Raw genomic sequence first — 114,382 nt, 5'->3', positions numbered from 1 at the left:
GCGCTCATCGTCGCGACCACCTCGCCGACCGCCTTGCCGCCGGCGCTGGCGACCTCCGACGCCGTCGCGGCGCGGGCATTGGCCTGGTCGGCGTTGTCGGCGCTCATGCGGATCGCCGCGGTCAGCTGTTCCATCGCGGAGGCGGTCTGCTGCAGCGCGCTGGCCTGCGCCTCGGTGCGCGCCGAGAGATCGGCGTTGCCCTGCGCAACCTCCTTCGCCGCGGCGGAGATGGTGTCGGCGCCCTGCCGGACCTCCGAGACGATGCGATGCAGGCTGCGCACCATGTGCTGCAGCGCGCCGATGAGCCGGCCGATCTCGTCCGTGCTCTGCGGCATCGGACGCAGCGTGAGGTCGCCCTTGGCGACGTCCTCGGCCAGCTGGATGGCCCCGTGGATGCGGTGCGTGATCGAGCGCGTGATGCTGATCGCCGTCAGCACGCCCAGCACCACCGCGACCGCGGCGACCAGCGTCATCCACAGCTTGGAACGCCGCGCGTCCTCCTTGGCCTTGACCACGTCGTCGGCCATGGCCTTGGTCTGGTAGTCGACCATCTTGTCGATCAGCGCGTAGTAGCGCACCTGCGACTGCGCCATGTCGCCCTGGTAGATGGCCATGGCCTGGTCGCGCTCGCCGGCGGCGATCAGGTCGAAGAGCTTGCGTACCGCGGCACCGTAGACCTTCCGGGCCTCCGACTGCTCGGCGAAGATGGCCTTCGCCTCGTCGGTGTTGAGCATCTTCTCGAACTTCGCGAAGTTCTCGGTGTTGGCCGCGCGCACGGCGGCGTAATCGTCCATGTAGCGCTTGGCCTGGGCGGGATCGGTGGCCATCAGCAGGCGCCCGATCACGATCACGCCCTGGTCGCCGACATTCTTGATGTCGTCGCTCAGGGCGATCTGCCCATAGCGGTCCTCGACCACCCGGTCCATCGTCCCGCTGGTGCGGTTGAGCACCGAGACGGCGACGGCCAGCACCAAAAGCAGCAAGGCAATGACAACGGCAAATGCGGCGGCCAGCCGCGTGCCGATATTGAAGTTGGACAACGTTGGCATGTTTTTTCTCCCTGAAAGCCGACGGTCGAACCAAATCGGGGCAAAACACAGTCCGACCCCGATGGACGCGGTGCGCGCCCCGCGTCAGGCATGACTCCCCGTGGCCCCGATTTGGGATGCACCGCTAGGCGCAAACCGCAGCCATAGCCCAGCTATGGCGAGGATTTGCAACGACGCGGTGCGCCCAAAGCGGGGCCACGGGGAGTCATGCCTGCTCTGCGAAAGTGGCGATGTATTGGCAGGCGACGCGATCAGCGTGCGCGACAGCCTCGTCGGCGGACGGGAATTCGTCGTCCAGCTCGTGCCAGGCGGTGACGCCGGGGCGGCCGTCCTCCTCGCCCTTGACGACGAATCGCCCTCGCCAGGGACCGGAGCCCGGCCCGTGGGTATCGAGGACGTAGGTACGGCCCTTGTGCTGGCGGACGGTCTGTGAGGTCGTCATGGTCGGCAACGGTCGGACGGACGCTGGAGTGCCGCGTCGACGGGCGCGAAGGGGGGCGCGCTCGGACGCGGGTGTCGCGGAGCCCGTGTTGTACACCTCCGCCCGCTTCACGGGAATGAAATCCTTGCGAGCGTCCCTGCTCGTCCCGGAGCCGGGCATGCCGGCCCCCCGGGAGCAAATTCCGAGCGGCGAGGAGGAGATTGAGCGGACGGGGGGGCCGGCATGCCCGGCGACCGCTCGGTCAACGCACCTGATTGCGGCCTTCGCGCTTGGCGACGTAAAGCGCCTCGTCGGCCTGCGAGATGAGGCTTTCCAGCGTGCACTCGTCGCTGGGGATGCAGGCAGCCACGCCCAGGCTGATGGTCACCACAGGACCGACCGGCGAGTTCGGATGCGGCATCGCGAGCGACTCGATGCCGGAACGGACGGACTCCGCCACCTTGAGCGCGGCGTCGCGGTCGGCGCCGGGCAGCAGCACGACGAATTCCTCGCCGCCGTAGCGGGCCGCCAGATCGCCGGCGCGCCCGATCGACGCGCCCAGCACCGCGCCCACGGCGCCCAGGCACTCGTCGCCCTTCAGGTGGCCCATCTGGTCGTTGTAGCGCTTGAACGCGTCGACGTCGGCGATCACCAGCGCCAGCGAGCTGCCGGTGCGACGCGCGCGGCGCCACTCCTCGTCGGCCGCCTCGTTGAAGCGCCGGCGGTTGGGCAGGCCCGTCACCGCGTCGAGGAAGGAGAGCTGCTTCAGATGCTCGTTGGCCTGCCGGAGTTCCTCCGTCCGCTGGGCCACCAGGCGTTCCATCTCGATGTGGCGGGCGCGCAGCTGGCGCATCCGGAACATCACGGCGCCGGCGAAGAACCCGATCGCCCCGACGGCAACGAGCAGGTGGAACCAGCCGGTCTCATGGAAGCGCGGCCGCACGGTGACCGGCAGCGGCGTGTCCGATTCGCGCCAGCGCTGACCGTCACCGGACACCGCCAGGCGCAGCTTGTACTGCCCGTGGGACAGCGCGGGGAAGGTCAGCTCGCGGTCGTTGCCGACATCGGTCCAGCCGCGCGACAGCCCCTCCATCCAGAAGCGGAAGCGCACGCGATCGGCCTCGCGCAGCGTCGACGCGGCCAGGCTGACCGACAGCGCCACCGGCCCCGGCGGGAGCGCCAGCGGCTGGCCGTCGAGCGCGAGCGTTTCGCCGTCGACCTTGATCTGCTCGATGCGCACCGTCGGCGGCTCGCCGCCGCCGGGCAGGCGCTCGGGATCGACCACCACCAGGCCCGCCGACGACGGCAGCCAGACGCGGCCGCGGGCGTCGACGGCACCGGCCGCCTGCAGGTTGCCGGCGAAGCTGGTGGCGCGCAGCGTGTCGCCCGGCCCGAAGCCGACCGAGCGCACCTGCTTGAGCCGGCCCTCGAGAAAGGCGTCGAGGTCGTCGCGGGCGACGCGGTAGAAGCCGCGGTTGCAGGTGATCCAGAAATGCCCCGCGCGGTCTTCGAGGAAGACCTGCGACAGTCCGTCCCACAGCCCGTCCGCCGGCTTGATCGCGCCGATGCGGCCGTCCTTCAGGCGGTTGATGCCTTCGCCGTTCGTGCCGATCCAGAGTTCGCCGCGCGCGTCCTCCTTGAGCGCCATGATCCAGTCGGACAGCAGGCCGTCGGCCGTCGTGAACTGGCGCGCCTGGCCGTCGCGCCAGCGCACCAGCCCCTGGCCGGTGGTGCCGAACCAGAGCGTGCCCGCGCGGTCCTGCAGGATCGCCGCGACGCCTTCCTTGGGCAGGCCGGGCGCGGTGACGACGTCGAAGCCGTGGCCGTTGAAACGCGCCAGCGCCGAGCGCGTGCCGACCCACAGCGTGCCGGCGCGATCCTCGAAGATCGAGCGCACCTCGATGCCGGGCAAGCCACTGTCGGCGCCGAAGGTGTCGATGTGGCCATCGGGCCGACGGCGCGCGATGCCGGCGGTGTAGGTGCCGATCCAGAGGGTGCCGTCGCGCGCCTCGTGCAGCGTCGAGACCTCGTCGGTCGGCAGGCCGTCGGCCTGGCGCACCGTCGTGATGCGGCCGTCCTTCATCCGGTTGAGTCCGCCGCCGGAGGTCGCGGCCCAGACCGCGCCGTCGCGCGCGGCAAGCACCGAGCGGACGTTGTCATGGCTGAGGCCCTCGGGCGTGCCGAGCACGGTGAAGGCGCGGTTGCGCAGCCGGTTCAGGCCGTCGACCCAGGTGCCCACCCAGATGCTTCCTTCGCGGTCGGCCATCAGCGACCAGATCTGGCCGCCGGCCAGGCCGCTGCCCGGACCGCTGCCGCTGGAGATCGTGCTGAAGCGCCCCTCGCGGAAACGGCTGACGCCCGCGCCCCAGCTGCCGACCCACAGGTCGCCGCGGGCGTCGCGGGCCAGCGCGGTCAGGTGATCGCTGGGCAGGCCGTCGGCGGTCGTGTAGACGCGCATCGCCGATGGGTCGAGACCCGGCATGCGCACGAGTCCGCCGCCCGCCGTCGCCGCCCAGATGCCGCCAGCCGGATCGGCGATCACGAAGCGCACCTGCGCATGCGGGAAACCGGCCGCCGGATCGAAGACCTTGAACTTGCCGTCCGGTGTCATCGCGAACAGGCCGGCACCGGTGGTGCCGATCCAGAGCGTGCCGGCCGTGTCGAACACGGCGCTGCGCAGCCGCGCGGCGGGCAGTCCGTCCGCCGCGCCGAAGACCTTGACCGCGCCGTCCTGCCAGCGGACCAGTCCGCCGTCGCCGGCCGCCCAGATCGCTCCGGTCTTGTCCTCGACCAGCGACCAGATCCGGCGGCCGCCCGCCTGCGCCTTGGTGACGGCCGGCGAGAAGCGGCCGTGCTCATAGACGGTCACGCCGTTGGGATGGCCGATCCACAGCCGGCCGCGCCGATCCTCCAGCAGCGCGAACACCGGCTGCGAAGCAACGTCGGGCGCCCGCGCGGCGTCGAAGCTCACGAACCGCTTGCCGTCGAAGCGCGCCAGGCCGCCACCGGTGCCGATCCACAAGCCGCCGTCGCGGGACTGGAGCAGCGCCTGGACGGTGTTGAGCGGCAGCCCTTGTTCGGTCTGCCAGAGATCGATCTTGTACTGGCTGACGGCACGGACCGGATCGGACAGGTCGCCGATGGCGCTGAGGTCGGGCACCGGCGCGGACGCTGCCGTCCTTGCCGCTGCCGCTGCCGCTGCCGCCGCGGCGTTGGATGCGGCCCGTACAGCCGGCGCCGCCTTCGTCACCACGGGCGCTGATGCGGTTGCCGGCGCCGCGGTCGCCGCCATGCCCCCCGGTGCCGCCGTCGCCACGCAGAACGCGGCGAGCAGCCACGCCGCCCCGCGAAGACGCATCGGCATCCCGGGCAAGGGATCGTCGGAGGAGAGGGAGGGCGACCGGTCGAAAGTCATAGGCGAGGACGGCGATTGTGACCGGTCCTGAAGCAGCATCCGGGCTGCCGTACGGGAGACGGGGGCGGATCGCATGAAGGCGCGTCGGGTCATCGATCACCGCGCCGCGGCGATGCGGTCCCAGGACAAGCCGAACTTCAGCAGGTACTTGCGCAAGCGGTCGGCGTCGTTGACGACGCTGCGCGCCTGCCGGCTGGCATGGAAGAGCTGCCGTCCTGCCTCCGACAGGGACGACGCCGCCGCGCACACACGCAGCACGGCCGCGAGCTGGAGGCGATCGAAAAGGTCCATCGCCTCCAGGGCCGGCGCGTCGAGGAGCGCCGCGAGCAGCGACTCGCCCACCCCCTCGCCGGCGCCCGCGTTGCCCGGGCCGGCGGTCTCGCGTTCCCACAGCCACTCGAGCCGCGCGATCTCGGCCTCGACCAGCGGCAGGCCGATGCGACCGCCCTCCGCCAGCGTCACCAGCCGCATCACCGAGGCCGACAGGTCGCGGAAGTTGCCGCTCCACGGCGCCCGCGGCGATTGCGCGAAGCCGAGGTAACGCGCCTTCGCCTCGGCGTTGAAGCGCACCGCGCGGCCGCTTTCGCGCCCGACCTGCTGCACCAGGTGATCGACGTTGGGCTCGATGTCCTCGGGCCGGTCGCGCAGCCCGGGCAGGCTGTAGGTCCAGAGGTTGATCCGCGCGAACAGGTCGTCGCGGAAGCGCCCCGCGGCGACCTCGGCGCGCAGATCGCGGTTGGTGCCGACGATCAGCTGGAAGTCGCTGGCGACCTCGCGGTCCGCGCCCACGGGCAGGAAGCGCTTCTCTTCGATCGCCTTCAGCAGCATGGCCTGCTCGTCCAGGCCCAGTTCGCCGATCTCGTCCAGGAACAGCAAGCCGCCGTCGGCGGTGCGCAGCAGACCGGCCCGATCGGCCATCGCGCCGGTGAACGAGCCCTTCTTGTGCCCGAACAGCGTCGACGCCGCGCCGTCGCCGCGCAGCGTCGCGCAGTTGACCTCGACGAAGGCGCCTGCCAGCTGGTGGCGCGTCTGCTTCAGCTCGTACATGCGGCGCGCGAGGAAGGACTTGCCCGCGCCGGTCGGCCCGGCCAGCAGGATGGGCGCGCGGGAGTGCACGGCCACGCGCTCGATCTCCTCGATCAGCGCGTTGAAGCGGCGGTTGCGCGTGGCGATGCCGCTCTTCAGGAAGGCGACCGCGTCGTGCTGCTCGGCCCGGAAGCGTTGCGCGATGCCGTCGTAGCGCGACAGGTCCAGGTCGATCAGCGTCATCGAGCCCGGGTCGCCCGCGCGCTGCTTGCGCGGCGGGGAGGTCTGCAGCAGCACGCCCGGGATGAAGCGCGCCTCCACCATCAGGAACATGCAGATCTGCGCGACGTGCGTGCCGGTGGTGATGTGCGCCCAGTACTGCTCGTGCGCGGGATCGAAGCGGTAGCCGCGCACCCAGTCGTAGAGCGTCGCGTAGACCTCGCCGAAGTCCCACGGATCCTCGTGCGGCATCGGGACGAGGTGGACCTCGGTCTCCGGCGAGACCGTGGCGATGTCGGTCCGCAGCAGCTGCGCCAGGGTCAGGTGTTGCGGTGCATGGAACAGCTCCAGCCGATGCACGACCACGTCCGGCTGCGACACCAGCGAGATCGTCGGCCGCCACTTCTCCCAACGGCCGGCGCCCAGGCCGCCGTCCAGCTGCGATCCGAGGTAGCCGATCACCACGTTCTTCTTCGACATGGGGCCGCAGTTTATCCGCAGCGCCCGCGCCATCTATCTTTTTCGCTAGTTATCTAGCCAATCATCCAGTCCCGGCAAGGACGCCGGATGAATGGAGGGGGCGAACTTCCAGGTTGGAAAAGAATTTTTCCCTTGTGAATCAACGGGTTGATCGACTGCAGACGAGACCAGGCAAGACCTGGCACGGGCGTTGCAATGAAGAGATCAAGACAACACGGCGAAGCAGCAGAACGGCAACGCCGAACAACATCCGACAGGGAGGACCACATGGTCAACACGCAACTCTTCAAGACGACGCCCGGCAAGCTGGCGCCTGCCGCGGACGCGGTGAACCAGTCCAGCGCCCGTGCCTACGGCTACAAGACCCGGCACCACCTGGCGCAGCTGGCGGCCACCGGCTGCATGACGTCGACCTTCCACGCCGACGCGTCATCCCAGCTGGAGGACGCATTGGCGCTGGCACAGGACGTCGACACCGCCTTCCTGGCCAAGACTGCGGTCTACGCCCGTCAGGCCGGCCACATGAAGGACATGCCGGCGCTGCTGGCGGCCGTGTTGGCGCAACGCGACATCGCGCTGCTGCAGCCCGTGTTCGGCCGCGTGATCGACAACGGCAAGATGCTGCGCAACTTCGTGCAGATCCTGCGATCGGGTCAGACCGGCCGCAAGTCGCTGGGATCGCGCCCGAAGAAGCTGGTCCAGCAATGGCTGGTGACCGCGAGCGAACAGCGCCTGCTGCAGGCGTCCATCGGGAACGAGCCGACGCTGGCCGACGTGGTCCGCATGGTCCACCCGAAGCCGGCGGAAGCCTGGCGCGCGGCGTGGTTCGCGTGGCTGATCGGCCGTCCGTACGATGAAGCGGCGCTGCCGCCCGCGACCTTGGCTTACGAGCGCTTCAAGCGCGCGCTGCTGTCCGGCACGACGGCGGGCGCGACGGCGGACGATCTGCCGCCGGTGCCCTTCCAGATGCTGACGGCGCTGCCGCTGAACGACTCGCACTGGGCGCGCATCGCGGCGCAAGGCTCGTGGCAGATGGTGCGCCAGAACCTGAACGCGTTCGCACGCCATGGCGTGTTCGACCAGCCCGGCATGACCGCGCAACTGGCGGCGCTGCTGCGCGATCCGCAGGCCGTCGCCTCGGCTCGCGTGCTGCCATACCAGCTGATGACGGCGTTCAACGCGGCGTCGGACGTACCGGCGGAGATCCGTGACGCGCTGCAGGACGCGATGGACGCCGCGCTGGTCAACGTGCCGGCGATCGAGGGCCGCGTCGTGGTCTGCCCGGACGTGTCGGGGTCGATGTCCTCGTCGGTGACCGGCTGGCGCGGTTCGGCGACCTCGGCGGTGCGATGCATCGACGTGGCCGCCCTGGTGGCTGCGGCGCTGGTCCGCAAGAACCCGCGTTGCCGCGTGATGCCGTTCGAGCAGCGCGTCGTGCCGGTCAAGCTGAATCCCCGCGATTCGGTGATGACCAACGCGGCGAAGCTGGCGGCGGTCGGCGGTGGCGGGACCTCGGTCAGCGCGCCGCTGCGTCTGCTCAACGAGGAACGCGCACAGGTGGATCTGGTCGTGATCGTGTCCGACAACGAGTCATGGATCGACGCGCGCCGTCACGGCGCGACCGAGACCATGACACAGTGGGAGGCGATCAAGGTCCGATGCCCGACGGCGAAGCTGGTGTGCATCGACATCCAGCCCGGCGCCTCGACGCAGGCGGTGGAGCGCAAGGACGTGATGAACGTCGGCGGCTTCTCGGATGCGGTGTTCCGCATGGTCGGCGATTTCGCCGCCGGCGCGACCGAGGTCGGCCACTGGGTCCGCGAGATCGAGCGCGTGGCGCTGGAGCCGCAGTGAATGATTGAATGAAGACTGTCGACGGCACCGGATGCGGTTGCCGCGGCGAGCGATGAATGCCGGTGGAACTACAGCATTGTCACTGCCCAGGTCGCGGGTTCGAATCCCGCCGGCCTCCCCCGGGAGGCCGTAGCTCAGCGGTAGAGCAGGAACACGTTTCACCACCCCTTGTCATCGCTCACCGCGGCAACTGCCCGGTCGAGTCCCAGCACCCTGTTTTTGCGATGAATGCTGGCAGGACTACAGGTAGAGCACCCGTCCCCTCGGGGACGCGGACGTCGCGGGTCCGAATCCCGCCCGGCGCAAGCCGGTAGCTCAGGAAACGTCTTGCCGATCCCTTGTCATCGCGCTTTTGAATGGAACGAGTCATGAAGCACTACAACGAGATGGAAGTCGCCGGCGGCGTGCCGGTGAAGATGTGGACGCAGGGCGTGCCCGTCGAGGACGAAGCCCGCAAGCAGCTGATGAATGCGGCGAAGCTGCCGGTCGTGTTCAAGCACATCGCGGCGATGCCCGACGTGCACCTGGGCATCGGCGCGACGGTGGGCTCGGTGATCCCGACGCTGAAGGCGATCATCCCGGCTGCGGTCGGCGTCGACATCGGCTGCGGGATGATGGCGTGCAAGACCACGCTGCGCGCCGAGGACCTGCCGGACAACCTGGGCCCGCTGCGTTCCGCGATCGAGGCCGCCGTGCCGCACGGCCGCACGCCCAAGGGCCGCGACGTCGGCGCGTGGGAGAACCCGCCCGAGATGGTCGACGCGGCCTGGGCGGAACTCCAGCCCGACTTCGCCGAGATCTGCCGCGACTACCCGAAGCTGAAGAACACCAACAACCACAAGCACCTGGGCACGCTCGGGACGGGCAACCACTTCATCGAGGTCTGCCTGGATGAAGTGGGTTTCGTGTGGTTCATGCTGCACTCGGGTTCGCGCGGCGTGGGCAACGCGATCGGCACCATGTTCATCGAACTGGCGAAGAAGGACGCGATGCAGCACCAGGCCAACCTGCCCGACGCGAACCTCGCCTATTTCGAGGAAGGCGCGAAGTACTTCGGCGACTACGTCCGCGCGGTGGGCTGGGCGCAGAAGTTCGCGGAGACCAACCGCGAGGTGATGATGCGCCGCGTGATCGGGGCCGCCAAGAAGGTGATCGGCAAGAAGTTCGAGAGCCACATCGAGGCGGTCAACTGCCACCACAACTACGTGCAGAAGGAGACCCATTTCGGCCAGGACGTGTTCGTGACCCGCAAGGGCGCGGTGAGCGCGAAGAAGGGCCAGATGGGGATCATCCCCGGCAGCATGGGCGCGCGCAGCTACATCGTGCGCGGCAAGGGCAACCCGGAGAGCTTCGAGAGCTGCTCGCACGGGGCAGGACGCACGATGAGCCGCACGGAAGCCAAGCGCCGCTTCACGCTGACGGACCAGCGCGCCGCGACCGAAGGCGTCGAGTGCCGCAAGGACAAGGACGTCATCGACGAGATCCCGATGGCCTACAAGGACATCGACGCGGTCATGGCGGCCCAGCAGGACCTGGTGGAGGTGGTGCACACGCTCAAGCAGGTGGTGTGCGTGAAGGGATGAGGCACGCGAGACCGGCCTGATGGTCGGCGAGGGACGGCGCGCGCTTCCGGGCGCGCGCCCGTTCAAGGGAGAGAACAATGGACTGGAAGAGTTGGTATGTGACGATGAGGGGCGCCCCCGTGTCAGCCTGGACTGCGGCCCAGTGGACGACCCACCTCGAGTCGCCCAGCGGCTACGAGCGCGAGGAAGCGATCCAGGCGCTGATGCGGCTGCGCGTCCACGCGACGCTGCCGACGCTGCTGCGCCGGATCAACGACTGGGTGCCGCAGGTGCGCGAAGCCGCGCGCGTCGCGGTGAGGGCATTCCTGGTTGAAGAAGCCATTCCCGCGTGGTCGCAGGCCATGCCGGTGATGATCGACCTGCTGCGCGGCCGTCGTGCCGATCACGGTCCGTTGCTGGAGGAGATCGCCGCGTTCCTGACCGATCCGGCGCGACTGCCGGTGCTCGCGGCGGCGCAACCGCACATGCATCCTCTGGTCCGGCGCTGGCTGGACCTGGGGGAGTGGCGCGTGGCCTCCGAAGCGCAACGCGCTGCGATGCTGTCGGCACGACTCGGCGGGGCGGACATCGTGACTGCGCGCTGGGCGTTGGAGCGGGTCGAGGAACTCGTCAGCACCACGGCGCGTCCGGCGCTCTGGCTCACAGGCTGCGGCCACGTGGCCGGCCCGGTGCGCGCGCACGCGCTGCGCCGGCTCTGCGAGGCCGCGCCCGAAGCCGGCACGGCGATGGCGCTGCAACTGGCACTCGACCCGCGCGCCGGCGTTCGCGAAGTCGCCCTCGCGCAGCTGCGCAAGGCGCAACTGACGGACCCGATCCGCCAGCGGGCGCAATTGCAGCTGGAAACGCCGGCCAGTGCGCCTCATCACGGCGTGCCCGCGCTGCTGTTTCTCGCCCAGATCGACCCCGCGGACGCGACGGCACGTTGCGCGCGCTTGGTGGCGATGCGCGGCAATGAACGCCCTCGTGCCGCCCTGCGCGCGGTCGCGCTGCAGCACCTGATCGCCGGAAGCGACGGCGACACCCAGCAGCATTGGCTGAGGCAGGCGATCGGCGACGCTTCCAGCCGGGCGCAACGCGTGGCGGCGAACGCGGTGTCGCTCGGCGCCAGTCCGCCGACGCCACGGGAGCTCTGGCCGCTGGTGTTCGAACACCGGGACGTGGGCGCCCTCCGGCGCGGGCTGCGCGTGCTCGAATACTGGGGCGTCTGGACGCAGTTGCATGAACTGCTGGGACTGGCCCGGTTGCCACTGCCGGAAGGGGGCGAAGAGGAACTCGTTGCCGCCTTGAGTCGATGGGAGGTCAGCACTCGCCGCGGCGTGACGGCGCCCGGCGACCCGCAGGCCTCGCAGCTGCGAGACCTGTGGCGAACCGGGGCTGTCAACCTGCCGGCGGCGATCCGGGCCCGACTCAGGTATGCGTTGACCGTCAGCGGCCTCCTGTCCGCGGACTGAAGGCGCCATCGCGAAGCAGCAGACCGGTCGGCACACCGACACACGGACTGACTGGGCGACAGACCCGGCGTCCGACATGACAACAAGCGCGAGAACACGCGCGACAACGACAGAGAGGCGCGCCCCTCGCATGGATTGCGGGGGCGCGAGAGAAGATGAAGACCACGGAGAAGATGATCGAGCTCGACGGCTCGCACGGCGAAGGCGGCGGGCAGATCCTGCGCACGGCGCTGGCGCTGGCCATGTGCACGGGCACGCCGCTGCGCATCGAGCGCATCCGCGCGAAGCGCCCCAAGCCGGGGCTGATGCGCCAGCACCTGACCTGCGTGCTCGCCGCGCAGGAGGTATGCGGTGCGACGGTGGTGGGTGCGGAACTCGGCTCGCAGACGCTGGAGTTCCGTCCCGGCCAGGTGCACGCCGGTGACTACCGGTTCGCGGTGGGCACGGCCGGCAGCTGCACGCTGGTGCTGCAGACCGTGCTGCCGCCGCTGATGCTGGCGGACGCGCCCAGCCGCCTGCACCTGTCCGGCGGCACGCACAACCCGATGGCGCCGCCCTTCCATTTCCTGCAGCGCAGCTTCGCGCCGCTGATGCGTCGCGCAGGGGCGAAGCTGGACCTGACGCTGCGCCGTCACGGCTTCTATCCTGCCGGCGGCGGCGAGATCGAGGCCGTGATCACGCCGGCCGACGGCGGCCTGCGCCCGTTCGACCTGCTCGAGCGCGGCGATCCTGTGGAGGCGTTCGCGGAAGCGGTGGCGCCGGCGCTGCCGCGCGGCGTGGCCGAGCGCGAACTCGAGGCCCTCGAACGCCTGACCAACTGGGACACGCATCAACTGCGCATCGGCACGGCACGTCAGAACGAAGGCCCCGGGAACGCGTTGATGACGACGCTCGCGTACGAGCACCTGACCGAGGTGTTCATCGCCTTCGGCGAGCGCGGGCTGTCGGCGGAAGAAGTCGCACGGAAGGTCTTCACGGAGATGCGCGCCTATGAGGTCTCCGCCGGCGCGGCGGGCCCGCACCTGGCGGATCAGCTGGCGCTGCCGCTCGCGCTGGCGGTGGCCGGTTCAGGCCGCCCGGCCGCGTACACGTGCACCGAGTTGACGGAACACAGCCGCACCAACTTCGGCGTCATCGGGCGGTTCCTGGACGTGCGCTTCGACGCGCACCTGGAGGTCTCGCGGGCCGGCAACGCGTGGCGTGTCGACATCCTGCCCGGCGCGGCGTGACCGCTGGGCAGCCGGGCTTGATCGCGCGATGAGTTCACGATGAAACCACCATGAAACGCGGCGCCCGCGCGCCGCGTCACAATCCCGCACCGCGCGCCCTTCGGGGCGCGTTCCCCATTCCAGAACGCGCACGCACCGCCATGAGCCACGCCCTTCCGCTGCAGCAGCACCTCCCGACCGCCAGCCCACTCGCCTATGGCTGCATGGGCCTGGGCGGCCACTGGGACGACTCCCCGTGGACCGACGCCCATGTCGACCATGCGCAGGCGGCCGTCGAGGCCGCGCTCGACATCGGCGTGACGCTGTTCGACCACGCCGACATCTACACCCGCGGCAAGGCCGAGTCGGTCTTCGGCGAACTGTTCCGCCGCCAGCCCTCGCTGCGCGACCGCATCGTGCTGCAGAGCAAGTGCGGCATCCGCTTCGCCGACGACCAGGGCCCAGGCCGCTACGACCTGTCCAGCGGCTACATCGTCGAGGCGGTCGAGGCCAGCCTGAAGCGTCTCGGGACCGAGCGGCTGGACATCCTGCTGCTGCATCGCCCGGATCCGCTGATGCAGCCCGAGGAGATCGCCGAGGCCTTCCAGCGCCTGCGCGCGGCGGGCAAGGTGGGCCACTTCGGCGTGTCCAACATGAACGTGGGCCAGATGGCGTGGCTCGGCCACGCGCTGGATCAGCCGCTGGTCGTGAACCAGCTGGAACTCGGCCTCGGCCACCTGGAACCGCTGGACGCCGGTACCTGCTTCAACGACCGCCAGGCCGCAGTCCGTCCCGGCGCGCTGGCCTGGACCGGCACGCTGGAACACTGCCAGCAGCACGGCATCCAGCTCCAGGCCTGGGCCGCGCTGGCCCGCGGCCGCTTCAGCGGCGAGACCGCGCAGGACCCCGCCGATGAGGCCGCGCGCGCGCTCGTCCACAAGCTGGCGCAGCAGCACGGCGTCAGCACGGAAGGCATCCTGCTCGCGTGGCTGATGAAGCATCCGGCGCGCATCCAGCCCGTCATCGGATCGGCCAACCCCGATCGCATCCGCGCCTGCGGCGATGCGCTCCGTGTTCAGCTCAGCCGCAATGAGTGGTACGCGCTGTACGTGGCAGCGCGTGGGGCACCGTTGCCTTGACTGCCTAGGCCGGGGCGTTGGCCGCGAGGTCGCAGGGCCTTGGCGGCAAGCGCCAAAACCCTGCGACCTCCCGTCCCCAACCAGTACCGTCCTTCAACGGTTTGGCGACCGAGGACTTCGAGGGAGCGGCGGCTGAGCGTCGCTGAGCGTCAGAACGCAGCGCTGAGCTCGGCCACGAGCGCGGCCGCGCCGATCTCACGCACCGCGGCAAAGTTCTGACCCGACCACAGCGGCGAGAAGTCGCCGCTGCCCTGCGCTTCGGCCTTCGCCCGCAACGGCGCAATGCTGGAGGTCGCCAGCGGGAATTGCGGGGCCGCGTCGTTCAGCGGACCGACCTCGCGCATGTAGCGGTTCACGATGCCGCGCGCCGGACGACCGGTGAAGAGATTCGTCACCGCCGTGTGGTGATTCGCCGGATCGCGCAGCGCCGCCCGATGCGGCGCGCTCGTCGTCGCTTCCTCGCACAGCAGGAAGGCCGTGCCCAGTTGCACCGCCGACGCGCCCAGCGCCAGCGCCGCACGGATGCCGCGCACGTCCGCAATGCCCCCGGCCGCGATGACCGGCACCTTCACCGCACGCACGATCTGCGGCAGCAGTGCCATGGTGCCGGGCTGGCGCGTCAGGTCGTCGCTGAGGAAATGGCCCCGATGTCCGCCCGCTTCCCAGCCTTGGGCAATCACACCGTCGGCGCCGTGTTCGTCCAGCCAGCGGGCCTCGTCGACCGTGGTCGCACTGCCCAGCACGAGGCTGCCCCAGCCCTTCACGCGGGCGATGAGCTCCGGCGACGGCAGTCCGAAATGGAAACTCACGACCGGCGGCTTGAACGGCTCGACGAGGTCGGCGATCTCCGCGGTGAAGGGGGCGCGTCCGGGGCCGGCCTTGATCTGCGCCGGGTCGATGCCGAACTCGGCGTAGTACGGGCCGAGGCGGTCACGCCAGCGGGCCTCGCGGACCTCGTCGGGCGTCGGCGATGTATGGGCGAAGAAGTTGACGTTGAACGGCTTGTCCGTGCCGTCGCGCAGCGCCTGCAGCTCTTTCTGGAGCGCCTCCGGCGTCAGCATCGCCGCGGGCAGTGAGCCCAGCCCGCCCGCGTTGCTCACCGCGAGCGCGAGCCGCGCATCCTGCACGCCGGCCATCGGCGCCTGGATCAGCGGTAGCCGGGTGCCGAGGAAGAACGGAGCGAAGGGCGCACTGGAGGTAGGCATGGCGACAGATCCTGGACTCGACAAGACGAGCCGTGATGATCGCGCAAGGCCAAAGGCCCTGTCAGGACCGATCCATCTCGAAGGGCGGAATGCGACGGCCGTCGTCCTGCGCCGTGGCGCCCGCCAGCGATCCCGCGGCGGATTACTTGCAGCTGAAGCTCTTGGCGTTGACTTCCTTGACGTTGCCGGCGCCACAGGTGGTGGTGGCCTGCTCGCTCATCTTGCGGACGTCTTCCATGCGCTGGGTGGTGGCCTCGGCGGTGTTGGGCGCGATCACGCAGCCGGTGGACAGGACGGCGGCGGCACCGCCGAGCAGCAGCGCCATCAGACGGACGGCGGGGATGGAGCGGATGGTCATGATGAAGTTCCCTCGAAGGTTGATGTCGAGGCGGAGTCTAGGCAGCCGCGCCTGCGCCGGACGCCTCTCCGACAGACCGCGCTCCCGCCGGGACGAAGTGCACGACGGCGCGACACGCCGGGGAACCGGTGCGGTCCACCGGCGACCCATCGTCATGCGACCGATGTCCCCAGGATCAGTGGCCGTGCGCATCGCGCCCGGATATCCCCATTCACACGCGCTTGACGTAGCCCGGCTACGCTTCATGTCTCGTCCTGCGGTCCAGCAGGACGATCCAGGAGTTGCCGTGACTGACCTTCGATCGATCCAGCGCCCTGCGACCGCGGTGCGCGCCGCGATCGCCGCGGTCCTGTGCGCCCTGCTGGGCGCCTGCGTGTCGGATTCCACCGGCCGCAAGCCGGAAATGACTGCTTACGAAACCACCCAGCACGACCGCTGCGTCGCCCTGCTGCGCCCGATGCTGCACGGCCAGCCGGTGCGCTCGACGGCGGTCGAACGTGGCCCCCAAGGCCTGGACTACGTCTGGGTGAACGCCGAGGTCCATGACGACGAGGACGACCTGGACCGCCGCCTGGCCAAGGGCACGAGCTTCGGCGGCCATTGCCAGTTCGAGGCCGGCGGACAGGGCGTGCACCTGCATGTCTATGCGCTGGACGACGACGCCGCGCCGATGCCGGCGGGCGATTACCGCTTCGTGGCCGGCCCGCGCGATGTGGTCGTGAGCGCCGGCAGGCACTGACGGCCCCCCACGCGGCCGGCATCGCGGTTCGGCGGATACTTCCCCCTCCCTCGACTCGCGGGAGCATCCTTGGCTGCCCCCTCCGACCCGCCCGTTTCCGCCGATCTCCCCGCGTTGCCGCCCTTCCTGTCCGGTGGCGGCACGGTCGCGCCCTTGATCGCCGCCTTCGATTGGGGCAAGACCGCACTGGGGCCGCTGGACACCTGGCCCGATCACGTCCGCCATGCGACGGCGCTGATGCTGCGCTCGCGCACGCCGATCGTGATGCTCTGGGGCGAACCCGGCGTGATGATCTACAACGATGCCTACGGCGTGTTCGCCGGCGCGCGGCATCCCCAATTGCTCGGCAGCAACGTGCGCGAGGGCTGGCCCGAGGTGGCCGATTTCAACGACCACGTCATGCGCGTCGGCCTGGCCGGCGGCACGCTGAACTACGAGGACCAGGAACTCGTCCTGCATCGCCACGGTCGCGCGGAGAGCGCCTGGATGAACCTGGACTACTCGCCGCTGCTGGATGACGAGGGGCGGCCGGCCGGGGTGATGGCGATCGTCGTCGAGACCACGGGCAAGGTGATGGCCGAGCGCCGCGTCCACGGCGAGCGCCAGCGGCTGGCCCAGCTTTTCGAGCAGGCGCCGAGCTTCATGGCCGTGCTGGCCGGTCCCGAGCATCGGTTCGAGAGCATCAACCCGGCCTACCAGCGGCTGATCGGCGACCGCGAGGTGATCGGCCGCAGCGTCGCGGAGGCGCTCCCCGACGCGGCCGCGCAGGGCTACGTGACGCTGCTGGACGCGGTCTACGCCACCGGCCGCGCCTACACGGCGCAAAGCGCGCTGTTCACCGCCGATACGCCCGATGGTCAGACACGCGAGCACTTCCTGGATTTCGTCTACCAGCCGATCCGCGATGAGCGCGGCGCGGTCACGCACATCTTCGTCGAAGGCTTCGACGTCACCGCGCGCCTGCGCGGCGAGCAGCGCGGCGCGGCGCTCGCCGGGCTGAGCGAACGGCTGCGCGAGGTCGGATCGCCGGCCGACATCGGCTTCGCCTCGGCGCAGATGCTGGGGATGATGCTGACCGCGTCGCGGGCCGGGTACTGCACCGTCGATCACGAGACGGAGACCGTCCGCATCGAACGCGACTGGCGGCGCGGCGGCTTCGACAGCCTGGCCGGCCTGCGCCGCTTCCGCGACTACGGCAGCTTCGTGGAGCAGCTCAAGCGCGACGAGGTCGTCGAGATCGCCGACGTCCACGACGATCCGCGCACGCGCGACCATCGCGCGTCGTTCGACGCCATGCGGGTGCGATCCATCGTGAACGTCCCGGTGCTGGAACAGGGCAGGCTCGTGGCGCTGCTCTTCGTGCATGACGAGGCGCCGCGCGCCTGGAGCGCCGACGACGTGTCGCTGATCCGCGAGGTGGCCAACCGCACGCGCGTCGCGGTGGAGCGCGCGCGCAGCCAGGCGATCGCGCAGGACCGCGAGGAGCGGCTGCTGCGCTCGGACCGGCGCAAGGACGAGTTCCTCGCGACGCTGGCGCATGAGCTGCGCAACCCGCTGGCGCCGATCCGCAACGCGGTGCACCTGCTCGAGGCGGCCGACCGCGAGGGCCGCTTCACCGGCATCCGCGAGCTGCTCGAACGCCAGGTCAATCACATGGTGCGGCTGGTCGACGATCTGCTGGAGGTCTCGCGCATCAGCCGCGGACTGATCACGCTGCGGCACGAGCCGGTGAGCCTGGGCGCCGTGATCGACGCGGCGGTCGAGAGCAGCCGCCCGCTGATCGACCGCGAGGGACATCGCCTGACCCTGCGCTTCGACGGTCCGCCGCCGTGGGTGCAAGGCGACCTGGTGCGGCTCACGCAGCTGCTGGTGAACCTGCTGAACAACGCGGCGCGCTACACCGACCACGGCGGTCGCATCGACGTGCATGTCGCGCGCGACGGCGCCGACGCCGTCCTGACCGTCACGGACAACGGCATCGGCATCGCGCCGGAACAACTGCCGCAGCTGTTCGAGCTGTTCTCGCAGCTGGATCGCTCGCACAGCCGATCGCAGGGCGGGCTCGGCATCGGGCTGAGCCTGTCGCAGACGCTCGCGCGCCTGCACGGCGGCCAGTTGACCGCGACGAGCGACGGCCCGGGACAGGGCAGCAGTTTCCAGTTGCGGCTGCCGGAGATCCCCGCCGCGGCGGCGGGCGCTCCGGCGGCGTCGGACAGCGATGCGCCGCTGACCGCCAGGCTGCTGCTGGTCGACGACAACCGCGACGCCGCCGACACCACCGCGGAACTGCTGCGGCTGATGGGCGCGGAGGTGGCGGTCGCGTACGACGGCGCGTCGGCGCTGAAGGCCGTCCGCGCGCTGCGACCCGACGCGGTCCTGCTGGACATCGGCATGCCCGACATGGACGGTCACGAGGTGGCGCGCCGGCTGCGCGCGATGGGCGAGGACATCGGCCATCCGCGTCTGATCGCGTTGACCGGCTGGGGACAGGAACAGGACCGCGAGAAGACACGCGAGGCCGGCTTCGACGACCACATGGTCAAGCCGGTCGACGTCGACGTCCTGAAGGCGGCCCTGAGGGCCGCGCAGCGGCCGACGATGAACTGAATGGATTGAATCGACGGGACGGACCGACCATGCTGCTGCGCATCCACCACGCCGCGATCATCTGCGCCGACTACGAGCGCTCGCGACGTTTCTACACCGAGGTCCTGGGCCTGCGCGTGATCGCGGAGACCTACCGCGAGGCGCGGCGCTCGTACAAGCTGGACCTCGCGCTGCCGGACGGCGCGCAGATCGAGCTCTTCAGCTTTCCCGACGCACCGGCGCGGCCCTCGTACCCGGAGGCGCAGGGACTGCGCCACCTGGCCTTCGAGGTCGACGACGTCGAGCAAGGCAAGCGCGACCTCGAGGCCAAGGGCATCGTCGTCGAGCCGGTGCGCGTCGACGAGCTGACGGGCCGGCGTTTCACCTTCTTCGCCGATCCCGACGGGTTGCCGCTGGAGCTCTACGAGCGCTGACGCCCCCCTCACCCGGGCGGGTGTGCGCGGGTCGGGACGGCGCCCGGGCTGCGGCATGATGCGCGCCTGGGAGGAATGGCCATGCCATCGACACACGCGGCCTGGAGGGAGCTCTCGACGGCCGGCACGCTCACGCGGGGCGGATTCTGGCTGCGCCACGGCACGCTGGTGCCGCTCGCGCTGTGGATCGCGATCGCGGTCGCGGACACGCCGCTCGGATGGGTCGCCGCACTCGCGACGACCGTCCTGCTGATCTCGATCTGGGGGCGGCGCCTGCACGACCGCGGGCGCTCCGCCTGGTGGCTGCTGCTCGCGGCCCTGCCGGTGCTCGGGCCGCTGGTCCTGTGCGTCGAATGCGGCCTGCGCCGCTCCGTCCCCGAGGGCCGCCGCTTCGATGCGCAGCGTCCCGCCGATTACCTCACCGTCGCCCCTTGAGCATGTCTTCCCATCACATCGTCAATGACGTGACCGGATTGAATCCGGTGCGTGTCATGGCCATCGTCGCGCCGGAGTCCGTCGAGGACGTGCAGGAAGCGCTGCGGCGCACCACCGGTCCGGTGTCCGTCGGCGGCGGCCGCTTCAGCATGGGCGGCCAGACGGCCAGTCCGGGCAGCCTGCACATCGACATGCGGTCCATGAACCGCGTGGTCGCGTTCTCGCCGACGGCGCGCACGATCCGCGTCCAGGCCGGCACACGCTGGTGCGACATCCAACGCTTCATCGACCCGCACGGACTGTCGGTGAAGATCATGCAGACCTACGCCAACTTCACCGTCGGCGGCGCGCTCAGCGTCAACTGCCACGGACGGTATGTCGGCCTCGGTCCGCTGGTGCTGTCGGTACGCGCGATCCGCGTCGCGCTCCACGACGGCAGCGTCGTCGAGGCCACGCGCGAGTCCCACGCGGACATCTTCCGCGGCGCCATCGGCGGCTACGGGGCGCTGGGCGTGATCGTGGAGGTTGAACTCGACCTCGACACCAACCAGAAGGTGGAGCGCCACGACGCGGTCATGCCGCTGGCGGACTACTGGAGCTACTTCAAGGACCAGGTGCGCGGCAACCCGGCCGCGGTGTTCCACAACGCGGACCTCTACGGCCCCCACTACCGCACGCTGCGCGCGGTCACCTGGAAGGAGACCGACAAGCCGGCCACCGTCCCCGACCGCCTGCAGCCGCTGCGGCGCGCCTATCCGCTGCACCGCTACTTCCTGTGGTCCATGTCGGAGACCCCCTTCGGCAAGGAACGCCGCGAGAAGCTGATCGATCCGCTGCTCTACCTGCGCGGCAAGGTGCACTGGCGCAATTACGAGGCCGGCTACGACGTGGCCGAGCTGGAGCCCCCGACGCGGATGCACCGCACCTATGTGCTGCAGGAGTACTTCGTGCCGGTGGAGCGGCTGACGGACTTCGTGCCGAAGATGGCCGAGATCCTGCGGCGCCACCGGGTGAACGCGCTCAACATCTCGATCCGGCATGCGATGCCGGATCCGGACACCTTGCTGGCCTGGGCGCCGACGGAGACCTTCGCCTTCGTGCTGTATCACAAGCAGCGCACCCGCGAGAACGCGCGCCGCCGCGTCGCCGTGTGGACGCGCGAGCTGATCGACGCGGTCCTGTCGGTGGGCGGGGCCTACTACCTGCCCTACCAGCCACACGCGACGCACGAGCAGTTCCACCGCGCCTATCCCGGCGCGCGCGAGCTCTTCGCGCTGAAGCAACGCCTGGACCCGCAGCATCGTTTCACCAACGCGCTGTGGGACAAGTACTGCCCGGGCGCGTCGTGCATGTCGGATGCTGCGCAGGCACCGCCCAGCTCGCCCGCTTCGGGCGCCGAAGGCAGCACCGAGTTCCACCGCGTGTTCGGCGACACGCGCCTGTCGGACGCTTTCTACCTGTTCCTGCAGAACGTCTTCCACACCGCGCCGGAGGATCGCTTCCACCACCTGATCGCGGACGCTGTCGCGCGTCATGCCGATGAGGAAAGCATCTACCGCGACATCCAGCGCCGCCTGCCGTCGATCAAGCCCGCGGCGGCGGAACTGCGCTACGCGCTGCCGGCGCTGTTCAAGCAGAAGGCGGAGATGACGCGGCAGACGCTGGCGGTGCTGACGGAGCGCGAGTTCGACGGTTACCTGGAGATCGGTTCCAAGGCGCGTTATCACGCCGGGCTGGCGAGGGCGCTGCGACTGCGCGGCGAGCTCGTGTTCGTCGAAGAGAAACCTCAGGGCCTCTCGCCCGTCGACATCGTCGAGCGCGGCCGGATCGCGCGGCCCGGGCGGCACGTCACGCTCGACGACTACGCGCCGCTGTCCGACGCCATCGCCTCCGGCAGCATCGGCCTGGTGACCTGCTACATCGGGTTGCATCACATGACGCCGGAGACGCTCGGCCCCTTCCTGCGGTCGGTTCATCGCGTGATGCGCCCCGGCGGCGCGTTCATCGTGCGCGATCACGACGTGCGGGATCCCGACCTCGGCGCACTGGTGTCGCTGGCTCACACGGTCTTCAACGCAGGTCTGGGCGAGACCTGGGAAAGCAACGTCGCCGAGCGTCGTCACTTCGCCTCGGGCCAGGACTGGGTGGATCGCCTGCGCGACGCCGGGTTCGAGGACAGCGGCCATCGCGTGTTGCAAGCCAACGACCCGACGATGAACACGTTGTTCTGCTTCATCAAGCCGGCGGAGGTCGCATGAACACACGGTCGACACGACACTCGCCATCGCCCTCAAGCGCGCGCGGCTGGTTCACCGGAGCCCGGGTCACCCTGTCGATGCTGGCCATCGGGATCACGGTGGCCTTCGGCGGAGCCGGCATCGTCGGCGCCGCCGAGCCGATGGCGCCCCGTGCGTCGCAGATCGCCGCGGCCGTGCCGGAGACGCCGGTCGAGGATCGACGGACGCCCGACCAGACCTTCCTCACCTTCCCCGAGTGGTACCTGGTGCACAGCCCGGCGGAGTACGCCGCGTGGCTGCACCGCAGCGATGCGCCGAGCCGTTTCCCGCTGTTCGCGCACATCGGGCAGTTCTGGCAGTCGTACGGCGCGATCAATCGCGAGATCGAGCGCTATCCGTTCAACGGCGGCTACCACCTGATGGTGATGGTCATCGGCGTCAGCACGACGGTCGAGTACGCGCTCAAGGGCGCCTACGAGCGCACCATCGGCCGCATCGCCGAGGGCTTGCGCGGCACGGGCGGTCCGGTGGACGAGGAGCGTTTCGCGGCGCGGTACGCGCAGGACTACGTCGACTTCATCCGCATCGACCCCTGGTACAAGTTCGACTTCGCCTCGCAGCTGAAGGCGCTGTGGCGCGACGTGCCGATGACCGGTCCGAACATGGCGCGCAAATGGGAGCGCCGTTATCTGCTCACGACCGAGCTGCTCGTCAAGGAAGGGTATGCGCGACTGATCAAGCTGGGCACGCAGACGATCTACGACGCGCCGAAACCGGTGACCGCCGTGTGGCTGAGCCACGCGCCCGACGATGCAGCCGAGCGCGCCGCGCATCCGGACTTCATCGTCCCGCCGATGTCGGCGCCCCCGTCCTCCTCGGCGCTGGGACCGATCTACGCGACGATCCCGCGCTACGAGGGCTTCACCACCTACAGCCGATGGCTCGCCCGGCAGGACGTCGACTTCCTCAGCGTCGCCGGCAACACCGGCGAGATCGTGGTCAGCGAACTGGTCCCGCAGGCCTGGCGGCCGACCGGCACGCGGCTGCTCTTCGAGCAGCCCATCCTCACGCGACCGGGCACCAAACGCGCGGTCGTCGCGATGCCGATCGCGCGTCTCGCCGACGAGCTCAGGCGGGCCGACCGAGCCGGCGACGACATCGAGCACATCTACGACTTCTGACGCCTCCGACGGTGAGCTGCGCCGGCGTCACCCGATGCGCTGCCGCATCGTGGCGATCGGCGATCAGCCGTCGCCGTCGCCGTCGCCGCGGCGATCAGTTCAAGCGGTAGTTCAGACGCAGCCAGGTGATGGTGCCCTCGGGGCGGTTGCGCACCGAGAACTCCTTCATCACCTTGAAGTCGACGCCCCACTCGCCGCTCTCGGCCAGGTAGGCGATCAGCGGGCCGGCCGACAGCGCCTGCACCTTGTTGGCGCCGGCATCGCCGCCGCGATCGGCGGTGAACTGCTTGAGCACGTAGCCCTGCACGCCCACCTTCCACTGGTCGTTCAGCTGGTAGGTGCCCGACCAGTCCGCATGCAGGTACTGGCCGGAACGCACGCCCGTGTCGTCGTTGCGCGTGTTGAAGGAGTAGGTCGCGCGCAGGCCGACGGCCAGGCCGTTCTCCCACACGCGCGAGGCCACCAGCAGCGGCTTGAACGTCCAGAACTTGCCGGCGCCCGGATTGACCGGACGGTCCGCGTCGTACGAGCCCATCGGCGGGTTGAACGCGACGCCCAGCGCGACGCGCGATTCATCCTGCTGCCAGTCGATGTAGGCGGCCAGTTCCGGATCGGCCAGACCGCTGCGCTTGCCCGACAGCGCGCCGCCGGCGGCAGCCAGCTGCTGGTTGATCTGCGCCACCGCGGTCGGGGGCAGGCCGGCGGGGAGCACGGTGCTCAGCGTGAAGTCGTTGGTCTGCTTGACCAGCGGGAACGCGGCGGAGAAGCCCAGGCGGCCGTCCATCACGATCTTCTCGGTGACCCAGGTGATGCGCGGGACGAAGACATCCGCCTTGATCGAGCCGTTCACCGTCAGCGGCAGCGTGCCGACACCGGGGATGGTCAGCGAGCGCGTCGGCGTGTTGCCGTCGGCGTCGCGCAGCTTGTCGGCCTCGTAATGCTGGTACCAGGTCTGCAGGTAGACGCCGGGGAACTGCGGCGTCGAGATCTCATAGGACGGCGCGCCGAGCAGCGCGCGCACCTGGCTGTTCTCGGTGGCGTGCGCGGTGCCGGTGACGGCGACCAGCGAAACGAAGGCGGCGGCGAGCGCGGACGGGCGCGCGCGGAGAAGGTCGATGGACACGGGGATCCCTCCGGGGAGTTCTGGATTTTCGAATCGGGGCGCATCGTGCCAGCGGAACAGGCCGGGGCTTGTGCCATTCGTCACATCGGGCATCGGATTAGAGGCACGGCCCCAGTTTCCGGGGCTGACGCGCCACACCCCGCCGCGCTTTAATCCGGTCCGCAACGCGCCCGCGATCGCCGTCACCATCGGCCTGAACTCGCGACGCCCCGAGCCACGACCTCACTTGCCACCGCATCCGGCCGGCTCGCGGTTCCCTCTCACAACATGACGCGTCACGCCTCGAGGAGACAATCCATGCACCGTTCCGCCCTTGTCCGTCCCAGCCTTGTCCGTTCCTTCCGGAACACCCTGTTCATCGGCCTGGCCGCGATGTCCTCGTTCGCCTTCGCGGCGGAGGTGGAAGTCGAGGGCTTCAAGTTCCAGGACACCGCGCTGCTGCACAACCAGACGCTGCAGCTGAACGGCGCCGCGACATCGAGCATCCTGTCGACGCGCTCGACGGCGGTGGCCTTCTACCTGCCGAAGAAGCAGACGACGATGGAAGCCGCGGTCGCCGAGAAGGGCGCCAAGCGCATCACCTTCTACATGATGCGCGACGTGTCCTCGCGCGACCTGGCCAACGCGATGCTGGATCGGATCCGCCAGAACGCGGCCGAGGAGTTCTCGAAGAACATCATCCAGACCTCGCAGCTGGGCGTCGTCTTCGGCAACCGCGCGAAGCTGCTCAAGGGCGACCTGGTCACGATCGACTACGACCCCGCGAAGCAGACGACGGAGTTCAGCGTCAACGGCCAGAAGGTCGGCGACACGATCCAGGGCGAGAGCTTCTTCCCGATGATGATGAAGGTCTGGATCGGCCCGAAGGTGCGCGGCAGCACGCGCGACGGCCTGCTGGGCGTCGCGCCGGCGAAGTGATCGCGGGGCTCAGCGGCCCAGTTGCTTCAACGCGGCCTGCAGGCCGGTGACGCCGCCGACGCGCTGGTCGTTGATGAACACCTGCGGCATCTGGCGCACGGACGGGCCGCACTTCTCGTAGAAGGCCAGGCGCTCGGCCTCGTCGTCGATCAGGATCTCCTGATACTCGATCCCGCGGGACTTGAGCAGACTCTTCGCCGTGTCGCATTGCGGGCAGGCGGACTTCGAATAGACGACGATCTTCAGTTCCATGGGGCACGAGTGTATGCGTGGCCTCCGGAGAATGCCGACCAGGGGTCTCCCTGAGTTCCGGGGCGTCGGGGCCCGCATCGCCGGCGCTTAAGCTCCGTCCCCATGGACGCCCTGATCACCGCCGCCGCCCGCTTCCTCGCCGCCGGGGATGCGTTGAGCGCGCTGCAGCGGGTGGCCCTGCGCGACGATCCGCCGGCGCTTGCGCTGCGAGGCATCGCGATGGCGCAGCTCGGCGAGCATCCACGCGCCCGCGAGCTGCTGCGCCAGGCCGCCAAGGCCTTCGGGCCGAAAGAGGCTGTCGCCCGCGCGCGCTGTGTCGTGGCGGAGGCCGAGGTCGCGCTGGCGATGCGCGATCTCGGGGATCCGACGCGCCCGCTGCTGCAGGCCGCCGCGACGCTCGACGCGCACGACGACCGCGCCAACGCGCTGCAGGCCCGCCTGATCGCCGCGCGCCGCCTTCTGCTGCTCGGCCGGCTTGACGACGCCACCCAGGCGCTGCCGGCCGCGGATCTGAGCGGCCTTCCCCCGATGCTGACGGCCATGGCGGCGCTCGCGGCAGCAGAACTCGCGATGCGTTCGTTGCGCAGCCGGGACGCGCTGCGGGCGGTCGAACTCGCCCTCGTGTCCGCTCGACGGTCCGGCGTCCCGGCGCTGATCACGGAGGCCGTCGAGCTGCGTGCCGCGCTCGACCAGCCGGTCGCCCGCCGCATCGATGCGGGCGAAGCTCGGGCGTTGACACTCGACGAGGTCGAGGACCTGCTCCGATCGCCGGCCCTGGTGGTCGATGCCTGCCGCCGCGCGATCCGCGGCGCGGGCCTGGCCATCGACCTTGCCCGGCGGCCGATGCTGTTCACGCTCGCTCGCGTGCTGGCCGAAGCCTGGCCCGGCGACGTCGGGCGGGAGACGCTGATCCTGCGGGCCTTCCGGACGAAGCATCCGGACGAGACGCATCGCGCGCGACTGCGCGTCGAGCTCGGCCGGCTGCGCGCGCTGGTGGCCCCGGTCGCCCGCATCGAGGCGACGCCGGCGGGCTTCGCGCTTCGCCTCGACGGCGCCAGGGGCGTCGCGGTCGAGGTCGAGGTCGGCGGCGTCGCGGACAAGCGTTCGGAAAATCGCTCCGCCGTGGTCCTCGTCCCCCCGATCGAAGGCGAGCTCGCGTCCTTGCAGGCCATGCTGGCCGATGGCGCGCCGTGGTCGACCTCGGCGCTGGCCTTGGCGCTCGGCGCGAGCCAGCGGACCGTGCAGCGCGCGCTGGCGGAACTCGAAGCCGCGGGGCGCGTGCGCGCGCTCGGCCAGGCCCGCGCGAAGCGCTGGCTGGCGCCGCCGATGACGGGAATCGCGACGATCTTGTTACTCCCCGCTCTGCCGCCCGCTGGATAGATTGAGGTCCATGCGGCGACGGTTTCGCCGTACAGGAGAACACGATGACCACGACGACTGCTCCCACCCACACCGCTTGCGATCCTCATGCCGAGGCGTGCATGGCGTCCAACGCGCACCTGCCCGCGGCCCATGAAGCCGAGATCGTGCGCGAGTTCGGCCCCTACCCCGACGCGCCCGCCGTGCATGGCGTGAGCCACGACGGCGACCGCGTCTGGGCCGCGACGGCGCTGGGCCTGCTGGCGATCGATCCGGCCACCGGCGAGGTCCAGCGCACGCTGCCCTGCGCGGCGGATGCCGGGACGGCCTTCGACGGGCGCCACCTCTACCAGATCGCTGATTCGCGGATCCAGAAGATCGACCCGGAGAACGGCCGCGTCGTCGGGTCCATCCCCGCGCCGTCGGGTCAAGGCAGCGACTCCGGGCTCACCTGGGCGGAGGGCAGCCTGTGGGTCGGCCAGTACCGTGATCGCAGGATCGTGCAGATCGACCCCGAGACCGGCGCGGTACGGCGCACGATCGAGTCCAACCGCTTCGTCACCGGCGTGACCTGGGTGGACGGCGAGCTGTGGCACGGCACCTGGGAAGGCGACGAGAGCGAATTGCGCCGCGTGGACCCGGTGGACGGCGCCGTGATCGAGCGTCTGGCCATGCCGGCGAACATCGGCGTCAGCGGGTTGGAGTCGGACGGTGCCGGACTGTTCTATTGCGGCGGCGGCAACAGCGGGAAGCTGCGCGCCGTGCGGCGGCCGGCGCGCAGCTGAGACACGCGCGGCTTCAGTCGGTCGCTCGAGCGCTCCGTCGCACGGCCTGCGGCGGCACGCCGAAGTGCCGGACGTAGACCTCGCGGAGGTGGCGTCGATCGCGGAAGCCGGACTCGCGCGCGACCACGTCGAGCGAATGCCGGCTCTGCTCGATCATCAGTCGCGCCGCCTCGAGCCGCAGCCCTTCGACGGCCTTGGCTGGCGGCATCCCGGTCTCCGCCGTGAACACGCGGCTGAACTGGCGCGGGCTGAGGGCGGCCACCTCGGCCAGTTCCTCGACCGACAGCGTCTTCGCCAGATTGGAGCGCGCATAGCTGAGCGCGTGCTGGATGCGGTCCGACTTGGGCGCGAGGTCCAGCATCTCCGAATGCTGGGACTGCCCGCCGCTGCGGCGCTGCTGCATCACCAGCTTGTGCGCGACGGAGCGAGCGAGTTCGTCGCCGAGGTCCTTCTCGACCATCGCCAGCGCCAGGTCCAGTCCCGCCGTCATGCCGGCCGAGGTCCACACCGGGCCGTCGACGATGAAGATGCGATCGCTGTCGACGTCGATGTCGGGATGGCGCTCCTGCATGGCCCGCGCGAAGTGCCAGTGCGTCGTGGCGCGCCGGCCGTCCAGCAGCCCGGCCTCCGCGAGCACGAAGGCCCCCGTGCAGACCGCGGCGATGCGGCGCGCGTGACGATCCGCGCGCTGGAGGAAGCGCAGCACCTCCTCGGGCGGCCCCACCTCGATGGGATCCGACACGCCGGCCACGATCCAGGTGTCCGCGCGCGTCGCCGAAGTCAACGGCCGCGTCGACACGGTCACGCCCATCGATGAGCGCACCTCGCCACCGCCTGGCGAATAGCAGGCCATCTCGTAGAACGGGGGGCCGGCCACGAGGTTGGCGTACTCGAACACGGCCTGCGTGCCCAGCGCCAACAGCTGGAAGCCTTCGTTGAGGACATAACCGATGCGATGCATGGCACGAATCATACCCTTCTACGTCATTTACGCCATTCGACCTGATTCCTACCATGGACGTACTTTCAGCCAATACCGGCTTTAGGCTTTCATCGAAGGAGTCCTCCATGACCACGTCCCCCGCCACCCGCCCGGGCACCGCCCTCATCACCGGCGCGTCCACCGGCATCGGCGCCGTGTACGCCGACCGTCTCGCGCAGCGCGGCTATGACCTGATCCTCGTCGCCCGCCAGCGTGACCGTCTGAGCGCGCTCGCCGACGCGTTGACGACGAAGTACGGTCGGGCCGTCGAGGTCCTCGATGCCGATCTGGGAGATGCGGTGCAGCGCCGGCGCGTCGAAGACAAGCTGCGCGAGGACGCGAGCATCACGCTGCTCGTCAACAACGCCGGGGTCGGCACGCACACGCCGCTGCTGGAGAGCGACGTCGACCGCATGACGCAGATGGTGGAGCTCAACGTCACGGCGCTGACGCGGCTCACGTACGCGGCGGTTCCTGGTTTCGTGGCGCGCGGCCGTGGCGCGGTGATCAACATCGCCAGCATCGCGGCGATCGCGCCGGAGATCCTGAACGGCGTCTACGGCGGCAGCAAGGCTTTCGTCGTGGCGTTCAGCCAATCGCTGCAGCATGAGCTCGGCGCCAAGGGCCTGCGCGTGCAGGCGGTGCTCCCGGGCGCGACGGCGACGGACTTCTGGGCCATCGGCGGCCGGCCGGTGGAGCACCTGCCGCAGGAGATCGTGATGAGCGCCGAGGACATGGTCGACGCCTCGCTGGTCGGCTTCGACCGCGGCGAGCTGATCACGATCCCGGCGCTGCATGACGAGTCGCAATGGCAGGCCTACGAGGGCGCGCGCCAGGCGATGTTCGGCGGCCTGTCGACCAGCGTGCCGGCGCCGCGTTACGCGAAGGTCTGAACCTGTCTTGCTCCCTCTCCCGCTTGCGGGAGAGGGTGGGGGTGAGGGGCAGCGGCGGTAAAAGTACTGAAGCCTTCCAACGCGCTCCCCCGCTTACGGGAGTGGTGGTGCTGCGCGTACTGCGAGGCGCCGATTACCGAGGCTTGCCCAGGTCCATCACCCAGTACTTGCTGTACGTGTTGGCCGACGAAGCCGCCGGCCGGCAGGCGACACCGACATCGACGAAGTTCGCCGACATCAGGTTGGCGCAATGGCCCGCGCTGTTGCGCCACGAGTTCATGACCGACTCGACGGTCTGCTGTCCGGCGGCGATGTTCTCGCCGGCGGCGGCCCAGGCGTAGCCCGCGTTGGTGATGCGGGTGGAGAAGCTGCGTCCGTCCTGGCTGTCATGGCTGAAGTAGTTCTTCGTCGCCATGTCCAGCGCGTGGGCGTCCGCAGCCGCGGTCAGCTTGTCGTTCCAGACCACCGGCCCCACGGCGGGGAAGTTCCCCGAGGTCCCGCAGCTCGCGCCCGACGCGCGCAGCGCGTTGATGCGGGTGAGCAGGTCCTGCTTGAAATTGGGCAGGTCGCAGGTACCGGCGACGAGGGGAGGATCCGTCGGCCCCGGGCCGGTCGGGTTCGTGGGATTGGTCGGGTTGGTGGGCGTCGTGACGGGATCGGGGGCCGGCGCATCGCTGCCGCCACCACCGCACGCACCCAGACCCAACGCCAGGAGGGCGGCAACGATCATCGAAGTGGGGAACTGCCGGTGGCCCGGCTTGTTGGAAGGGACGTCCATCCCACCATCTTAGGAAACGATTGGAAAGAATTCTGGAACCAAACGTTCCAAAGGGTCAGCGGGCGAGGCCGCCGAGCCCGAGGTGTAGCCAATTTGCCTACACCGTAGCCAGATTGCCTACAGCCACCCCTCCCGAGGACAGCGGGGCCGCCGACCCTCCCGGGTGGGCGGCCCCGCGTCCGCTCAGATCAGGTCGTAGCGGTCCAGGTTCATCACCCGGGTCCAGGCCTTGACGAAGTCATTGACCAGCACCTTCTCGCCGTCCTTGGACGCGTAGACCTCGGCCAGCGCGCGCAGTTGCGAGTTCGAACCGAACACCAGGTCCGCCGTCGTGGCGGTCCACTTCGCGGCGCCGGACGTGCGGTCCCGGCCCTCGAGCACGCCGTCGTCGCTCGTCGACTTCTGCCAACGCGTCCGCATGTCCAGCAGGTTGACGAAGAAGTCGTTGCTCAGGGTCCCGGGCCGCGTCGTGAGGACGCCGTGCTTCGTGTGGCCGACGTTGGTGTCCAGCACCCGCATGCCGCCGACCAGCGCCGTCAGTTCCGGCGCGCTCAGCGACAGCAGCTGGGCCTTGTCGATCAGCAGCTCCGCCGTGTGCTTGACCAGGTCCTTGCGCACGTAGTTCCGGAATCCGTCGGCGGCGGGCTCCAGGTAGGCCATGGATTCGACGTCGGTCTGGTCCTGCGACGCATCGGTGCGGCCCGCCGTGAAGGGCACGACGACGTCATGCCCGCCCTGCTTCGCCGCCGCCTCGATGCCGGCGGAACCGCCCAGCACGATCAGGTCGGCCAGCGAGATCTTCTTGCCGCCGGCCGCGGACGCGTTGAACTCCTTGCGCACCGTTTCCAGCTTGCTCAAGACCTTCTCGAGCTCGCTGGGCTGGTTCACCAGCCATTCCTTCTGCGGGGCGAGGCGGATCCGCGCGCCGTTGGCGCCGCCGCGCTTGTCACCGCTGCGGAAGGTCGCGGCCGAGGCCCACGCCGTCGACACCAGTTGCTGCACGGTCAGGCCGCTGGCCAGCAGCTTGGCCTTCAGGGCGGTGACGTCCTGGTCGTCGACCAGCGGATGATCGACCTTGGGGACCGGGTCTTGCCAGATCAATTCTTCCTTCGGCACCAGCTTGCCAAGGTAGCGCGACAGCGGACCCATGTCGCGGTGCGTCAGCTTGTACCAGGCGCGCGCGAACGCATCGGCCAGCTCGGCCGGGTTGTCCTTGTAGCGGCGGGAGATCTTCTCGTAGGCCGGGTCGACGCGCAGCGCGAGGTCGGCCGTCGTCATCATCGGCGCATGCTTGCGGTTCTTGTCGTGCGCGTCGGGCACCGTGCCCGCACCCGCGCCGCCCTTGGGCGTCCACTGGTGCGCGCCGGCGGGACTCTTGGTCAGTTCCCACTCGAAGCCGAACAGCGTTTCGAAGAAGCTGTTGTCCCACTTCGTCGGCGTCGGCGTCCAGGCGCCCTCGATGCCGCTGGTGATCGTGTAGACCCCCATGCCTTCGCCGAGCTTGTTCTTCCAGCCCAGGCCCTGGTCCTCGACGTCCCCGCCCTCGGGCATCGCGCCGACGTGGTGGACCTCGCCCGCCCCGTGCGCCTTGCCGAAGGTGTGACCGCCGGCGACCAGCGCGACGGTCTCCTCGTCGTTCATCGCCATGCGCTTGAAGGTCTCGCGGATGTCGCGCGCCGACGCGGCCGGATCGGGATTGCCGTTCGGGCCTTCCGGGTTCACGTAGATGAGGCCCATCTGCACGGCCGCCAGCGGATTCGCGAGGTCGCGATCGCCCGCATAGCGTTCATCGCCGAGCCACGTGGTCTCGGGGCCCCAGAAGACGTCGGTCTCGGGTTCCCAGACGTCGGTGCGCCCGCCGGCGAAGCCGAAGGTCTTGAAGCCCATCGACTCCAGCGCGACGTTGCCCGCCAGGATCATCAGATCGGCCCAGGACAGCTTGCGGCCGTACTTCTGCTTGATCGGCCAGAGCAGGCGGCGGGCCTTGTCGAGGTTGCCGTTGTCGGGCCAGCTGTTGAGCGGCGCGAAGCGCTGGGCACCGGTGCCGGCGCCGCCGCGGCCGTCCTGCACGCGGTAGGTGCCGGCGGAGTGCCAGGCCATGCGGATGAAGAACGGCCCGTAGTGGCCGTAATCGGCGGGCCACCAGTCCTGGGAGTCCGTCATCAGCGCGGTCAGGTCCTTGACGACGGCGTCGAGGTCGAGGGTCTGGAACTCATGCGCGTACTTGAAGTCCTCGCCCATCGGATTCGTCTTGGACGAGTGCAGCGAGAGGATGGAGAGGTTGAGCTGTTCGGGCCACCAATCCCGGTTGCCTTTGGTGCCTGCCACCGCATGGTGGTGGGTTCCGCCCGAGAACGGGCACTTCGATTCGCCTGACATGTCTTCCTCCTGAGTTGAACCTTGGGGATCAGTCCGCTAGTCCGCCTGCAGCGTGCGAGCGCGGTCGAGTCTAGAACTCGCTCAGTGAGAGCGGCAACAGTCCGGGTCAATCGGAGCGATAGTTTTTTTGACCGGTGCCACAATTCGCGCCTTTCATCCCTTGGAGCCCCTCGTGGACAGTGCCCCCAGTCCCATCGCGACGCGAGCCGGAACGGCCGCCGCACGACTGACGCGCTGACCCGGCTCCGGTGGCGCGCAGCGTCGCGCCGACCTTCTTCTCCTGTCGCATCGATCGCCTTTCCGAGGCAACCGTCGCCAATGCGCGACGACTCACCCGATCCGATCCATCTTGAACCGCGCCGTCATCACACCTCAACGGGTGTGAGGGACAGTGCGCGCAGGAGTCTTTCCATGCCCTTCTTCCTGCTGGCCCTGCTGGCCGGCCTGCTGCTGCCTGCCCCCACCTTCGCCGCCGGCGGACACCACGCCGTCGACGACGCCGCGATCGTCGAATCCGGCCAGTGCAATCTTGAACTCTGGGCCGAGCGCTCGAACCTCGACCGCCGCCAGCTTCAACACGCCGGCCTCGGCTGCAACCTGCTCGGCGCCGAAGCCGAACTCAACGTCGACCGCGAAACGGCCCGCTCGGCCTCGTCGCTCCACCTGCATGGCGTGCAGCTCAAATGGGCGACCGGACTGACGCCGCAACTGGCGATCGGCCTGGTCACGGCGCTGGGGTGGCAAGACCAGACCCCGCGCTCGCAACAATCCTTGCTGGTGCCGCTGACCTGGACGCCGCGCGAGGACCTGGCCTTCCATGTGAACGTGGGACGCACCCTGCGCAAGGGCGCGGACGATCTCACCCAACGCGGCATCGCCGCCGAGTGGCAGGTGACGCCGGACTGGCAGGCGCTGGCCGAGCACTTCCACGACGGCCAGCGCCCGCTGACGCGACTCGGCCTGCGCCGCACGCTGAACGACCGGCTGACGCTGGACCTGAGCTTCGCGCGGACCACCGCCACGGCGCACGCGCCGAAGGAAGGCTGGTGGACAGTCGGCGCGAACTGGACCTTCGGCCAGTGAGCATTCGCTCCCCGCATGAGTAAAGTCGCTGGTCGAGTAAGGCCATTGGGCAGACTCTGCCCGTCGTCAATCTGGAGGACAAGAATGTCGCTCCCCCTGCCGGACGCCCCCGACGGCTGGATTGACGACGAGAATCGCCCGGCCTGTCCGATCGTCCACGAGGGCGACGGCACTTTCAACCTTGGAGCCCACCATGTCTCTGCGCATCAACGACATCGCCCCGAACTTCACCGCCAAGACCACGCAGGGGGAGATCGATTTCCACAACTGGATCGGCGACAGCTGGGCCGTCCTGTTCTCGCATCCGAAGGACTTCACGCCGGTGTGCACGACCGAACTGGGCTACATGGCCAAGATCGAGCCCGAGTTCACCAAGCGCAACGCCAAGCTGATCGGCCTGTCGATCGACCCGGTCGAGAACCACGCGAAGTGGGCCGCGGACATCGAGGAGACGCAGGGCGCCGCGGTGAACTACCCGATGATCGGCGACACCGACCTGGCGGTGGCCAAGCTCTACAACATGCTGCCGGCCGAGGAGCCGGGCACGTCGGAAGGCCGCACGGCGGCGACGAACGCGACGGTGCGTTCGGTGTTCATCGTCGGTCCGGACAAGAAGATCAAGCTGACGCTGACCTACCCGATGACGACGGGCCGCAACTTCGACGAGATCCTGCGCGTGCTGGACTCCATCCAGCTGACCGCCAAGCACCGCGTCGCGACGCCGGTGAACTGGAAACAGGGCGACGACGTGATCATCGCGGGCTCGGTGTCCGACGACGAAGCCAAGACGATCTACCCGGAAGGCTGGAAGGCGCCGAAGCCTTACCTGCGGATCGTCAAGCAGCCGAAGTGATGGGGAGCGTCCTGCGCGTGTTCCTGCGCGCATGACCCGACCCCCGATGCACCGCAAGGCCGACGTTCCCTCCGATGGGGGGCGTCGGCCTTTCTGCTTCCTGCGTCGATAACATCCACGGCGTCAATGCGGCGGACGACCGCATCGCAGGGAGTCAGGAAGATGAATCACCCACGCCGCTGGATCGTGGCGAGCGGGCTGCTGCTGACCGGCGCAGCGATTGCCGTGCAGCTCTGGCCCGAATCGCCGAAGGACGAGCACGTCGCGACGGCCACCCCGCCCACCGTTGTTCAGCCGCCGGCCTCCGTACCGCAGAGCGCCTCCGAGCCCGACGCCGCGAAGCCCGAGAAGGCGGCGCCAGCCCCCACCCCGGCTCCAGCCGCGGCGAGCGGCGCCACAGCCAGGACAGACCCGGCATTCAAGCCGCCCGAGATGCAGGACTTCGGCCAGATCGTGCTGATCGGCATGCACGGCGGAACGCCGAAGCAGGCCGGCGAGGCCGCGTTCGTGCTGCAGACCTGTCTGGAGACCTCGTTGTACGACCTGCCGGGCGACGCCAGGAGATCGGGACTGCCGGATGCGCAGCGCAACGGCAGGATCGCCGCCGCCGAGTGGCTCGAAGCCCAATGCAAGTCGATCACACCGGAGATGCAGGCACAGCGCGGCGCCCTCGCGGCGCGCGCGGTGGAGGCAGGCGTGAGCGGCGTGTCGTTGATCTACGGCCGTTCCGTCGACTACCGTCCGCCCGAGCCGATGCGGGATCGGCTGCTGGACGCGATGAAGACCGATTTCCGCGATGGCGCCCGCCACCTCCCCGATGAACTTGGCTTCAACGGCATGAAGTTGGGCATGTCCAAGACGGAAGCGCGCGCCTACCTCCTGGTGGCCATCTCCGAATCGCCGGAAGAGATCCGGCGCCTACGCGAGACGATCTTCCAGGAAGGCCCGTTCCGCGACATGTCCGAGGAGGAGATCCGCGAGGCCGAAACGCTCGCGGAGCGCCTCAAGCAGGAACGCAAACCACCGAAGCGACGGACTGGATGAGCGCCTTGAACGAAGGTCCGAAGGCCCATCGACGCAGAGCCCTCTTCGCGGGCGGCGTGCTGCTCATGATCGGCGTCGCGGCGGCCACCACCTACTTCCGGGCCGATCCCTCGTCGGCGGAGCAGGTGTCCTCTGACATGCCGGCGGCGATCACACCGGGCACGCCGGGACGATCGGCCAGCGAGGCCGCGCTCCCGCAGGCGGCGGCGCCGCCAAGCGCCCCGCCGCGTTCAGGCGCGGCCAGCGCCGGCAAGGCATCCTTTGGCGTCCCGACACCGGGTGTCGGCGCCTCCGCCGCGATGCGGGACTACGGCCAGATCGTGATCGCGGCCGTCAACGGCGGCACGCCGAAGCAGCTCGGCGCAGCGGTCAAGCTCATGTCGATGTGCCGCTTCAATCCGGAGCTCCTGCAGATCATGGAGAAGATGAAGTCGGAAGGCCGCTTCTCCGGCGATACGGACGGCACCGCGATGCGGCATTTCAACGAGCAGGGTCGGAAGTGCCAATCCATTCCCCCGGATCTCATGGCTCGCGAAAAGGAGATTGCCGAACGGGCCTTGCTCGGTGGCGCGCGAGGGGTTGCCATCATCTATGCCGGCCTCGTCGACTTCGATCCGCCGTCATCGATACGACGTCCCTTGGGCGAGGCCTTGCGAGCCGACTTCCTCGAGGGCGATGACATTGCCCCGCTGCAACTCGCGAAACATGCCGACCTGTTTGAACTCACCCGCATCGAGACACGCGCCTACGAGATCGCGTTCGAAGCCCAGAAACACCGGATGAAGGATTCCTGGAATCCCGACGGATTCGCCAAGCCCGTGCCCGCGCTCACCGCAGACGAACAGCGCCAGGCCGAAGTGCTCGCGCAAACTTGGCTGCAGAGCGTCAAGAAGCCGAAGATGCCCTGGGAATGAGGTAGCGCAACGTCAACGACCCCGACATGAGCTTCACGGCCCCGATCGCAAGGACCCGCGGTTCGTGTTCTCGAACCGAGTCGCAGACGCGCGCCGCAGACGCGCCCGCCCGCTGTCCTCAGGCCTTCACGTCGAAGTAGCCCGCCTCGTCGAGATCCTGCGCCAGCGTCGGATGCTTCGGCGCCCAGCCGAGTGCCTCGCGCGTGGCGATGCTGGTCGCCGCGAGGTTCAGCCCGGCGAACTTCGTGAACCAACCGAAGTGCGCCTGGGCCTCGTCCTGCGAGAGGCTCACCACCGGCACACCCAGACGCCCGCCGATCGCGGTCGCGATGTCCTTGAATGCGAGCCGCTCTTCCGCGATCGCATGCCAGCGCGCACCTGCGCGGGGCGCTTCGATCGCGCGCCGGAACACCACCGCCGCATCGCGGCGATGCACGGCGCTCCAAGCGTTCTGGCCATCGCCGATGTAAGCCGACCGGCCCGTGCGCCGCGCGAGGTCGATGAGGATCGGCACGAAGCCGTGATCGCCCGCGCCGTGCACCGTCGGCGAGAGACGCACCGTGGCGGCGTTGACACCGCGCGCCGCGAGCGCCAGGGCGGTCGGCTCGGACGCGCGCGGGTAGCCGTCGGACACGGGCAGGCACGGATCCCCTTCGTGCCCCAGACGCCCCGACACCGCCATCGCCAGCCCGGAGGTCACCAGCAGCGGACGCTGCGATCCGAGCAGTGCCTCGCCGAGCGCCTCGATGGAGACGCTGTCGCGCCGGCAGTTCTCGGCGAAGCGGGAGAAGTCGTGGTCGAACGCGGTGTGGATGACGGCGTCGGTCGACGCCGCGCCCGAGCGCAGGCTGTCCAGATCGTCGATCGTGCCGCGATGCACGTCGGCGCCGGCTCGGGCCAGCGCCTCCGCGGACGCCTCCGACCGCGCCAGCCCGAGCACCTGATGGCCGGCCTCGATCAATTCATCGACCACCGCCGACCCGACGAAGCCCGTGGCTCCAGTGACGAAAACGCGCATGAGAGAAACCCTCGAAAGTTGATGCCACGCATCGTCAACGCAGAATCCATCCCGGTGTAGTAGTGACCTTATCCAGGTATGGCGGCTAACAGGATGAACAGCGTCTTTCCCCTTCCCTCCGTGTTTCGTCCCGAGTCCCCCGAGCCTTCCGAGCCTCGCGCGGACATGCCCACCGCGTTGCCCGAAGCTGCCGCGCAGACCCACATGCACGCGCCGAAGGACAACCCGCTCGGCGCCTACCTGCGCGATCGCCGCGAGCGACTCGACCCCGCCGCGCTCGGCCTGCCGATGACGCGTCGGCGCACGCCGGGCCTGCGCCGCGAGGAGGTGGCCCAACGCGCCCACGTGAGCCCGACCTGGTACACGTGGTTGGAGCAGGGACGTGGCGGTGCGCCGTCGGAGGTCGTGCTCGAGCGCATCGCCACCGCGCTGCTGCTGACGGACGTCGAGCGCGAGCACCTCTTCCTGCTCGCCTTCGGACGCGCGCCCGAGATCCGCGCCCCGGAAGCCGCCGGCGTCACGCCGCGGCTGCAGCGCGTGCTGGACGCGCTCACGCTGAGCCCGGCGATCGTGAAGACGCCGCTGTGGGACGTCGTCGGTTGGAATCGCGCGGCAAGCGCCGTGCTCACCGACTACAGCACGCTGCCGCCGGAGCAGCGCAACATCGTGAAGCTGATCTTCTGCAACCCGCGCGTGCGGGCGGCGCAGGACGATTGGGAAAGCGTCGCGCGTTTCGTGGTGGCGGCGTTCCGCGCGGACTCCGCGCGAGTCGGCGACACGGCCAGGGTCGAGGCCCTGGTGCGCGAAGTCAGCGCGCGCAGTCCCGAGTTCGAGAAGTTTTGGCGCGAGCACGACGTGAAGGCCTTCGGCGAGGGCGTGAAGCGGCTGCGGCATCCGACCGTCGGGCTGATCGCCTTCGAGTACTCGGCGTTCTCCGTCGATCAGCGGCCCGACCTCGGCATGGTGGTCTACCAGCCGGCGACGCGCGAGGACGAAGACAACGTGCGCCGGCTGTTGAATCTCCAGGAACTCGCGTCGACCTGAGGATTCGCGGATCGCGGCGGTTCACCGCATCACGGGATCACCAAGGCATCACGGCAGAAACAGCGCCTTCTCTTCTTCGAACACCTGTTGCAGGTGATCTGCCACCGTGCGGATCGCCCGGTCCTTCCGGTCCTGCCCGCGGATCAGCAGCCACATCTCCCGCGGATCGCGCACCGGTGCCAGCGCGCACGCACGCAGCCCGGGCACCTGCCGCCCGATGTAATGCGGCAGCACCGCCAGGCCCGCGCCGGTCCTTGCCGCGATGGCCTGCGACATGTGGTTGTTGGCGCGGAACGCGACCCTGGCGCGCGGGAAGCGCTGCGCCAGCCAGGTCGCGTCGGGCATGTCGGCGTTCTCCTCGTCGAAGCCGACGAACACCGGCGCCGCGCCGGCCTGCGCCGCCTCGCAGACCGACGGCGTGCCGTAGAAGCCGAAGCCCATCGTGCCCAGCGGCTTCGCGATGAAGTCGCCGTCGCGCGGCCGCGTGAGGCGCACCGCGATGTCCGCCTGGTGCCGGTCGAGGCTCACCGCCCGCAGGTCCGTCGCGAGATCGACATCCAGCCCTGGATGCAGCACCGCGAGCCGCGCCAGCCGGTCGATCAGGAAACCCTGCGACAGCGCCGGCGGCGCGTTCACCCGCACCAGTCCGCGCACCGCGCCGTCGCCTCCGTTTCCGCCACCGCCTTCGCGCGCGAGCGACTGGGCCGCGGACTCCATGTCGCTCGCCGCCGCCAACGCGCGCCGTCCCGCCGCCGTCAGCACGTAGCCGTCAGGCCGGCGATCGACGAGCTTCTCGCCGAGGCTGTCCTCCAGCGCCTGGATGCGCCGCGAGATCGTCGCGTGATTGACCGTCAGCGCCCGCGCCGCCGCCGACAGGCTGCCGTGCCGCCCCAGCGCGAGGAACACGCGCAGGTCCTCCCAGTCGACGCCCCCACGGATCCCTGTGCGTTTTTGATCAGCCATTGAGACAGGATAGCGGCTACCGCGCGGAAGGCCCGGCTCCTAACCTTCTGTCCAACGCCGAACGATCTCCGACCGCCACGGCGTCCCGACCCACCCGGATCCTCCGGATCCCGCATGAACAGGAGCCTTTCCATGTCCACCGTTTCCAGCACAACCGCACAGAAGGTCGCCATCGTCACCGGCGCCTCGCAAGGCATCGGCGCGGCGCTCGTCGCCGCCTATCGCGCACAGGGCTACGCCGTCGTCGCCAACTCGCGCCATATCCAGCAGGGCGACGACGCCGGCGTGGTCGCCGTGCCCGGCCACATCGGCGACCGCCTCGTCGCGCAACGCGTCGTGCAGACCGCGCTCGACCGCTTCGGCCGCATCGACACGCTGATCAACAACGCCGGCGTCTTCATCGCCAAGCCGTTCGTCGAGTACACGCCGCAAGACTTCCAGGACGCGATCGCCGTCAACGTCGCGGGCTTCTTCCACGTCACGCAGCTGGCGCTGCCGCAGATGCTGCAGCAGAAGAGCGGCCACGTCGTGACGATCACGACCACGCTGGTCGACCAGCCGATCGCCGCGGTGCCTACCGGCCTGGCCGGCCTGACCAAGGGCGGGCTGGACGCGGTGACGCGTTCGCTGGCGATCGAGTACGCCAAGACCGGCGTCCGCGTGAACGCGGTGCGTCCCGGCGTGATCAAGACGCCGATGCACGCGCCGGAGACGCACGACTTCCTGGCCGCCCTGCACCCGATGGGCCGCATGGGCGAGATCAGCGACATCGTCGACGCGGTGCTGTATCTGGAGCGCGCCGGCTTCGTCACCGGCGAGCTGCTCAACGTCGACGGCGGCCAGCACGCCGGCCGCTGAGCCTCTCCCGTCCCCGACCGATCCCCACGAGCCGAGCCCGGCTCGGCAGACCAAGGAGCCCACCATGCCCTACGTCAACATCAAGGTGACCCGCGAGGGCACCGCCCCCGGCGCCAGCGCCACCACGCCCGAGCAGAAGGCGGCCCTGATCCAGGGTGTCAGCAATCTGCTGTTCGAGGTGATGGGCAAGCCCCATCACATGACCTTCGTCGTCATCGACGAGGTCGAGCTCGACAACTGGGGCGTCGGCGGCCTGCCGACCGCGGAGTTCCGCCGCCGGCAGGCCGGGACGCCGGGCTAGGGAGGCCCAGGAGACCGGTTCCCTTCACGGTGCGTGTCGAGCGGCGTCATCCGCCCTTGATCCTCACCGTGAACGTGAGCTTGTAGGTGCCGCCGTCGCCGCTGAAGTTCAGCGGCGTGAGCGGCGTTTCCGTCGTCACCGTCGGCACGACGAAGCTGTGCCAGCCGAGGTACTCGTCGTTGGACAAGGAACTGGACACGATGCTCGACAGCTTGGGCCCGACGACCGACCGCAACTGGGCCGGCGTCAGATTGCTCCAGCCGCTCTGGCCGAAGTTGTTCCAGATGGTCTGCATCATCAATTGCAGCACCCCGCCGCCGCCCAGGTCCGCATCCCAGTCCTCCTCGAGCATGAACACGAAGACGAAGGCGCCGCCGGCTTCCGATTCGTCGATGATGCGCCGCGTGTTGTCGACCGAGCCGACATTGAAGTCGTCGTCCCAATCGGAATCGCGCACGCGGTGCAGCTTGCCGCCGGGCACGTTGCGGTGCGCCATGAAGACCAGCACATAGGGCGAGTCGTCGCCGCCCTCGCTGGTGTCGTCGACGCACTTGAGCTGGGTGAGCATCAACTGGCGTGTGGGCATGGGCACCTCCTGCGAATCTCGCATTGCGGCCACCGCCCGGAATCGAGCCGTGAAGAAGCCGTGAGCCAGACTAGGCAGACCCTCGCCGGCGGCCCATCCCTAGGACCTCCCGGAACCCCTAGGTTGGCACCCCTAGGTTGATACCCCTGGCTGGGCACCGCCGCGCGCGGCCCGGCGCCTCACGCGCCGGACCTGCCGCGGTCGCGGCGCGCGGTCACAGCACCGCGTAGCGTCCCGGCTTGTGGTTGACGGCGATGAAGAGATTCATCACCACCGCGGCGAGCACCGAGTACGCGACCCGCTCCGGATCCACGACGGTGAGCGCGAGCAGCACGATCGCGCAGTCCATCGCCATCTGCACCTTGCCGGCGCGCCAGCCCTTGGCCTTCTGCAGGTAGAGCGACACGATGGTGGCGCCGCCGAGGCTGGCGCGATGCCGCGCCAGGAACAGACAGCCCGAGCCCAGCAACGCCCCGCCGAGGATCGCGGCGTAGGCCGGATGGATGCGGTCGATGGCGAAGAGCTTGGGCGAGAACTCGGTCAGCACCGACAGCAAGGCGATCGAGATGAAGGTCTTCACCGTGAATTCGCGTCCCATGCGCGTCCACGCGAACCAGTAGAACGGCAGGTTGATCAGGAAGAACAGCTTGCCCAGGCTGACGCCGGTGGCGTAGTGCAGCACGAAGGCCGCGCCCGCGGTGCCGCCGGTCAGCAGCCCGACCTGCGCGAACAGGATCAGCGCCAGCGACACGAACAGCGTCCCGGTGAAGATCGCCTGCGCGTCCTCGAAGGCCGTGTGGGAGCGGATCGCCAGGTCGGCGAGCGGCTCCGCGATCGCGGGGGAAGGCGGCGGTGTGGTGTCGTCAGGTGTGGCGCTCATCCCGGGCACGAAGCAGAAAGCGTGCCCAGGAGTGTCGCAGCACCGGCGTGCGGCGTCAGCGCGAATCCTTGTGCGCTTCGCGCCGCCGCATGCCTCGACGCTCAGCGGCCCTGCGCCTTCAACCGCGCGTCCAGCCGCGAGAACACGCGCCGCGCGTTGCCCTCGTAGACCAGGTGGCGTTCCTCGTCGTTGAGGTGGGGCGTGGCGGCGATGTAGCGCTTGGTGTCGTCGAAGTAGTGCCCGGTCTCGGGATCGATGCCGCGCACCGCGCCGATCATCTCGGACGCGAACAGCACGTTCTTCACCGGGATCACGGCCGTCAGCAGGTCGATGCCCGGCTGGTGATAGACGCAGGTGTCGAAGAAGATGTTGTTCAGCAGATGCTCGTCGAGCAAAGGCTTCTTGAGCTCCTGCGCCAGCCCGCGGAAGCGTCCCCAGTGGTACGGCACCGCGCCGCCGCCGTGAGGGATCAGGAACTTCAGCGTCGGGAAGTCCTTGAACAGGTCGCCGGTCAGGCACTGCATGAAGGCCGTCGTGTCCGCGTTCAGGTAATGCGCGCCGGTGGTGTGGAAACACGCGTTGCAGCTGGTGCTGACGTGGACCATCGCGGGGATGTCCAGCTCGACCATCTTCTCGTAGAGCGGGTACCAGTGGCGGTCGGTCAGCGGCGGGCTCGTCCAATGGCCACCGGACGGATCGGGGTTCAGGTTGATGCCGACGAAGCCGTAGTCCTTGACGCACTTCTCGAGTTCCGGGATGCAGCTCGCCGGATCGACGCCGGGGCTCTGCGGCAGCATCGCCGCGCCGACGAAGTGCTCGGGGAAGAGCTCGGCGACGCGCGCGCAGAGCTCGTTGCAGATCGCCGCCCAGGTGGCGGAGGTCTGGAAGTCGCCGATGTGATGCGCCATGAAGCTGGCGCGTGGGCTGAAGATCGTCAGGTCGGAGCCGCGCTCCTTCATCTTCTTGAGCTGGTTGGTCTCGATGGACTCGCGCAGCTCGTCGTCGGAGATCTTCAGGTCGCTGGCCCTCGGCGCCCGCGACGGGTCCTTCAGGCCGGCGATCTGCAGGTCGCGCCAGGCGCCGAGCGCGGCGGGAGCGGTGGTGTAGTGACCGTGGACGTCGATGATCATGGGGCTCTCTGGTTCGCTGGGAACGACCGCGGCATGGCGTTGCCCTGCCGGGCCGACTGCGGTGCATTGTGGAGAGCCCCGCCACGTCGTCCAAGTTATGGCCTGGACTAGCTGCTATTCAGTTCCGGCATGGCGGTGGCGGTGCTGAAGCGCAAGAGCGCGTCAAGCGCGACCGTGCGTGATGACGTAGGCCGCGCGGTGCAGGTGCGCCATGACGTGCCGCACCGCCGGCTTCACCGCCGCGTCGTTGCGCGCCATGGCGCCGAGCGTCAGGCGCAGCGGCGCCTCCTTCACGGGCACCACCTGCAGGAACTGCGCGGCGAACGGATGCGCCGCGATCTGCCGCGGCAGCAGGCCGACGCAGTTGCCGCTCGCGATCACGGACAGCAGCCCCAGCGTCGAATTGACCACCGCCCCGGCGGGCGGCGGCGGCAGGCCGTGGGTCTCGAAGAGCGTGCGCGCCAGCCCCGTCGCTTCGGTCGCACCGGTGTAGACCCAGCGCGCTTCGGCCAGATCGGCGAGCTGCTTCGATCGCGCCAGCGCATTGCCCTTGCGCACGACGACCACCATGTCGATCGGCATCAGCGATTCGACCGTGCATTCGCCGCGCGGCAGCTGATCGGGCAAGGGGCCGAGCGCGATGTCCACCTCGCCCTTGCGCACGCGCGTGAGCTGCGCGATGTAGAGCTCCTCCACGATGCGCAGCTGGATGTCGGGGAACTCGGCGCCGAAGGTGCGCAGCGCCTCCGGCACCAGCAGCATCACCGCCAGCGGCACCGCGCCGATGGTCAGCGAACCCGTCATGCGGCCGCTCAGCTGCTGGATCTGATCGCGGGCATGGGAGAGCTCGCGGTCCGCGGCCAGCGCGCGCTCGTACAGGACCATGCCCTGCGCCGTCGCCAGCACGCCGGTCGTCGAGCGCAGCAGCAGCGTCGTCTCCAGCTCGCGTTCGAGCTCCCGGACCATCTTCGTCAGCGCCGGCTGCGACACCCCGACGCGACGCGCCGCCGATCGCAGGCTGCCTTCCTCCACCGCGGCGACGAGCGCCCGCAAGTTCGTGAGCTTCATGCGCCGGGATGATAACGGTGGGTTATCGCGCCACGCTTCGCGGCATCTGCCAGATGCCGGCAGCGATTCCTAGACTCCGCCCCGCATCGACTTGATCCGGATCAAGACCGATGGCCGGGAACACCGATGAAGCCGCGACAAAGCGGCGATGCGCGCGCTGAGACAGGGAACCCATCCCCTTCCCCACAGCAACGACAGGAGACAAGCGTGACACAACCTAGGGTTATCACCAGGGCGCTCGGGCTGATGCTCGCCGCGACCCTTGGCGGGCTGGGCGGCTGCAACGGCAGCGAGGCCTCGCCTGCGGACACGACCACGCCGCCGGCGTCGGTCGAGCTGGCCGTCGTCAAGCCGACCGCCACCTGCGCCAGCCTGAGTTCGACCAACCTCGTCGACATCGGCGGCGTCGGCAGCACCATCACCTCCGCGACGGAAGGCAGCATCGCGATCAACGGCAAGGACACGAAGTTCTGTACCGTCGAGGGCACGCTCGCGCCGGCCGTCGGCTTCCGCGTGCGGCTGCCGTTGGAGACCTGGACGCAGCGCACGCTGGACATCGGCTGCGGCGGCCTCTGCGGCTCGATCAGCGCGGCGGTCGATCCCGGCCAGGCCTACGGCTGCCCGCTGGTGCAGTCGGGCGGCTTCGTGCTCGCCTCGACCAACATGGGCCATACGAACGCCGAAGCCACCTGGTCGCTGGATGCGCAGCGCCGCGTGGACTTCGCCTACCGCGCCGTCCACATCACCAATCTCGCCGCGAAGAAGCTGACCCTGGCGTTCTACGGCCAGGCGCAGAAGTACGCCTACTTCGTGGGCTGCTCCGACGGCGGGCGCGAAGGGCTGATGGCCGCGCAGCGTTATCCGACGGACTACAACGGCATCGTCGTCGGCGCGCCGGCCTTCCTGTTCCAGACGCAGAACTCGCTGCTGCACGGCTGGGGATCTCGGGCCAACCGCGACAACGGCCTGACCACCGGCAACATCGTGATGTACCCGGCCAAGGCGGCGGTGCTGCACAACGCGGTCGTCGCCGCCTGCGACGCACAGGACGGGCAGACCGACGGCCTGCTGAGCGATCCGCGCCTGTGCAGCTACGACCCGGCGGCCCTCCAGTGCGCGGACGGCGCGACCGACACCAGCGCCTGCCTGACCGCGACCGAAGTGGCGTCCGCTCGCAAGTTCTACGCCGGACCGCGCGACGCCTCGACCAACCGGCGCGTGCTGGTGGGAACCTCGCAATACGGTTCGGAGCTGAACTGGTCCGGCGTCTTCGTGCCGGCCAACGACACGCCGACGACGCGCCTCGGGAGCGACAACTTCGTCAACGGCGCCCGTTCCGTGATCTTCACCGACGCGACGCCGCCGACGATCGACGAGCTCGACTTCAGCGAGGCCTTCTACGCCAAGCTGCGGCCCCGCCATCCGCTCAACGACGCGACCAACCCGGACCTCACGGCGTTCAAGGCCGCTGGCGGCAAGCTGATCCTGTGGCACGGCTGGGCGGATCAGCACATCTCGCCCCTCGGCACGATCGCGTACTACGAGGCGATGCAGAAGGTGCTCGGCCAATCGACGATGGACGCGTTCATGCGCATGTACCTGGTTCCAGGTGTTGCGCACTGCGGCAGCGGCGAAGGCCACGACAAGATGGACCTGGTCACCGCCGCAGTGACCTGGGTCGAGAAGGGCACCGCCCCCGACGACATCACGACGAACCGCACCGACGCCGCCGGCGCCGTGACCGCGTCGCGCCCCGTGTACCCGTACCCCGCGCTGGCCAAGCTCAACAGCGGCGCCGACGCGACGCAGGCCGGGAACTACACCAAGGGTCCGGCGCTCTACACCTCGCAGGTCCCCGACTGGGCCGGCAGCGAGTTCTTCAATCCCTACGCGGCCGCGCCCCTCTGACCGTCCGGTCGCGCGCCACGTCCCCGCTCGGAAGTTCCATGGCCCGGATCATCGGCGGCATCGCCGCCTCCCACACCCCGACGATCGGTTTCGCGTTCGACCGCGACAAGCGGTCGGACCCGGCCTGGGCGCCGATCTTCGACGCCTTCGCGCCGGTCCAGGACTGGCTCGCGGCCCGCAAACCCGACGTGCTGCTGATGGTCTACAACGACCATGTCACCTCGTTCTTTTTCGACCATTACTCGGCGTTCTCGCTGGGGGTCGGAGAGCGCTGGGCCGTGGCCGACGAGGGCGGCGGCGCGCGCGACCTGCCGCCGGTGGACGGGCATCCCGGACTGGCGGCGCACATCGGCCAGTCGCTGATGGCGGACGAGTTCGACATGTCCTTCTTCCAGGACAAGGCGCTCGACCACGGCTGCTTCTCGCCGCTGTCGGTGATGTGCCCGCACGAGCCGGCGTGGCCGGTGAAGCTGGTGCCGCTGCAGATGGGCGTGCTGCAGTTTCCGATTCCGAGCGCGCGACGCTGCTACCGGCTCGGCCAGGCGCTGCGCCGCGCGATCGAGAGCTACCCCGAGGACCTGCGCGTCGCGATCGTCGCGACCGGCGGCCTGTCGCACCAGGTGCACGGCGAGCGCGCGGGCTTCAACAACCCCGCGTGGGACGCCCGGTTCCTGGACCTGCTCGAACAGGACCCCGAGGCGCTCGCCGACATGACCCACGCCGAGTACGCGACGCTGGGCGGCTTCGAGGGCTCGGAAGTGATCATGTGGCTGGTGATGCGCGGCGCGCTCGCCGCGCGGGTGACCTGCCTGCACCGCGCATACACGCTGCCGTCGATGACCGGCATCGCGACGGCGATCTTCGAGCCGGCGCAACAGGCACAGCGGGCGCTGCCCGAGGCGACGCTCGATCGGCATCGTACGCACATGGCGCGGCAGCTCGACGGCGTCGGCGCCCTGCCCGGCACCTATCCGTTCACGCTCGAACGCAGCGTCAAGGCCTACCGCCTCAACCACTTCCTGCATGCGCTGGTCGACCCCGCCGTGCGCCGCGACTTCCTCGCCGACGAGGAGGCGGCGTTCGAGCGCGCCGCGCTCAGCGACGAGGAGCGCGACCTCGTGCGCCGCCGCGACTGGATCGGGCTGATTCGGTACGGCGTCATCTTCTTCCTGCTCGAAAAGCTGGGCGCCGTGATCGGCGTCTCCAACCTGCACATCTACGCCGCGATGCGCGGCGAGACGCTCGACGCGTTCCAGGCGACCCGCAACGCACGGGTCCTTTATTCGGTCGCATCCACTTCCCCCAACCAAAGAGACGAGGAGACATCGTGAAGACAACAAGAACACTTTCCGCGGCGACCCTGATGACCGCGGGCGCGCTGTGCGGCCTGGCGCACGCGCCGGTCCAGGCGCAGTCGCAGAGCTCGACCAACGTGCAGATCTACGGACTGCTCGACGTGCCGGTCGAGTACCTGAACAAGGTCGGCGCCAGTGGCGCCAGCCTCACGCGCATGCCGGGCCTGAGCGGCGGCTATGCACCGTCCCGACTGGGATTCCGCGGCACTGAGGATCTCGGCGACGGGCTCAAGGCCGTGTTCACGCTGGAGATGGGCATCGGCGCCGACAGCGGCACGCTCAACCAGGGCGGGCGCGCATGGGGCCGTCAGGCCTACGTCGGCTTGCAAGGCGGCTGGGGGACGATCAGCCTCGGGCGCCAGTACTCGATGCTGTTCTGGTCGCAGACCGATGCGGACATCCTCGGACCGGCGATGTTCGGTTCCGGCTCGCTGGACAGCTACCTGCCGAATGCGCGCGTGGACAACGCGATCGCCTATCGCGGCCAGTTCAGCGGCTTCACCGTCGGCGCGACCTGGAGCCCCGGCCGCGACGCAGTCAACGCGGGGCCGAGCCCGTCGGGCACCAACTGCGCCGGCGAGAACGCCGCCGACAAGAACGCCTGCCGGCAGTGGTCGGCCATGGTCAAGTACGACACGACGGTGTGGGGCGCCTCAGCCGCGATCGACGAGATGCGCGGCGGCGCCGGCGCCTTCGCGGGTCTGACGAGCAGCGCGATGAAGGACCGCCGCAGCACGGTGGCGGGCTGGTTCAAGACCGGCGACTGGAAGCTCGCGGCGGGGCTGATCGCCCGCCGCAACGACGCCAGCGCCACGACGCCGAAGAGCAACCTCTGGTACGCCGGCGCGACCTGGTCACTGACCCCGAGCTGGGGACTAGACGCGCAGGTGTTCAAGCTGGACTACAAGAACAGCGCCAACGAGGCGACCTTGTGGGCCGTGCGCGGCACCTACTTCCTGTCCAAGCGCACGTCGGTCTACGCGACGGCGGGCCGCATCGACAACGACGGCACGCTCGCGCTGGGCGTCAGCAACGCGGCCGCGGCGGCGGGCAGCACGCCGGCGGCGGGCGGCTCGCAGACGGGGCTGGGCATGGGCATCCGCCACGCCTTCTGAGGTCGATGGGAGACACGTGGTGAATACGACTTCGACAGTGGACGTTCGCGCGTTCATCGATGGACGCGGGATGTCCTCGCGCCAGTGGCTGACGCTGGCCCTGTGCTTCCTGGTGGTGGCGGCGGACGGCATGGACGTGGCGATCATGGGCTTCCTGGCGCCCTCGATCCTGCAGGAATGGGGCATCTCGAAAGCCGCCTTCGGCATGGTGATGAGCGCCGCGCCGATCGGCCTGGTGTTCGGCGCGCTCTTCGCCGGGCCGACCTCCGATCGGATCGGCCGCAAGAAGGTGCTGGTGATCTCGGTGCTGGTCTTCGCGATCTTCACGCTGCTGGCCTCCCGCGCGCAGGGGTTGACGGAGCTGGTCGTGCTGCGCTTCCTCACCGGCATCGGCCTGGGCGCGGCAATGCCCAACACGACGACGCTGCTGTCGGAGTACGTGCCGGAGCGTTCCCGCTCGCTGATGGTGACGCTGATGTTCACCGGCTTCAACCTGGGCTCGGCGCTGGTCGGCTTCGTGGCGGCCGGGATGATCCCGCACTGGGGATGGCGCTCGGTGCTGGCCGTCGGCGGCGCGCTGCCGCTCGTGCTGGTGCCGCTGCTGATGGCGTGGCTGCCGGAGTCGTGCCGCTTCATGGCGGTGCGCGGCGTCGCGGGCGCGCGCATCGCGGCGACGCTCGGCCGCGTCTGCGGCGAGCGCTTCGCGGCGCACACGCAGTTCGTCTCCAAGGAGCCCGAGGTGGCGGCCCGCACGCCGGTGCGGCTGCTCTTCTCCGCGGGCTACGGACGTCAGACGTTGGCGCTGTGGACCACGTACTTCATGGGCCTGCTCGTGATCTACCTGCTGACCGGCTGGCTGCCGACGCTGTTCAAGGAACAGGGGTTGAGCATCTCGCAGGCGGCGATGGTGACGGCGATGTTCCAGATCGGTGGCACGGCGGGCGGCGTCGTGGTCGGCTGGCTGATGGACCGGATGGGACCGACGCGGGTGATCAGCGTCGCCTACGCGGGCGGCGCGCTGAGCGTGCTGCTGCTGGCGGCGATGGGCGCCGGCGTGAACGGCCTGGGGCTGCTGTCCGCGCTGGTGGGCTTCTGCATGAGCGGCGCGCAGACGGGGCTCAACGCCTACGCGCCGTCGTGCTATCCGACGATGGCGCGCGCGACCGGCGTGAGCTGGATGCTCGGCGTCGGGCGCTTCGGCAGCATCCTGGGATCGATGGTCGGCGGCGTGCTGCTGGGACTGGGCTGGAGCTTCGCGGGGATCCTCGCGCTGCTGGCGGTGCCGGCGGTGCTGGCCGCGGTGGCGGTGCGGGGCAGCGTGAGGCGCGAAACGGCGTGAGCATCGCGGATTGACGTCACGCCATCGCCGGCGTCATGCGAAGGGCCGTAGGATGCTGCATCCAAGATCCCTGGGCCCTTCAACCGATGAAGTTCTTCACCCCAGCGTGGCGGGATGCCGCCGGCGATCCCGACCTCGCTGTTTTCCGCCAGTACGAGAGCTACCTCGCGTCCGTCCGTCATCGGCTTCCCGCCGACCTCCTGCGCTTGTGGGACGACCACACACTGCACGACGCTCGAGTCGTGGCGGTCGACACGGACGTCCCGGGACAAAGGCTCTCGCTCGTGCTGAACGGTTGGGATCAACCGTTGCAGCATCCGATGCGCTACGCGATGACGTTCATCAGCATCACTGCGGGCGGCACCCTGCCTGAAGGCGTCTCCATCGAAGAGCTGGAAGATCTCGGCTACGTCGAGATGGAGGCCCTCGATGTCGGCGTCGAGTTCCGCATGCTCTTCGTGTCGGGCATCGAATGGACCATTCGGTGCCAGGATGTCGCTGTCGAAACGATGACGCGTACGCGATGAATTCCTCCGCGCTCTCACCTCCGCGCCTTACCCTGGTGATGCTGATTGCTGCGCATCCGATCGCGGCTCACGCGCATGGCGATGCCCACCTGTTGACGTTCGTCATGGCCGCGGGGATGGTCGCCGGCATGCTGTCCGGGTGCTTGGCGGCTCTGGTGCGCCGGATCTCACGCGTGCCATGGCCGCTGTGGTTCCTGGTATATCTGGCGATCGGCGCATTGGCTGCTGCCCTCGCTGTCCAGGACATCGGCGGCGCGACCTTGTTCTTGGCCTTTGGAGGTCTTGGCGGTGTGCTGCCGTTCGTGGCCGCCTTCTACCTCGTGAAGGCGGTGTGCGACGCCACATGCAGACGGCTGAATGCACGCTCGCGAGCGCGCCGCGACTCGCGCGCATGAAGGCCAGATTCGCTCACGCCTTGAACGTCACCCACGGCCTGAGCTTCGCGACGCCTTCGATGAGCCCCGCGCTCGTCTGCGCATCGATGACGGGCCCGATCGGCTTGTAGGCCTCGGGCGCTTCTTCGATGCGGCGTTCCTCGCGCAGGGTCACGCATTGCCAGTCCGCATCACTGCGGTCGACGGCCTGCAGGCGTCGCGTCTCCTGGCGTCGCATCCGCCGACCCGCGCCGTGGCTGCAGGACCAGAGCCAGTCTGGATGACCAAGCCCGCGCGCGACGTATGAGCCGTCGCCCATCGAACCCGGAATCAGTGCGAGCTGCCCCTCGTGCGCCGGCGTCGAGCCCTTGCGATGGATGTTCAGGCCGTGCTCGGCGAGCACGACGTTGTGGGGTACGTCCACGACCAGCCGCGAGCTGTCCGCACCGAACAGATCGGCCAGTTCCCGCCGCACCATCTCCGCCAGCACGACCCGGTTGGCCCACGCGTATCGGGCCGCGACGCCCATGGCTTCGAGGTACTCGCCGGCCAGCGGGCCCTCGAGGGCATAGAGCTTGCTCTCCGGATGACGGACGCCGACGGGCCACGCGTCGCGAGCGCGATCCATCCAACGGGCGCCGACGTGGAAGCCCATGTCGCGCGAGCCGCTGTGGATCATGACGACGACGTCGCCCGCGCGCAGACCGTGCTCATACGCCGCGTGCCGATCGAGGATGCGATCGACGACCTGGAACTCGACGAAGTGGTTGCCGCCGCCTGGCGTGCCGAGACAGGGATCCCGGAAGCGATCGCGCCCATCGACGAACGCATGGGGCGCGTGGCGCGAATGCCCGCCAAGTCGGTCGAGTCCGACGCAGCGATCGACCTCCGCCACGAGCCGGTCGCGGTCGACGCCGGCCCACAGGCCTTCCGGCGCGATGCGGTCGAGGAAGGCCAGCGGCCCGTCATCGAACAGCGCCTTGAAGGCCTGCGTCGGCGTCGGGACGTTGCGGGCGTTCTCGAGCAGCACGGCCTTCAGCCGCGCGATGAGCGCGGACTGGCGAGGCGCCGCCTGCGCGAGCGAGAGCCCGGTCGTCACCAGCCGCATGCCGCAGTTGATGTCGGTGCCGATGGCGGCGGGGATAACGATGTCTTCCGGCGTCGCGACCACGGCGCCGACCGGCGCGATCGACCCGGGATGGAAGTCGGGCGTCGCGCACGCGGCGCAGACGGCGGCATCGCCGCCGGGCGTCTTTACCGAGGCGAAGGCGAGCAGCTGCTTGACGGCCTTTTCCTCGAGCGGCAACGCGGCCGGCAGCAGGATGGTGGCTTGTGCGCTGTCGTTGCGGACGGTGTAGATGCCGTCCTCGAAGCGCAGGTCGATGTGCGAGCGCGCGAAGGCTCGCTGGAGTCGAAGGGAGTGAGACATGGTGCTGTGCTCTCCGGGGCCGGAAGGCGCCCGAGGCCTGGAAGCCCAGGCGAAAAGGGACAGCCGCCGGCGAGAAGCCGCGGCTGAGGACCTTTTCTGCAGCAGCAGTCAGAAAAGAGGGCGCGAGTCTAGCCGTCGACCGCGAGGCCCGCAAGGCCCGCGCGAGCGTTTGCGTTAAAGTCCCGCGCCCATCGCCCGCAGCGTTCCGCTCGGCGCGAAGCGGGTTCAAGCAGGTTGTTCAGGGTCGAAGGGAAGCAGTTGTGGACGTGCAGGACACCGATGTCGTGATCATTGGCGCGGGCGCCGCGGGGCTGATGTGCGCCGCGCTGGCGGGCCAGCGTGGCCGCCGCGTGCTGCTGGTGGACCATGCCAACAAGGCCGGCAAGAAGATCCTCATGTCGGGCGGAGGCAACTGCAACTTCACCAACCTGTACACCGAGCCGGCCAACTTCCTCTCGGAGAACAAGCACTTCTGCAAGTCGGCGCTGGCGCGCTACACGCAGTGGGACTTCATCGCGCTGGTCAACAAGCATCAGATCCCGCACCACGAGAAGAAGCTCGGCCAGCTGTTCTGCGACAACAAGTCCATCGACATCCTGCGCATGCTGCTCGCCGAATGCGCCGAGGTCGGCGTCGCGCCGATGCTCGACACCACCGTCGAGACGATCGAGAAGACCGAGTCGGGTTATGCGCTCACCACCACCGCAGGGCCGATGCGCTGCCAGTCGCTGGTGATCGCCACCGGCGGGCTGTCGATCCCCACGATGGGCGCGACCGGCTTCGGCTACCAGGTCGCGAAGCAGTTCGGCCACACGCTGCTGCCGACGCGCGCCGGACTGGTGCCGTTCACGATCACGGACCAGCTCAAGGACCTGTGCAACGAGCTCAGCGGGACCTCGGTCGATTGCCTGGTCAGTTGCAACGGCAAGAGCTTCCGCGAGAACATCCTGTTCACGCACCGCGGCCTCAGCGGGCCCGCGATCCTGCAGATCTCGTCGTACTGGCTGCCGGGTCAGGCGGTGGAGATCAACCTGCTGCCCGACCTCGACGTGCCCGGCTGGCTCGCGCAGCAGCGCAACGATCGGCCCAATGCGGAACTCAAGACGCTGCTGGCGGAGCTGTTCACGAAGAAGATGGCCACGCTGATCGGCGAGCAGTGGTTCGTGTCCAAGCCGATCAAGCAGTACACGCACGCGGAGCTGGAGCAGATCGCCCAGCGCCTGTCCGCATGGCAGGTCGTGCCCGCGGGCACCGAGGGCTACCGCACGGCGGAGGTCACGCTGGGCGGCGTCGACACCAAGGAGGTGTCGTCCAAGACGATGGAATCGCTGAAGTCGCCAGGGCTGTACTTCATCGGCGAGGTGCTCGACGTCACCGGCCATCTGGGAGGTTTCAACTTCCAGTGGGCGTGGGCGTCGGCAAATGCGGCGGCGCAGTTCGTGTGAGCGGCTGGTCCGTCGATGGAGGCCAGAAAGACAGACGGCCCCCGAAGGGGCCGCCGCGATGCGGGGTTCTCTATCGCGGAGACCGCGAACTCCCATTCCAGCTGGGACCCGATGACTCGGGCGGCACTACCTTTTTCACCCCACCACAATGTAGATCTTGAGCCTCGAACTTTAGAGTCCTGCGCGGTTTGCCGCAATGACCTCCATAGGCACCGCTCTTGTCAGTCTCTCGAATACATTCTTCGGTCACCTGAGGCGATCTATTCACTTATTGAAGGTCGCGAACTCACGACGAACGCTGCAGGTTCTGCTTGACCTGCGGAACCCTTGATCACGCGCAAGATCGCTGGAGTCCTTCATCGGAAACATGACCGGCCCGTCATCACCAGGGCCGCCAAGTCATGTGCAGTTCAACGCTGGAGGGCGAGCCGCGCCCTGTTCGAGAAGACTCTCCCGTCACCGAAATTCCGATTGCCGATCACCTCGATGTTGTTCGTGCTCATCATCGGTTCAGGAATGTCATGCGCGATGGACAGGCGTGGGACCTGTCGCATCTGGCCCCCTTTGCATTCCGGGTAGATCCGGGACTCGGATTCGAAGTGACCGTGGTCGTTGCCTTCTCGTGTCACTGTTTCACACGATCGATCGCGCGCGACGGACGACGACGCGGCGAGATTCCCCACACAGAACTATTCGATGACGGACGCGAGGTGCGCGTACTGTGCGAGCGGAGGTATGAGCTCTCGAAGCGACATCTTCCAGAACTCATTCGGGAGCTACGCAAGCGAACAATTCGGATCGCTCGCGACAACCCTCAGAATTTCGTCACCACGGAGCAGATCGAAGGTCCCGATACGCCAGAGCGACAGTACGTCGTCTTTTTTGAAGTCACGCGCGACAGCAAGCGCAAGGGTCGATTGCTTTTGCAGGTCCAGTCCGCTTATGCCGTGGATGTCTCCGCGCATGAACGGTTCCGTCCGCGACGCCGAGTTGCGTTCTTCAACCTGCTCAAGACCACCAGTCTTCGGCGGAAGATTTCCGGCTGAAAGTTCGAGGCAGAAAGACAGACGGCCCCCGAAGGGGCCGCCGCGATGCGGGGTTCTCTATCGCATTGCTGCGAATGACCAGTTCAACTGGAACCCGATGACTCGGGTGGCGCTGCCCATCACACCCCGCCTAGGCAGATCTTGAGCTTCGCAGTTTATCGACCCCCATGCCTCCCCGCAAGATTTCCACATGACAACCGTCAAGGTGCCACGTGTTGCGTTGTCACACGGCCCGGCGAAGATCTCCGGCTTTCACGCATCGAGGCTCACCATGCGAACGACCGCCCTGCTGCTCGCCATCTGCGCGTTCTGCGCGACGTCCGCGAATGCGCAAACGCCCGCCCCCGCAACACCCGGCCCCTCGCTCAAGGCCTCCGCCTGCGTCGAAACCGACCGCATGATGGACTGGCGCGAGATCACCTGCACCCTCCCCGCCGGCGCAGCGCCGAAGCGCTTCAGCTTCCGCGCGATGTTCACCGGCGGGCATGACGACACCTCGGCCAGCATCGCGCCGGAGCTCGACGGCCAGCCGTTCGCGTGCGGCGCGGGCAGCAAGCTCAGCCTGTTCGGCGAGGACGGCGACGTCAGCGTGTTCTGCCAGTTCGACCGATCGGCCCTCCCCGCCGCCGCCGCGCGGCTCAAGGTGCTCATCAAGTGGAGCCACGCCGAGTTCGCCGACTACGAGTTCAGCGGCGAGTGACCCTGTTCCGCTCGCCGGGGAGTGACGAATAGCCGGTTACCCTGCCTCCCGTTCCAATCGACGCATCGTCGACCAGGGAGAGCACATGACGAAGACGACCCGATCCACCGGCGCGCTGCCCCTCCGGCGCCGGACCTTGATCGCTGCCGCCGTGGCCGGCTGGATGACCACCGCGCCGGTCCTCAATGTCGCCGTTGCAGCGACTGCGACCGCGACAGCCTCTTTCGGCGCCGCCGATTTCGACGCCTGGGCCGAGCGCATCGCCGCCGCCCGCATGAAGCGCCTGCCCGAACATGCCACCCGCATGCAGTACTTCGAGGGCCCGACGCAGGACCGGCTCGACGGCCAGTGGAACGACCTCTCGCGCGCCGCCGAGCTGGCCGACATCGCCCGCGACCGGCAGGCGCTGGCGGAGCTCGCCCGCTTCCCGCGCGAGGCGCTGACGCCGACGCAGCGCACCTCCGCCGCGCTCATGGCGTGGACGATGCAGCAGGACGTGGCCGGCGCGGCGTTCCTCGATCATCACTACGTCTTCGAGCACATGGACGGCGTGCACGTCGGCCCGATCACCTTCCTCGTGCAGGAACACCCGATGCGCCACGCGCGCGACGTGCGCAGCTACCTGACGCGGATGGCGGGCCTGGCCGCGCTGATGGACCAGGGCATCGTCCGCGCCCGCGCGTCGCAGGCCAAGGGCGTGCTGATGCCGCGATTCATCACGGCGACGACGATCGGCCAGATTGAGCAGTTCGTGGCCGCGCCGCCCGCGGCCAATCCGCTGGTGATCTCGCTGACCGAGCGCATGGCCGGCCTGGCCGACATGAGCGACGACGCCCGCAAGCGCGCTCGCGCGCAGGCCGAGGCCATCATCGCGAAGTCGGTCGTCCCGGCGTGGAAGCGCGGCCTGGCGCTGATGCGCGCGCAACTGCCGCTGACCACCGACGATGCCGGCGTCTGGCGCCTGCCCGACGGCGACAAGTTCTATGCCGCCCGCCTGCGCGAGAACACGACGACCGCACTCACGCCGGCCGAGATCCACGCGATCGGCCTGAAGCAGGTCGCCCGCATCGAAGGCGAGATGGACGGCCTGCTGCGGCAGCTCGGCTACGCGGACGGCTCGATCGAGCAGCGCTATCGCAAGATGGACGCCGACCGCCAGCCCAAGGACGCCGCGCCGCAGGGCCAGCTGCTGGACCGCTACACCACCTACCTGCGCGACGCCGAGGCGCGCGCCCGCCTGATCTTCGACGTGATGCCGAAGGCGCCCGTCGAGGTCCGCCGCGAGCCCGCGCTGACCGAGCCCACCGCCGCCGCGCACTACACGACGCCGGCGCCGGACGGCTCGCAGCCGGGCGTGTTCTGGGCGCCGCTCGCAGGGCCGACCTACGAGATCGCCGACATGCGGACGCTGGTCCACCACGAAGCGATCCCGGGACACCACTTCCAGCTCGCGATCCAGATGGAGGCGAAGGACCTGCCCTACTTCCGTCGCCGCGCCGCATTCACGGCGGGCTCGGCCTACGTGGAGGGCTGGGCGCTCTACTCGGAGCAACTGGCCGTCGAGAACGGCTGGTACGAGGGCGACCCGGTCGGGCACCTCGGCCAGCTCTACGGCGCGCTGTTCCGCGCGCGGCGCCTGGTCGTCGACACCGGCCTGCATGCGATGAAGTGGACCCGCCAGCAGGCGATCGACTACGGCATCACGCCGCAGGAGGTCGACCGCTACGTCACGTGGCCAGGGCAGGCCTGCGCGTACATGCTGGGCCGTCTGCGCATCGAGGCGCTGCGCGAGAAGGCCCGCCAGCAGTTGGGCGACCGCTTCGAGATCAAGCAGTTCCACAACGTCGTGCTGCTGACCGGCGACGTGCCGTTGACGGTGCTGGAACAGGTGGTCGACGCATGGGTCGACAGCCGCCGCAGCGCGGGCTCGGGGTCGGCCAACGCGGCGCCCTGAGCGATCACGCCCGCCCCGTCGCCAGGGGTGCGTGACGGGCCATCAAGGTCTCGATCCAGTCCATGAACACGCGCAGCTTCGCGCTGACGTGGCGGTTGGGGGGATAGGCAAGGTACATCGGCATCGGGTCCATCGCCCAGTCGGTGAGCAGCGGCACGAGCTCGCCGCGCGCCGCGTGCGGATCGGCCATGTAGCGCGGCAACCAGAGCACGCCCATGCCGGCGAGCCCCGCCGCCAGGTAGGCGTTGCCGTCGTCGGCGGCCACCACGTAGCGACCGCGCACCTCGACGACCTCGTCGCCGCGCCGCATCTCCATCGATCCCACCGTGCCCTTGCTGGCCCGCAGGAACCCGACGATGCGGTGGTGGGGTTCCTCGATCTCGCGCGGATGAGCGGGCGTCCCCGCGACCGACAGGTAGCCGGGCGATGCGAAGACGCCCAGCTGCAGATCGCCGACCCGTCGCGCGATCAACGACGGCACGGTGACCTCGCCGCCGCGCAGCACGGCATCGACGTTGTCGCCGATCACATCGACGATGCGGTCGCTGACGCCCATGTCGAGCTGGATCTCCGGATGGCGCGCGTGGAAGTCCGGCAGCGCCGGCATCAACACCATGCGCGCGAACGGGGTCGGCACGTCGACGCGCAGCCGGCCGCGCGGCGAGCTGGTCGCGTCGGACAAGGCCGTGTCCGCGTCATCGAGCTCGGCCAGCACGCGCACCACGCGCTCGTAGTACGCGGCGCCGTCGGGCGTCACGCGGACCTGCCGCGTCGTGCGATGCAGCAGCTTCACGCGCAGCCGCGCTTCCAGCTGCTGCACCAGCTGCGTCACGGTGGTCTTGCTCATGTGCAGCGTCTGGGCTGCCTTGGTGAAGCTGCCCGCCTCCACCACGCGGGCGAAGGCCTGCAGCGCGTCGAATCGGTCCATGTCGCCGGAGGGTCTGGTGTTGTCGAGCGGTCATTGTGCGGCTTGCCTGCCCGACGGCCAGCGCTTCCACAACGCGATGCGCGTCACGCCTCGGGCGACGGCTGCGTGGTCGCCTTCGTCCTGTTGCGCATGCCGGGTGTGACCGACGAGGCCTTCGAGAACGACGCGTACATGTGGCGCGCGATCTGGGGACGCTCAAGGCGTTGGTGGAGAAGCGGAAGACTTGATCGGCACCGTGGTCGACTGTTCCAAAGTTGGGCCTCGCACCAGGCGTCGCGTGAGCCGCTTCCGGCACCGGCCCGGATGGCGGCGACGGGCCGCCGGCGTTAGATTCATGCATCCAGTGCCCGGAGACCACCGCCATGCGTCCATCCCTCGCTGCCGCCATCGGCGCGCTGATCGTCGTCTCGCTGTCGCCGCTCGGGTCCTTGCCGGCGCGCGCCGAGGACGCCCAGCTGGAACGTCTGAACTGGCTCGCCGGCTGCTGGGCCGCGGAGAAGGGCGAGCCCGGCTCCGTCGAGCACTGGCTGCCGCTGGCCGGCGGCACGATGCTGGGCATCGGCCGCACGGTGAAGAACGGCCGCACCGTCGAGCACGAGTTCCTGCAGATCCGGCTGAACGCCGACGGCAAGGTCGTCTACGTCGCGCTGCCGTCTCGGCAGAAGGAAGCCACCTTCGTCGCGACGTCGATCGGCGATCGCGCGGTCACCTTCGAGAACCCCGAGCACGACTTCCCGCAGCGCATCCTCTACAAGGCCGTCGGCGAGACGGGCCTCGCCGCGCGCATCGAAGGGCAGCGCAACGGCGCCACGCGGGGCATCGACTTCCCGATGAAGCGCGTGGCCTGCGACGCAGCGAAGTCGCCGTGAGGCGGAAGGAGCCCCCGTCATGGACCGATTCACCGGCGGCTGTCTCTGCGGCGATGTCCGCCTCGTCGCGACCGGCCGTCCCTACCGGGTCGGCCTGTGCCACTGCCTCGACTGCCGCAAGCATCACGGCGCGCTCTTCGGCGCCTCCGCGATCTTTGCGCAGGACGCCGTCACGGTCACCGGCGAGACCCGTGAGTTCCGCGGCCGGCACTTCTGTCCCCGCTGCGGATCGTCGGTGTACTCCCGGACCGGCGACGAGGTCGAAGTGCACCTCGGCGCGCTCGACGCCCCGGACCAGCTGACGCCGACCTACGAGCTCTGGACCGTCCGGCGCGAGGCCTGGCTGCCGCCCTTCCCGCTCACCCGTCACCACGAGCGCGATCGCGATCACGAATCGGAGAGCCGTTCCGAAGACCCGTGAACAGGCCTCACGCGCCCGGGGCATCCTCCCGCATGGAGGATTCAACCCACCATCGATCGCCCAAAACCCCATCCAGCAGGCGCCGCGCCCGCACCGGGGACGGAGGGCGTCGTGAACATCGAAACACAGCCGCGCCCACGGCTCGTGGGATCGTCTGCGTGGCGGCCACCTCGCCGCTGACGCGCGGGCTGGACGTGCGCCTGCTGCAGCTGGCGCTCTCCGACGCCGGCGAGCCGGTGAAGGCCGACGGCGTGTTCGGCGACCAGTCCGCGAAGTCGCTGGCACGGGTCCAGTCGGCCCGTGGGAAACCGGCCAGCGGTGCCGCCGATCCGGCGCTGGTCGTGGAACTGGTGCAGCCGGTCTTCGGCTGAAGGCACTGCTGGCGCCGCAGGCGCTGGAGGCAACGCCGAGGCCGGCGCTCGCGGCGATGGCGGCGCAACTCCCCCTTCCGGGCCTCCGGCCGGAGGCCTGCCCGGGCGGACATCGCAAACACTCATGAAGCCGATCCGGGATCCGTGCTTCAATCGGGCACTGCCACACGCGCCCCCAGCCCTCGAATGCTCATGGACCTGCCGCTCGAATCGAAGAGCGGAACGCTCGCCGACCAGTTCCTCCGCAGCACTTTCGTGCAAGGCCGCGCTTCCATCGACTATCAGCTCTACGTCCCACCGGGTGACAGCGCCGAACCACGCCCGTTGCTGGTGATGCTGCACGGGTGCGGACAGGACCCGGACGACTTCGCCGTCGGCACGCGCATGAACGAGATGGCGCGTCGCAACGGCTGGCTGGTGCTGTACCCGGCGCAGTCGGCGCAGGCCAATCCGCAAGGCTGCTGGAACTGGTTCAAGTCCAATCACCAGGAGCGCGGACGCGGCGAGCCCGCCCTGATCGCCGCCCTGACACAGGAGGTCATGGCCAGCCACAGCGTCGACGCGAAGCGCGTCTACATCGCGGGCCTCTCGGCCGGCGGCGCGATGGCCGTCATCCTCGGGCGCGCCTATCCCGAACTCTTCGCCGCCGTCGGCGTGCATTCCGGCCTGCCGCATGGCGCCGTCGACGACGCCAGCGGCGCGATGGCGATGATGCGCAGCGGACAGCCCACGCGCCTGCCCGCGGACGGCGTGACGGCCGAGGCGACGGGCAACGCCGATCGCCCCACGCCGACCATCGTCTTCCACGGCACGCGCGACATGACCGTCCACCCGCTCAACGGCGAGCAGGTCTACGCCGACGCCACGTCCGGCGTGGCCGGCGTCCAGCGCGTCGAGAACGGCCGTGAAGGCACGCGCGCCTACACCCGTCGCACGCATGTGACGCCACAGGGGCGCGTGCACGCCGAACTCTGGCTGATCGAGGGCGGCGGACACGGCTGGTCCGGCGGCGACCAGAGCGGCTCCTACACCGACTGGCTGGGCCCCGACGCGAGCGACCAGATGCTGTGTTTCTTCATGGCACACCCGCTGGGCGACAATCGTGCATGACCCGCACCGATCCCACCGGCGCCGCAGCCGCGGCACCTGCTGCCTCGCAGCCGCCGGCGGCGCCTAGCGCCACTTCCTTCGACAGCCTGCCCCTGCCGCCCGCGATGCGGGCGAACCTGCAGCAGCTCGGCTACCTCTCGATGACGCCCATCCAGGCCGCCAGCCTGCCGCTCGCGCTGGCCGGCAAGGACCTGATCGCGCAGGCGAAGACGGGCAGCGGCAAGACCGCCGCGTTCTCGCTGCCGCTGCTGACCAACCTGAATCCGCGCCGCTTCGCCGTGCAGGCGCTGGTGCTGTGCCCGACGCGCGAGCTCGCCGAACAGGTGACGCAGGAGATCCGCCGCCTGGCGCGCGCCGAGGACAACATCAAGATCCTGACGCTGTGCGGCGGCGCGCCGATCCGCAACCAGCTCGCGAGCCTGTCGCACGGCGCGCACATCGTCGTCGGCACGCCGGGCCGCATCCTGGACCACCTGCAGCGCGAGACGCTCACGCTGGAGGCGCTGAACACGCTGGTGCTCGACGAGGCCGATCGCATGCTCGACATGGGCTTCGCCGAGGACATCGCGCAGGTGATCGCGAACTGCCCGAAGACGCGCCAGACGCTGCTGTTCTCCGCCACCTATCCGGACGGCGTGAAGTCCATCGCGACGCGCTTCATGCGCGCGCCGCAGGAAGTGACGCTCACCGAGAAGCACGCCGCCGGCAAGATCCGCCAGCGCTTCTACGAGGTGAAGGAGAACGAGCGCCTGCATGCCGTCGGCCTGCTGCTCAACCACTTCCGCCCGGCCAGCACGCTGGCCTTCTGCAACACCAAGCAGCAGTGCCGCGACCTCGTCGCCGTGCTGCAGGCCGAGGGCATCGTCGCGCTGGAACTGCACGGCGACCTCGACCAGCGCGACCGCGACCAGGTGCTGGTGCAATTCGCCAACCGCAGCTGCAGCGTGCTCGTGGCGACGGACGTGGCGGCGCGCGGACTGGACATCGCGCAGCTGGAAGCCGTCATCAACGTCGACATCACACCTGACCCCGAAGTCCACGTGCATCGCGTCGGCCGCACCGGCCGCGCGGACGAAGCGGGCTGGGCATTCAGCCTGGCCAGCCTCGACGAGATGGGTCGCGTCGGCCGCATCGACCAGATGCAGGGCAGCGTCACGCCGTGGCATCCGCTGACCGAGCTCACCACCGAGCCCGGCGCCGAGCCGCTGCATCCGCCGATGGTCACGCTGCAGATCCTGGGCGGCCGCAAGGAGAAGATCCGTCCGGGCGACGTGCTGGGCGCGCTGACCAAGGACCTCGGATTCGACGGCGCGCAGATCGGCAAGATCAACGTCAACGAGTTCTCGACCTACGTCGCCGTCGAGCGCGGCATCGCCGACCAGGCGCTGCGCAAGCTCAACGCCGGCAAGGTGAAGGGCAAGTCGGTGAAGGTGCGCCTGCTGTGAGCACGGAGAACACCTTCGCCGCGCTGGGCCTGGCGACGCGCCTCGTGCGCGCCGCCGACGAGCTCGGCTTTGAAGTGCCCACACCGATCCAGGCGGCCGCGATGCCGCCGATCATCGAAGGCCGCGACCTGCTGGGCTCCGCGGCGACGGGCTCCGGCAAGACGGCGGCCTTCGTCTTCCCGATGCTGCATCGCATCGATGCCCGCGTCCGGCCCGCGCTGCGTCGCACGCAGGCGCTGGTGCTGGTGCCCACGCGCGAACTCGCCGCCCAGGTCGGCGAGACGGTGATCCAGGTCGGACGTTTCCTCGACGAGCCGCTGAAGGTCTCGGTGTTGTACGGCGGCGTGTCGATCAATCCGCAGATGATGGCGCTGCGTGGCGGCGCGGACGTCGTCGTCGCGACGCCGGGCCGGCTGCTGGACATCGTCGAGAAGAATGCGCTCAAGCTCTCCGACGTGGAGTGCCTGGTGCTGGACGAGGCCGATCGCCTGCTCGACGCCGGCTTCGCCGACGAGCTGGCGCGGGTGCTGGCGCTGCTGCCGAAGCGTCGACAGAACCTGCTGTTCTCCGCCACCTTCCCGGCGGCGGTGCAGACGCTGGCGGACCAGCTGCTGCACGATCCGGTGCGCATCGAGGTCAGCGGCGAGCCGGCCACCGAAGGCCAGATCGAGGAACACGCGGTCGAGGTCGACGCCGCGAAGCGCACGCCGCTGCTGCGTCACATGATCGAGCAGGGCGAGTGGTCGCGCGTGCTCGTCTTCGTCGCGACGCGCTACGCCTGCGATCACGTGGCCGACAAGCTGCGCCGGAACGGCCTGGAGGCCGCGGCCTTCCACGGCGATGCGAGCCAAGGGGCGCGCACGCGCACGCTGGCGGACTTCAAGGCCGGTCGGATCCGGGTGCTCGTCGCCACCGACCTCGGCGCACGCGGCATCGACATCGCGCGGCTGCCGGTGGTGGTGAACTACGACCTGCCGCGCGCCGCGGACGACTACACGCACCGCATCGGCCGCACCGCGCGCGCCGGCGCCAGCGGGCTCGCGGTGAGCTTCATCAGCGCGGCCACGGAGGCGCACTTCCGCCTGATCGAGAAGCGCCAGGGCCGGCGCGTCGAGCGCGAGCGGATCGCCGGCTTCGAGCCGACCGAGATCGCCACGCCCGAGGCCGCCACCGGCGGCGTCAAGGGCAGGCGGCCGAGCAAGAAGGACAAGCTGCGCGCGGCGGCAGCGGCAGCGGGCAAGTGACGGTCGAGCCTCCTGGACGGAGGCTCGCTCAAGCGTCGACGATGACCTCGAAGCCCCCGAAGATCATGCGCTGGCCGTCGAAGGGCATGTCCTTCGGATCATGGTTCATGCGCGGGTCTTCCATCGCCTTCTTCATGCCTTCATCGCGCACCTGGCGCGACGGCCAGACGATCCACGAGAACACCACCGTCTCGTCCGGCTTGCGCTGCACGGCCATCGGGAACGAGGTCACCTTGCCCTCGGGCACGTCGTCGCCCCAGCACTCGACGACCTTGAGCGCGCCGTGGTCCTTGAACACCGCCGAGGCGTCCTGCGCCAGTTGGCGATAGGCCTCGCGCTTGGCGGTCGGCACGGCGATCACGAATCCATCCACGTAGTCCATTGCGGTTCTCCGGTTGTTGGCGCGGCTCGATGCCGCTCCCTTGCACGACGAATGGCGACGAGCGGGATCGACAGGATAGGGGGAGCTGGCCACACGCCTTGTCACCATGATCCGGGTTTTCCCGCTGCGCCAGATCGTCCAGATTTCGGAAAGTGGTATCCAAGCGGTGGCAATAAAACTGGATTCTTCTAATACCAGTGAAGATCCACCGACGACGCAATCCGCCGACTGGCCTCAACATCGAGGCCTCCGGCGGCTTTGGTGCGGGCTCGGGACCCGCTTCGGTCTTACCTTGGAACCACTGCCATGACCGTCTCCGTCCGACGCCCCTCCTCTGCCACCTCCGCCCCGCTGCGGCTGATCGTCGCCCTCGGCGCCGCCGCGCTCACCTTGCAGGCGGTCGCGCAGACCGCCGCGGCCTGGAAGCCCGACACCTACTACACCGCCGGCACCGTCGTCAGCTACAACGGCCAGCTCTACCGGGCCACGGTCAACCAGACCGACTACGCCAGCACCGGCTGGAACCCGACCAACGCATCGCTGTGGACCTTGGTCGGCCCCGCGAGCGGTCCGGCACCTTCGCCCGCTCCGTCGCCGGCGCCCACGCCGAGCCCGGCGCCCAGTCCCGCGCCCGCTCCCACGCCGACCCCGTCCCCCGCCCCTGCGCCGCAGGGCGCATGGAATGCGGCAACGGCCTATTCGGGCGGCGCGATCGTCAGCTACCAGGGCGTGATCTACCGCGCCAACTGGTGGACGCAGGGCGACAACCCCGCGACGCGCAACGGCCCGGTCGGCACGGGCCAGCCGTGGACGATCTACAGCGGCACCACGCCGCCCGCCCCGTCACCGGCGCCGACGCCCGCGCCCTCTCCTGCACCGACGCCGGCACCCGGTCCCGCGCCCACGCCGGCCCCGTCGCCTGGCCCGGCGCCCGCGCCCGGCAAGCACCAGCTGATCGGCTACTGGCACAACTTCACCAACCCGGCCGGCCCGACCTTCCCGATCAGCGAGGTCTCCGCCGACTACGACGTGATCGTCGTCGCCTTCGCGGACGATGCCGGCAACGGCAGCATCGCCTTCAACCTCGACCCGAGCGCCGGCGGTGAGGCGCGCTTCATCGCGGACGTGGCGGCCGCGCGGTCCAAGGGCAAGAAGGTCGTGCTGTCCTTCGGCGGCCAGAACGGCACGGTGACGCTCAACAACGCGGCGCAGGTGACCAACTTCGTCAACAGCGTCGAGGCCATCATGCGGCGCTACGGCTTCGACGGCATCGACATCGACCTGGAGAGCGGCGCCGGCGTCACCTCGGGCGCGCCGGTGCAGGCCAACCTGGTCAGCGCGGTCAAGCAATTGAAGGCGCGCATCGGCAGCGGCTTCTACCTGTCGATGGCGCCGGAGCATCCGTACGTCCAGGGCGGCTACGTCGCCTACAGCGGCATCTGGGGCGCCTACCTGCCGATCATTGACGGCCTGCGCGACGAGCTGAACGTGCTCCACGTCCAGTACTACAACAACGGCGCCGTCTACACGCCGTACGCGACGCAGGGCCTGGCCGAAGGCAGCGCCGACATGCTGGTGGCCACCAGCCGGATGCTGATCGAGGGATTCACGACCAACAACGGCACCGGGCCGTTCGTGTTCCGCGGGCTGCGGCCGGACCAGGTCGCGTTCGGGTTGCCGTCGGGTCCGTCGTCGGCCAACAGCGGCCAGGCGAGCGTCGCGACGATCACGGCGGCGCTCAACTGCCTGACGAAGCTGTCGCAATGCGGCGCGATCAAGCCGCCGCAGGCCTATCCGACGCTGCGCGGCGTGATGACGTGGTCGATCAACTGGGACCGCCACGACGGGCTGGGCTTCTCGCGCGGCGTGAGGTCGTCGCTCAACGCGCTGCCCTGAAGCGCGGTCGACAGGAACGGGGCCGACCGGGAGGTCGGCCCTTCCGCCGCGTCGCTCAGTCCGGCCTTGCCATGACGAACTTGTCGCCCAGCTCGAAATAGTCGCCCGGTCCGCCGCCTCGCAGGATCAGCCCCGCGCCGGCGGTGTCGAACACCCCGTCCTTCAACAGGGCCGGCGAGATGTGCATCAGCAAGACCTGACCCAGGATCATCCAGGTGTCCACGGGCTCAGCGTCCATGGAGTTCAGCTGGATGATCTGGGACACCTTGCATTCGAAGGCGACGGGGCTCTCTCCGACGCGTGGCGGCCCCACCTTCACGGACGCGACCTCGGTCAGTTTCCCCAGCTCGAATTCATTGACGCCGCGAGGGACCCGCGCACACGTCGCGTTCATGGCCTCGGCCAACTCGCGCGTGGCGAGATTCCAGACGAACTCGCCGGTCTCCTCGATGTTGCGCAACGAGTCCTTCCGGCCAATGCTGGAGAAGCCAATGATCGGCGGCGTGTAGTTCAACGCCGTGAAGAAGCTGTAGGGCGCCAGGTTCACGACGCCGGCCTTGCTCTTCGTGGACATCCACCCGATGGGTCGAGGTCCGACGATGGCGTTGAACGGGTTGTGGGGAAGGTTCGGCGCGGTGGGGTCGTAGGTGTGCATGCGGGGCGTGGACGGCGTTCGGACGGATGTCGATGGTCCATTCTGGCAAGGGCGATGTCGCGGGTCTGTGAAGACCGATGCGACGGAGAGCGCAGCGAGGCAAGAGACGTTCGGGCGGTCGGTTCAGGCTGGGCGCGGACCGGACTCAATCCACACCGATTCGCCCGGGTGGTGGTCCTCAATGACCCAGAGCGCCCGCTGGATGCTTCCCGCATCGACCAGTGCGTATTCAAGGCGGGTGACCTGCCTCGGAGGGCTCGAGCCGAACTCCTCCTGTGATATCGCGTCGCACGCACACCAAACACTGTCGTCGGGCAGCAATCTGAGCAGCACCTGCTGGAGACCAGATTTCGTTAGCGCGAGGAACACCATACATGTGGAAAGAGTGAGGCGCGCAGTATGTCCGCTTCCGCTGCGTTGCCACCGCCGCTCTAGGCTGCGAGCCGTCGTTCACCAATGTCCGCTTTGTGGTTCCCTCTCATGTCCTCAGCCCCACAAGTCACCCGGCGGTCAAGGAGTTACTGGGAACTCCGTCTTGTCCAAAGCCGGCATGTCATCCCCGACGAACGCGAGAGAAATCGTCCAGGCAGCTTTCTTGTCCGCTATCTGCTTCGCTACATCCGGTGGAGCCGTCACCTTGAACTTGCAGGTGAGCTTTGTACGGTCGCAGACAGCGTCGTTCAAAACGAACTGCGCTCCATCCACGTCTGCCGTGCTCCTGAGGCGAAGGCGTGAGTCGCCCGCACCGGCGAAACCGTCAATCACGGCTTGGGAGAAGGCGACGTTGAACGTCAGCGGCAACTGCTTGAGCGTGCCAACGGCTGACGCCTGCACCTGTGCAGATTGGGCGCTGGGAAAGTACACCAAATTGCGCGCGACAGGGATTTCCTGCGCCGTCGCTCCCTGGGCCTTCTTCACCACCAAAAAGACGTCGAGAAGACGGCCCGCACCGATGCCCTGCAGCGGGTCAGGGATAAATGAAACGCGGCGTCCATCAGTAGAAACATCTGCCGCTACTTTCGCGTCCAGCGCTGCGTTCGACGGGTCTTTGACGTGCACTTCGACAAGGCTAGCAGCATCAAGTCTTGCGCTGAGGTCGAAACCTGTGCGTTCCCCAGCGACAAGCCGGCGGGAGAATCCGGTGGCGGTGACCCCCGCCAAGTCGGCAGAGCGCTGAATCTGTGCGCTCCCAACCAAGACCTTACCCTCTGATGTGAAAAGCATGATGTCAGCGCGCCCGCGCTTCATGCCCTTTCCAACAGGGCTCTCCACACGGTTGAATACCGCCTGCACCCCTCTCATGTCCGGCGTAAGAGAAATCGCGTCAGCCTTTTGCCCGCCTAGGAACACCTCCGTCGCGCGCCAAAGATTGCTGCCGGTGATGAGAATCCGAGCCGTTTGCCCCTCCGTCAGGTCCAACCATTGAAAGTCGTTCGCCAGAGGCATGCGAGGACGCAACCTGTCCTCACTTTGAGCCATAAGCTCGCTGTCGCGGCGCGGGAGGAAGACAGAAATTTTTTGACCTCTCCGACAGCCCGGGCCAACGCTCTCAGTCTCAACAGGCAAAGCCTTGCCGTCTTGCCCAACTTGCAGCCCCGTTTCGGTGAACCAATAGGTCCGGATGCAAACACTCAGCTTAGGCACCCAAGCGGGCACTGACAGCGTCGCCGACACAGATTGCTGTTTGGCGTGCTGGCGAAAGTTTGCGGAGGAGCCGTTGCCAGCAAGCTGAAACTGGGGGCCAATCAACCACCCGACGATGGTGCTCTCCTGCTTTAACGCAGCATTTTCAGGCGACGGCTCTGCACGCCGACCGTCCCCAAAACCCACGATGAGCGGCTGCCTGCGAACAGCCTGATAGAGAGCGTCGTTGGCTCTGACTTGCTGCAGCGCTCCCGAGATACCGGCACCAGGAGTCAGCGCGCTCAGGCCAAGCAGAAGTTCATTTGCTGCCCGACTTCCGCCTAGTTCCGAAAGGCGCTGGACTGCCTCTCTAGGAGTTACGGCATAGCTCTTAATACCTGCTCCGCCGAACAGCGAGGTGCTGAGCGAATTGACAAATGATTTCTTGTCCTCGTAGGGGGGGCACCCGAAGCGCTCGAATTGCGCTTGAAGGCGCGCCAGCCCCAACCGGTCGCCTATCTTTGGAATGTCATCCCAAAGCATCGTGACGTTCACTCTTTCCCTGAAGCGGCGCTCCATGCCTGGCGGAATTATCTCGTCTGACCTCAGCCCAATCCGTTCACGGTAGCGAGCCTCCGTGACCATCTCCAGGTAGCAGCTTGCCGGAGAGTTGGCAAGGCGACGGGCCTCTGCTTCCACCAATAGCTGACGCAGGCCTTGAACCGCATCTACTGACATTGCCCAACCACGGCCCTTCGCAGATGGCGTCACTTTAAGGTGGGTTAACCACCCTCTCGCTTCGTAGTCGACAACTGATTGCTCTCTGGCTGCCAACTCCGTGATTGCGCATTCAACGCTCACCAAGTTCAAGCTGTCCCGCCTTTCAACCGGACACTCATCCTCGACCCTCGTCTGAATTTGGCGAAGCATTGCGTCAACGCGCGCAGTCGCCTCCTGCTCATAGATGCGCCGAAATTTCGTCGCCATCTCATATGGTGGGTCGGGTTCAGTAAAGACTGTTGCCTCAACAACAGCAACAGCGCTGGTATCCCACTGCGGCCGGGTCGTGACATCAAAGGTAAGTCGGTAGAGCGTGTTTCCGCCAATGTCATGCGCGTCGTCAAGCGCGTTCTCGATGCGCGCAGTTCGAATTTCCTCGCGGACGGCCAACAGGTCGCGAAACCGGTCGATTGGGGAAGCCTGCACGCTCGCCCTCGAAGCTTCCGAACCTCCCGGCGGAACAATCGCCGTCGATTTGCTATCCAGCAGCGCTCGACCGGGCAGGCTCGCGTCGAGTCCAGGGGTGGTCGACCCCACGCTAGGAATGTTGGGGGCACTTGCCGGCGCGCCCGGCGTGACTGGTGAGAACGTCACGCCAAGGTCTTTGAACTGCGAGTTCGCTTGCTCCCAGGTCAGTTCGCCCTTGTTCAACTTTCCCGTGACGCTTCTGATTGCCGCCAACCGCGCCTGCTCGGCCGCCTCCATCGCCGCAGCGGAGGATTTGACCCCAGAGATGGCCGCGCCCTGTTGCGCTGCGTAGAGCCGGTATGCAGGGTCGACTTGTGCCTTCAGTTGCGCGCTTGTATAGGCGAGGTTCTTGATGTCAACCAGCCCCTCGTATCCCAAGTCTGCCTCGCTCACCCGGTTCAACTGCTCGCTCAGCCAGCGGTCTTGCTCCAAGCGGTCGTTGACGAGTCGCTCTCGTCCAGCTACCCGAGGCGCGCTCACAAGGATGTCGCCGTATGTCGTACCAGGCTCGTTGCGGACCACGGGATTGGAAGTTCCGCAACCGGCCAATAGCAAGCTGATGACAATCCCGACCTTGGCAGACTGACCGCTCGTTCCGTGTATCTTCACTTGGCGCTCCCTAGACACGGCGGCATCCCGCCCACGCCCCCCCGAGCGCGCCCGTCAATTGAAGCAGCCGCTACTACAGGGCGACATCCACAAAACTGTGGAGGCGTCGCGATAGCCGCTCTGCGAGATTCCGTCTCTCAGGTCGCCGACCTGGATTCCATCCGAACGAGCTGAATCGCCCCAGCATTCGTGGAGGCAGGTTGGTGTGAGTTAGACCGGGACTGGCTTGAAGTCAAGCGTTGAATGGCCGCTTTACGGCACTGAGTTCGTCAAGCTGAAGGCCCGGACCCGCTGCACAGCCGTCGGCCTATTCAGGCAGGAAGCGCTTTTCGCTGCCCCCCCCTGAGGGACGACGCTCAACCCGTTTCGGACATTGCCGGCGCCGGAATCAGCGCCACAAAGCAATCGTCGAAATAGGCTTATCCGATGACGTCGCCGCCTTCGTCGACGCGAATGGATGCACCGGAGTAGAAAGTCTCGCGTCTGTCGAACTCGCCAGTGGCAATGAGGTCTCGCTCCTTGACGCTCCAGCACTCGCCCGTCGAATAGATGTGTACGGCGTAGCCGACAAGCGTGCCGTCGTCTTCGACCGACTTACCCAACACCGCTGCAAGCTGGCCATTGATCTCGGCAAGCTCCTCGTCGGTGGACGAGATGCATACCTTTGCGTAGAACTCAAATAGCGTTGCGCGCTGCGCCATCTATCGCGTCCCTCAGTTGTGGCACGTCACGAGTCCTCAGGGTACCGGAAAGCAGCCATCGCGTTCGGGTGCAACCGGCCTGCAATCGCGCGGGATGGCGCCACGGCAGCATGGATTGCACGCGGCTACGACTGCAAAGAAGCGGCAGAGCTGCTCGACAACTGGCCATTGCCACCACCATCGGAGTGAGGCGGAGCGGCGGAAAGCATCGGCCCGCCATCGGTCGGCAGGCATGAATAATCCGCCCCATGACCTCCCCAAGCCGCCTCGCCGCCTTCCTGCTTGCCGCCGCATCGATCGCGCCACTTTCCGCGCTCGCCGAGACCCCACTGGTGGAGGCCCAGTCGCGGGTGGCGCTGGCGTCCCTCCAAGGCGGCGTGACCAAGGCCCTCAACGCCGGGCGCATCGATCCTGCCGTGGCCGCCTGCGTGCAGGCGCTGCCTCCGGCGTCCTTCCATGGCGTCATCCGCCAGCTGGTGGAGAACGCGTTCGAACCGGGCTGGGACCGCATGGTGGACACCTTCCTGGAATCCCCGGTGGGACAGAAGCACGCCAAGCGGGCCTGGCTGCGGGCCTATCGCAACCTGCAGCTTCCGCTGCCGGAGCCGATGCCGGAATTCCATGCGGAGGACAAGCAGCAGCTGGAGATGTTCTCCAGCCTGACCGATGTGCAGCGCTACCTGAAGGAAGACTTCCTGGCCGGTCCCGACGCCTCGCCAGCGATCTCGCGCCGGGTGCGAGACCTGGTGCAAGGCTGCGCGGCGTCGGTCAAGGCGGCAGGCCCCGCATCGGCATCGCCTGGCCCTGCGGCGTCGGGTGCCCTGCCCGCCGGCTCGCCGACGACCGAGAGCCGTGATGCCTCGATGGCCGCCGTCGCCACGGCCAACGACATCATCCGGCGCATCGGCCAGGAGTGCCTGAACCTGTTGAATCGGCCGGAATCGCCCAAGGATCTGGTCGTGGCCTGGCAGAAGCGCAATCAGGTCTTCGTGAATGCCGCGGCGAAGTACGAGGCCGCACGCATGGCCGAAGCACGCGCGCAAGGCGGCAAGCCGCAGGCGGACCAGGTGTGGCAGCAGATGACCAGCGCGGTGCGCGGCAACTCGCAGGCCGCCGTGCGCTCGATGCTGGACAAGCCGGACCGGACGGCCGCCTGCCAGCGGGCCATGAACGTGGTCGAAGCCGGCGGCTTCGACATCAGGCCGGAGCTGCCGATGTACGGAGAGATTCAATCGCTGGTCGCCTGGGCGGCGGGGCGTCCTTGAGACGCGGCCGGCATGCCTGGCGCCATGACACCAGTCCGCTGGTGGCAGTCGCGGCGGAATCTTCGGAACTGGATGGGCAACGATGAGACGTCTTCATCCGGCCTGCTCGTCGCGCTGGCCATCATGGCAACCGCTTCCCATGCCTCCCAACCGTTCAATGGCAGACATGACGTCCCATTCGTCGCGCCACCGCCACCGCCGCCACCCCCTCGGTCCGAGGCCACCCGGCCGTTGCTCCTGCTGCTCAAGCGGGTCTGCGACCTGGGCTTGATCTTCGAGCCGGTGATCCTGGCGGACTACCTGCCCTTCGCTCTTCGTACCTCTTTCTACGAGGACCCGGTCGTGCTCCGTGCCGACAAAGCTCCCACGCCGCTGGGCATGACAGCGACCTACGAGCGCAAGCTCTGGGAGGCGCAGCCGTCCATCACGTTGGCCTGGCCCGCCAGCCCGCTCGTCAGCATTCCGAGCTACGACGTCTACGCGGCCATCGGCATGCCGGACGACGTCGAAGCGTTCGGCGCCCGAGACAGCGGCGGCGGACGCGTCGAGATCTACGAGCAGATCTGCAAGTCGAACAGCCGATTGCTGGTGGTCTTCGGACGCGACAGCGACGATGTCCTCAGGCTGGTCCTCACCGCGCGCTAGGACAACGCCGGCAACCGGATTTCCGTCAGCACCCACGACGCGAATCCCCGTCGCTGGAAGACCAGCCCGGTACGGCGATCCTCGGCCTGTCCCGCGCGGCGGGCGTAGAGGATGAAGGTATCGACGCCGGGGCGTTCCGTCGTCCAGATGGGTTCGCGCTTCGAGGGCGCCTTGTTGCCGTCGGACTCACCCTCCTCGTCGACGGGCGTATCGCCAGGCGTCTTCGCGCGCGACTCGCGGCGGGGCATCAGCTTGCCTTCCTGCATGATCCGCATGACGGCTTCCGGGCGCACGAACGCTTCCACCATGCGATCGACCATCGCCGTCGCGAACAAGGAGCCCAACGCCGCGCCGGCCTTGGCGATGTCGCTGCCGGACTCGGACCGCTCGGTCGCGCGAGCGCCGATGGCGGCCGACAACTGGCCCTTCAGGTTCTCACGCAGCAGCGGATAGTCGACGCGTTCGTTGAACGCCGTCGCATCGCCGGCCTTTGCGGCATTCCGCATCTGGTGGATCGCCAGCCACGGCGACCAGTACCAGTAGGCGGCGAGCGCCAGGACCGCCGCGATCAGCGCGGCCTTCGAAAACTTCCGAGCGGTGGGGGTCATCCCTTGCCTTGCGTTTGATGCACCGGGGACCAGTGTAGAAAACTCAAGGCAGGGAAGCGTCGCGGGATCAGTAATCGATCCCCACCCGGATCCCGAAGGTCCGCGGATCGTTCCAGTAGCTGCGCACGAAACCGCCGCCATCCTGCGCGGCGTTCTTCGTCATCTTGTTGGTCGCGTTCAGCACGTAGATCTCCGCATGCCAGTCCTTGGGCGCCTGCAGCCGCAGGCTCGCATCGACCTTGGCGAAGGCCTTCTGCCCGTCGGAGATGTGCGCGTTGTCCAGGTTGCGCAGCGTGAAGTACATCTTGTCCTGCCACTTCACGTTGACCCACGGCGTCAGCTCCCAACCCTCGCCGAAGCGGAAGCTCTGCGAGAAGTTGATGCCGAAGCTGTACTTCGGCGACAGCGGCAGGTGGTTGCCGGTGATGTCGTAGATCTGCCGGCCGGCGTTCTCGCGGATCGGACCGGTGTAGGGGTCAGGACATGCCGGCGCGCCCATCTCGGCGCGCGTGCCGCAGTTCCAGCTGTCGCTGAAGGACGGGTAGTCCTTCATCCTGCTGTTGATGTAGCTGAAGAAGGCGCCGAGCCGCGCACCCGCCCACGGCTTGTAGTCGACCTCCAGCTCCAGCCCGGGGATGTCGACGACACCGACGTTCACCGTCTGCCACTTGGTGACGATGTCGCAGGTCGGGTTCTCGTCGGGGCACGGCCCCACCTGCTTCACCCTCGAGGCGAAGAAGTCGCCCGTGACCTGCATGTCCTTGTAGCGGCTGTAGAAGAAGGTCGCCGACAGGCTCAAGCGCTTGTCCAGCATCAGGCCCTTGTAGCCGAGCTCGAAGTTGGTGACGGTCTCCGGCTTGTAGGGGAAGAAGGTGTACTGCGGGCCCGCCGGTCCGTCGACGCATTCCTTGCCGCCGCACCTGTCGTCCTTGTCGCCGAAGCCGCCCGCCTTGTAGCCCGACGACAGCGAGGTGTAGACCATGTCCAGCGGCGTCAGCTGCTTGCGCAGGCCGAGGCGGTAGGTGAACTTCTTCCAGCTCTCGCTGTGGTCGTTGCCCGCGGGCTCGCCCCACAGGCCGTACGCGCCGGGACCGGCGAAGGGTCCCATCTGCTCGGTCAGGTCGCGGCCGTTGTGCGGGCGGAAGCCCGGCGTGCCGGGCGTGCCCGGATCGAAGAGGCCGTTGTAGTACGCCGGCGTCGAGCCGTCCCAGCCGCCGTAGACGCGCCCGCCCTTGTCGGTCTTCTTGTCGAAGCTGATGCGGCCGCCCACCGTCGCCGTCCAGGTCGGCATGAAGGTCCAGTCGGCCTGCGCGAACAGCGCCTTCGCGTCGATCTGGCGATCGGGCTGCTGATAGTACTGGCTGGTCGGGAAGCCGTAGGGCGCGGTGATCAGCTGCTCCTGCGCATAGTCGATCGCGTTCTTCTCGTGCATCCAGAACAGGCCGGTGACGAGCTGCACGTTGTCGGTGTGATGCTTGAACTGCAGCTCGTGCACCTGCGACTTGTACGTGGAGCCCAGCGTCAGCGAGGTCTCGTCACGGAGCGGCCAGGTGCCCCAATCACCGTCCGGTCCGACCGGCCAGGTCGCCGTGACCTGGCGCGACAGCGGGTAGTAGCCGCCGTCGTCGTCCGACTGCTGCGAGCGTTTCTGCGTGGCGTAGGCGAAGCCGTACTCGATGCTCGACTGGTCGTTGAGCCGCCAGTTCAGGTTGGAGCGCACGGTGTCGATGGACATGTCCGTCTTGCCGGGCACGTTGACCTTCACGTCCCACTTGCCGCCGGGGCAGGCGAAGTCGGTGCCCGCGGCCATGTCGCAGTCCTTCATCGCGATCTCGCCGGCGCCCTTGTTCTGGAACTTCTCGTAGGCGACCAGCCATTCGAGGTCGCTGGAGAGCTTCACGCGGCCGGCGATGCGGGCCGCCCACTCGTCGCGGTTGTAGTAGTACTTGCTGCGCGGCACCTTGACGTTGCGGCGCTGGTCGACGTCGGGGATGCCGTCGGCGACGAAGCCGTGCTCGGGCATGTCGATGTCGGTGAAGTCCTGCTGCTGGTTGATCCAGCCGTCGCGCTTGATCTTGCTGACGGTGGCACGCAGCGCGATCGTGTCGTTGACGGCGATGTTCTGCACCAGGTTGAGCTGGCGCTTGCGGTAGTTCCCGAGGTCCAGCTCCGCCGTGCCGTAGGTCGCGCCGAACTCGGGCTTGGCCGGGATGATGTTGATGCTGCCGCCGGTGGAGTTGCGCCCGAACAGCGTGCCCTGCGGGCCGCGCAGCACTTCCACCTGTTCCAGGTCGAACATCAGCGCCAGCGCGCCCTGCGGCCGCGGCGAGTACAGGCCGCCCACGTGCAGGCCCACGGCCGGATCGCCGACCTCGGTGAAGTTGGTCGAGCCCACGCCGCGGATGTTGATCTGCACGCCCGAATCGGCGCCCTGCGAGATCTGCAGGTTCGGCACCTTGCCGGAGAGGCCGCGCACGTCGTGGATGCCTTCGCGGGTCAGGGCGTCCTGGGAGAGCGCCGTCACCGCCACGGGCGTCTGCAGCAGGCTGGATTTCACGCGCGTGGCGTTGACGGTGATCACCGGCAGCTCGTTCTTCTCCTTGTCCTTGATCTCGCGGCTGTCCGCCTTGCTCTCGGCTTTGCTGTCAGCCGTCGACTCGGCGGACGGCGGCGTCTGCGCCTGCGCGAAGGCGGTGGCGGCCAGCAGGCTCACGGCGGCGGCCGTGGCGGTGGTGGGGAATGCCGCGCGGACTGCGGCTCGGAGTGCGGGGCGGAAGGCGGGACGGAAGGCGGGGCGGAAGGCGGCTCGATCGGGTCTCATCACTGGGATCTCCATGGGTCTGGCAGGCAGCCGCCGCCCCGGCGACGGGGCCGTGACGCGGGCTGGAGGGGGGGGCAGAGGGAGGAAGCGGCAGGCGGCGTCAGCGTTCGGGGCTGGGCTTGAACCGGGACAGCAGGCGGGACAGCGGAACGACGTCGTTGGTCACGAGCGGCCGCGCCCAGGCGCTCACCCCCAGGATGTAGAGGAGCGTGAGGAAAACGGTGGACATCGCGGCGCGCAGGCCGATGGCGTCGCCGAGCCCGCCGACCAGCAGCGGCACGACCGCGCCGCCGAGGATGCCGGTGCAGAGCACGCCGGAGAACGCGCCATGGTGGTGGGGCACCGAGTTCAGGCCCAGCGAGAACACCACCGAGAACATCACGGACAGGAAGAAGCCCGAGACCGGGAAGGCGATCTGCGCGACGTGGGCGGAGCCGAAGAGCGCGAGCGCCACGCTGCCGATGGCCAGCATCGTGAAGCCGGCCAGCACGACGCGTGAGTCGAGCAGCTTCAACAGGCCCAGACCCAGCAAACACCCCAGCGACATCAGCCCCCAGAAGCCAGCGACCGCGTCGGCGCCGTCGGTGGTGGCGGACACGCCGTGATAGGTCGAGAGGAACTGCGACATCCAGTTGGCCAGCGTCTGCTCGGTGCCGACGTAGGCCATGATGCCGAGTAAGAAGAGGCGGACATCGCGCCGCGCGAGCAGCTCGCGGTAGGCGGCCCAGCCGCCGGCGCGTTCGTCGTCCTTGAGCTGGACCTCGGGCAGCGGCAGCGTCTGGTTCGCGACGATCAGCGCGATGAAGCCGACGACGAAGATCCAGTAGAACGGCACCCACGCGAGGCCCTTGGCGGCATCCGGACGCTCCATCAGCAGCTGGAAAGCCATCGGGCTCAGGAACGAGGCCAGGCCGAAGACGAGTTGCCCCATCACCGAGAAGAAGGCGAAGTGGGACTCGCCGCCGGCCGTGCGCATCAGCGGATTGATCACGACCTGCAGCAGCGCCATGCCCAGGCCGATCACGAAGAGCCCGCCGATCGCGGTCGCGTAGCTCGGCCACAGCGCGATTGCCAGCGATCCGCCCGCGTTCAGCACGAAGGCCGCGAGGAGCGTGAAGCGCGAGCCGCGGCGCTCCACCAGCAGACCGCCCGGGATCGACACCAGCCCGTAGGCGAGGAAGAACGAGAACGGCAGGAAGCCCGCCAGGCCCAGGCTCAGGTGGAAGTCCTGGATGATGATCGGCATCAAGGGCCCGATCAGGTTGGTGACGAAGGAGATCACGAACCAGATGACCAGGATGTAGCCGACGATCAGCGCGCGGTGCTTCATGGCGGGTCCTCAGGCGAGAACTTGGGAAGGAACGCAGCCGGCGAACTCGCCGGCGCGGATGGTCGTGCGCGGGAAGCGCGACAGGATGGCCCCGGCGGTGCGGCAGCCCGCGGCCAGGCCCTCGGCGACGTCGCCGCCCCGCAGGCGCGCGGCGAGGTAGCCGGCGTTGAACGCATCGCCGGCGCCGATGGTGTCGAAGATGTCGGCGGGCTCGGTGATGCGCTGCACGCGCTGGCCGCCCTCGACACCCAGCGCGCCGCGGGCGCCGACCTTGACGATCAGGCTCGCGCCGGGCTTCAGCGCGCGGCCGATCAAGGTCAGCGCTTCATCGAGGTCCCCGGTGCCGGCGATGCTTTGCGCCTCGAGCTCGTTGATGAGCAGGTGATCGCAGTGCGGCAGCCAGGTCATCACCTCGTCCCGGTCCCAGCCTTCGGGCGGCCAGCCGGTGTCCAGCGCGACGCGGTAGCCGCGGCGTGCGGCCTCGGCCATCAGGCCGGCGTAGCGGGGGCGCAGGCCGGTGAGCAGGAAAGGCGCGGTGAACAGCGCGATCGCCGGCGCCGTTTGCGGCGTCTCCGTCGGCTGCAGGTGCCCGAGCACATGCTCGGCCGACAGGCGCTGCAGGTGGCCGTGCGTGGTGAAGAAGTTGCGCTCGCCGCAGGTGTGCATCAGGCCGACCGAGACGGTGGTCCCGATGTCGCAGATCTCCAGGCTGGTCTCGATGCCGGCGAGCTGCTCCGCCAGCCAGTGACCGAAGTGGTCGTTGCCGACGGCGGAGATCAGGTGCGCGCGCTGTCCGATGTGACGCGCGGCCAGCGCGGCATTGGCGCCGGAGCCGCCGGGGCGCAGCTCGCTGCGCGGCATCAGGAGTTCGGTCCCGACTTGCGGCCACCCGGTCAGGCTGCCCAGCACGAGGTCCACGCCGACGTCGCCGACGATGCTGAGCGGGGGATGCGAAAGAGGTCGTGCCGTGTCCATGGGCGCGACTGTAGGAGCACTCAGAACACAGCGTCAATAATTAAATCCATTGGATTTAAGTAATCAAGGGAATCCCCCAAGGGGCTTTACCCTGTCCCTACCCTCGCTTGGGCATCGGTGCCCGGTGCCCCAGCAGTTCGGCCACGTCGGCCTCGCCGCGGCGGTCCTGCTGCAAGGTCTCCAGGCGCGGCGACAGCATCTCGTAGATCGGCAGCACGGCGGCGCCGAGGATGGAGCTGTCGTCCTGGCGGTCCGACAACAGCAGACGGTTCTCCGGCGTCGCGACGCCACCGCGCACCGAGCGGTGCCAGGGCTGCGCCAGGCCGACCAGATGCTCCACCAGCACCTTGGGCGCCGAGCCGCCGATGACGATCGAGTGCGGGTCCAGCATGTTCTCGATCATGCAGACCGCGTCGCGCAGCCGGTCCGCGGCCTGGCGGCACCACTGGTGCAGCGCCTTGTCCTTCGGATCCTTCAGGCGCTTGGCCAGATCGAGCGTCCAGACGTCGTGGTCCGACACCTTCAGCGCCTCCGCCAGCGAGTGCATGGAGACGTAGCGCTCCAGGCAGCCGCGGTTGCCGCAGTAGCACGGCGTGCCGCCCGGCACGATGGGCACGTGGCCGATCTCGGTGGCGTTGCCGTTCGAACCGGGATACGCGGCGCGGCCGATCACCAGTGCGCCGCCCAGGCCCAAGCCCAGGTGCAGATAGAAGAAGTTGTCCAGGTTGCGGGCGACGCCGAAGAGCGTCTCGCCCAGCGCGCCGGCCACGCTGTCGATCCGGTAGAAGACGGAGAGGCCGGTGACCTCGCCGAGCTCGTCCAGCACGGACAGGTCGTTCCACCCCTCCAGCGCCGTTGGTCCGACGAAGCTGATGTCGGTGTGGCCCAGCGGCCCCGGCAGCGCGACGCCGATGCCCCAGAGCGGCTCGGTCGATTCGCGCCGCAGCTGCGCGACCAGCTGCAGCATCGCGGCCAGCATCTGGCGGCGATCGCTGGTGTCCATGTCCACCTCGCAGCGGCTGCGGATGTCGCCGACCAGGTTCACCAGCGCGGCCGACGCGCGGCCCGGCTCCAGGCTGATCCCGATCGCGTTGCCCGCCTGCGGGTTGAGCTCGAACGCGATCGGCGGCTGGCCGCGCGACTTGTCGACCTTCTGCCGCCTCGAGACGATCAGGCCGATGGCCTCCAGGTCGTTGGTGATGTTGGCCACCGTCTGGGGGCTCAGCGACACCATGTCGGCGATGTCCTTGCGCGACGCCGCGCCGTGCTGCCGGATGAAGTCCAGCACGACACGGCGGTTGTAGGGCGCGCTGGACTGTTGGGTGGCACCTCGACTGGTGGTTCTCATGCTGGCGGGTGGTCCTTCGGGTATCCCCCATTCTGACCCAGCTTCACGACGGCGGCAGGCGGCCAGTCGACAAATGAATTTACACATCCAGTGGTTTTATTTATTGCGCACAAGAAATGTTCCGCCTACATTCGCCGCCCATGGGCTGCAACGACCCACGCCCCCGAGCGCAGGACCGGCTTGGCGAGAGTGGTGGGCAGTGGCTCTCGGGAATCTCTCTCCCGTGGCGCAGGCCACGCCCCCCTACCCCCGTGTTTTCGGAGGCAACCACCATGCAATCTCGTTCCCCCAGCGTCCGCCGCATCGGCGTGCAAGCGGCGCTCACCGTCCTGGCTCTCGTCTGCGGCGCGTCGGCGGCTGTCGCAGCCGGCAAGCCCAAGGCAGCGGCTCAGACGAACGGCCAACCCAGCGTCTACGTGCAGGACGGCTGGGTCTACACCAACACCTTCACGGCCACCGGCCAGCCGCTGGTGACGGCCACCCAGGCGGCCGCGGCGGCGGGCGTCATCCCCGTCGGCGATTCGCGCGTCTACGGCAAGGTCTTCGACAAGGGCCGCAAGCTGACGGTCAACCAGTGGCAGGCCGTGCTCAGCATGGACGCCTATCCGGAGAACGGCACCACCAACTATCAAGACCCGGAACCCTGGCGCTATTGCGAGGTCGATTACGAAGCCTCCGAAGGCATCTCCGACTACCGCGGCGACACGCTCGGCCCGGTGGGCGTGACGACGGTCGGCGACTTCCCGGACTACTTCAAGAACGCCTACGCGCCCTATGTGCTGGGCAAGACCGGCGCGACCAACACGGACATGAAGAACTGGGGCGTCCAGGTCACCGGCATCGCGGCCGCGGACATGAAGGCGGACGACTCGCGCCTGGATCCGTATCCGAACCTGGCCCGGTCCAACTCGAAGAAGCGGGCGGCGCTGACCAAGATCTGCCAGGCGCTGCAGTCGGACTTCGACAACCGCCAGGACAAGTACGTGATGAGCCATTACGCCCACATCGACAGCGACAAGCTGCTGCCGGTGCTGGACGCGCTGAAGAAGCTGGGCTTCACCAGCTTCGGCCAGTACAACCTGGTCGGCCTGGCCTTCCAGGTGCAGGTGAACACGGGATCCATCGGCAGCATCTCGGCGTTCTCCTCGGTGAAGTCGGCGGGCAACTGCGGCAGCATGTCCAACGAGACCTGCTTCGCCACCTACCTGACGGACCAGTACATCCGCTGGCTGAAGTCCTCGAGCCTGGGCGACGATGCGGGCAACTGCTGGCGCGCCAGCATGGCGCTGGACATCTACAAGCAGGATCCGACGATGGGCAACGTCAGCGTGGTGACCAGCATCATCAACAGCAAGTACCCGAACAACTCGGGCAAGTGCCCGACCTCGGGCGTGAAGTGGTCCAAGAACATGGCCTGGAACTGATCCGATGAAGACCGACGCCACCGCTCGCACGGTGTTTTTCCCCCGACGCTCCGCGCTCGCGGTGGCCGCGGTCTTCGCGGTCACCGCGGTCCTCGGGACCGCGGCCTCGGCCGTCCATGCGGCAACGGACGAACGCAAGACGACGGTCTCCGTCGCCTTGCCGACCGATCCGCTGCTGGTGCAGCTGAACCAGGTCGCGCTGGAACGGACCGGCCCCAAGCGCGCGGTCGTCGAGTCGACCGGTGCGGCGCAGGCGGGCCGCTACCGCGTGCTCTCCGGCGGCAAGACCGTCGCCGAGGGCGAGCTCAAGCCGCTGCCGGATTTCTCCGCCTGGGGCGCGGGCAGGCGCTACTTCGAGGCGGACTTCTCCGCCGTGCAGACGCCAGGCGTCTACCGCATCGAGGCGACGCTCGACGGCAGGCGCGTGACGTCCGCGCCGGTGCGGGTGCGCGATCAGGCGCTGTTCTCGATCACCGCGGACAAGCTGCTCGACTACTTCCACCGCAGCCGCCACACCGGCAAGGGCGACCGTCGCATCCGCATCTTCGAGACCGATCGCTTCGTCGACGTCCGCGGCGGATGGAAGGATGCCGGCGGCGATACCGGCAAGTACCTGTCGCACCTCGGCTACGCGAATTTCTTCAACCCGCAGCAGACGTCGATGGCAGCCTGGGCGCTGGCCTACACGGCGGATTCGTCGGCGGACCTGTACCGCCGCGCGGGACTGCTCAAGCGCGCGCAGGACGAAGCCTTCTGGGGCGCGGACTATCTGCACCGCATCCTCGATGCCGAGGGCTATTTCTACACGACGGTCTTCGACAAGTGGGGCGCGGCAGGCGCCGAGCGCATGGTCGTCGGCTACGAAGGCGATGACGGGCGCTACACCAAGCTCTACCGCTCTGCCTACCGCGCCGGCGGCGGCATGGCGATCGCCGCGCTGGCGCGGGCCTCGCTGCTGGCGAAGCAGTCGGGCCGCCACGGCGACTTCGACGGGAAGACCTACCTCGCCGACGCGGTGAAGGCCTTCGACCACCTGCAGCAGTTCAACGCGCAGTACACCGCCAACGGCGTCGAGAACATCATCGACGACTACACCGCGCTGATGGCCGCGGTGGAGTTGTTCAACGCGACGAAGGAAGCGCGCTTCCTCGACGCCGCACGCACACGCGCCGACAGCCTGATGCGGCGCCAGGCGGCCGACGGCAGTTTCATCAGCGACGGCGGCACGCGGCCCTACTACCACGCGGTCGAAGCCGGCCTGCCGGCGCTGAGCCTGGGCCACTACCTGGACATCGAGACCGACGACGCCCGACGCAGCCGCGCCACCACGACGATCAAGTCAGCGCTGCAGCACGAGGTCGACATCACGCGGCGCGTGTCCAACCCCTTCGGCTACGCGCGGCAGTCGTTCCAGCTCGCCAAGGACGGCAAGGCGGAAGGCCCGGTGCTGGAAGGCTTCTTCATCCCGCACAGGAACGAGACCGGCTACTGGTGGCAAGGCGAGAGCGCGCGGCTGCTGTCGCTGAGCACCGCGATGGCGGTGGCGGGCCGCAAGGTCTCACCCGCCCTGCCCGCCGACTGGGCCGCCTTCGCGCAGGACCAGGTCGACTGGACGCTGGGGCGGAACCCCTACGGCATCTCGATGCTCTACGGCTTCGGCAAGCGCAATCCGCCGACGGTGGCGTCGAGCGCGGGCGACATGTTCGCCGGCGGCATCTCCAACGGCATCACCGGCGCGGTCGGCAGCGATACCGGCGAAGGCATCGCCTTCGGCCCCGGTCCCGACGACGAGCAATGGCGCTGGGTGGAGCAGTGGCTTCCGCATACGACGTGGATGCTGCTGGCGGCGACATCGATGGCGCGCCAGCCTGGGTCGCCCTAGGTACCCAGGTCCTTCCTGGCCCTCCGCACTCCGCGCTCCTCAGCCCGCGATCCTCAGCCCGCGATGGCCGACGCGCGACGAGCCGTCGCCATCGGCGTTCTCCGTGCTAACCCCAGCGGCCCGGCTCGCGAGCGAATCAGGCGACGGCGCTAACATCCGCCGATGGGCACGGAACAGCAGTACATCGACGCGATCGGCCGCATGGCCGTCGTGCCGACCATCCTCGACGCCATGGCGCGTCTCACCGGGATGCGTTTCACCGCCGTCGCCCGCGTGACCGACACCACCTGGACGGCGTGCGCCGTACGCGACGAGATCGCCTTCGGGCTCAAGCCCGGGGACGAACTCCAGCTCGTCACGACGATCTGCAACGAGATCCGGCAGCACGGACGCCCCGTCATCTTCGGCAGCGCCAGCACGGACGACCGCTTCCGCGAGCACCCGACGCCCCGGATGTACGGCTTCGAGAGCTACGTCTCGATCCCGATCTTCCGCGCCGACGATTCGTTCTTCGGCACGCTCTGCGCCATCGACCCGCGGCCGGCCAAGCTCGACGATCCCGTGCTGCATCAGACGCTGGAGCTGTTCGCCAAGCTCATCGGCACGCAGCTCGACGCGCAGGACCTGGACGAGCAGCGTCGGACGGCCCTCGCGGCCGCCGCCGATGCCCGCGAACTGCTCGAATGGGAGAACCAGCGCATCACCGCGCTGTTGAGCGAACGCGACCAGGTGGAACGCGTCATCACGCGCGAGCTGAACGACACGCGGCGGCTCCGGGACGTCGCCGCGCGCCTGATCGGCACCGACGGCGGCTCGGCCCTGTATGGCGAGATCCTCGAAGCGGCCATCGAGATCCTCGACGGCGATGCCGGCACCATCCAGCTGCTGGACGAGCGCTCCCAGACCCTGAGCTTCCTGGCCACCCGCGGCTTTCCTCCGGCGATGGTGGCGCACTTCGCCGAGGTCGATGCGTCGTCGGGCTCGCCGTGCGGCATCGCGCTGGCGACCGGCGCGCGGTCCTTCGTGCGCTTCGACGATCCGGCCTTGCCGGACCCGGATGGCTCCAACCGGCTGCATCTGTCGGCCGGCGTGCGAAGCGCCCAATCCACGCCCCTCGTCAGCCGGGCGGGTCGTCCGATCGGCATGTTCTCCACGCACTGGAGCGAGCCGCGCGAGCTCACCGAACGCGAGCTCCGTTTCCTCGACCTGCTGGGCCGTCAGGCCGCCGACCTCATCGAGCGCAACCAGGTGCAGGAAGCCCTGCTGGCAAGCGAGCGCGAGCTGCGCGAGGAAGCCCGCCGCAAGGACGAGTTCATCGCCGTGCTGGCGCACGAGCTGCGCAATCCGCTGGCGCCGATCCGCAGCGGCATCGAGGTGCTCAAGCGCGCCAACGGCGACGCCCGGCTGATCGATCGCGTCCGGCCGATGATGGAGCGGCAGATCGTCCAGGTGGTCCACCTCATCGACGACCTGCTGGACGTCTCGCGGATCCGGTCCGGCAAGGTGCAGCTCAAGCGCGAATGGGTGAGCCTGCGATCGCTGGTGGAGAGCGCGCTCGAGGCGCATCGCGGCCAGATCACGGCAGGCGGCATCGAGCTGCTGGTGGAGCTGGACGATCCGGAACGCCAGCTCGACGTCGATCCGACGCGGCTGTCGCAGGTCATCTCGAACGTGCTCCACAACGCGGTGAAGTTCACCGCCGCCGGCGGCCGGATCGCGATCCGCGCCAGCTTGCAGCCGGCCGCGTCCGGACCCGGCATGGAGCAGGTGCTCCGCATCCAGGACTCCGGGGTCGGCATCGCCGCGGAGATGCTGCCCAACATCTTCGACCTGTTCACGCAGGCGCGTTCCGACAGCTCGCGTCATGGCGGGATGGGCATCGGACTCGCGCTGTCGCGCAGCCTGATGGAACTGCACGGCGGTGCCATCGAGGCCAGCAGCTTGGGCGCCGGCCACGGCAGCGAATTCGTCATCCGCCTGCCCGTGAGTACGCCCGCCGCGCCGCCACCCGCGCCTGGACGCGAGGACGACGACCTCGACCTGGCCGGCCTCCGCGTGCTGGTGGTCGACGACAACCAGGATGCCGCCGACGGCGTCGCGATGCTGCTGACGATGAGCGGCGGCGAGGTCCGCGTGGCCTACGACGCCACCCGCATCGTGGACGACGTGCGGGCGTTCGATCCGGCGCTGGTGCTGCTGGACATCGGCCTGCCGGGCGTCGACGGCTATCAGGCCTGCCGGCACGTCCGCGAGGAGATCGGCCCCGCCGTGCACATCGTGGCCCTGACCGGCTGGGGGCAGGAAGAGGACCAGCGCCGCGCGAAGGCCGCGGGCTTCGATGCGCACCTCACCAAACCGGTGGACCTGGCAAGCCTGGCGCTGATTGCCGCGAGGGCCTCGAAGGCATCGAGCGCTTCGAGTGCCTCCAACACGGCGCTCAGAGCAGACTGACCGCCGGCAGCGTCAGCAGCGAGGTCTCGCGCATGATGCTCACGAAGTCGCCCAGGTAGGGCTTGCTGGCCAGCGAGGTGGTGCTCACCGCATAGAGCCGGCCGGTCAGGCCCGCCTCGCCGATGCGCTGCTGCGCGACGTAGCCGCGGGCGAGGTAGCTCTCGACGGCCCACAGCGGCAGCGCGGCCAGCCCGCGGCCGCTGGCCACCAGTTGCAGCATCGCGACCGTCAGCTCGCTGGTGCGACGCGGCGGCGTCACGCCGGCGGGCTTCAGCACGCGGCGCACGAGGTCCAGCATCTCGTCCGGCACCGGGTAGGTGATCAACGTGTGGTCGGCGAAGTCCGCCGCCTCCAGCCACGGCTTGCCGAGCAAGACATGACCCTTGGGCAGCAGGGCGACGATCTCGAACTCGAAGAGCGGGTGCACGACCACCGCCGCCTCGTCCGCATCCACCTCCGACACGATGGCCACCTCCGCGCGGTCCTGATGCAGCAGCCCCACGGGGTCCGCGTGGAATCCGGACACGATGTCCAGTTCCACCTCCGGCCAGCGGCTGCGGAAGGCGTCCATCGCCGGCATCAGCCAGTCGAAGCAGGTGTGGCACTCCACGGCGATCCGCAGCTGACCCGCGGCACCGGCGGCCAGACGGCGCAGGTCCCGGTCGGCCTCCTCCACCTGCGGCAGCACCAGTTCGGCCAGACGCAGCAGGCGTTGGCCCGCCACGCTGAACTGCACGGGCTGGCTCTTGCGCTCGAACAGCACCGCCTCGTAGTGGTCCTCGAGCCCCTTGAGCTGGTGCGACAGCGCCGACTGCGTGAGGTTGAGCAACTGCGCGGCGCGCGACACGTTCCCGGCCTCCCGCACCGCCAGCAGCGTGCGGAGGTGTCTCAGTTCCAAGGGCAGGTTCATGAATGAAATTGTTGATCGACTGAAAAACGTTTCGTTTGAATCATAACGAGCGAGCCGGGATCATCCGCATCGAGATTCACCCCGGACGCTTCAGATGATCAGGATTCATGACCCCATGCGATGGCTCGGCCAGGCGCCGACGGCGCCTGCGTCGCGCGCGGCCGTGTGGCGGGCGCAGCAGGCCAAGGGGCGGGACTTCGTGACGGTGGGCGCACGGCCTGGCGTCGATGCGGTGACGCAGATGCTGTCGCTGGTCGGCGTCCCCTCCGCGGAGTTCGACAGCGCCACGACCTTCCAGCTGGACGCCGGCGCGCTGCTGGCGGAGATCGATGAAGCCATCGCCCTCCCCGCCAGCCCCTGCGTGGCCCTGCTCGGGCCGGTGAGTCTGCTGTTCCTCGGGACGAACGGGGAAGACGCATTCGACCGCCTCGGCCTGCTGGACCGACTGCTCCCCGTCTATGAAGCGCTGCTGACGAAGCTCGCGGCGCGCGGCGTGACCTGGGTGCAGATCGACGAGCCGATGCTCGCTGAAGCGCTTCAACCGACGTGGCAAGACGCGCTGCGGCGCGCCTACGCGCGGCTGCTCGGCGTCGATCAGCATCTGATGCTCACGACCGGCGCCGCGCTGCTGCCGGGCAACCTGGCGCTCGCCTGCGAACTGCCGGTGGCCGGCCTGCACATCAATGCGCCGATCGATTCCGATGAGTTGAAGGAAGCGGCACTGCGACTGCCGCGCGAGCGGGAGCTGTCGGTGCGGGTCGACGGCCCGGACCATGGCGGCACGCGGGCCTTGGCGTCGCTGCGCGCCTTGCGTCAGCTGCGCGGCGGCCGGGTCTGGCTGGCCGGTGAGCTGGAGTGGAACGCCCGCGAGGGAGCCGGCGCCCCCGACGAACTGGTCGCCCTGCAGCGCGCGCTGTGGCGCGACGATGCGGCGCTGGCGCTCACGGCGTCGTCAGCAGCTGCTGCACGCTCGAGAAGTCCAGGCCTCCCCGCCCAGCGCGGCTGTTGAGCGCATAGAGATTGCGCGCGAGCTCACCGAGCGGCACGGCCGCGCCGACCTGCAGCGCGGCCTCGACCGCCAGGCCGAGGTCCTTGAGCATCAGGTCGCTGCCGAAACCGCCGCTGTAGCCGCGCGACGCGGGCGCATCGGGCTTCACGCCGGGCCAGGGGTTGCAGACCTCGGTGGCCCAGCTGCGCCCGGTGCTGACGGCCATCATCGCGGACAGCGCCTGCGGATCCAGTCCGTGGGACACGCCGAGCGCCAGCGCCTCGCCGGTCACCGCCATGATCACGCCGAGCGCCATGTTGTTGCACAACTTGGCCACCTGACCGGCGCCCGAGGCGCCCATGTGGAAGATGTTCCGACCCATCGCGGCGAGCACCGGCCGGGCGCGCTCCAACGCGGCCGCCTCTCCGCCGACGATGAAGGTCAGCGTGCCCGCCGCCGCACCCGCGGTGCCGCCGGACACCGGCGCATCGATCATGGCCAGGCCACGCGCCCGCGCGGCTTCGGCGACGCGCTGCGCGCTCGCCGGGGCGATGGTGCTGCAGTCGATGACCAAGGCGCCGGTGGCGATGCGGGCGATCAGGCCGTCGTCGCCGAGGAACAGCGACTCGACGTGCCTGCTGGCCGGCAGCATCGAGATCACCACCGACGCGCCCTCCACGGCCGCGGCCGCCGAAGGGGCGACGGTGACCCCCGCTGCGCGCGCGGCGGTCAGGGCGGCTTCGCTCAGATCGAAAGCCGCGACCGGGTAGCCGTTCTTCACGAGGTTCGCCGCCATCGGTCCGCCCATGTGGCCGAGGCCGATGAAGGCGATGCGTTCAGCAGTCGTCGCGTTGCTCATGGTCTTGTCTCCTTTGTCGTTGAATGACCGGATCGTTCAGCGCAGATCGGCGAGCGGGTGGGGGCCGGTGAAGCGCGGCGCGAGCAACGCGTCCAGATGCGCCTCGCCACCGTCGTCCTGCGAGCTACCTTGCCAACGCGGCGTCTTGTCCTTGTCGATCAGCAGCGCGCGCACGCCTTCGGCGAAGTCAGGGAACACGCAGCAGCCGACCGAGGCCTGGTACTCCAGCCGGAACACTTCCGCCAACGAAGCTTGCCGCAGGCGGCGCTGCAAGGCGATGGCCAGCGCGGCGGATGTCGGAGATCCTTTCTGGAACGTCGCCCCGGCGGTCGCCAGCCACGCGTCGCCATCACAGGCGAGCGAGCGCAGTCGCGGCGCGATCGTCGCCAGCGTGTCGTGCGGACCGATCAACGCATCGATGCGATCGCGATGCGGCGCCAGCTGGCTCGGCGCCAGCTCAGCGGCAGGCAGCGCGCGCAGCAGGTCGTCGAGCCGTTCGGCATCGGCTGCGCGTTCACCGTCCCAGCGCGCATGCGCGATGGATTCGAGCAACGCGCCATGGTCCTCCGCACGCGCGGCGCGATCGGCCAGACCGGCCCACAACGCATCCGCCGCATTGAGCGGCGCCCCGGTGAGCGCAAGGAACAGGCCCGTGCGCCCCGGCAGCCGCGAGAGGAACCAACTTCCGCCCACATCCGGATAGAGGCCCAGCGTGATCTCCGGCATCGCCAACCTGCTGCGCGGCGCCACCACGCGATGCGACGCGCCCGCCATCAGGCCGATGCCGCCGCCCATGACGATGCCGTGGCCCCAGACCAGCAGCGGCTTCGGATAGCGATGGATCGTGTGGTCGAGGCGGTATTCGCGCTCGAAGAACTCGGCGGCATCGCGCGGCACCTTGCCCGGTCCGGCCGCGCGCATCGCGCGGTAGAGGCTGACCACGTCGCCGCCGGCGCAGAAGGCCTTCTCGCTGTTGCCGTCCAGGATCACGCCCGCCACCTGCGGGTCGTCGGTCCACGCATTCAACTGCGCCTGGAGCTGGTCGACCATGGGCAAGGTCAGCGCATTGAGGCTGGCCGGCGCGTTCAGTGTCGCGTGGCCGAAGCGATGGCCCGACGCGGTCACCACCGTGCGGAACAGCACCGAGGCTTCATTCTGAAAATCAGTCATCGGAGGCCTCACGCGTTTCGCCACTGCGGGCTGCGCTTGCCGAGGAAGGCCTGCACGCCTTCGCGCTGGTCGTCGGTCTCGAAGAGTCCGATGAAGGCCTCACGCTCGGCCGCGAGTTGCGATTGCGGCGGCGCCGTGCGCGCGCCCTGGATCAGTCGCTTGCACGCGGTCACGCTGGTGGGGCTCTGCGCCTGCACGCGTTCGGCCCACTGGAGTGCCTTCGTCAGCGCGCCGCCTTTCGGCGCGAGCTCGTCCGCCAGGCCGATGCGCAGCGCGGTCTCCGCGTCGACGCGCTCGCCCAGCAGCACCATGCGCTTCGCCCAGCTTTCGCCGACGGTCCAGCTCAGCCATTGGGTGCCGCCGGCGCAGGGCAGCAGACCGACGGTCGCCTCGGGCAGCGCCATCACCGCATGCGGTTCCGCGATGCGCAGATCGCAGGCCAACGCGCACTCCAGGCCGCCGCCCATCGCGTAGCCGTTGATCGCCGCGATGCTGACGCCGCGGAATCCGGACAACGCTTCAAAGGCCTCGCCGAAGCGGCGCGCCATCGTCGCGGCGACGGCCTTGTCGCCGTCGGCGAACAGCTTCAAGTCGGCGCCCGCGCTGAAGAACTTCTCGCCATCGCCGGTGATGACCAGCGCGTAGATCTCGCGGTCGCGGTTGAGGTCGCCGACCAGCCGCGTCAGCGCGGCGAGGCTGTCCGCCGTCCACGTATGAGCGGGAGGATTCGTCAGCGTGACGATGGCCGTGTGGCCGCGGCGCTCCAGGCGCAGGCCGGCGTAGGCGGCGTTGATGTCGAGGGATTCAGTCATCGTGGTCTCCGGTTTCGGGTTGTCTGTTCTGCTTCAGCGGATCGCTTCCGGCGCCTGGTCCTGCAACATCCGGCGCGCGACGATGACGCGCATGATTTCGTTGGTGCCTTCGAGGATCTGATGCACGCGCGCATCGCGCAGGTAGCGCTCCAGCGGGTACTCGCGGATGTAGCCGTAGCCGCCGTGGATCTGGAGCGCCTCGTTGCAGACGCTGAAGCCGATGTCGGTGGCCAGGCGCTTGGCCATCGCGCAGTACACCTGCGCATCGGGCGACTTCGCATCGAGCTTGGCGGCCGCGAGCCGGACCATCTGCCGCGCGGACACGAGTTCCGTCGCCATGTCGGCGAGCTTGAACTGCAGCACCTGCATGTCCGCGAGCGCGCGGCCAAACTGGTGGCGCTCGTGCATGTAGCGCTGCGCCGCGGCCAGCGCGCCCTGCGCCGCGCCGACCGAGCAGGTCGCGATGTTGATGCGCCCGCCGTCCAGCCCCTGCATCGCGATGCGGAAGCCCTGCCCTTCCTCACCCAGCAGATGCGCCGCCGGCACGCGCACGCCGTCGAACGCGATGGCGCGGGTGGGCTGGCTGTTCCACCCCATCTTCTCTTCCTTGCGGCCGTACTGGATCCCAGGCGAATCGCCTTCCACCAGGAACGCGGAGATGCCATCCGCGCCCGCACCACCGGTGCGCGCCATCACCACCAGCACGTCGGTCGCGCCGGCGCCAGAGATGAAGGCCTTGTTGCCGTCGATCACGTAGGCATCGCCGTCGCGGCGCGCGGTCGTGCGCAGAGACGCCGCGTCGGAGCCCGAGCCCGGCTCGGTCAGGCAGTACGACGCGAGCTTCACGCCGCTGCACAACCCGGGACCGAATCGACGCGCGATCGTTTCCGCCGCATACGTGCTCACCATCCACGCCGCCATGTTGTGGATGCTGAGGAAAGCCGTCGTCGATGGGCAGGCGGCGGCCAGTTCCTCCAGCACGATCGTCGCGTCCAGCCGCGGCAGCCCGAGTCCGCCGCTGGCCACCGGCGCATACAACCCGCAGAAGCCGAGCTCACCCGCATGGCGCAGCGTGTCGCGCGGGAAGAACGACTGCGCGTCCCAGCCGGCCGCATGCGGCGCCATCTCGTCGCGGGCGAAGTCGCGCGCCGCCTGCTGGAAGGCGCGTTGCTGCTCGTCGAGCTCGAAGTCCATCAGGCGCTCACCGGCTCACTTGAGGCTGATCGTCGTGTTGACGCCGCCGGTGGAGGCGTCGTCGAACCAGCGCGCGGTGACGGTCTTCGTCTGCGTGTAGAAGAGAACGACCTGCTTGCCGTAAGGACCCAGGTCGCCGAGCTTGGACGCGCGCGATCCGGTGAACGAGAACAGCGGCACCGGCACGGGGATGGGCACGTTGATGCCGACCTGGCCGATGTCGATCTCGTCCTCGAAGCGGCGCGCCGCGGCGCCCGACTGCGTGAACAGCGCGGTGCCGTTGCCGTTGGGGTTCGCGTTGATCATCGCGATCGCGTCGTCGAGCGTCGCGGCTTCGGCGACGCAGAGCACCGGGCCGAAGACCTCCTGCTCGTAGATCGTCATGCCGGGCTTCACGCCGCTGAAGATCGTCGGGCCGACGAAGTTGCCCTCCTTCAACTGGCCGCTGAGCGGCGGCAGGCGGCCGTCGAGCGCCAGCGTCGCGCCGTCCTCGATGCCGCGGGCGATGAGGCTTTCCACCCGATCGCGCGCCGCGCAGGAGATCAGCGGCCCGACATCCGTCGTCGCCGAATCACCGGCGCCGACACTCAGCCCCTGGGCCTTGGCGATCAGATCCGGCAGCCACTCGCGCGCGGCGCCGACCAGCACGGCGACCGAGACCGCCATGCACCGCTGCCCCGCCGCGCCGAAGGCGGCGCCCACCAGCGCGTTGAGCGTCTGCTCCTTGTGCGCATCGGGCAGCACGACCGCGTGGTTCTTCGCGCCCATCATGCATTGCACGCGCTTGCCGGCCTTCGTCGCGCGGTCGTGGACCAGCGTGCCGACGCGCGTCGACCCGACGAAGGAGATGGCGCGGATGTCGGCGTGATCGCACAGCGCGTTGACGACGTCCTCGCCGCCATGCACGACGTTGAGCACGCCTTTGGGAATGCCGGCCTCGAGCGCCAGTTCCACGAGCCGCATCGTCACCATCGGGTCCTGCTCGGACGGCTTCAGCACGAAGGTGTTGCCGCAGGCGATCGCCATCGGGAACATCCACAGCGGGATCATCGCGGGGAAGTTGAACGGCGTGATGCCGGCGCACACGCCCAGCGGCTGCAGCAGGGTGTAGGTGTCGACACCGCCGGCGACGTTGTGGGCGCGCTCGCCCATCTGCAGCGAGCCGATGTTCGCCGCGTGCTCGACGACCTCCAGCCCGCGGAACACGTCGCCCTCGGCATCGGCGAGCGTCTTGCCCTGCTCGGCGGTCAGCGTCGCGGCCAGCGACTTGATGTTGTCGCGGATCAGCTGCTGGTACTTCAGGAAGATGCGCGCGCGCTGCCCGATGGGCACCTTGCGCCAGGTCTTGAAGGCGTCCTGCGCGGCGGCGATGGCGGCCTCGACTTCATCGGGCGTGGCCATCGGCACGCGGGCCAGGCGTTGCTGCGTCGCGGGGTTGATCACCTCGCGCCACTCGGTGCTGCGCGACTGGACGAATTCGCCGTTGATCAACAACGGAATACGGGGCAAGTCTTCGCGGCTCATGCACGGTCTCCAAGCGTTCGATGCCATCGTGGCGACCGGTTCTGCGGCGCACTCGACGGTGGGTTGAATTTCACAGAGAATCTATCCACACACTTTGCAAGACGCCAGTTCTTCCTCTTGTGATGCGGTGCCCAGGCAAAACACTCCACACGAATTCTGTGAAATCAGCGAATGCTGTGAAACGCATGGCCAGCCCCACCGGTACCCCGTCGAGTTCGTCCCGCAAGCTGTTCATCGGGCCGCGGATCCGCCGCCTGCGCGAGCAGCTGCAGTGGAACCAGGCCGAGCTGGCGAGCCGCCTGGCGCTGTCGCTCAGCTACGTGTCGCAGATCGAGACCAACCAGCGGCCGGTCACGGCGAGTGTGCTGATCAAGCTCGCGGAGGTCTTCGGCGGCGGCATCGGGCAGTTCTCGGAGGAGCAGGACCAGCAGCTGCTCGCGGACCTGGACGCGGCGCTGCGCGACCGCTCGCTGACCACGACGGCGATGGCGCCGGCACAGGTCGCGCGGCTGGTGGAACAGGCCCCGGAGTTGGCGGAGTCCTACGTCGCGCTGCATCAGCGCTACCTGCGGCTGCAGGACGAGCACTCGCAGATGATCGATCGCTTCTACGGCGAGCAGGGTCGCGAGGCGGCGGGCGCGCCGCCCTCGTTCCGCGGCGAGCCGCTGCCGCACGAGGCCGTCCGCGATCACCTGAATCGTCGCAACAACCATCTCGACGACCTGGACCTGCGCGGCGAGCAGCTGGCGCAGTCGCTCGGCCTGGTCCCTGGCCATCGCGCGCAGCCGCTGCGCGAGCTGCTGCTGCAACGCCACGGAATCAAGACCGAAGTGGCCGACGACCCGCAGACGCGGGAAGAGATGTCCGACGCCTTCCTGCGTCACTACGACGCGCGTCGACGGCTGCTGCGCATGCCGCGTTTCCTCAGCGATGCGCAGCAGGCGTTCCAGCTCGCCACGCAGTACGCGTTGATCGCCGAGGCCGATGCCATCGAGGCGGAGCTCGGCGCCGGCGCCTTCGTCGACGAGGCGACGCGCGCGCTGGCCCGACAGGGGTTCGCCCACTACTTCGCCGGCGCGACGCTGCTGCCGTATGGCGAGTTCCTCACCGCGGCGCGCAACGCGCGCTACGACGTCGAGCTGCTGCAACAGCGATTCCAGGTCAGCGTGGAGACGATCTGCCATCGCCTCTCGACGCTGCAGCGCAACGGCAACCGCGGCGTGCCGTTCTACTTCGTGCGTGTGGACCAGGCGGGCAACATCTCCAAGCGGCAGAGCGCGACGAGCTTCCACTTCGCGCGACACGGCGGCGCGTGCCCGCTGTGGCACGTGCACGAGGCCTTCGCGCAGCCGGGTCGCTTCCTCACGCAGATCGCGGAAATGCCGGACGGCAGCCGCTTCTTCGGCATCGCGCGGACCATCGAGCGGCACGGCGGCGGCGGCTACCTGGCGCGGCGCAAGCTCTTCGCGATCGGGCTCGGTTGCGACATCTCGCATGCGCGGGAGCTCGTCTACGCCGAGGGCTTGAACTTCGACGAGAGCACGGTGTCCAAGCAGGCCATCCCCATCGGCCCCGGCTGCCGCGTGTGCCCGCGCGAGCACTGCGTCCAGCGCGCATTCCCGCCCGCCGGCAAGGCGCTGGTGGCGGACAGCGACAGCGAGTCGCTGGTGTCATACCGATTCACGGGTTGAAGGATGCTTCGGTCGACCACTTCACGCTGACCACACCATCGGCCTCTACGCTGCGCGGATGTCTCATCCAGCGCAGCCAATGAGTCTTGTTGAAAACGCCCGCAGGTGCCTCTCGTTCGTCCCAGTGGCGCTCTTCATCGTCGGCGTCTTCGCGCTGTCGTTCTACGAGCTCGAGATCAATCCGTTTCTCGGCATGCCCCTCACGCTGATGGTCTTCGTCAGCGGGCTCGTGGCGCTCCTCGGCACCGCCATCGGAGCTTGGCGAGGCGAGCATCGCGTGCGCTGCCGCCGAGCATGCGTTGTCACCCTCGCGGTGTGGGCGGCCTGGATGTCCGGCGGCGTGAACGTCGTCGCCAAGCAGGCTTGGTTCTGGACCGAACGCGCCTACTTCGAGCAAGCGGTCCGCGAAGCCGCGCACGGAGAGGTGCCGTCATGTGTGGCTACGAAACGGTGTATCCATGAGCCAGGGCGCGACGCGGATCTCGCGTTTCCCATGGGCGGAATGCTGGACAACTGGTACGGCGTGATCCACGCGCCTGCCTGGCAGGATCCTTCGGTCGATCGCGATCGGACCAGCTTCGACGGCGATCTGGTGGGATGCGAGCACCTGACCGGACCGTACTTCATCTGCAGCTTCACCTAGCGTCGATCTCACATCCCCTCTTCCTGGGCTACTGGTCTCGGAGATGAGAACGATCGTCGGCGCCGACGTCTGTCGTTGACGCGCGGGCACGGCGTTGGTGACGGCCGGCGACAGCGCGTCGCAGGTGTCGTATCGCTTCACGGGCTGAAGAATCCCATCCTTGGCCCCTACCCTTTGCAGCGAGCGCCTAATGGGGCTCACGATCAAGGCTGGAGTGGACGATGAAGCGCAGTACCAAACCCCACCCGGACAAGCGACCACGACCCGGCGCCGAACGCGGTCTGCCCACCGCGGAGCGGGCGGAGCTGCAGCGGCAAGGCGCCAAGGCCGCGGCCCGCGGCGACGGGTCTTCCGGAAATCCGATGGACGAGACGTCCAACCTGCCCACCAGCACCGGGGAATGCTCCGACCTGTGGAAGGAACGCAAGGACGCGTGGCAGAGCGGCCACGAGGCCCAGTCGAGGACCGACGACAAGGCCGCCACCGAGCGCGGCGACACCTACCGCACGAAGGACGATCACTGAACGGCCCCGCACCAGGCCGGGCCTCAGGGCCCGCATGTTCTCTCCGCGTTTCCTCGTTATCGGCCCGGATTACCGGGCGGCCTCGTCGCGCGAGTCCGGACTCATCGCCGCGGGACGACACCGCTGGCGCATGACGCCAAGCGATGCTGTCTTTACGTCGGGGACAACGCGTCATGGCCTCGAACTTGCCTCCAGTCGTTGAGCCGGTCTCTCGGCACAACGAAGGTCTCACCATGAACAGCAGTACCTCGCCTGGCGGCACACAAGCCCCCAAAACGTCGCGTCCCGAGAACGAAGACGACGACCCGGTCGGGGATAACCGCCCCGTGGGTGAGTCGACCGGCGCCGACGTCCCTGACGACACGGAAGAGGACGCGTCGAACTCCGGTGCCGTTCGCACCGGCAACGACAAGGCGGAACCGACCCGGCAGTCGTCCGATGTTGAAGAGATCAAGCCCCCCGAAGAATTGCCCGAGGGCAGCGATGTGCCGCCCAGCGATCGCCTCAACGACCATCACCCGGAGGAATTCCCGTCGCGCCGCTCCGGGCGCCAGCCCTCCCCCGACAGCAAGCTGCCGCAGTCCAGTCGCGGCTGAAGGCAGACCCGCTGCTCATGAACGGTGGCGCGCGGGCCGACGCGCCATGAGGACGTCGGCCGGGACACGGGGCGCGCATGCACAATCCGCTGCCAAATGCGCGGATTGCCCACCCCCTTCGTTCGACGCGTCCAACGGCTCCTGGTCGCAGGATTGCTGGTCCCACTGCTGACGCTCGCGGCGGCCAGTCCGGAGCCGCCTCCGCCCACAGCGTCGGGGACTGCCACGGTCAGCGCCGTCGCCGCGCCCGACATCCTGACGCGCGCCGACGAGGACCTGCAACGCGTCGATCGGGCCAAACGGCTGCTCCAGGCGCCGGACCCGTCCGAACGGCTCGCCCGCGAGCTCGACGACATCGCGCGCCCGGTCAATGCCAAGCTCAACGCCGCCGCGGGCAGCGCCTTGCGCACGCTGACGGTCATGCGCCTCGAGAGCCTGGCGCGACATTGGGACTTCGACGAACGCCGCTTCGCTCGATGGGAAGAGCGTTCCACCCGGGCGCTGGCACCGTACGAGGACACCGCGGTCCAGTTGGCCCAGCGTCGCGCCGCGTGGTCGGCCACGCGCGCGGCGGGCCTGCTCGACGGACTTCCCCCGGCGCTCTCGGCACGCGTGGACACGATGCTCGCGCAGTTCGATGCGTCCGAAGCGTCCCTGAGCATCGTGCTGGCGAAGCAGTTCGACCTGACGCAGCGCGCGAGCGAGTTGAAGGCCCGCATCAACGCCGGTCACGACGAGGTCGACGCGGCGATCGATGAGATCGACCGCCAGTTGTTGCGGACGGACGTGCCGCCGCTGTGGAGCGAGTTCTGGCCCGGCACCGGCACGGCGGGAGCGATCGCCGCGATGGAACGCGGCTTCGAGATCGAGCGCCAGTTCGCGGTGGACTATCACGCGGCGGACGGCGGGAACCAGCAGGCGCTGCGCATGATCCAGATCCTGCTGCTGCCGCTCATCCTGTGGCTGGCCGTGCGCAGCCGGCGCGCGCCCGATGACAGCGAGCCGAGCCACGTGACGCGCGCCCTGCGTCGCCCCGTCTCGTCGTGGTTGCTGCTGGCGATGCTGGGCGTGCTGGTGCTGGAGCCTGACGCGCCCCTGCTCGTCCAGGAACTCGCCCTGGTGCTGGCACTCATCCCCGTGTTGCGCCTGCTGCCGTCCGGCACGGTGCGCGCGCTGGGCGTCTGGCCCTACGTCGCGGTGGCGCTCTACATCGTCGACCGCCTGGGCGTGGCCGTGCCGGCCGACGTCGGCCTGTACCGGCTCTACACGCTGGGCGTGAGCGTCCTGGCCATGGGACTCACGGTGTGGCTGCTCCGCCGCGCGCCTGCCGACCGTGCCACCGACGAGAGCCGTCTCCGGACGGCGGTCCGCCGGATCAGCTGGGTCGTGCTGGCCGTGCTCACGGTCTCCGTCGCATCCAACATCGGCGGGAACATCTCCCTCGCGGAGACCTTGACCAGCGGCGTGATCGACAGCGGCTACATGGCCCTGCTGCTCTATGCCGGCGTGGCGGCGGTGCGCGGCATCCTGCATGCGCTCGCGCTCCAGCCCGAGGTGGCGCAGCGCAAACTCGTCCGGCAGCATGGACCGACGCTGGAGGTGATGGCCACCCGGCTGCTGGTCCTCGCCGCGTGGCTGGGCTGGCTCGTCTACAGCATGGACCGGTTCCGCGTGCTCCGACCGCTGCGCGCCGTCGGCGCCGACGTGCTCGATCTGGGCGTCGACGTAGGCGAGGTCTCGATCCACCTGGGCGACGTCCTGGTGTTCTTCCTGTCGACCTGGCTGGCCCTGTGGGTGGCCCGCGCGGTCCGTCGGCTCCTGCGCGACGAGCTGCCCCACCATGCGGCCCTGCCGCGGGGTGTCGGCAACAGCATCGCCTCGTTGAGCTATTACGGCGTCCTGCTGCTCGGCCTGCTGGTGGCCTTGTCGGCCGCGGGCTTCAAGGTCAGCCAGCTCGCCCTGGTGTTTGGCGCGTTGGGCGTGGGCATCGGATTCGGACTGCAAGGCGTCGTCAACAACTTCGTCTCCGGCCTGGTGCTGATGTTCGAGCGTCCGATCCAGCCGGGGGACATGGTCGACGCCGCGGGCACCTCGGGCACCGTGCGCGAGATCGGTCTGCGCGCCACCATCCTGCGCACCTTCGACGGCGCCGACGTGGTGGTGCCCAACGGCCTGCTGCTGAGCGGGAACCTGACGAACTGGACCATGTTCGACCGCAGCCGCCGCATCGAGATCGCGGTGAACGTCGCCTACGGCTCGGACCCGGCGCAGGTGCTGGCGGTGCTGGGCGCGGCGGCGCGCGAGACACCTGGCGTGGCCGAGCATCCACACCCCGTGGTGCTGATGACCAGCTATGCGGACAGCTCGCTCAACTTCGTGGTGCGCGTCTGGACGCAGGACGTCGGCGGATGGACGGCGCTGCGCGGCGAACTGCTCGCGCGCGTGCTCGCGGCGCTCCAGCAGGCGGGCATCAGCATTCCGTATCCGCAGATGGATGTGCATCTGCGCCGACCCTGAGGCGAAGCGCCTTCCGGCGCCCCTGCGACCCCTCTGCATGTCTCCCATCCGGGCGAGGCCGGCCCGCCCCCCCGGTGGTATGTTGCGCGCTCCGCACCACCGGCACCCGACATGCAAGCACCCGGCCTTCGTCTGCTTCGTTCCATCGCCCGTGCCGGTCTCGCGTTGCTGCTGCCGCTCCTCCTCCCGGCCGCCGCCATGGCCGCGATGGCAGCCCAGGCGCCGACGCCGGAGCGCATACCCCTCGCCGAGCTGCTGAAGCATCCGCCGCTGGACCAGCTCCACCACACCTCGTGGGGTCCGCGGGAAGGACTGGTCGGGCCGGTCTACAGCCTGGCGCAGACCACCGACGGCTACCTGTGGCTGGGCACCGATCGCGGCCTGCTGCGCTTCGACGGCGTCCGCTTCGAGACCTTCGAGTCCCTCGCCGGCGAGAAGCTCCCCGAGCGGTCCGTGCTCTCGCTGCAGGCCACCCCGGACAACGGCCTGTGGATCGGCTTCATGCGCGGCGGCCTCGCCCACGTCCGCAACGGCCACGTCCTGCTGCAGGAGCCGATGCGCCCCGGCGGCTTCGAAGGCGCCACGCGCGGCTTCGCACAGGAGAAGGATGGCACCGTCTGGGTGGCCAGCACGCGCGGCCTGTTCAAGAGAACCGGCGACCGCTGGCAACGGATGGGGAAGGCAGAGGGCTATCCCGAGCCCTCCCCCGATCTCATCACCTGGAACGTGCATCTGGACGGCGACGGCAACCTGTGGGTGAACAACACCCGCGGCCTGCTGGTGAAAGCGGCGGGGCAGTCCCAGTTCTCCCGGGTCGAGACGCCGGGGGCAACCCCCAATTACCTGGCAGTGGATCCGACCGGACGGATCTGGGCGGTCATCAAGATGGAGCCGTTCCAGATGCGCTACTTCAGACTGCCGCGTCCCCAGGTGCCCGGCGACGTCTTCGGCACCGGCCACCCCGTCGCCGCGAGCACCTACATGCCCATGTTCGACCGGGACGGCTACTTCTGGTCCGGTGCACGCGACGGGGTGACACGCGAACGCTTCCCCGGCGAGGAGCCCGCCGTCGGCCGGGACCTCTCGCCCGAAGCCTTGGCCCCGCCGCCCACGCCTTTCCTCCCGCTGGTGCCCGCATCGGCCGCCCCGGCCACCACGGCCGCCTCGGCAGCCGTGGCAATCACCACCGCGACCGGCGGCATGCAGGCCTACACCTTCGGCCTCCCGGCCATCCAGCGACTGACGCCGAACCAGCGCCTGAGCGGCGAGCAGGTGATGCGGCTGCTGCAGGACCGGGAGGGTTCGATCTGGATCGCCACGAACGGCGGGCTCGACCGCCTGCGGCCCACGCGGGTCTCCCTGTTCCAGTTCCCGGTCCCCATGTCCACGCTGGCGATGGCCATGGGGCCGCGCGGGGACCTCTGGTTCACGTCACGCGCCGCCATCTTCCATCTGCCGCCGGCGGGCGGCGAGCAGGAGCTGCGGCAGTACGCCGTGCCCAATTCGACGATCACCCGGGTGTTCGTCGACCATGCCGACACCGTCTGGGTGGGCGAGATCAGAGGCCTCTCCCGTCTGGATCCCGGCGGGCCGTCCGCGGTCGTCCGCACCCCGGACGTTCCGAACTGGAAGGGCACGATCAAGGATCTGGCCGAAGACCGATCGGGCACGATCTGGGTCGCCTCCCAGTTCAGCGGGCTGCTGCGCCGCTTCAGCGATGGACGGTGGGAGTGGTTGTCCGGGAACAAGGGATTCCCGCCGGGCTCGCTGGCCTCCAGCATCACCGTGGATCCGCGCGGACGCGTCTGGATCGGCTACGTCGACGGTCAGGTCCTGCGCGTCGACGAAGGCGACCGGCTCACCCGCTTCGCCGACAAGGACGGGCTGCGCGTCGGCGGCGTGCTGGCGATCACCGCGGGCAAGGGACATGTCTGGATCGGCGGCGACCGCGGCGTGCAGCGCCTGGACGACGACGGTCGCTTCCACGACCTGCGCAGCGGCTCGGCGGACGCGCTCAACAGCGTGAGCGGCATCGTCGAGACCCCCGAGGGCGAGCTCTGGCTCAACGGCGCGGCCGGCATCACCCGCATCGCGGCGGCCGACCTGCGGCGGGCGATGGAGGCGCCGGGCTTCCAGGTGCCGTTGACGCAGTTGGACACGCAAGACGGGCTGACCGGCCGGGCGGAGACCAACTGGCCGCTGCGCACGGCGCTGCAGACGCCCGATGGCCGGCTGTGGTTCGCCATGACCAACGGCGTGGTCACCGTGGATCCCGCCCGGCTCACCCGCAGCGCCGCCCCCGCGCCACTCGCCATCCAGCGCGTGCTGGTCAACGGCGCGCCGTTGCCACCGCAAGCGGGTGGCCGCGTGCAGGCCGTCGCGGGGACCAGGGACCTGCAGGTCGACTACACCTCGCTGTCGCTGGCGATGCCCGAGCGCGCGAACTTCAAGTATCGGCTGCGCGGCCTGGAAACGACCTGGCACGAGGCCGGCTCGCGCCGCCAGGCGTTCTATACGAACCTGGGCCCGGGCAGCTACACCTTCGAAGTCCAGGGCACCAACGAGGACGGCGTCTGGAGCACCGAGCCCGCGTCGCTGTCCATCGAGATCCCGCCCACGTTCCTGCAGTCCACGGGCTTCCGCGCCCTGTGCGCGCTGCTGGCCGTGGGTCTGGTCGCGCTCGTCGTGCGCATGCGCCTGCGCCAGATCGAAGCGCGGGCGCGTGAGCGCTACCGCGCCCGGCTCGACGAACGCACCCGCATCGCGCAGGACCTGCACGACACGCTGCTGCAGGGCTTCCAGGGGCTGCTGCTGCGCTTCCAGCGCGTGGCGTGGGGCATCCCCGACGATTCGCCGGCGCGTGCGGAGATGGAGCGCGTGCTGGACCAGGCCGATGCCGTCGTCATCGAAGGTCGCAACCGGGTCACCGACCTGCGCCTGCCGCCGCCCGACGTCGGCACGCTGGAACAGACGCTGGAAGCGCTGGGCCGGGACCTCTCCGGTTTCCATGACGCGGCGTTCCGCTCCGACGTCGAGGGCACGCCGCGGCTGCTGGACGCGTGCGTGCACGCGGAGCTGGCGCTTGTGGGCCGGGAGGGGCTGTTCAACGCGTTCCAGCATGCGAAGGCGACGGGCATCACGCTCACCATCGCGTACACCGATGCTGCCTTCACGATCAGGATCGCCGACGACGGCGTCGGCGTGCCTACCGCGACGCAGGTCGACGGCCACAGGCCGGGTCACTGGGGACTGAGCGGCATGCGCGAGCGCGTGACCCGCATCGGCGGCAGTTTCGAGCTGCGCAGCGCGCCGGGCGCCGGGACCGAAGTGCTGCTGAGCATCCCTGCCGCACTGGCCTATCGCCAGCGCGACAAGCAGGCGCGCCTCCCGGCGCTTCGGCGGTGGCTGCGAGAGCTGCTGGGTCGCGCGCTGCCCACGCGTGCGCCGGGTTGAGGGCAGGTGGAGGGCAGGTTGAAGCCGGGTCACGCCCGGGTCACGCCCGGGTCACGCCCGGATCGGGATCACGCGAGGACCTGGCTCACTTCAGGAACTCGACGAGCGCACCCATCGTGTCGTCCGGGGACTCTTCCATGATCCAGTGGCCGGCCCCCTTCACGATGCGGCCGTCGACCGATTCCGCGACCAGACGTCCCTGCGCGATCAGGAATTCGCCCGAGGCCTTCTCGCCGGTGAGCACGAGCATCGGCATCTTCAGCTTCGTCTTCGACATCGCCTCGAAGTCCTTGGCGTCCTGCTCGAAGGCCTTGAAGTAGCCGAAGCCGGCGTGCATGCCGCCCGGCTGCCCATACGCCGCCGCGTAGAACTTGCGATCGGCTTCGGGGATGGACTTGGTCTTGTCCGCGGCGAAGTCGTTCCAGAAGTGCTCGAAGTAGATGCGCTCGCGGCCGGCGACCAGCTTCTCGGGGACCTCCCCGTAGAAGTGGAAGTGCCACAGGTCGCGCAGCAGCCAGACCTTGGTCCAGTCGCCGACGCCCGGCAGGAAGGCATCCAGCAGCGCGATCTTCTCGACCTCGTCCGGGTACTGCGCCGCATACGCGTAGGCGACCATCAGGCCGATGTCGTGGCCGACGATCTTCACCTTCCTGTAGCCCAGCTGTTGCGTCAGCGCGTGGATGTCCTGGGCCAGCAGCTTTTTCTCGCCGGGGCGGTCCGGCTTGCCGGAGCCGCCGGCACCGCGCAGGTCCACCGCGATCACCGGGCCGTCGGTCGCCAGGCGCGGCATCAGCGGGCGCCACATGCGGCTGGTCTGCGCGTAGCCGTGCAGCAGCACGATGGGCGTGGCGTCGCCGGAACCGGCCGTCAGGTAATGCAGCTTCACGCCGTTCACGGTGGCGTCGCGTTCGACGATGGTGCCGGGTCTTGCCGTCGCCGAGGGCGTCGAGGGCATCGAAGAGCCCTTCGACTGGGCCATCGCCGGGGAGGCGGGGATGAGGGCGCCGACGGCGCTGAGCGCCGCGCCCCCTGCCAGGATCAGGGCCGCGACGGCGCGGCGGGTGGTGCTCGATGTCATGAGGGATTCCTTCAGGCGGGGCAAGGGTTGCCGGGTTGGGAGTGGGTCACCTGCGCCGAAGTGGCGGAGGTGACGGCGATGTTCGCCAGGGGCCTCGCGCGCCGCCATGCCGCATAGGCTCCCGCTCGCCTCCCTCTTTCGTACAGGGTAGGCGGCCCGGGACCTGGCTTCCACACGCAGTCACCGACACCGGTCGGCCTCTCCCGGAGGAGAGATCCCCGTCCTCACGCGGACGGGCAGAGTGCCTGCGGAGAGGACACGCGCCATGACGACGACACCGCTGAAGAACGACCGGCCGATCCGCGTGATGACGGTCGACGACCACCCGATGCTGCGCGAGGGCCTGGCCGGGGCGATCGGGCTGCAGCCGGACATGCGCCTGGTGGCCGAGGCACAGGACGGCGCCGAAGCGTTGGAAGCCTTCCGCCGACACCTGCCGGACGTGACGCTGATGGACGTCCGGATGCGGACGATGGACGGCCTCGCCGCGCTGAAGGCGATCCGCGACGAGTTCCCCGCGGCGCGCGTCGTGATGCTCAGCAGCTTCGGTGCGCCCACGCAGCTGCTCGAGGCCGCGCAGGCCGGCGCGGCGGGGTATCTGCTGAAGGAGACGCTGCGCAAGGATCTGCTGGACACGATCCGCGCGGTGCATGCCGGCGGGAGACGCTTTCCGTCGGCGCTGGCCATTCAGCTCGCCGAGCATGTGGCCGATCAGCACCTGACCGGCCGCGAGACGACGGTGCTGAAGCTGGTGGCCGAAGGCCGCTCGAACAAGCGGATCGGCGGCCAGCTGGACATCGCCGAGGGCACGGTGAAGGCGCACATGAAGAGCATCCTCGGCAAGCTCGCCGCGAGCGACCGCACACATGCGGTCACGATCGCGGTGAGGCGCGGGATCATCGATCTCTGATCCCTCACGCGGCTCGGCCTCAAGGATGGCCGTTGCGGGCCATGACCTTCTACGCGCCGGTCTGCGCAGAAGAAGATGTCCGGGATGAAACCCCTCACCTCGACATCGACATCGCCATCGACATCGACATCCACCTCGACGGGCGTGCCTGAGATCGGCGCGCTCGATCCCTCGGTCGCCGCCAGCGCCTGGGCGCGTGGCTGGGCGATTTCCCGCAGCACGCCAGCGCCGGTCGAACGCACCGGCTACTTCCAGATCCATGTCGGCAAGCCGGATCAGGTCACGCGCTACGTCTTTCCTCACTTCGATCCCGACGTCCTTCGACGGCTTGTCGCCACCGAAGAAGGGCCTGGCATCTGGCTGAAGGTCTGCGCGCCGTCTCAGGATGTGTCGCCCCTGCTCTCCGACGATTGGACCGTTCACGCCCCTGAGTTCCTGATGAGCGTCCCCCTCGCGGCGGGCGCGGCGCCGGTCATCGCGGGCTACCGCGTTCAGACCGAACGAGCGGGAGCCCTGGTGCTGACGAAGATCGTTGCCGATTCAGGAGAGCTGGCCGCGAGCGGCCAGGCCGCCATCGACGGCGGCTTCGCGACCTTCGATCAGATCGTCACGTCGGGGGCTCACCGAAGGAAGGGGCTGGGTCGGCTCGTCATGGCCGCGTTGTCCAACGCGGCGCTCGATCTCGGCGCCAGGCACGGCGTGCTCGTCGCCACCGAAGCAGGCGCCGCGCTCTACCAGGCGCTCGGCTGGGCCATGGTCTCGCCGGTCACGGCCGCGTCGGTCACGGTCGCGTCGAGTTCCGCCGCCGCTCCCGCAGCATGAACAGGTAAAGCCCTTCGACCTTCTCGCGCGCCCACGGCGTCTTGCGCAGGAACTTCAGGCTGGACTTGACGCTCGGCTCGAAGGCGAAGCAGCGCAGCGGGATGCGCTCGTCGAGGCCATCCCAGCCGTACTCGGCGGCCAGCTCGGTCACGATGGTTTCCAGCGTCAGGCCGTGCAACGGGTTGCGCGGTTGCTCTTGCGGCGGCGGGGCGGACTCGGTCATGAATGGATTGTCGCCGGTCGCGCCGGGCCATGGCCGCGCCGCGGCGGTCGACGCGAAGCGCGCCCCGGCACGCTTCGGCGCTCCCGCCCGCGTGGTACCTTCATCGCCATGAGCACGAATTCTCCCGACGAAGAACGCCCCATCATTCAAGAGCCGCGCACGTGGCAGGACGAGCGCTGGACCGCGCAAGTGATCAAGAACGAGGACGACGAAGGCTGGGCTGTCGCCATGACCCTGATCGGCGAGTCCGAGCCTGCGCTGGTCGGCCCCTGGACCATGGGCCGCGACAAGAAGAACCCGAAGCCGCTCGATGCGGCCGCCTTCCACACGCTGGTGAAGACGGCGTCGGAGGTGCTGCGCCGTCACGAGCAGCAGCTGCACGCCCGGCTGCACAAGAGCGTCAAGCTGGACACGGACAACGGCCGCATCCAGGTGCTGCTCGACATCGTTCCCGACGAGGACAACCCGTACGCGACGCTGACCGCGCTGAACGACGACGGCGAGCAGCTCGCGCAGGTGCGCGTGGCGGCCGGTTTCAAGTTCAATGAGGCGAGTGCTGCGGCCTGGGTCGAGAACGACTTCCTGAAGCCCTGAGGGCAAGACCCGGCCCCGAAGTCGGGCGTGAGGCTGCTGGCCCTCACCCCTGCCCTCTCCCGCAAGCGGGAGAGGGAGTGAGAAGGGCGCCGGCGTGGCTCGCTCTCCCGCTTGTGGAAGAGCGAAATTCAGACCGACTGCCGCAGGGTCCTCGCCGCCGCGACCATGTTGGTCAGCGCCGGGATCACCTCCGCCCACTGACGGGTCTTGAGCCCGCAGTCCGGATTCACCCAGAGGCGCTCGGCGGGGATGCGCTCCGCCGCCTTGCGCATCAGCTGCACGATGTGCTCCTGCGTCGGGATGTTGGGCGAGTGGATGTCGTAGACGCCCGGGCCGATCTCGTTCGGGTACTTGAAGTCGTCGAACGCATCGAGCAGCTCCATGTCCGAGCGCGAGGTCTCGATCGTGATCACGTCCGCGTCCATGTCGGCGATGGACGCGATGATGTCGTTGAACTCCGAGTAGCACATGTGCGTGTGGATCTGCGTCTCGTCCGCCACGCCGTTGGCGGTGATGCGGAAGGACTCGACGGCCCAGTCCAGGTACTCGCTCCACTGCGACTTGCGCAGCGGCAGTCCTTCGCGCAGCGCGGCCTCGTCGATCTGGATCACGCGCACGCCGGCCCGCTCCAGGTCCAGCACCTCCTGCCGGATCGCCAGCGCGAGCTGCTTGCACGACACCGAGCGCGGCTGGTCGTCCCGGACGAAGGACCAGTTCAGGATGGTCACCGGCCCGGTCAGCATGCCCTTCATCGGCTTGTCGGTCAGCGATTGCGCGTAGCGGGTCCACTCGACCGTCATCGCCTTCGGGCGGCTGATGTCGCCGAACAGCACCGGCGGCTTCACGCAGCGCGAGCCGTAGCTCTGCACCCAGCCGAACTGCGTGAACACATAGCCCTCGAGCTGCTCGCCGAAGTACTCGACCATGTCGTTGCGCTCGGCCTCGCCGTGCACGAACACGTCCAGCCCCAACGCTTCCTGCTCGTTGACGCTGCGCTCGATCTCGGCGCGCATTGCCGCCTGGTAGCCGGCCTCGTCGAGGCGGCCGGCCTTGTACTCGCTGCGCGCGTGGCGGATCTCGCCGGTCTGCGGGAACGAGCCGATGGTCGTCGTCGGGAAGGCGGGCAGCTTCAACAGCGCGGCCTGCTTCGCGGCGCGTTGCGCGTAGGCGGTCTGTCGTTGACCGAGCCTGGCATCGATCGCGGCGACCGCGGCCTTCACGGCGGGGTTGTTGACGCGCGGCGAGCGGCGGCGCGCTTCGACGGCATTGCGGTTGGCGTCGAGCTCGGCCTGCACCGAAGCGCGGCCGCCCTTGATCGCGCGACCGAGCAGGTCCAGCTCCGCCAGCTTCTGCAGCGCGAAGGCGAGCCAGGACTTCACTTCGGCATCGAGCTTCTGCTCGCTCGCGAGGTCCACCGGCACGTGCAGCAGCGAGCACGACGGCGCGATCCACAGGCGCTCGCCGAGCGTCGCGGCGACCGGCTCCAGCCAGTCGAGCACGGCATGGAGATCGCTCTTCCAGATGTTGCGGCCGTTGATCACGCCCAGCGACACCACGCGATCCGCAGGCAGCGCCGCTGTCAGCGCGGAGACTTCGTCGCGCGCATTGACGGCGTCCAGGTGGATGCCCTGCACCGGCAGTCCGGCGGTCAGCGCCAGGTTGTCCTTGAGCTGGCCGAAGTAGGTGGCCAGCAGCAGCTTCACACCTGACCCCGCCAGCGCCGCGTAGGCGGTCTTGAACGCCTGCGCCCAACCGGCTTCGAGGTCGGTGACGAGGATCGGTTCGTCGATCTGCACCCACGCCACGTCTTGCGCGGCGAGCGTCTTCAGCAGCTCCGCGTAGACCGGCAACAGCTTGGGCAGCAGCGCGAGGCGGTCGGAGTCATCCTTCGCCTTGCCCAGCGCCAGGTAGGTCATCGGACCGACGATCACCGGCTTGGCCTTCACGCCTTTCACCCTCGCCTCGAACAGCTGCGCCAGCAGGCGCGAGGCGTCGAGCTTGAAGGTCGTGGACGCATCGAACTCCGGCACGATGAAGTGGTAGTTGGTGTCGAACCACTTGGTCATCTCGCCGGCGGCGACACCGCCGCAGCAGTGCGCGTGCGCCTCGGTGCTCTCGGCGGAGCGGCCGCGGGCGACGCGGAAGTAGTTGTCCAGCGTGTCGCCGTGGAAGTCGCGCACGCGCTGCGGCAGGTTGCCGAGCGTGAAGCTCATGTCCAGCACCTGGTCGTAGAACGAGAAGTCGCCGACAGGCACCAGGTCCAGCGCCTGCTGGTCGGCCCAGTGCTTCGCACGGAGCTGGGCGCCCAGGGCGAGGAGTTCATCGCGCGTGGACTGGCCCTTCCAGTAGGCCTCCTGGCCGAACTTCAGTTCGCGCCTGGCGCCGATACGAGGAAAGCCGAGGTTGTGGATCGTGGTCATGGCGAGGCTCCCTCCCGGGAGATCAACTGCTGAAAGGTCCCGAAGCGTAGGGACCGTTCTCCATGACGTAAAACGATATTAATTCAAGAAGACGTGAATGGGATTCATCGGCCTGCGGAGCCCGCCAGGCTCGGTCCTCTTTCCCCCTCTCCCGCTTGCGGGAGAGGGTGGGGGTGAGGGCTGAGGGCCGTCGAAGTACTCAGGTGTACTTCTTCTCCAACGCATCCCACTCCGGCTTGCCCACCAGGCGCTGGCGCTCGGCGAAGGGCACGACCAGGTTGGGATCCTCATCGATGCGGCGCTGCGTCTTGAGCACGCCCAGCGCCTTCTGCATCCCGGCCACTGCGCCCTGCAGCGCGGCATTGGCATACAGCACGACGCCATAGCCCATCTGCTGCAGCTCGCTCGCATCGGTGATCGGGGTCTTGCCGCCGATGACCATGTTCATCAGCTGCGGCGTCGACAGGCGCTGCGGCAGCGCGCGGATCTCCTCCGCCTTCGTGACCGCCTCGACGAAGAGGATGTCGGCGCCCGCCTCGGCGAAGCGCTGCGCGCGCTCGATCGCGGCCTCGAAGCCCTGCGTGGCGCAAGCGTCGGTGCGGGCCATGATCAGGAAGTCCGGGTCACGACGCGCATCCACCGCCGCCTTGATCTTGCTCACCGCTTCCTCGGTCGAGATGACCTCCTTGCCGCTGAAGTGGCCGCAGCGCTTGGGCGCGACCTGGTCCTCGAGCTGGATGCAGTCCGCGCCGGCGCGTTCGAGCACGCGCACGGTGTGGCGCACGTTCAGCGCGTTGCCGAAGCCGGTGTCGGCGTCGACGATCAGCGGCAGGTTCACCGCGTCGCGGATGCGCGCGGTGTGGTCGGCGATCTCCGACAGGCCCATGAAGCCCTGGTCCGGCAGGCCGAACCACATGTTGGTCACGCCGGCGCCGGTCACGTAGATCGCCTCGAAGCCGAGGTCCTCGATCACCTTCGCGGACAGCGCGTTGAAGGCGCCGGGCACCAGCACGCCACGGCGTTCGTTCACCAGCGCGCGCAGCGTCTTGCGGGTCGATGTCATGTCAGTTCTCTTTGATTGTCTGGATTCGTTGAATGCCGATGGCGACGTCGATGCCGACGATTACAGCGCCTCGGCGGGCACGCGCACGGTGCCCTCCATCAGGATGCGGGCGCTGCGGCTCATCACCGCCTGCGTCACGCGCCATGGGCCGCCCGGGCCGCCTTCCTGGACCGCTTCCGCGCCGACGCGCAGCGTGCCCGACGGATGGCCGAAGCGCACCGCCGGCAGCGCCTTGCCGCCCGCGGCCTCGCACACCAGCGTGCCGGGGATGGCGGCCGCGGTGCCGATGGCCACCGCCGCCGTGCCCATCATCGCGTGGTGCAGCTTGCCCATGGACATCGCGCGCACCAGCACGTCGATGCTGCCGGCCTCGACGGTCTTGCCGCTCGACGAGCGGTAGGTCGACGGCGGCGCGACGAAGGCCAGCTTCGGCGTGTGCTGACGGGTCTTCGCCTCGTCCAGCGTCTTGATCAGGCCCATGTGCAGCGCGGCGTGCGCGCGGATCGCCTCCAGGCGCTTCAGCGCCGCGGCGTCGCCGTTGATCGCGTCCTGCAGCTCGGTGCCCGAGTAGCCCAAGTCCTTCGCATCGACGAAGACCGCCGGGATGCCCGCGTTGATCAGCGTCGCGCGCAGCTGGCCGCCGGGGACGAGGTCCTCGGGCATCGTCAGCACGTCGACGACGTTCCCGGTCGGGAACAACGCGCCGCCGGCATCGTCGCCATCGGCGTCGTCATTGCCCGGATCGAGGAAGGCCAGTTCGACCTCCGCGGCTGGGAAGGTCACGCCGTCGAGCTCGAAGTCGCCGCTCTCCTGCACCTGCCCGTCGCGCATCGGTACCTTGGCGATGATGGTCTTGCCGATGTTGGCCTGCCAGATGCGCACGGTGGCGATGCCGTCGCGCGGCAGCGTCGAGGCATCGATGAACCCCGCCTGGATCGCGAACGGACCGACCGCCGCGGACAGGTTGCCGCAGTTGCCGGACCAGTCGACCAGCGCGGTGTCGATCGCCACCTGTCCGAACAGGTAGTCGACATCGTGACCGGGCCGCGTGCTGCGCGAGATGATCACCGTCTTGCTGGTGCTCGACGTGGCGCCGCCCATGCCGTCGATCTGCTTGCCGTAGGGATCGGGACTGCCGATGACGCGCATCAGCAGCCGGTCGCGCGCGGCGCCCGGCACGCGCGCGGCCTCGGGCAGGTCGTCCAGGCGGAAGAACACGCCCTTGCTGGTACCGCCCCGCAGGTAGGTCGCGGGGATCTTCACTTGAGGGAGAAAGCTCATTGCTGTGTCCGTCGTTGTTGCGGGCCTGAGCGGCGCTCAGGCCGCTTCGGCTGCCGCCAGGAAGTCCTGCGCGAAACGCTGGAGCACGCCGCCGGCCTGGTAGACCTCGATCTCCTCGGCGGTGTCGAGGCGGCAGCGCACCGGCACTTCGATGCGCTCGCCGTTGCGGCGATGGACGATGACCGTCAGCGTCGCGCGCGGCGAAAGCGCGCCCGACACGTCGTAGGTCTCCGAGCCGTCCAGGCCGAGCGTCAACCGCGTCGTTCCGGCGAGGAACTCCAGCGGCAGCACGCCCATGCCGATCAGGTTGGTGCGGTGGATGCGCTCGAAGCCTTCGGCCACGATCGCTTCCACACCGGCCAGGCGCACACCCTTGGCCGCCCAGTCGCGCGACGAGCCCTGCCCGTAGTCCGCGCCGGCGATGATGATCAGCGGCTGGCGGCGGTCCATGTAGGTCTCGATGGCTTCCCACATGCGCACGACCTGACCCTCCGGCTCGATCCGCGCGAGCGAGCCGGCGATCACGTTGCCATCGGCATCGCGGACCATCTCGTTCTTCAGCGTCGGATTGGCGAAGGTGGCGCGCTGCGCGGTCAGGTGGTCACCGCGGTGGGTGGCGTAGGAGTTGAAGTCCTCCTCCGGCAGGCCCATCTTGGCGAGGTACTCGCCGGCGGCCGAGTCCAGCATGATCGCGTTGGACGGCGACAGGTGGTCGGTGGTGATGTTGTCCGGCAGCACCGCCAGCGCGCGCATGCCGCGCAGCGTGCGTTCGCCGGCCAGCGCGCCTTCCCAGTAGGGCGGGCGGCGGATGTAGGTCGACTGCGCGCGCCAGTCATACAGCGGCTCGGTCTTGGTGGTCGACGCCGCGGTGATCGCGAACATCGGCTCGTAGACCTTGCGGAACTGCTCCGGCTTCACGCTGCTGCGGACCAGCGCGTCGATCTCGTCGTCCTCGGGCCAGAGGTCCTTCAGGCGGATCTCGCGGCCCTCGACGACGCCGAGCACGTCGCGTTCGATGTCGAAGCGGATCGTGCCCGCGATCGCGTAGGCGACCACCAGCGGCGGCGAGGCCAGGAAGGCCTGCTTGGCGCGCGGGTGGATGCGGCCGTCGAAGTTGCGGTTGCCCGAGAGCACGGCGGTGGCGTAGAGGTCGCGCTCGACGATTTCGCGATCGATGGCGGGATCCAGCGCGCCGGACATGCCGTTGCACGAGGTGCAGGCATAGGCGACAACGCCGAAGCCCAGCGCCTCCAGGTCGCCGAGCAGGCCGGCTTCCTCGAGGTAGAGCGTGACCGCGCGCGAGCCGGGCGCGAGCGAGGTCTTGACCCACGGCTTGCGCGTCAGGCCCAGGCGACGCGCATTGCGCGCGAGCAGCGCCGCAGCGATGACGTTGCGCGGGTTGCTCGTGTTCGTGCAGCTGGTGATGGCCGCGATGATCACGGCGCCGTCGGGCATGCGGCCCGGCTCTTCGGTCCACGGGCCGGCGATGCCGCGCTCGGTCAGCGCGGAGGTCGGCAGGCGGCGGTGCGGGTTCGACGGGCCGGCCATGTTGCGCACGACGCTGGCCAGGTCGAACTTCAGCACCCGCGGGTAGACGACGCCGGACAGCGTGTTGCCCTCCCCTGACCACAGGCCGGCGGCCTTCGCGTAGGTCTCGACGAGCTGGACCTGCGACTCCTCGCGCCCGGTCAGGCGCAGGTAGGTGAGCGTCTGCTCGTCGATCGCGAACAGCGCGGCGGTGGCGCCGTATTCGGGCGCCATGTTGGAGATCGTGGCGCGGTCGCCGAGCGTGAGGCTGGAGACGCCTTCGCCGTAGAACTCCAGATAAGCGCCGACGACCTTCTCCTTGCGCAGGAACTCGGTCAGCGCGAGCACCAGGTCGGTCGCAGTGATGCCGGGCTGGCGATGGCCGCTGAGCTCGACGCCGACGATGTCGGGCAGCCGCATCCACGAGGCGCGGCCGAGCATCACGTTCTCCGCTTCCAGCCCGCCGACGCCGACGGCGATCACGCCGAGCGCGTCGACGTGGGGCGTGTGGCTGTCGGTACCGACGCAGGTATCGGGATAGGCCACGCCGCGGTCGACGTGCACGACCGGCGACATCCGCTCCAGATTGATCTGATGCATGATCCCGTTCCCCGGCGGGATCACGTCGACGTTGCGGAACGCCGTGCGGCACCACTCGATGAAGTGGAAGCGGTCCTCGTTGCGGCGATCCTCGATCGCGCGGTTCTTCTCGAACGCCTGCGGGTCATAGCCGCCGCACTCGACGGCCAGCGAGTGGTCGACGATCAACTGCACCGGCACGACCGGATTCACCTTCGCCGGATCGCCGCCCTGATCGGCGATCGCGTCGCGCAGGCCGGCCAGGTCCACGAGCGCGGTCTGGCCCAGGATGTCGTGGCAGACCACGCGCGCCGGGTACCAGGGGAAGTCGCGATCGGCCTTGCCGTCGGCGAGCTGCAGCAGGCTCTCGTCCAGCGTGGCGGGATCGCAGCGGCGCACCAGGTTCTCGGCGTGGACGCGGGCGGTGTAGGACATCCGTTCCCACGCGCCGGGGCGCAGCGCCTCGACGGCGGCGCGCGCGTCGAACCAGTCGAGCGCGGTGCCGGCCAGCGGCTTGCGCCAGGTCTCGTTGAGCGGGATTGCGGAGGCGATGGTGGATGCGGGCGTCGTGGCTGGCATTTCTGAAACTTCTCTCATGCGGTCATCGCGGTCGACGGGGAGCTCCGGTCCTCAGGGACGCTGGGCCAGCGGGACGAAGACCTGATCTTCCGGGCCGGTGTAGACGGCGCTGGGGCGGATGATCTTGTTGTCCTGGCGTTGCTCGATCACGTGGGCGGACCAGCCGCTGGTGCGGGCGATGACGAACAGCGGGGTGAACATGGCGGTGGGCACGCCCATCATGTGATAGCTGACGGCGCTGAACCAGTCCAGGTTGGGGAACATCTTCTTGGCGTCCCACATGGTCTTCTCGAGGCGTTCGGCGATGTCGTACATCTTGGTCGAGCCGGCGTCCTTGGACAGCTGGTGGGCGACCTTCTTGATGACCTCGTTGCGGGGATCGCTGACGGTGTAGACGGGGTGGCCGAAGCCGATGACGACTTCCTTGGCCTCGACGCGGCGGCGGATGTCGGCCTCGGCCTCGTCGGGGGTGTCGTAGCGCTTCTGGATCTCGAAGGCGACCTCGTTGGCGCCGCCGTGCTTCGGACCGCGCAGGGCGCCGATGGCGCCGGCGATGGCCGAGTGCATGTCGGAGCCCGTGCCCGCGATGACGCGGGCGGTGAAGGTGGAGGCGTTGAACTCGTGCTCCGCGTAGAGGATCAGCGAGGTGTGCATCGCGCGTTCCCAGCCCTTGGACGGCGGCATGCCGTGGAGCAGGTGCAGGAAGTGGGCGCCGATGGAGTCGTCGTCGGTTTCGACCTCGATGGAGCGG

General features: G+C 68.8%; 95 protein-coding genes (2 of these 95 running past the window's edge). 54 read left to right on the top strand and 41 right to left on the bottom strand.

Translation table 11 applies throughout. From position 1 onward, the window contains the following. The 4 genes from AC1VNM_RS25985 to rtcR form a co-directional block, all read right to left on the bottom strand. Positions 1-1,049, bottom strand: partial view of a methyl-accepting chemotaxis protein gene (locus AC1VNM_RS25985; RefSeq protein WP_431101638.1) — the 5' portion only. Its footprint begins 496 nt before the window's first position; 1,049 of the gene's 1,545 nt are visible here — the first part of the coding sequence; it begins with the start codon at positions 1,047-1,049; the stop codon falls past the left edge of the window. A 205-nt stretch (positions 1,050-1,254) separates the two neighbouring features. Continuing rightward, positions 1,255-1,491 (bottom strand): hypothetical protein, encoded by a 237-nt coding sequence (locus tag AC1VNM_RS25980; protein WP_483108826.1) that lies wholly within the window; start codon positions 1,489-1,491, stop codon positions 1,255-1,257. Positions 1,492-1,732: 241 nt separating this feature from the next. Beyond that, the gene (locus AC1VNM_RS25975; protein ID WP_483108825.1) at positions 1,733-4,828 is read right to left on the bottom strand and encodes a ligand-binding sensor domain-containing diguanylate cyclase; all 3,096 of its coding nucleotides are present in this window, start codon (positions 4,826-4,828) and stop codon (positions 1,733-1,735) included. Positions 4,829-4,981: 153 nt separating this feature from the next. Then, complete coding sequence (rtcR, locus tag AC1VNM_RS25970; protein WP_483108824.1) at positions 4,982-6,610, bottom strand: RNA repair transcriptional activator RtcR; 1,629 nt, start codon at positions 6,608-6,610, stop codon at positions 4,982-4,984. 267 nt (positions 6,611-6,877) lie between these two features. On the opposite strand from rtcR, the gene AC1VNM_RS25965 reads away from it, so the two are divergent. From AC1VNM_RS25965 to AC1VNM_RS25945, 5 genes are all read left to right on the top strand, one after another. Continuing rightward, the gene (locus tag AC1VNM_RS25965; RefSeq protein ID WP_483108823.1) at positions 6,878-8,464 is read left to right on the top strand and encodes a vWA domain-containing protein; all 1,587 of its coding nucleotides are present in this window, start codon (positions 6,878-6,880) and stop codon (positions 8,462-8,464) included. A gap of 368 nt (positions 8,465-8,832) precedes the next feature. Next, positions 8,833-10,047, top strand: a complete 1,215-nt coding sequence (locus AC1VNM_RS25960) for an RtcB family protein (RefSeq protein WP_483108822.1) — start codon at positions 8,833-8,835, stop codon at positions 10,045-10,047. A gap of 119 nt (positions 10,048-10,166) precedes the next feature. Continuing rightward, complete coding sequence (locus AC1VNM_RS25955) at positions 10,167-11,498, top strand: hypothetical protein (protein WP_483108821.1); 1,332 nt, start codon at positions 10,167-10,169, stop codon at positions 11,496-11,498. Positions 11,499-11,671: 173 nt separating this feature from the next. Further along, on the top strand, positions 11,672-12,727 hold the full coding sequence (rtcA, locus tag AC1VNM_RS25950; RefSeq protein WP_483109333.1) for an RNA 3'-terminal phosphate cyclase: 1,056 nt from the start codon (positions 11,672-11,674) through the stop codon (positions 12,725-12,727). 140 nt (positions 12,728-12,867) lie between these two features. Continuing rightward, complete coding sequence (locus AC1VNM_RS25945; protein ID WP_483108820.1) at positions 12,868-13,845, top strand: aldo/keto reductase; 978 nt, start codon at positions 12,868-12,870, stop codon at positions 13,843-13,845. A 149-nt stretch (positions 13,846-13,994) separates the two neighbouring features. Here AC1VNM_RS25945 and AC1VNM_RS25940 read toward each other — a convergent pair whose 3' ends face one another. Both AC1VNM_RS25940 and AC1VNM_RS25935 read right to left on the bottom strand, forming a co-directional pair. Then, complete coding sequence (locus AC1VNM_RS25940) at positions 13,995-15,050, bottom strand: NAD(P)H-dependent flavin oxidoreductase (RefSeq protein WP_377157737.1); 1,056 nt, start codon at positions 15,048-15,050, stop codon at positions 13,995-13,997. A 142-nt stretch (positions 15,051-15,192) separates the two neighbouring features. Continuing rightward, positions 15,193-15,408 (bottom strand): hypothetical protein, encoded by a 216-nt coding sequence (locus tag AC1VNM_RS25935; RefSeq protein WP_377157739.1) that lies wholly within the window; start codon positions 15,406-15,408, stop codon positions 15,193-15,195. A 286-nt stretch (positions 15,409-15,694) separates the two neighbouring features. On the opposite strand from AC1VNM_RS25935, the gene AC1VNM_RS25930 reads away from it, so the two are divergent. The 6 genes from AC1VNM_RS25930 (at position 15,695) to AC1VNM_RS25905 (ending at position 23,020) form a co-directional block, all read left to right on the top strand. Continuing rightward, positions 15,695-16,147 (top strand): hypothetical protein, encoded by a 453-nt coding sequence (locus AC1VNM_RS25930; protein ID WP_377157740.1) that lies wholly within the window; start codon positions 15,695-15,697, stop codon positions 16,145-16,147. A gap of 69 nt (positions 16,148-16,216) precedes the next feature. After that, positions 16,217-18,754, top strand: coding sequence for a hybrid sensor histidine kinase/response regulator (locus tag AC1VNM_RS25925; RefSeq protein ID WP_483108819.1), 2,538 nt, complete (start codon positions 16,217-16,219; stop codon positions 18,752-18,754). Positions 18,755-18,783: 29 nt separating this feature from the next. After that, the gene (gene gloA2, locus AC1VNM_RS25920) at positions 18,784-19,167 is read left to right on the top strand and encodes an SMU1112c/YaeR family gloxylase I-like metalloprotein (RefSeq protein ID WP_483108818.1); all 384 of its coding nucleotides are present in this window, start codon (positions 18,784-18,786) and stop codon (positions 19,165-19,167) included. Positions 19,168-19,248: 81 nt separating this feature from the next. Beyond that, positions 19,249-19,602 (top strand): DUF805 domain-containing protein, encoded by a 354-nt coding sequence (locus AC1VNM_RS25915; RefSeq protein ID WP_483108817.1) that lies wholly within the window; start codon positions 19,249-19,251, stop codon positions 19,600-19,602. Between the two features lie 2 nt (positions 19,603-19,604). After that, the gene (locus AC1VNM_RS25910) at positions 19,605-21,860 is read left to right on the top strand and encodes an FAD-binding protein (RefSeq protein ID WP_483108816.1); all 2,256 of its coding nucleotides are present in this window, start codon (positions 19,605-19,607) and stop codon (positions 21,858-21,860) included. Further along, positions 21,857-23,020, top strand: a complete 1,164-nt coding sequence (locus AC1VNM_RS25905; protein ID WP_483108815.1) for a hypothetical protein — start codon at positions 21,857-21,859, stop codon at positions 23,018-23,020. The genes AC1VNM_RS25910 and AC1VNM_RS25905 overlap by 4 nt, the downstream gene beginning before the upstream one ends. Positions 23,021-23,114: 94 nt before the next feature. Here AC1VNM_RS25905 and AC1VNM_RS25900 read toward each other — a convergent pair whose 3' ends face one another. Beyond that, positions 23,115-24,143, bottom strand: coding sequence for a SphA family protein (locus tag AC1VNM_RS25900; protein ID WP_483108814.1), 1,029 nt, complete (start codon positions 24,141-24,143; stop codon positions 23,115-23,117). Positions 24,144-24,440: 297 nt separating this feature from the next. Here AC1VNM_RS25900 and AC1VNM_RS25895 point away from each other — a divergent pair, with 297 nt between their 5' ends. Then, positions 24,441-25,061 carry a chalcone isomerase family protein gene (locus tag AC1VNM_RS25895; protein ID WP_483108813.1) on the top strand — a complete coding sequence of 207 codons (621 nt, stop codon included), beginning with the start codon at positions 24,441-24,443 and terminating at the stop codon, positions 25,059-25,061. Positions 25,062-25,070: 9 nt separating this feature from the next. Here AC1VNM_RS25895 and AC1VNM_RS25890 read toward each other — a convergent pair whose 3' ends face one another. Beyond that, positions 25,071-25,313 carry a glutaredoxin family protein gene (locus AC1VNM_RS25890; RefSeq protein WP_377157746.1) on the bottom strand — a complete coding sequence of 81 codons (243 nt, stop codon included), beginning with the start codon at positions 25,311-25,313 and terminating at the stop codon, positions 25,071-25,073. A gap of 102 nt (positions 25,314-25,415) precedes the next feature. Between AC1VNM_RS25890 and AC1VNM_RS25885 the strand changes: the two genes are divergently transcribed. Next, entirely contained in the window at positions 25,416-26,693 is a 1,278-nt protein-coding gene (locus tag AC1VNM_RS25885; RefSeq protein WP_483108812.1) for a helix-turn-helix domain-containing protein, read from the top strand. 101 nt (positions 26,694-26,794) lie between these two features. Beyond that, positions 26,795-27,457, top strand: a complete 663-nt coding sequence (locus AC1VNM_RS25880; protein ID WP_483109332.1) for a Vgb family protein — start codon at positions 26,795-26,797, stop codon at positions 27,455-27,457. 13 nt (positions 27,458-27,470) lie between these two features. Here the strand turns inward: AC1VNM_RS25880 and AC1VNM_RS25875 are convergent, their stop codons facing one another. Beyond that, entirely contained in the window at positions 27,471-28,418 is a 948-nt protein-coding gene (locus tag AC1VNM_RS25875; RefSeq protein ID WP_377157747.1) for a GlxA family transcriptional regulator, read from the bottom strand. 107 nt (positions 28,419-28,525) lie between these two features. Between AC1VNM_RS25875 and AC1VNM_RS25870 the strand changes: the two genes are divergently transcribed. Further along, complete coding sequence (locus AC1VNM_RS25870) at positions 28,526-29,332, top strand: SDR family NAD(P)-dependent oxidoreductase (protein ID WP_483108811.1); 807 nt, start codon at positions 28,526-28,528, stop codon at positions 29,330-29,332. A gap of 133 nt (positions 29,333-29,465) precedes the next feature. Here AC1VNM_RS25870 and AC1VNM_RS25865 read toward each other — a convergent pair whose 3' ends face one another. After that, positions 29,466-30,110 (bottom strand): CAP domain-containing protein, encoded by a 645-nt coding sequence (locus AC1VNM_RS25865; protein ID WP_483108810.1) that lies wholly within the window; start codon positions 30,108-30,110, stop codon positions 29,466-29,468. 183 nt (positions 30,111-30,293) lie between these two features. After that, positions 30,294-32,489 carry a catalase/peroxidase HPI gene (gene katG, locus AC1VNM_RS25860; protein WP_483108809.1) on the bottom strand — a complete coding sequence of 732 codons (2,196 nt, stop codon included), beginning with the start codon at positions 32,487-32,489 and terminating at the stop codon, positions 30,294-30,296. Between the two features lie 411 nt (positions 32,490-32,900). Here katG and AC1VNM_RS25855 point away from each other — a divergent pair, with 411 nt between their 5' ends. The 4 genes from AC1VNM_RS25855 to AC1VNM_RS25840 all read left to right on the top strand — a co-directional run bounded on the left by AC1VNM_RS25855 (position 32,901) and on the right by AC1VNM_RS25840 (position 36,383). Continuing rightward, a complete protein-coding gene (locus AC1VNM_RS25855) occupies positions 32,901-33,572 on the top strand; it encodes a hypothetical protein (protein WP_483108808.1) in 672 nt (223 codons plus the stop codon). A gap of 193 nt (positions 33,573-33,765) precedes the next feature. After that, positions 33,766-34,425, top strand: a complete 660-nt coding sequence (locus AC1VNM_RS25850) for a peroxiredoxin (RefSeq protein ID WP_431101618.1) — start codon at positions 33,766-33,768, stop codon at positions 34,423-34,425. A 126-nt stretch (positions 34,426-34,551) separates the two neighbouring features. Further along, positions 34,552-35,469 (top strand): hypothetical protein, encoded by a 918-nt coding sequence (locus AC1VNM_RS25845; RefSeq protein ID WP_483108807.1) that lies wholly within the window; start codon positions 34,552-34,554, stop codon positions 35,467-35,469. A 56-nt stretch (positions 35,470-35,525) separates the two neighbouring features. Beyond that, positions 35,526-36,383 carry a hypothetical protein gene (locus tag AC1VNM_RS25840; RefSeq protein WP_483108806.1) on the top strand — a complete coding sequence of 286 codons (858 nt, stop codon included), beginning with the start codon at positions 35,526-35,528 and terminating at the stop codon, positions 36,381-36,383. Between the two features lie 118 nt (positions 36,384-36,501). On the opposite strand, the gene AC1VNM_RS25835 is transcribed toward AC1VNM_RS25840, so the two are convergent. Then, entirely contained in the window at positions 36,502-37,401 is a 900-nt protein-coding gene (locus AC1VNM_RS25835) for an SDR family oxidoreductase (protein WP_483108805.1), read from the bottom strand. Between the two features lie 204 nt (positions 37,402-37,605). Here AC1VNM_RS25835 and AC1VNM_RS25830 point away from each other — a divergent pair, with 204 nt between their 5' ends. Beyond that, the gene (locus AC1VNM_RS25830; protein ID WP_483109331.1) at positions 37,606-38,445 is read left to right on the top strand and encodes a helix-turn-helix transcriptional regulator; all 840 of its coding nucleotides are present in this window, start codon (positions 37,606-37,608) and stop codon (positions 38,443-38,445) included. A gap of 48 nt (positions 38,446-38,493) precedes the next feature. On the opposite strand, the gene AC1VNM_RS25825 is transcribed toward AC1VNM_RS25830, so the two are convergent. Next, positions 38,494-39,408 carry a LysR family transcriptional regulator gene (locus tag AC1VNM_RS25825; protein WP_483108804.1) on the bottom strand — a complete coding sequence of 305 codons (915 nt, stop codon included), beginning with the start codon at positions 39,406-39,408 and terminating at the stop codon, positions 38,494-38,496. Positions 39,409-39,540: 132 nt separating this feature from the next. Between AC1VNM_RS25825 and AC1VNM_RS25820 the strand changes: the two genes are divergently transcribed. Both AC1VNM_RS25820 and AC1VNM_RS25815 read left to right on the top strand, forming a co-directional pair. Beyond that, the gene (locus AC1VNM_RS25820) at positions 39,541-40,266 is read left to right on the top strand and encodes an SDR family NAD(P)-dependent oxidoreductase (RefSeq protein ID WP_377157762.1); all 726 of its coding nucleotides are present in this window, start codon (positions 39,541-39,543) and stop codon (positions 40,264-40,266) included. A 64-nt stretch (positions 40,267-40,330) separates the two neighbouring features. Next, positions 40,331-40,567, top strand: a complete 237-nt coding sequence (locus tag AC1VNM_RS25815; protein WP_483108803.1) for a tautomerase family protein — start codon at positions 40,331-40,333, stop codon at positions 40,565-40,567. A 46-nt stretch (positions 40,568-40,613) separates the two neighbouring features. On the opposite strand, the gene AC1VNM_RS25810 is transcribed toward AC1VNM_RS25815, so the two are convergent. The 4 genes from AC1VNM_RS25810 to AC1VNM_RS25795 form a co-directional block, all read right to left on the bottom strand. Further along, positions 40,614-41,153, bottom strand: a complete 540-nt coding sequence (locus AC1VNM_RS25810; protein WP_377157765.1) for a hypothetical protein — start codon at positions 41,151-41,153, stop codon at positions 40,614-40,616. A 214-nt stretch (positions 41,154-41,367) separates the two neighbouring features. After that, positions 41,368-42,033, bottom strand: a complete 666-nt coding sequence (locus AC1VNM_RS25805; protein WP_377157767.1) for a YitT family protein — start codon at positions 42,031-42,033, stop codon at positions 41,368-41,370. Between the two features lie 101 nt (positions 42,034-42,134). Then, complete coding sequence (locus AC1VNM_RS25800; RefSeq protein WP_483108802.1) at positions 42,135-43,163, bottom strand: amidohydrolase family protein; 1,029 nt, start codon at positions 43,161-43,163, stop codon at positions 42,135-42,137. 162 nt (positions 43,164-43,325) lie between these two features. Next, complete coding sequence (locus tag AC1VNM_RS25795) at positions 43,326-44,231, bottom strand: LysR family transcriptional regulator (RefSeq protein ID WP_483108801.1); 906 nt, start codon at positions 44,229-44,231, stop codon at positions 43,326-43,328. Positions 44,232-44,477: 246 nt separating this feature from the next. On the opposite strand from AC1VNM_RS25795, the gene AC1VNM_RS25790 reads away from it, so the two are divergent. From AC1VNM_RS25790 to AC1VNM_RS25765, 6 genes are all read left to right on the top strand, one after another. Continuing rightward, positions 44,478-46,139, top strand: coding sequence for a tannase/feruloyl esterase family alpha/beta hydrolase (locus AC1VNM_RS25790; protein WP_483108800.1), 1,662 nt, complete (start codon positions 44,478-44,480; stop codon positions 46,137-46,139). 38 nt (positions 46,140-46,177) lie between these two features. After that, on the top strand, positions 46,178-47,470 hold the full coding sequence (locus AC1VNM_RS25785; protein ID WP_483108799.1) for a gallate dioxygenase: 1,293 nt from the start codon (positions 46,178-46,180) through the stop codon (positions 47,468-47,470). 32 nt (positions 47,471-47,502) lie between these two features. Next, on the top strand, positions 47,503-48,609 hold the full coding sequence (locus tag AC1VNM_RS25780) for a porin (RefSeq protein WP_483109330.1): 1,107 nt from the start codon (positions 47,503-47,505) through the stop codon (positions 48,607-48,609). Between the two features lie 19 nt (positions 48,610-48,628). After that, on the top strand, positions 48,629-49,948 hold the full coding sequence (locus AC1VNM_RS25775) for an MFS transporter (RefSeq protein ID WP_483108798.1): 1,320 nt from the start codon (positions 48,629-48,631) through the stop codon (positions 49,946-49,948). 86 nt (positions 49,949-50,034) lie between these two features. Continuing rightward, positions 50,035-50,475 carry a DUF4085 family protein gene (locus AC1VNM_RS25770; protein ID WP_483108797.1) on the top strand — a complete coding sequence of 147 codons (441 nt, stop codon included), beginning with the start codon at positions 50,035-50,037 and terminating at the stop codon, positions 50,473-50,475. Next, the gene (locus AC1VNM_RS25765) at positions 50,472-50,870 is read left to right on the top strand and encodes a hypothetical protein (protein WP_483108796.1); all 399 of its coding nucleotides are present in this window, start codon (positions 50,472-50,474) and stop codon (positions 50,868-50,870) included. Before AC1VNM_RS25770 ends, AC1VNM_RS25765 begins: the two co-directional genes overlap by 4 nt. A 13-nt stretch (positions 50,871-50,883) precedes the next feature. Here AC1VNM_RS25765 and AC1VNM_RS25760 read toward each other — a convergent pair whose 3' ends face one another. After that, positions 50,884-52,278 (bottom strand): RtcB family protein, encoded by a 1,395-nt coding sequence (locus tag AC1VNM_RS25760; RefSeq protein ID WP_483108795.1) that lies wholly within the window; start codon positions 52,276-52,278, stop codon positions 50,884-50,886. A 266-nt stretch (positions 52,279-52,544) separates the two neighbouring features. On the opposite strand from AC1VNM_RS25760, the gene AC1VNM_RS25755 reads away from it, so the two are divergent. The 4 genes from AC1VNM_RS25755 to AC1VNM_RS25740 all read left to right on the top strand — a co-directional run bounded on the left by AC1VNM_RS25755 (position 52,545) and on the right by AC1VNM_RS25740 (position 57,423). Continuing rightward, a complete protein-coding gene (locus AC1VNM_RS25755; protein WP_483108794.1) occupies positions 52,545-53,723 on the top strand; it encodes a BaiN/RdsA family NAD(P)/FAD-dependent oxidoreductase in 1,179 nt (392 codons plus the stop codon). Positions 53,724-54,124: 401 nt separating this feature from the next. Beyond that, positions 54,125-54,769 (top strand): hypothetical protein, encoded by a 645-nt coding sequence (locus AC1VNM_RS25750; RefSeq protein ID WP_377157782.1) that lies wholly within the window; start codon positions 54,125-54,127, stop codon positions 54,767-54,769. A gap of 271 nt (positions 54,770-55,040) precedes the next feature. Further along, positions 55,041-55,469, top strand: a complete 429-nt coding sequence (locus tag AC1VNM_RS25745; RefSeq protein ID WP_483108793.1) for a hypothetical protein — start codon at positions 55,041-55,043, stop codon at positions 55,467-55,469. 85 nt (positions 55,470-55,554) lie between these two features. After that, on the top strand, positions 55,555-57,423 hold the full coding sequence (locus AC1VNM_RS25740) for a DUF885 domain-containing protein (RefSeq protein WP_483108792.1): 1,869 nt from the start codon (positions 55,555-55,557) through the stop codon (positions 57,421-57,423). A 4-nt stretch (positions 57,424-57,427) separates the two neighbouring features. On the opposite strand, the gene AC1VNM_RS25735 is transcribed toward AC1VNM_RS25740, so the two are convergent. After that, positions 57,428-58,351, bottom strand: a complete 924-nt coding sequence (locus AC1VNM_RS25735) for a LysR family transcriptional regulator (protein ID WP_377157786.1) — start codon at positions 58,349-58,351, stop codon at positions 57,428-57,430. 362 nt (positions 58,352-58,713) lie between these two features. On the opposite strand from AC1VNM_RS25735, the gene AC1VNM_RS25730 reads away from it, so the two are divergent. The 6 genes from AC1VNM_RS25730 (at position 58,714) to AC1VNM_RS25705 (ending at position 63,811) form a co-directional block, all read left to right on the top strand. After that, positions 58,714-59,220, top strand: a complete 507-nt coding sequence (locus AC1VNM_RS25730) for a DUF6265 family protein (protein ID WP_431101590.1) — start codon at positions 58,714-58,716, stop codon at positions 59,218-59,220. Between the two features lie 19 nt (positions 59,221-59,239). Beyond that, the gene (locus tag AC1VNM_RS25725) at positions 59,240-59,641 is read left to right on the top strand and encodes a GFA family protein (protein ID WP_483108791.1); all 402 of its coding nucleotides are present in this window, start codon (positions 59,240-59,242) and stop codon (positions 59,639-59,641) included. 158 nt (positions 59,642-59,799) lie between these two features. Continuing rightward, a complete protein-coding gene (locus tag AC1VNM_RS25720) occupies positions 59,800-60,012 on the top strand; it encodes a peptidoglycan-binding domain-containing protein (protein ID WP_431101588.1) in 213 nt (70 codons plus the stop codon). Positions 60,013-60,204: 192 nt separating this feature from the next. After that, positions 60,205-61,122: an extracellular catalytic domain type 1 short-chain-length polyhydroxyalkanoate depolymerase gene (locus tag AC1VNM_RS25715; RefSeq protein WP_431101587.1), complete on the top strand. Its 918-nt coding sequence runs from the start codon at positions 60,205-60,207 to the stop codon at positions 61,120-61,122. Positions 61,123-61,226: 104 nt separating this feature from the next. Continuing rightward, positions 61,227-62,567: an ATP-dependent RNA helicase DbpA gene (dbpA, locus tag AC1VNM_RS25710; protein ID WP_377161588.1), complete on the top strand. Its 1,341-nt coding sequence runs from the start codon at positions 61,227-61,229 to the stop codon at positions 62,565-62,567. Then, the gene (locus AC1VNM_RS25705) at positions 62,564-63,811 is read left to right on the top strand and encodes a DEAD/DEAH box helicase (protein ID WP_483108790.1); all 1,248 of its coding nucleotides are present in this window, start codon (positions 62,564-62,566) and stop codon (positions 63,809-63,811) included. Before dbpA ends, AC1VNM_RS25705 begins: the two co-directional genes overlap by 4 nt. A gap of 28 nt (positions 63,812-63,839) precedes the next feature. Here AC1VNM_RS25705 and AC1VNM_RS25700 read toward each other — a convergent pair whose 3' ends face one another. Then, complete coding sequence (locus tag AC1VNM_RS25700) at positions 63,840-64,193, bottom strand: DUF1428 domain-containing protein (protein ID WP_483108789.1); 354 nt, start codon at positions 64,191-64,193, stop codon at positions 63,840-63,842. Between the two features lie 306 nt (positions 64,194-64,499). Here AC1VNM_RS25700 and AC1VNM_RS25695 point away from each other — a divergent pair, with 306 nt between their 5' ends. Beyond that, positions 64,500-66,089, top strand: coding sequence for a chitinase (locus tag AC1VNM_RS25695; RefSeq protein WP_483108788.1), 1,590 nt, complete (start codon positions 64,500-64,502; stop codon positions 66,087-66,089). A 55-nt stretch (positions 66,090-66,144) separates the two neighbouring features. Here the strand turns inward: AC1VNM_RS25695 and AC1VNM_RS25690 are convergent, their stop codons facing one another. The 3 genes from AC1VNM_RS25690 to AC1VNM_RS25680 form a co-directional block, all read right to left on the bottom strand. Then, positions 66,145-66,744, bottom strand: coding sequence for a flavin reductase family protein (locus tag AC1VNM_RS25690; protein ID WP_483108787.1), 600 nt, complete (start codon positions 66,742-66,744; stop codon positions 66,145-66,147). Between the two features lie 510 nt (positions 66,745-67,254). Beyond that, positions 67,255-70,008, bottom strand: a complete 2,754-nt coding sequence (locus tag AC1VNM_RS25685; RefSeq protein WP_483108786.1) for a hypothetical protein — start codon at positions 70,006-70,008, stop codon at positions 67,255-67,257. Positions 70,009-70,643: 635 nt separating this feature from the next. Further along, positions 70,644-70,925, bottom strand: a complete 282-nt coding sequence (locus AC1VNM_RS25680; RefSeq protein ID WP_483108785.1) for a hypothetical protein — start codon at positions 70,923-70,925, stop codon at positions 70,644-70,646. A 248-nt stretch (positions 70,926-71,173) separates the two neighbouring features. Between AC1VNM_RS25680 and AC1VNM_RS25675 the strand changes: the two genes are divergently transcribed. Beyond that, the gene (locus tag AC1VNM_RS25675; protein WP_483108784.1) at positions 71,174-72,190 is read left to right on the top strand and encodes a hypothetical protein; all 1,017 of its coding nucleotides are present in this window, start codon (positions 71,174-71,176) and stop codon (positions 72,188-72,190) included. Between the two features lie 72 nt (positions 72,191-72,262). Further along, positions 72,263-72,835 (top strand): hypothetical protein, encoded by a 573-nt coding sequence (locus AC1VNM_RS25670; RefSeq protein WP_483108783.1) that lies wholly within the window; start codon positions 72,263-72,265, stop codon positions 72,833-72,835. Here the strand turns inward: AC1VNM_RS25670 and AC1VNM_RS25665 are convergent. From AC1VNM_RS25665 to AC1VNM_RS25645, 5 genes are all read right to left on the bottom strand, one after another. Next, positions 72,832-73,443 (bottom strand): DUF2939 domain-containing protein, encoded by a 612-nt coding sequence (locus tag AC1VNM_RS25665; protein WP_483108782.1) that lies wholly within the window; start codon positions 73,441-73,443, stop codon positions 72,832-72,834. The genes AC1VNM_RS25670 and AC1VNM_RS25665 overlap by 4 nt on opposite strands. A 67-nt stretch (positions 73,444-73,510) precedes the next feature. Then, positions 73,511-76,264 carry a TonB-dependent receptor gene (locus tag AC1VNM_RS25660; RefSeq protein ID WP_483108781.1) on the bottom strand — a complete coding sequence of 918 codons (2,754 nt, stop codon included), beginning with the start codon at positions 76,262-76,264 and terminating at the stop codon, positions 73,511-73,513. A gap of 100 nt (positions 76,265-76,364) precedes the next feature. After that, positions 76,365-77,594, bottom strand: a complete 1,230-nt coding sequence (locus AC1VNM_RS25655) for an MFS transporter (protein ID WP_483108780.1) — start codon at positions 77,592-77,594, stop codon at positions 76,365-76,367. 9 nt (positions 77,595-77,603) lie between these two features. Further along, the gene (locus AC1VNM_RS25650) at positions 77,604-78,569 is read right to left on the bottom strand and encodes a carbohydrate kinase family protein (RefSeq protein ID WP_483108779.1); all 966 of its coding nucleotides are present in this window, start codon (positions 78,567-78,569) and stop codon (positions 77,604-77,606) included. Positions 78,570-78,666: 97 nt separating this feature from the next. Then, on the bottom strand, positions 78,667-79,917 hold the full coding sequence (locus AC1VNM_RS25645; RefSeq protein WP_377157826.1) for an ROK family transcriptional regulator: 1,251 nt from the start codon (positions 79,915-79,917) through the stop codon (positions 78,667-78,669). A 272-nt stretch (positions 79,918-80,189) separates the two neighbouring features. Between AC1VNM_RS25645 and AC1VNM_RS25640 the strand changes: the two genes are divergently transcribed. The 3 genes from AC1VNM_RS25640 (at position 80,190) to AC1VNM_RS25630 (ending at position 85,674) form a co-directional block, all read left to right on the top strand. Continuing rightward, a complete protein-coding gene (locus tag AC1VNM_RS25640) occupies positions 80,190-81,341 on the top strand; it encodes a hypothetical protein (protein ID WP_483108778.1) in 1,152 nt (383 codons plus the stop codon). Between the two features lie 4 nt (positions 81,342-81,345). Continuing rightward, positions 81,346-83,223, top strand: coding sequence for a glycoside hydrolase family 9 protein (locus AC1VNM_RS25635; protein ID WP_483108777.1), 1,878 nt, complete (start codon positions 81,346-81,348; stop codon positions 83,221-83,223). 162 nt (positions 83,224-83,385) lie between these two features. After that, a complete protein-coding gene (locus AC1VNM_RS25630; RefSeq protein ID WP_483108776.1) occupies positions 83,386-85,674 on the top strand; it encodes a GAF domain-containing protein in 2,289 nt (762 codons plus the stop codon). Here AC1VNM_RS25630 and AC1VNM_RS25625 read toward each other — a convergent pair. Further along, positions 85,661-86,584, bottom strand: coding sequence for a LysR family transcriptional regulator (locus AC1VNM_RS25625; protein ID WP_377157831.1), 924 nt, complete (start codon positions 86,582-86,584; stop codon positions 85,661-85,663). The two genes, AC1VNM_RS25630 and AC1VNM_RS25625, sit on opposite strands and share 14 nt — an antisense overlap. 115 nt (positions 86,585-86,699) lie before the next feature. Here AC1VNM_RS25625 and AC1VNM_RS25620 point away from each other — a divergent pair, with 115 nt between their 5' ends. After that, positions 86,700-87,593 (top strand): hypothetical protein, encoded by an 894-nt coding sequence (locus AC1VNM_RS25620; RefSeq protein ID WP_483108775.1) that lies wholly within the window; start codon positions 86,700-86,702, stop codon positions 87,591-87,593. On the opposite strand, the gene mmsB is transcribed toward AC1VNM_RS25620, so the two are convergent. Genes mmsB through AC1VNM_RS25595 form a run of 5 tightly spaced genes read right to left on the bottom strand, consistent with a single transcriptional unit; the run spans position 87,526 to position 93,131 of the window. After that, positions 87,526-88,431, bottom strand: coding sequence for a 3-hydroxyisobutyrate dehydrogenase (mmsB, locus tag AC1VNM_RS25615; RefSeq protein ID WP_483108774.1), 906 nt, complete (start codon positions 88,429-88,431; stop codon positions 87,526-87,528). The genes AC1VNM_RS25620 and mmsB overlap by 68 nt on opposite strands. A gap of 36 nt (positions 88,432-88,467) precedes the next feature. Beyond that, on the bottom strand, positions 88,468-89,601 hold the full coding sequence (locus AC1VNM_RS25610; RefSeq protein ID WP_483108773.1) for an enoyl-CoA hydratase/isomerase family protein: 1,134 nt from the start codon (positions 89,599-89,601) through the stop codon (positions 88,468-88,470). Positions 89,602-89,609: 8 nt separating this feature from the next. Next, the gene (locus AC1VNM_RS25605; protein WP_483108772.1) at positions 89,610-90,413 is read right to left on the bottom strand and encodes an enoyl-CoA hydratase; all 804 of its coding nucleotides are present in this window, start codon (positions 90,411-90,413) and stop codon (positions 89,610-89,612) included. 33 nt (positions 90,414-90,446) lie between these two features. After that, a complete protein-coding gene (locus AC1VNM_RS25600; protein WP_483108771.1) occupies positions 90,447-91,607 on the bottom strand; it encodes an acyl-CoA dehydrogenase family protein in 1,161 nt (386 codons plus the stop codon). Positions 91,608-91,622: 15 nt separating this feature from the next. Then, a complete protein-coding gene (locus AC1VNM_RS25595; protein ID WP_483108770.1) occupies positions 91,623-93,131 on the bottom strand; it encodes a CoA-acylating methylmalonate-semialdehyde dehydrogenase in 1,509 nt (502 codons plus the stop codon). Between the two features lie 185 nt (positions 93,132-93,316). On the opposite strand from AC1VNM_RS25595, the gene AC1VNM_RS25590 reads away from it, so the two are divergent. The 6 genes from AC1VNM_RS25590 (at position 93,317) to AC1VNM_RS25565 (ending at position 102,555) form a co-directional block, all read left to right on the top strand. Then, positions 93,317-94,822, top strand: coding sequence for a helix-turn-helix domain-containing protein (locus AC1VNM_RS25590; protein WP_431101565.1), 1,506 nt, complete (start codon positions 93,317-93,319; stop codon positions 94,820-94,822). Between the two features lie 124 nt (positions 94,823-94,946). Then, the gene (locus AC1VNM_RS25585; protein WP_483108769.1) at positions 94,947-95,465 is read left to right on the top strand and encodes a hypothetical protein; all 519 of its coding nucleotides are present in this window, start codon (positions 94,947-94,949) and stop codon (positions 95,463-95,465) included. 221 nt (positions 95,466-95,686) lie between these two features. Beyond that, a complete protein-coding gene (locus tag AC1VNM_RS25580) occupies positions 95,687-95,989 on the top strand; it encodes a CrpP-related protein (protein ID WP_377157847.1) in 303 nt (100 codons plus the stop codon). 233 nt (positions 95,990-96,222) lie between these two features. Next, complete coding sequence (locus tag AC1VNM_RS25575) at positions 96,223-96,585, top strand: hypothetical protein (RefSeq protein WP_377157849.1); 363 nt, start codon at positions 96,223-96,225, stop codon at positions 96,583-96,585. 153 nt (positions 96,586-96,738) lie between these two features. Then, complete coding sequence (locus tag AC1VNM_RS25570; protein ID WP_483108768.1) at positions 96,739-99,102, top strand: mechanosensitive ion channel family protein; 2,364 nt, start codon at positions 96,739-96,741, stop codon at positions 99,100-99,102. 111 nt (positions 99,103-99,213) lie between these two features. Next, positions 99,214-102,555, top strand: coding sequence for a sensor histidine kinase (locus AC1VNM_RS25565; protein ID WP_483108767.1), 3,342 nt, complete (start codon positions 99,214-99,216; stop codon positions 102,553-102,555). 85 nt (positions 102,556-102,640) lie between these two features. On the opposite strand, the gene AC1VNM_RS25560 is transcribed toward AC1VNM_RS25565, so the two are convergent. Further along, positions 102,641-103,633, bottom strand: a complete 993-nt coding sequence (locus AC1VNM_RS25560; protein ID WP_483108766.1) for an alpha/beta fold hydrolase — start codon at positions 103,631-103,633, stop codon at positions 102,641-102,643. 265 nt (positions 103,634-103,898) lie between these two features. On the opposite strand from AC1VNM_RS25560, the gene AC1VNM_RS25555 reads away from it, so the two are divergent. Further along, a complete protein-coding gene (locus AC1VNM_RS25555; RefSeq protein WP_483108765.1) occupies positions 103,899-104,543 on the top strand; it encodes a response regulator in 645 nt (214 codons plus the stop codon). A 144-nt stretch (positions 104,544-104,687) separates the two neighbouring features. After that, positions 104,688-105,365, top strand: coding sequence for a GNAT family N-acetyltransferase (locus tag AC1VNM_RS25550; protein WP_483108764.1), 678 nt, complete (start codon positions 104,688-104,690; stop codon positions 105,363-105,365). Here the strand turns inward: AC1VNM_RS25550 and AC1VNM_RS25545 are convergent. Further along, positions 105,325-105,588 carry a VF530 family protein gene (locus tag AC1VNM_RS25545; protein WP_377157863.1) on the bottom strand — a complete coding sequence of 88 codons (264 nt, stop codon included), beginning with the start codon at positions 105,586-105,588 and terminating at the stop codon, positions 105,325-105,327. The two genes, AC1VNM_RS25550 and AC1VNM_RS25545, sit on opposite strands and share 41 nt — an antisense overlap. 108 nt (positions 105,589-105,696) lie before the next feature. On the opposite strand from AC1VNM_RS25545, the gene AC1VNM_RS25540 reads away from it, so the two are divergent. Then, positions 105,697-106,182, top strand: a complete 486-nt coding sequence (locus tag AC1VNM_RS25540) for a hypothetical protein (RefSeq protein ID WP_377157865.1) — start codon at positions 105,697-105,699, stop codon at positions 106,180-106,182. 128 nt (positions 106,183-106,310) lie between these two features. Here the strand turns inward: AC1VNM_RS25540 and metE are convergent, their stop codons facing one another. The 5 genes from metE to prpC all read right to left on the bottom strand — a co-directional run. After that, positions 106,311-108,602 (bottom strand): 5-methyltetrahydropteroyltriglutamate--homocysteine S-methyltransferase, encoded by a 2,292-nt coding sequence (gene metE, locus AC1VNM_RS25535; RefSeq protein WP_483108763.1) that lies wholly within the window; start codon positions 108,600-108,602, stop codon positions 106,311-106,313. Positions 108,603-108,801: 199 nt separating this feature from the next. Then, positions 108,802-109,665 carry an isocitrate lyase/PEP mutase family protein gene (locus AC1VNM_RS25530; RefSeq protein ID WP_377157869.1) on the bottom strand — a complete coding sequence of 288 codons (864 nt, stop codon included), beginning with the start codon at positions 109,663-109,665 and terminating at the stop codon, positions 108,802-108,804. 60 nt (positions 109,666-109,725) lie between these two features. Next, positions 109,726-110,946, bottom strand: a complete 1,221-nt coding sequence (gene prpF, locus AC1VNM_RS25525) for a 2-methylaconitate cis-trans isomerase PrpF (protein WP_483108762.1) — start codon at positions 110,944-110,946, stop codon at positions 109,726-109,728. Between the two features lie 36 nt (positions 110,947-110,982). Further along, the gene (acnD, locus tag AC1VNM_RS25520; RefSeq protein WP_483108761.1) at positions 110,983-113,631 is read right to left on the bottom strand and encodes a Fe/S-dependent 2-methylisocitrate dehydratase AcnD; all 2,649 of its coding nucleotides are present in this window, start codon (positions 113,629-113,631) and stop codon (positions 110,983-110,985) included. Positions 113,632-113,682: 51 nt separating this feature from the next. Continuing rightward, positions 113,683-114,382, bottom strand: partial view of a bifunctional 2-methylcitrate synthase/citrate synthase gene (gene prpC, locus AC1VNM_RS25515; RefSeq protein ID WP_483108760.1) — the 3' portion only. 473 nt of this gene lie beyond the right edge of the window; the window shows 700 of its 1,173 coding nt (coding positions 474-1,173); the start codon falls outside the window, past its right edge; its stop codon occupies positions 113,683-113,685.

Source organism: Mitsuaria sp. MSU3D (assembly GCF_056867975.1).
Note: the sequence above shows the minus strand (reverse complement) of the source record. Positions and strands in the feature narration are given on the sequence as shown.

Excerpts from the sequence above, each read along its gene's own strand:
- AC1VNM_RS25935 (WP_377157739.1), bottom strand. The coding sequence starts at position 15,408 with ATGACCATCCGCTCCATCCCCGCCGTCCGTCTGATGGCGCTGCTGCTC.
- AC1VNM_RS25665 (WP_483108782.1), bottom strand. The coding sequence starts at position 73,443 with ATGACCCCCACCGCTCGGAAGTTTTCGAAGGCCGCGCTGATCGCGGCG.
- AC1VNM_RS25695 (WP_483108788.1), top strand. The coding sequence starts at position 64,500 with ATGACCGTCTCCGTCCGACGCCCCTCCTCTGCCACCTCCGCCCCGCTG.
- AC1VNM_RS25960 (WP_483108822.1), top strand. The coding sequence starts at position 8,833 with ATGAAGCACTACAACGAGATGGAAGTCGCCGGCGGCGTGCCGGTGAAG.
- AC1VNM_RS25835 (WP_483108805.1), bottom strand. The coding sequence starts at position 37,401 with ATGCGCGTTTTCGTCACTGGAGCCACGGGCTTCGTCGGGTCGGCGGTG.
- AC1VNM_RS25620 (WP_483108775.1), top strand. The coding sequence starts at position 86,700 with ATGCGATGGCTCGGCCAGGCGCCGACGGCGCCTGCGTCGCGCGCGGCC.
- AC1VNM_RS25945 (WP_483108820.1), top strand. The coding sequence starts at position 12,868 with ATGAGCCACGCCCTTCCGCTGCAGCAGCACCTCCCGACCGCCAGCCCA.
- AC1VNM_RS25700 (WP_483108789.1), bottom strand. The coding sequence starts at position 64,193 with ATGGACTACGTGGATGGATTCGTGATCGCCGTGCCGACCGCCAAGCGC.
- AC1VNM_RS25845 (WP_483108807.1), top strand. The coding sequence starts at position 34,552 with ATGCGGCGGACGACCGCATCGCAGGGAGTCAGGAAGATGAATCACCCA.
- AC1VNM_RS25825 (WP_483108804.1), bottom strand. The coding sequence starts at position 39,408 with ATGGCTGATCAAAAACGCACAGGGATCCGTGGGGGCGTCGACTGGGAG.
- AC1VNM_RS25660 (WP_483108781.1), bottom strand. The coding sequence starts at position 76,264 with ATGAGACCCGATCGAGCCGCCTTCCGCCCCGCCTTCCGTCCCGCCTTC.
- AC1VNM_RS25545 (WP_377157863.1), bottom strand. The coding sequence starts at position 105,588 with ATGACCGAGTCCGCCCCGCCGCCGCAAGAGCAACCGCGCAACCCGTTG.
- AC1VNM_RS25580 (WP_377157847.1), top strand. The coding sequence starts at position 95,687 with ATGAAGCGCAGTACCAAACCCCACCCGGACAAGCGACCACGACCCGGC.
- AC1VNM_RS25975 (WP_483108825.1), bottom strand. The coding sequence starts at position 4,828 with ATGCGTCTTCGCGGGGCGGCGTGGCTGCTCGCCGCGTTCTGCGTGGCG.
- AC1VNM_RS25670 (WP_483108783.1), top strand. The coding sequence starts at position 72,263 with ATGGGCAACGATGAGACGTCTTCATCCGGCCTGCTCGTCGCGCTGGCC.
- AC1VNM_RS25610 (WP_483108773.1), bottom strand. The coding sequence starts at position 89,601 with ATGACTGATTTTCAGAATGAAGCCTCGGTGCTGTTCCGCACGGTGGTG.
- AC1VNM_RS25785 (WP_483108799.1), top strand. The coding sequence starts at position 46,178 with ATGGCCCGGATCATCGGCGGCATCGCCGCCTCCCACACCCCGACGATC.
- AC1VNM_RS25765 (WP_483108796.1), top strand. The coding sequence starts at position 50,472 with ATGAATTCCTCCGCGCTCTCACCTCCGCGCCTTACCCTGGTGATGCTG.
- AC1VNM_RS25850 (WP_431101618.1), top strand. The coding sequence starts at position 33,766 with ATGTCTCTGCGCATCAACGACATCGCCCCGAACTTCACCGCCAAGACC.
- dbpA (WP_377161588.1), top strand. The coding sequence starts at position 61,227 with ATGCGGGCGAACCTGCAGCAGCTCGGCTACCTCTCGATGACGCCCATC.
- AC1VNM_RS25745 (WP_483108793.1), top strand. The coding sequence starts at position 55,041 with ATGCGAACGACCGCCCTGCTGCTCGCCATCTGCGCGTTCTGCGCGACG.
- AC1VNM_RS25595 (WP_483108770.1), bottom strand. The coding sequence starts at position 93,131 with ATGAGCCGCGAAGACTTGCCCCGTATTCCGTTGTTGATCAACGGCGAA.
- AC1VNM_RS25680 (WP_483108785.1), bottom strand. The coding sequence starts at position 70,925 with ATGGCGCAGCGCGCAACGCTATTTGAGTTCTACGCAAAGGTATGCATC.
- AC1VNM_RS25820 (WP_377157762.1), top strand. The coding sequence starts at position 39,541 with ATGTCCACCGTTTCCAGCACAACCGCACAGAAGGTCGCCATCGTCACC.
- rtcR (WP_483108824.1), bottom strand. The coding sequence starts at position 6,610 with ATGTCGAAGAAGAACGTGGTGATCGGCTACCTCGGATCGCAGCTGGAC.
- AC1VNM_RS25800 (WP_483108802.1), bottom strand. The coding sequence starts at position 43,163 with ATGATCATCGACGTCCACGGTCACTACACCACCGCTCCCGCCGCGCTC.
- AC1VNM_RS25635 (WP_483108777.1), top strand. The coding sequence starts at position 81,346 with ATGAAGACCGACGCCACCGCTCGCACGGTGTTTTTCCCCCGACGCTCC.
- AC1VNM_RS25940 (WP_377157737.1), bottom strand. The coding sequence starts at position 15,050 with ATGCCTACCTCCAGTGCGCCCTTCGCTCCGTTCTTCCTCGGCACCCGG.
- AC1VNM_RS25815 (WP_483108803.1), top strand. The coding sequence starts at position 40,331 with ATGCCCTACGTCAACATCAAGGTGACCCGCGAGGGCACCGCCCCCGGC.
- AC1VNM_RS25630 (WP_483108776.1), top strand. The coding sequence starts at position 83,386 with ATGGGCACGGAACAGCAGTACATCGACGCGATCGGCCGCATGGCCGTC.
- gloA2 (WP_483108818.1), top strand. The coding sequence starts at position 18,784 with ATGCTGCTGCGCATCCACCACGCCGCGATCATCTGCGCCGACTACGAG.
- AC1VNM_RS25865 (WP_483108810.1), bottom strand. The coding sequence starts at position 30,110 with ATGGACGTCCCTTCCAACAAGCCGGGCCACCGGCAGTTCCCCACTTCG.
- AC1VNM_RS25880 (WP_483109332.1), top strand. The coding sequence starts at position 26,795 with ATGGCGTCCAACGCGCACCTGCCCGCGGCCCATGAAGCCGAGATCGTG.
- AC1VNM_RS25810 (WP_377157765.1), bottom strand. The coding sequence starts at position 41,153 with ATGCCCACACGCCAGTTGATGCTCACCCAGCTCAAGTGCGTCGACGAC.
- AC1VNM_RS25875 (WP_377157747.1), bottom strand. The coding sequence starts at position 28,418 with ATGCATCGCATCGGTTATGTCCTCAACGAAGGCTTCCAGCTGTTGGCG.
- rtcA (WP_483109333.1), top strand. The coding sequence starts at position 11,672 with ATGATCGAGCTCGACGGCTCGCACGGCGAAGGCGGCGGGCAGATCCTG.
- acnD (WP_483108761.1), bottom strand. The coding sequence starts at position 113,631 with ATGCCAGCCACGACGCCCGCATCCACCATCGCCTCCGCAATCCCGCTC.
- AC1VNM_RS25805 (WP_377157767.1), bottom strand. The coding sequence starts at position 42,033 with ATGAGCGCCACACCTGACGACACCACACCGCCGCCTTCCCCCGCGATC.
- AC1VNM_RS25540 (WP_377157865.1), top strand. The coding sequence starts at position 105,697 with ATGAGCACGAATTCTCCCGACGAAGAACGCCCCATCATTCAAGAGCCG.
- AC1VNM_RS25715 (WP_431101587.1), top strand. The coding sequence starts at position 60,205 with ATGGACCTGCCGCTCGAATCGAAGAGCGGAACGCTCGCCGACCAGTTC.
- AC1VNM_RS25530 (WP_377157869.1), bottom strand. The coding sequence starts at position 109,665 with ATGACATCGACCCGCAAGACGCTGCGCGCGCTGGTGAACGAACGCCGT.
- AC1VNM_RS25730 (WP_431101590.1), top strand. The coding sequence starts at position 58,714 with ATGCGTCCATCCCTCGCTGCCGCCATCGGCGCGCTGATCGTCGTCTCG.
- AC1VNM_RS25650 (WP_483108779.1), bottom strand. The coding sequence starts at position 78,569 with ATGGACACGGCACGACCTCTTTCGCATCCCCCGCTCAGCATCGTCGGC.
- AC1VNM_RS25575 (WP_377157849.1), top strand. The coding sequence starts at position 96,223 with ATGAACAGCAGTACCTCGCCTGGCGGCACACAAGCCCCCAAAACGTCG.
- AC1VNM_RS25690 (WP_483108787.1), bottom strand. The coding sequence starts at position 66,744 with ATGCACACCTACGACCCCACCGCGCCGAACCTTCCCCACAACCCGTTC.
- AC1VNM_RS25770 (WP_483108797.1), top strand. The coding sequence starts at position 50,035 with ATGAAGTTCTTCACCCCAGCGTGGCGGGATGCCGCCGGCGATCCCGAC.
- AC1VNM_RS25790 (WP_483108800.1), top strand. The coding sequence starts at position 44,478 with ATGCTCGCCGCGACCCTTGGCGGGCTGGGCGGCTGCAACGGCAGCGAG.
- AC1VNM_RS25750 (WP_377157782.1), top strand. The coding sequence starts at position 54,125 with ATGTGCAGTTCAACGCTGGAGGGCGAGCCGCGCCCTGTTCGAGAAGAC.
- AC1VNM_RS25675 (WP_483108784.1), top strand. The coding sequence starts at position 71,174 with ATGACCTCCCCAAGCCGCCTCGCCGCCTTCCTGCTTGCCGCCGCATCG.
- AC1VNM_RS25910 (WP_483108816.1), top strand. The coding sequence starts at position 19,605 with ATGTCTTCCCATCACATCGTCAATGACGTGACCGGATTGAATCCGGTG.
- AC1VNM_RS25760 (WP_483108795.1), bottom strand. The coding sequence starts at position 52,278 with ATGTCTCACTCCCTTCGACTCCAGCGAGCCTTCGCGCGCTCGCACATC.
- prpF (WP_483108762.1), bottom strand. The coding sequence starts at position 110,946 with ATGAGCTTTCTCCCTCAAGTGAAGATCCCCGCGACCTACCTGCGGGGC.
- AC1VNM_RS25905 (WP_483108815.1), top strand. The coding sequence starts at position 21,857 with ATGAACACACGGTCGACACGACACTCGCCATCGCCCTCAAGCGCGCGC.
- AC1VNM_RS25915 (WP_483108817.1), top strand. The coding sequence starts at position 19,249 with ATGCCATCGACACACGCGGCCTGGAGGGAGCTCTCGACGGCCGGCACG.
- AC1VNM_RS25565 (WP_483108767.1), top strand. The coding sequence starts at position 99,214 with ATGCAAGCACCCGGCCTTCGTCTGCTTCGTTCCATCGCCCGTGCCGGT.
- metE (WP_483108763.1), bottom strand. The coding sequence starts at position 108,602 with ATGACCACGATCCACAACCTCGGCTTTCCTCGTATCGGCGCCAGGCGC.
- AC1VNM_RS25735 (WP_377157786.1), bottom strand. The coding sequence starts at position 58,351 with ATGGACCGATTCGACGCGCTGCAGGCCTTCGCCCGCGTGGTGGAGGCG.
- AC1VNM_RS25605 (WP_483108772.1), bottom strand. The coding sequence starts at position 90,413 with ATGACTGAATCCCTCGACATCAACGCCGCCTACGCCGGCCTGCGCCTG.
- AC1VNM_RS25625 (WP_377157831.1), bottom strand. The coding sequence starts at position 86,584 with ATGAACCTGCCCTTGGAACTGAGACACCTCCGCACGCTGCTGGCGGTG.
- AC1VNM_RS25780 (WP_483109330.1), top strand. The coding sequence starts at position 47,503 with ATGACCGCGGGCGCGCTGTGCGGCCTGGCGCACGCGCCGGTCCAGGCG.
- AC1VNM_RS25965 (WP_483108823.1), top strand. The coding sequence starts at position 6,878 with ATGGTCAACACGCAACTCTTCAAGACGACGCCCGGCAAGCTGGCGCCT.
- AC1VNM_RS25895 (WP_483108813.1), top strand. The coding sequence starts at position 24,441 with ATGCACCGTTCCGCCCTTGTCCGTCCCAGCCTTGTCCGTTCCTTCCGG.
- mmsB (WP_483108774.1), bottom strand. The coding sequence starts at position 88,431 with ATGAGCAACGCGACGACTGCTGAACGCATCGCCTTCATCGGCCTCGGC.
- AC1VNM_RS25830 (WP_483109331.1), top strand. The coding sequence starts at position 37,606 with ATGCACGCGCCGAAGGACAACCCGCTCGGCGCCTACCTGCGCGATCGC.
- katG (WP_483108809.1), bottom strand. The coding sequence starts at position 32,489 with ATGTCAGGCGAATCGAAGTGCCCGTTCTCGGGCGGAACCCACCACCAT.
- AC1VNM_RS25795 (WP_483108801.1), bottom strand. The coding sequence starts at position 44,231 with ATGAAGCTCACGAACTTGCGGGCGCTCGTCGCCGCGGTGGAGGAAGGC.
- AC1VNM_RS25600 (WP_483108771.1), bottom strand. The coding sequence starts at position 91,607 with ATGGACTTCGAGCTCGACGAGCAGCAACGCGCCTTCCAGCAGGCGGCG.
- AC1VNM_RS25885 (WP_483108812.1), top strand. The coding sequence starts at position 25,416 with ATGGACGCCCTGATCACCGCCGCCGCCCGCTTCCTCGCCGCCGGGGAT.
- AC1VNM_RS25645 (WP_377157826.1), bottom strand. The coding sequence starts at position 79,917 with ATGAGAACCACCAGTCGAGGTGCCACCCAACAGTCCAGCGCGCCCTAC.
- AC1VNM_RS25725 (WP_483108791.1), top strand. The coding sequence starts at position 59,240 with ATGGACCGATTCACCGGCGGCTGTCTCTGCGGCGATGTCCGCCTCGTC.
- AC1VNM_RS25560 (WP_483108766.1), bottom strand. The coding sequence starts at position 103,633 with ATGACATCGAGCACCACCCGCCGCGCCGTCGCGGCCCTGATCCTGGCA.
- AC1VNM_RS25655 (WP_483108780.1), bottom strand. The coding sequence starts at position 77,594 with ATGAAGCACCGCGCGCTGATCGTCGGCTACATCCTGGTCATCTGGTTC.
- AC1VNM_RS25890 (WP_377157746.1), bottom strand. The coding sequence starts at position 25,313 with ATGGAACTGAAGATCGTCGTCTATTCGAAGTCCGCCTGCCCGCAATGC.
- AC1VNM_RS25640 (WP_483108778.1), top strand. The coding sequence starts at position 80,190 with ATGCAATCTCGTTCCCCCAGCGTCCGCCGCATCGGCGTGCAAGCGGCG.
- AC1VNM_RS25980 (WP_483108826.1), bottom strand. The coding sequence starts at position 1,491 with ATGACGACCTCACAGACCGTCCGCCAGCACAAGGGCCGTACCTACGTC.
- AC1VNM_RS25855 (WP_483108808.1), top strand. The coding sequence starts at position 32,901 with ATGCCCTTCTTCCTGCTGGCCCTGCTGGCCGGCCTGCTGCTGCCTGCC.
- AC1VNM_RS25870 (WP_483108811.1), top strand. The coding sequence starts at position 28,526 with ATGACCACGTCCCCCGCCACCCGCCCGGGCACCGCCCTCATCACCGGC.
- AC1VNM_RS25555 (WP_483108765.1), top strand. The coding sequence starts at position 103,899 with ATGACGACGACACCGCTGAAGAACGACCGGCCGATCCGCGTGATGACG.
- AC1VNM_RS25590 (WP_431101565.1), top strand. The coding sequence starts at position 93,317 with ATGGCCAGCCCCACCGGTACCCCGTCGAGTTCGTCCCGCAAGCTGTTC.
- AC1VNM_RS25740 (WP_483108792.1), top strand. The coding sequence starts at position 55,555 with ATGACGAAGACGACCCGATCCACCGGCGCGCTGCCCCTCCGGCGCCGG.